We start from the raw sequence: 111,020 nt of genomic DNA, 5'->3' as shown, positions 1-111,020 counted from the left end.
GCGTTGTTGTCGTTGCGCGAGTCCCGGCGGTCGCCACCACGGCCACCACGGCCGCCCCGGTCGCCACCGCGACCGCCACGGTCACCGCGGTCGCCACCGTCGCGGCGGGCCGGACGGCCACGCTGCTGGGTAGCGGCCCGGGCCGCGGCCTGCGCCTCGCGCTCCGCGCGGGTGCCGGCGACGTCGCCCTTGTAGATCCAGACCTTCACGCCGATCCGGCCGAAGGTCGTCCGGGCCTCGTAGAAGCCGTAGTCGATGTCGGCCCGCAGCGTGTGCAGCGGGACGCGGCCCTCGCGGTAGAACTCCGACCGCGACATTTCCGCGCCACCGAGCCGGCCGGAGCACTGGATCCGGATGCCCAGGGCGCCGCCACGCATGGTGGTCTGCATCGCCTTGCGCATCGCGCGGCGGAACGCCACGCGGCCGGACAGCTGCTCGGCCACACCCTGTGCGACCAGCTGGGCGTCGACCTCGGCGTTCTTCACCTCGAGGATGTTCAGCTGCACCTGCTTGCCGGTGAGCTCCTCCAGCGAGCCGCGGATGCGGTCCGCCTCGGCGCCACGGCGGCCGATCACGATGCCCGGACGGGCGGTGTGGATGTCGACCCGGACCCGGTCACGGGTGCGCTCGATCTCCACGCGGGAGATGCCGGCGCGCTCCATGCCCTTGCTCAGCAGGCGACGGATCTTGACGTCCTCGCCCACGTAGTCCTTGTACAGCTTGTCGGCGTACCAACGGCTCTTGTGGTCGGTGCTGATGCCGAGACGGAACCCGTGCGGGTTTACCTTCTGTCCCACGTCAGGACTCCTTCTTCTCAGCGGTGGCCTTCTTGGCAGCCGTCTTCTTGGCGGTCGCCTTCTTGGCCGGCTTCTCGGCGGCCTCGTCCTTGACGGGGGCGTCGGCAGCCTTCTTGGCGGCCTTCTTCGCCGGAGCCTTGGTGTCCGCGTCCGCCGACTTCTTGGCGGCCGCCTTCTTGGCCGGCGCCTTCTCGACGGGCTCGTCGGTCTCCCGCGGGCCGACGACCACGGTGATGTGGCTCGTCCGCTTGTCGATCCGGGTGGCCCGGCCCTGTGCACGCGGGCGGTGACGCTTCAGCGTCGGCCCCTCGTCCACGAAGGCCTTGACGACGATCAGGTCGCCCCGGCTCAGGTGTTCGGTGCCCTCGGCGTTCGCCGCGGCGCTGTCGACGACCTTGTACACGGTCGCGGCAGCGGCCTGCGGGGCGAACTTCAGAGTGGCGAGTGCGTCGTCGACGCCCAGACCGCGCACCAGGTCGACCACGCGGCGCGCCTTCATCGGCGTCACGCGGACGAAGCGCGCGACCGCGAAGGCCCCGGGCTGCTCGCCCAGCAGGCTCTCGCGACGGGCGCTGATCGCCCTACGCTCTTGAACGCTCATGATGTTCGAATCTCTCCGTAGATTGCTTTCGCTTCGTCACTGATCACAAAGATCAGCGACGCCGTGACTTCCGGTCGTCCTTCTCGTGACCCTTGAACGTCCGGGTCGGGGCGAACTCGCCGAGCTTGTGCCCGACCATCGAGTCCGTCACGAACACCGGCACGTGCTTGCGGCCGTCGTGCACCGCAATCGTGTGGCCGATCATGTCCGGCACGATCATCGATCGGCGGGACCAGGTCTTGATGACGTTGTGGGTGCCCTTCTCGTTCTGCACCTCCACCTTCTTTGCCAGGTGGTGGTCGACGAACGGGCCCTTCTTCAGGCTGCGTGGCATTCTGGCCGGCTCCTATCAGCGCTTCTTGCCGGCCTTGCGGCGCCGGACGATCATGCGGTCGCTTTCCTTGCGGGTACGGGTCCGGCCTTCCGGCTGACCCCACGGGGACACCGGGTGGCGACCACCCGAGGTCTTACCCTCACCACCACCGTGCGGGTGGTCGACCGGGTTCATCGCGACACCGCGGACGGTCGGGCGCTTGCCCTTCCAGCGCATCCGGCCCGCCTTGCCCCAGTTGATGTTCGACTGCTCGCCGTTGCCGACCTCACCGAGGGTGGCGCGGCAGCGCACGTCGACCATCCGGACCTCGCCGGACGGCATCCGCAGGGTGGCCATCCGGCCTTCCTTCGCGACCAGCTGGATGCTGGAACCGGCGGAGCGGGCCATCTTGGCACCGCCGCCCGGCCGCAGCTCCACCGCGTGCACCGTCGAACCGACCGGGATGTTGCGCAGCGGCAGGTTGTTGCCCACCTTGATGTCGGCGGCCGGGCCGTTCTCGACGATCGTGCCCTGCTGCAGGTTGGACGGGGCGAGGATGTAGCGCTTCTCGCCGTCCACGTAGTGCAGCAGCGCGATCCGCGCGGTGCGGTTCGGGTCGTACTCGATGTGCGCGACCTTGGCCGGCACGCCGTCCTTGTCGTAGCGCTTGAAGTCGATCAGCCGGTACGCCCGCTTGTGACCGCCACCGTGGTGCCGGGTGGTGATCTTGCCGGAGCTGTTCCGGCCGCCCTTCTTCGGCAGCGGACGCAGCAGCGACTTCTCGGGGGTCGAACGGGTGAGCTCGACGAAGTCGGCCACGCTCGAGCCACGGCGGCCCGGCGTTGTCGGCTTGTACTTGCGGATTCCCATTACGACTGGCCTCCGAAGATATCGATGCGGTCGTCGCCCTTGAGGGTCACGATCGCCCGCTTGGTGTCCGGGCGCTTGCCGAAGCCGGACCGGGTCCGGCGCCGCTTGCCCTTGCGGTTCAGGGTGTTGACGTCGCTGACCTTGACCTTGAACACCTTCTCGACCGCGAGCTTGATCTCGGTCTTGTTGGCGTCCGGCGCGACCTCGAACGTGTACTTCTGCTCGTCCAGCAGGCCGTAGCTCTTCTCGCTCACGACCGGCCGGAGCAGCACGTCCCGGGGGTCCTTGTTGACTCCGTGACTCATGCTTCTACCTCCTCGGCCTCAGTCGACGTGGCGACGGCCTTGACGGACTTTCCCTTGGGCGCGCCGGCGACGAAGGCGTCGAGCGCGGCCTTGGTGAACACGACCGAGTCGCTGACCAGAACGTCGTACGCGTTCAGCTGGTCGGCGGCGATCAGGTGGACCTGCTGCGCGTTGCGCAGGCTCATCCAGGTGAGCTCGTCGGCGCGGTCGACGACGACCAGCGCCTTGCCGGGCTCGGTCACCTCGCCCAGCACCTTCAGGGCCGACTTGGTGGAGGGCTTGTCGCCGTCCACGAAGCTCTCGACCACGAACACCTGGCCGTCGCGGGCCCGGTCGGACAGCGCACCGCGGAGCGCGGCGGCGATCATCTTCTTCGGGGTCCGCTGGCTGTAGTCACGCGGCACCGGGCCGTGGACGACGCCACCACCGGTGAACTGCGGCGCGCGGGTCGAGCCCTGACGGGCGCGACCGGTGCCCTTCTGGCGGTACGGCTTGGCGCCACCGCCGGACACCTCGCCCCGGCTCTTCGCCTTGGCGGTGCCCTGACGGGCCGCGGCCAGCTGGGCCACCACGACCTGGTGGATCAGCGGCACGTTGACCTGGACGTCGAACAGCTCGGCCGGAAGCTCGGCGGCACCCGACTTGGTGACCTTGTCGCCCTTCACGGCGACGACATCGACGGTGCTCACTTCGCAGCTCCCTTCGCGGCATTGCGGATCAGCACCAGGCCGCCCTTGGGGCCGGGGACTGCGCCCTTGATCAGGATCAGACCGCGCTCGACGTCCACCGCGTGGACGCTGACGTTCTGGGTGGTGACCTGCTCGTGGCCCATCCGGCCCGCCATCCGCAGGCCCTTGAAGACCCGGCCCGGCGTGGCGCAGCCGCCGATGGAACCCGGCGAGCGGTGCTTCTTGTGCACACCGTGGGTGGCCCGCAGACCGTGGAAGCCGTGCCGCTTCATCACACCGGCGAAGCCCTTGCCCTTGCTGGTCGCGGAAACGTCCACCCGCTCACCGGCACCGAAGGCCTCGGCCTTGATCTCCTGGCCCAGCGTGTACTCGCTGGCGTCGGCGGTGCGCAGCTCCAGCAGGTGGCGCCGCGGCGTCACGCCGGCCTTGTCGAAGTGACCACGCATGGGCTTGGTCACCTTGCGCGGGTCGATGTCGCCGAAGGCGATCTGGACGCCGTCGTAGCCGTCCCGGTCCGACGTACGGACACCGGTGACGACGCACGGGCCGGCCTGGACCACGGTGACGGGGACGACGCGGTTGTTCTCGTCCCAGGTCTGGGTCATGCCGAGCTTGGTGCCCAGCAGCCCCTTCGTGTTCTTGTGCTTGCTCATTGGTCTTTCCGCGTCCTCAGAGCTTGATCTCGATGTCGACACCGGCCGGCAGGTCGAGACGCATCAGCGAGTCGACGGTCTTCGGCGTGGGGTCGATGATGTCGATGAGCCGCTTGTGGGTGCGCATCTCGAAGTGCTCGCGGCTGTCCTTGTACTTGTGCGGCGAGCGGATGACGCAGAACACGTTCTTTTCCGTCGGCAACGGCACCGGGCCAGCAACCTTCGCACCAGTACGCGTCACCGTGTCGACAATCTTGCGTGCCGAGCTGTCGATGACCTCGTGGTCGTAGGCCTTCAGCCGGATGCGGATCTTCTGTCCCGCCATCGCTTCGCTTCGTCCTTCTCTATCGTCTTCCGTTGCGTTGCTCCGACCCCCGCGGTCGGGTGTGTCGCGGACGCGGCACGCGCGTGACTCACCGCTTCGTCGACCCTGGGTGGGAATCGGGGCCCGGTCTCGGACCGGAACCTCGGCATGGTCTCCGGTCCGGCGCACCAGCCCGGTCGAGAAGACCTGGGGCGCGCCCCGGCGGCCTCGCCTGAGCAACCTGAACATTGTGCCAGAGATCGGCGCCGGAACGCCAATCGGGCGGCTCCACGCCTGATCCGGTACCACCTGAGCGCCGGATCGGGCGCAAAGCAGAGGTCCGCGAGGGCTCAGTTCCGAGCCCTCGCGGACCTCATGAGATCACTTGATGATCTTGGTGACCCGGCCGGCGCCGACGGTGCGGCCACCTTCACGGATCGCGAACTTCAGACCGTCCTCCATGGCGATCGGCTGGATCAGCTCGACCGTCATGTCGGTGTTGTCGCCCGGCATGACCATCTCGGTGCCCTCGGGCAGCGTGACGACACCGGTGACGTCGGTGGTGCGGAAGTAGAACTGCGGGCGGTAGTTCTGGAAGAACGGCGTGTGACGGCCGCCCTCCTCCTTGGAAAGGATGTAGACCGACGCCTCGAAGTTCGTGTGCGGGGTCGTGGTGCCCGGCTTGATGACGACCATGCCGCGCTCCACCTCCTCGCGCTTGGTGCCACGAAGCAGCAGACCGACGTTCTCACCGGCCTGGCCCTCGTCGAGCAGCTTGCGGAACATCTCGATACCGGTGACCGTGGTGGTCAGCTTGGTCTCGTGGATGCCGACGATGTCGACGGTCTCGTTGACCTTGACGACACCGCGCTCGATCCGGCCGGTGACGACCGTACCGCGACCCGTGATGGTGAAGACGTCCTCCACCGGCATCAGGAACGGCTTGTCGATCTCGCGCTCCGGCTGCGGGATGTACTCGTCCACGGCGTTCATCAGCTCGAGGATCGACTCGCCCCACTTGGCGTCGCCCTGCAGCGCCGGGTGCGCGGCAACGCGCACGATCGGCGCGTTGTCGCCGTCGAACTCCTGCTCCGAGAGCAGCTCGCGGACCTCGAGCTCGACGAGCTCCAGGATCTCCTCGTCGTCGACCATGTCGCACTTGTTCAGGGCGACGACCATCGCCGGCACGCCGACCTGACGGGCGAGCAGCACGTGCTCACGCGTCTGCGGCATCGGGCCGTCGGTGGCGGCGACGACCAGGATCGCGCCGTCCATCTGAGCCGCACCGGTGATCATGTTCTTGATGTAGTCCGCGTGACCCGGGCAGTCGACGTGGGCGTAGTGCCGGGCCTCGGTCTGGTACTCGACGTGCGCGATCGAGATGGTGATACCGCGCTGGCGCTCTTCCGGCGCCTTGTCGATCTGATCGAAGGCCGACGCCTCATTGAGGGTCGGGTACTTGTCGTGCAGCACCTTGGTGATCGCCGCGGTAAGCGTGGTCTTACCGTGGTCGATGTGACCGATGGTACCGATGTTGACGTGCGGCTTGGTCCGCTCGAACTTCGCCTTCGCCACTGGGGCCCTCCTGGATAAATGTTGACTACGCCGTACGCCGACGCGCTGTGGGTGTGGTGGTCAGGAGCGAGAAGTCACTCGCCCCGGGCCTTCTTGATGATCTCTTCCGCCACGTTCTTCGGAACCTCGGCGTAGGAATCGAACTGCATCGAGTAGGACGCGCGACCCTGGGTCTTGGACCGCAGGTCACCGACATACCCGAACATCTCGGACAACGGCACCAGGGCCTTGATGGCCCGGCTGCCACCAGGGCCTTCGTCCATCGACTGGATCTGGCCGCGGCGCGAGTTGAGGTCGCCGATCACGTCACCCATGTAGTCCTCGGGGGTGATGACCTCGACCGCGAACATCGGCTCGAGGATGACCGGCGTCGCCCGCCGGGCGGCGTCCTTGAAGGCCATCGAACCGGCGATCTTGAACGCGAGCTCGGAGGAGTCGACGTCGTGGTAGGCGCCGTCGGTCAGCGTGACCTTGACGTCCACCATCGGGTAGCCGGCCAGTACGCCGAACTCCATCGCCTCCTGGGCGCCTTCGTCCACCGACGGGATGTACTCCCGGGGGATGCGGCCACCGGTGACGGCGTTGACGAACTCGTAACCGCCCTCGCCACCGGCCTCGACCGACGTCGGCTCGATGTTGATGATCACACGCGCGAACTGACCCGAACCACCGGTCTGCTTCTTGTGCGTGTAGTCGACCTTCTCGACCTTCTTCTTGATCGTCTCGCGGTAGGCGACCTGCGGCTTGCCGACGTTCGCCTCGACGCGGAACTCGCGCTTCATCCGGTCGACCAGCACCTCGAGGTGCAGCTCGCCCATCCCGGCGATGATGGTCTGGCCGGTGTCGTCGTCGGTCCGGACCTGGAAGGTCGGGTCCTCTTCGGCGAGCCGCTGGATCGCGACGCCCAGCTTCTCCTGGTCGGCCTTCGACTTGGGCTCGATGGCCACCGAGATGACCGGTGCCGGGAACTGCATCGACTCCAGCACGACCGGCTTGGCCGGGTCGCACAGGGTCTCACCGGTGGTGGTGTCCTTCAGGCCCATCACAGCGACGATGTGGCCGGCGCCGATCGACGCGATCTCCTCACGCTTGTTCGCGTGCATCCGGTAGATCTTGCCGATCCGCTCCTTGCGGCCCTTCGTCGGGTTCAGCACCTGGGTGCCGGTCTCCAGCTTGCCGGAGTACACCCGGATGAAGGTCAGCTTGCCCAGGTGCGGGTCGGCCGCGATCTTGAACGCCAGCGCCGAGAACGGCTCGTCGTCGGCCGGCCTGCGCAGCACGACCTGCTCCGGGTCCTTCACGTCGTGGCCCTCGATGGCCGGGACGTCGATCGGGCTCGGCAGGTACGCGTTGATCGCGTCGAGCAGCGGCTGGACGCCCTTGTTCTTGAACGCCGTGCCGGTCAGCACCGGGGTCAGCTTGCTGGCCAGGGTGGCCCGGCGGATGCCGGCCACGAGCTGCTCCTGGGTCGGCTGCTCGCCTTCCAGGTACTGCTCCATGATCTCGTCGTCGGCCTCGGCCAGCGTCTCGATCAGCTTGTCGCGCCACTCGGCGGCGATCTCGGTGTGCGACGCCGGGATCTCCTCGACGGTGTAGTCCTCACCCATCGTGGTCTCGCCGCGCCAGGTCAGCGCGCGCATCCCGATCAGGTCGACGACGCCGATGAAGTCGGCCTCGGCCCCGATCGGCAGCTGCAGCACCAGCGGCACCGCGGCCAGCCGGTCGACGATCATGTCGACACAGCGCATGAACTCGGCGCCGGTCCGGTCCAGCTTGTTCACGAAGCAGATCCGGGGTACGCCGTACCGGTCGGCCTGACGCCAGACCGTCTCCGACTGCGGCTCCACGCCGGCGACACCGTCGAACACCGCGACGGCACCGTCGAGGACACGCAGCGAACGCTCCACCTCGACGGTGAAGTCGACGTGGCCCGGGGTGTCGATGATGTTGATGGTGTGGTCTTTCCAGGTGCAGGTCGTCGCGGCGGACGTGATCGTGATGCCGCGCTCCTGCTCCTGCTCCATCCAGTCCATCGTGGCGGCGCCGTCGTGGACCTCACCGATCTTGTAAGTGATACCGGTGTAGAAGAGGATCCGCTCGGTCGTCGTCGTCTTGCCGGCGTCGATGTGGGCCATGATCCCGATGTTGCGGACCTTGGCCAGGTCGGTGGTGATTTGTACGGCCACCTCGGTGGTCTACCTCTCGCTTCTGTGGTGCGACAAATTGGGTGAGCTGGGGTCCGGGGAGGACCCCGGGATCACCAGCGGTAGTGGGCGAAAGCCTTGTTGGCTTCGGCCATCTTGTGCGTGTCCTCGCGGCGCTTCACCGACGCACCGAGACCGTTGGACGCGTCCAGGATCTCGTTCATCAGGCGCTCGGACATGGTCTTCTCGCGGCGGGCCCGGGAGTACGACGTCAGCCAGCGCAGGGCGAGCGTGGTCGAGCGACCCGGCTTGACCTCGATCGGCACCTGGTAGGTGGCTCCACCGACGCGGCGGCTCTTCACCTCGATGCTCGGCTTCACGTTGTCCAGCGCACGCTTCAGCGTGATCACCGGGTCGGTGCCGGTCTTGGTGCGAGTGCCCTCGAGCGCGTTGTACACGATGCTCTGCGCGATCTGCTTCTTGCCGTCGACCAGGATCTTCGAGATCAACTGGGTGACGAGCGGCGAACTGTAGACCGGGTCGATGATGACCGGGCGCTTCGGGGCGGGGCCCTTGCGCGGCATTAGCTCTTCTCCTTCTTCGCGCCGTAGAGGCTGCGAGCCTGCTTCCGGTTCTTCACACCCTGGGTGTCGAGCGAACCGCGGATGATCTTGTACCGGACACCCGGGAGGTCCTTCACCCGGCCACCGCGGACGAGCACGATCGAGTGCTCCTGCAGGTTGTGGCCGACGCCCGGAATGTAGGCGGTGACCTCGATACCGCTGGTCAGGCGGACACGGGCAACCTTGCGAAGCGCCGAGTTCGGCTTCTTCGGCGTGGTCGTGTAGACGCGCGTGCACACACCACGACGCTGAGGGGAACCCTTCAGGGCCGGCGTCTTGTTCTTGGACACCTTGTCCTGGCGGCCCTTGCGGACCAGCTGGTTAATGGTGGGCACCGCGTGGGTCTCTTTCTGTCGTCCGGCTGGGTTTGTAGCTGTTACCTGACCCCCGCGGTCGGGTGTGTCGCGTGCGTACGAGCAGACCGAAGCCGTAATCTTCCAGACTGTCGGCAGGAGTCCCGTACCACGCGGCCCGACCCGTTGGACGAGGGGCACGCATGACGGCCCAGGAAAGACCCCGGGCACGATCGTTAAGACTAGCGGGTGCCTCAAGCACGGTCAAAATGACTAACCGACCGCCGTTCAGGACCCTCCGCTCCCTAAGTGTACAGGGCCTTCGGAGTCGCCCTCCCGCGCGGAAACTCAGTGCCGTCCGCGGCCGCCGGCAAACGCTTCCACCGGTACCCGTCGCCGCGTTCCGCCGGCGGCCGATCCCCTTACAGGACAGGGATCAGCGGCACTCCGTCCCCGATGCCGGACGCCCGTACGGCGACCTCCCGGACGACTGCCCCGGAACCCGCCGGCCGGCGTCCAGCAGGAGCACCGCGAAGAGCCGGGATCGACTGCCCGGGCGCGGTCCACCTACTGGATGACCGTCTCATTCCGGCCGAGGGCGGCCGCGGGGTCCGCGACCGCCTGCTCGAACTCGGTCAAGAGCGGAACTCGACGTCGGTGATCAGGCCGTCGACGACCCGGTAGAGGGCCAGCCGGGCAGTGGATCCGTCGTCCTCGTAGCTGTTCACGTGTTCGACCACCCACTCCCCCAGCGTGATCTTCTGGACGACCTCGGACTTGCAGCGGCCGGCGTCGAAGCGCGGGCGGTAGTACTCGCGCAGGAACCGGCGGCCCTTCAGTTCGGAGCCGTCCGCGAGCTGGATCCGGGCGGTCGGCGAGTACATCGCCAGGAACGCCTCGAGGTCGTGGGCGGCGTACGCCGCGTGCTCGCGGCTGATCGCCCGCGCTGCGGGGGTCTCGGGCGCCGTACCGAGGTCGATCCCGGGCGCCGTACCGAAGTCGGCGAGCGGGGCCTGGGCGACCGGCGCCGGCGGGGCCACGGGTGCCTGCTGAATGGCGGGTTCAGCAGCCACCGGCGTCTCCCGGACGGCGACACCGGCCTTGGCGACGGCCGGCGTACGGCGACGTGGTGTGGTGGCCCGCTTGCGGGCCGGAGGTGGTGGGACGAGGAGCTTGCCGTCGTCCCCGGGCTGCTCGCCGAGGTGGGCGATCGCCCAGTCGAGAGCCTTGGTCACGGCGGCGCGTGATTCTTCGGTGTGGTCGAGCATGTCGAACCCGTGGTGCCCTTTCGGTACGTCGATGATGTCCAGCGCGGTGCCTCCCGCGGATACGAATTCCGCGACCGGACCGGCGAGCTCCTCACGCTCGAGTCCAGCTCTGGTCAGCAAAACCGGCAGGTCCTTGTGTTTGCCGATGACTTCGGCAGCAGTTACCAGATCGTCGACACCGGGCGGGGTGGCGAGCAACGGGTAGGTCAGGGCTACGAAGCGCAGCCAGTCGGGGCGGCTGTCCAGCCACTCCCCGGCCAGCAGGCCGGCGCCCGAGAAGAACCACAGGCCGACCCGATCGGGGTCGACCCGTGGATCCGAACGCAGTACGGCGACCGCGGCCTCCACCTCGTCCGCGGCCACGACCAGGCGGTCGAGTCCGTGGATCAGGCTGTGGTCGACGACTGCGGCCACCAGGCCTCGCCTGGCGGCAGCGGTCGCGTAGCCCTTGTAGACCGGCCAGTCCCGAGGCATCACCTCGAGGCCGTCCGGCCCTGGTCCCCCGTGCACGAAGAGAATTGCGCCGCCTCGGGCGGTACCGGGCGGGCGGTACAGGTCGATCTCCCCCAGGCGATCGACGCGTACGTCAGAACCTTCCAGAACCCCCAGGACGAAAGGCCGCAGGTAGGCCGGCAGATCCGTCATGCACCAATCTTGGCGCATCCCGGGCACACTGTGTGCCGCCACCCCGAGTGTCTTTTCCCGGCCGGTCCGTAAACGCCGCGAGGGCGGCACTTCCCGGGTGGGGAAGTACCGCCCTCGGCGGGTGACTCAGGCTCAGTTCTGGTACGAACCGAGGTCGAAGTCGTCGAGCGGGACCGACTGACCGCTGGACGGGCCGAAGTCGTAGTCGTACGACTCGTAGCCGACCATCGAGTACATCGCGGCCTTCGCCTCCTCGGTGGGCTCCACCCGGATGTTGCGGTAACGGTCCATGCCGGTACCCGCCGGGATCAGCTTTCCGATGATGACGTTCTCCTTCAGACCGACCAGGGAGTCGGACTTGCCGTGGATCGCGGCCTCGGTCAGGACCCGGGTCGTCTCCTGGAAGGAGGCGGCCGACAGCCACGACTCGGTGGCCAGCGAGGCCTTGGTGATACCCATCAGCACCGGACGGCCCGAGGCCGGCGTACCGCCCTCGGCCACGACGCGGCGGTTCTCCGCCTCGAACATGATCCGGTCCGCGAGCTCACCCGGCAGCAGGTTCGCCTCGCCGGACTCGATCACCGTGACCCGGCGCAGCATCTGCCGGACGATGATCTCGATGTGCTTGTCGTGGATGGCCACACCCTGCGACCGGTACACCTCCTGGACCTCGTCCACCAGGTGCTCCTGCGCCTTGCGGACACCCAGGATCCGCAGAACCTCCTGCGGGTCCGGCGTACCCTGCGTCAGCTGCTGACCGACCTCGACGTGCTGACCGTCCTCGATCAGCAGCCGGGCCCGCTTCGACACCGGGTAGGCGACCTCCTCGGAACCGTCGTCCGGGGTGAGCACCAGCTTCCGGGTCTTGTCGGTGTCCTCGATCGCGATCCGGCCGGCTGCTTCGCCGATCGGCGCCTTGCCCTTGGGCTGGCGGGCCTCGAAGAGCTCGACCACACGCGGCAGACCGTGGGTGATGTCATCACCCGCGACGCCACCGGTGTGGAAGGTCCGCATGGTCAGCTGGGTCCCCGGCTCACCGATGGACTGGGCGGCGATGATGCCGACCGCCTCACCGATGTCGACCGGCTTGCCGGTGGCCAGCGAACGGCCGTAGCACTTGGCGCAGGTACCGGTCTTGGCGTCACAGGTGAGCACCGACCGGACCTTGACCTCCTCGAGCCCGGCCTCGACCAGCTTCGCGATCGAGACGTCGCCCAGGTCGCTGCCGGCCGTCAGGACCAGGTTGCCGTCCGGGTCGAAGGCGTCGGTCGCCAGGGTCCGGGCGTACGCGCTGGTCTCGACGTGCTCGGCGTGCACGACCTTGCCGTCCGGGCCCTTCTCGCCGATCTTCTTCGGCAGGCCGCGCTCGGTACCGCAGTCCTCCTCGCGGATGATCACGTCCTGCGAGACGTCCACCAGACGACGGGTCAGGTACCCCGAGTCGGCGGTCCGCAGCGCGGTGTCGGCCAGGCCCTTCCGGGCACCGTGGGTGGCGATGAAGTACTCGACCACCGACAGGCCCTCGCGGAAGTTGGACTTGATCGGCCGGGCGATGATCTCGCCCTTCGGGTTGGCCACCAGACCACGCATACCGGAGATCTGCCGGATCTGCATCATGTTGCCTCGGGCACCGGAGTGGATCATCATCCAGATCGGGTTGTCCTTGGCGAAGTTCTCCTCCATCGCCTTGCCGACCTCGGCGTTGGCGCCGGTCCAGATCTCGATCAGCTCCTGCCGCCGCTCGGACGAGGTGATCAGACCCCGCTCGAACTGCTTCTGGACCTTCTCGGCCTGGGACTCGTACCGGGCCATGATCTCGGGCTTGCTCGGCGGCGTGCTGAAGTCGTCGATCGACACCGTGACACCGGACCGGGTGGACCAGTAGTAGCCCAGGTCCTTCAGCGCGTCCAGCGCGTGCGCGACCTCGACCTTGGTGTACCGCTCGGCCAGGTCGTTGACGATCCCGCCGAGCTGCTTCTTGCCCACCTCGGTGTCGACGAACGGGTAGTCCGCCGGCAGCGCCTCGTTGAACAGCGCGCGGCCCAGGGTGGTCTCCAGGCTGAACCCGCCGTTCGGCAGCTCGATCGCGTCCGCGGGCACGCCCGAACCGCTCAGCCGGAGCGTGACCTTCGCCTGCAGCGCCAGCTCGCCGTGGTCGAAGGCCATGATCGCCTCGGCCACCGAGCCGAACGCCCGGCCCGCACCCTTGGCGCCGTCCTTCAGCATGGTCAGGAAGTAGACGCCGATGATCATGTCCTGGGTCGGCATCGTGACCGGACGGCCGTCGGCCGGCTTCAGGATGTTGTTGGTCGACAGCATCAGGATCCGCGCCTCGGCCTGTGCCTCGGCCGACAGCGGCAGGTGCACCGCCATCTGGTCACCGTCGAAGTCCGCGTTGAACGCGGAGCAGACGAGCGGGTGGATCTGGATCGCCTTGCCCTCGATCAGCTGCGGCTCGAACGCCTGGATACCCAGCCGGTGCAGGGTTGGTGCACGGTTGAGCAGAACCGGGTGCTCGGTGATGACCTCTTCCAGCACGTCCCACACCTGGGCGCGCTGACGCTCGACCATCCGCTTGGCGGACTTGATGTTCTGCGCGTGGTTGAGGTCGACCAGCCGCTTCATCACGAACGGCTTGAACAGCTCCAGCGCCATCGCCTTCGGCAGACCGCACTGGTGCAGCTTCAGCTGCGGGCCGACCACGATGACCGAACGGCCCGAGTAGTCGACGCGCTTGCCCAGCAGGTTCTGACGGAAACGACCCTGCTTGCCCTTGAGCATGTCGGACAGCGACTTCAGCGGCCGGTTGCCCGGGCCGGTGACCGGACGGCCGCGGCGGCCGTTGTCGAACAGCGCGTCGACGGCCTCCTGCAGCATCCGCTTCTCGTTGTTGACGATGATCTCCGGCGCGCCCAGGTCGAGCAGCCGCTTGAGCCGGTTGTTCCGGTTGATCACCCGGCGGTACAGGTCGTTCAGGTCCGAGGTGGCGAACCGGCCACCGTCGAGCTGGACCATCGGGCGCAGGTCCGGCGGGATGACCGGGACGCAGTCCAGGACCATGCCCATCGGGCTGTTGTTGGTGGCCAGGAACGCGGTGACGACCTTGAGCCGCTTCAGGGCGCGGGTCTTGCGCTGGCCCTTGCCGGTCTTGATCGTCTCGCGCAGGTTGTCCGCCTCGGCCTTCAGGTCGAAGGTCTCCAGCCGGCGCTGGATCGCGGCGGCACCCATGGCGCCCTCGAAGTACTTGCCGAACCGCTCCTTCATGGCGCGGTAGAGGATCTCGTCGCCCTCCAGGTCCTGGACCTTCAGGTTCTTGAACCGGGTCCAGACCTCGTCGAGGCGGTCGATCTCGCGCTGCGCACGGTCGCGCAGCTGCTTGACCTCACGCTCGGCGCCTTCCTTGACCTTGCGGCGGACGTCGGCCTTGGCGCCCTCGGCCTCGAGCTGCGCCAGGTCCTCCTCGAGCTTCTTCATCCGCGTCTCGATGTCGTTGTCACGACGGTTCTCGAGCTGCTTGCGCTCGACGTCGACCCGGCCCTCGAGCGAGGACAGGTCGCGGTGCCGCGCCTCGTCGTCGACGTCGGTGATCATGTACGCCGCGAAGTAGATGACCTTCTCCAGGTCCTTCGGGGCGAGGTCGAGCAGGTAGCCGAGTCGAGACGGGACACCCTTGAAGTACCAGATGTGGGTGACCGGCGCGGCCAGCTCGATGTGGCCCATCCGCTCGCGGCGCACCTTGGAGCGGGTGACCTCGACGCCACACCGCTCGCAGATGATGCCCTTGAAGCGAACGCGCTTGTACTTGCCGCAGTAGCACTCCCAGTCCCGGGTGGGACCGAAGATCTTCTCGCAGAACAGACCGTCACGCTCGGGCTTGAGCGTCCGGTAGTTGATCGTCTCCGGCTTCTTGACCTCGCCGTGAGACCACTGGCGGATCTCGTCCGCGGTGGCCAGGCCGATCCGAAGCTCGTCGAAGAAGTTCACGTCGAGCACGATGTGTTATCTCCCGTTGCTAAAAGTGGTCTGAGTGAGTTGGTTGTTGATGTCAAGCGGCAACCCGCTCAGACCTCCTCGACACTGTTCGGCTCGCGCCGGGACAGGTCGATGCCCAGTTCCTCCGCCGCCCGGAAGACGTCCTCCTCGCTGTCGCGCATCTCGACCCGGCTTCCGTCGGACGAGAGCACCTCGACATTGAGGCAGAGGGACTGCATTTCCTTGACCAGAACCTTGAACGACTCCGGGATACCCGGCTCCGGAATGTTCTCGCCCTTGACGATCGCTTCGTACACCTTGACCCGGCCGACGACATCGTCGGACTTGATCGTCAGCAGTTCCTGCAGCGCGAAGGCGGCGCCGTAGGCCTCCAGGGCCCACACCTCCATCTCGCCGAACCGCTGGCCACCGAACTGGGCCTTACCACCCAGCGGCTGCTGGGTGATCATCGAGTACGGACCCGTGGACCGGGCGTGGATCTTGTCGTCGACCAGGTGGTGCAGCTTCAGGATGTACATGTAGCCGACGCCGATCGGGTCCGGGAACGGCTCACCCGAACGACCGTCGAACAGCCGCGCCTTGCCCTGGCCGTTGACCATCCGGACACCGTCCCGGTTCGGCAGCGTCGAGGAGAGCAGGCCGGTGACCTCGTCCTCCGTCGCGCCGTCGAAGACCGGGGTGGCGACGTTGGTCATCGGCTCGGCCGCACCGGCGCCGATCTTGATCAGCCGCTGCGCCCACTCCTCCTCGTTCTCCGGGTCGACCTCCCAGCCGCGGGAGGCGATCCAGCCGAGGTGGGTCTCCAGCACCTGGCCGACGTTCATCCGGCCGGGCACGCCCAGCGGGTTCAGGATCACGTCGACGTGGGTGCCGTCCTCGAGGAACGGCATGTCCTCGACCGGAAGGATCTTGGAGATGACGCCCTTGTTGCCGTGCCGGCCGGCCAGCTTGTCGCCGACCGAGATCTTCCGCTTCTGGGCCACGTACACGCGGACCAGCTGGTTGACGCCCGGCGGCAGCTCGTCGCCGTTGTCGCGGTCGAAGACCCGGACACCGATGACGGTGCCCTCCTCGCCGTGCGGCACCTTCAGCGACGTGTCGCGGACCTCGCGCGCCTTCTCACCGAAGATCGCGCGCAGCAGCCGCTCCTCCGGGGTCAGCTCGGTCTCGCCCTTCGGGGTGACCTTGCCGACCAGGATGTCACCGGTGGTGACCTCGGCGCCGATCCGGATGATGCCGCGCTCGTCCAGGTCGGACAGCATCTCGTCGGAGACGTTCGGGATGTCCCGGGTGATCTCCTCCGGCCCCAGCTTGGTGTCGCGGGCGTCGACCTCGTGCTCCTCGATGTGGATCGAGGTCAGCAGGTCCTGCTGCACGACGCGCTGGCTGAGGATGATCGCGTCCTCGTAGTTGTAACCCTCCCAGGTCATGAAGGCGACCAGCATGTTCCGGCCGAGCGCCATCTCACCCTCGTCGGTGCACGGACCGTCGGCCAGCGGCGTGCCGACCTCGACCCGCTGCCCGGCGTCGACCAGCGGGCGCTGGTTGATGCAGGTGCCCTGGTTCGAACGGCGGAACTTCGCCATCCGGTAGGTCTGGTACGTGCCGTCGTCGGCCGCGATCTCGATCAGGTCGGCCGAGACCTCCTTGACCACACCGGGCTTGTCCGACACGACCACGTCGCCGGCGTCGACCGCACCGCGGAACTCCATGCCGGTACCGACCAGCGGGGCGTCCGAGGTGATCAGCGGCACCGCCTGGCGCTGCATGTTCGAACCCATCAGCGCGCGGTTGGCGTCGTCGTGCTCGAGGAACGGGATCAGCGCGGTCGCCACCGACACCATCTGGCGCGGTGAGACGTCCATGTAGTCGACGTCGTCGACCGGGACGAGCTCGACCTCACCGTGACGGCGGCGGACCAGCACGCGCTCCTCGGCGAACCGGTTGTCGTCGTTCAGCGCGGCGTTCGCCTGCGCGATGACGAACCGGTCCTCCTCGTCGGCGGTCAGGTAGTCCACCTGGTCGGTGACCTGGCCCTGGACGACCTTGCGGTACGGCGTCTCGACGAAGCCGAACGCGTTCACCCGGCCGTACGACGCGAGCGAGCCGATCAGGCCGATGTTCGGGCCTTCCGGGGTCTCGATCGGGCACATCCGGCCGTAGTGGGACGGGTGCACGTCGCGGACCTCGAACCCGGCCCGCTCACGGCTCAGACCACCGGGGCCGAGCGCGTTCAGCCGGCGCTTGTGGGTCAGGCCCGCGACCGGGTTGGTCTGGTCCATGAACTGCGACAGCTGCGACGTACCGAAGAACTCCTTCAGCGCCGCCACCACCGGACGGATGTTGATCAGGGTCTGCGGCGTGATCGCCTCGACGTCCTGGGTCGTCATCCGCTCCCGGACCACGCGCTCCATCCGGGCCAGGCCGGTGCGCAGCTGGTTCTGGATCAGCTCACCGACGGTACGCAGCCGGCGGTTGCCGAAGTGGTCGATGTCGTCCTCTTCGACCACGATCTCGCCGCGCGGAGCCGGCAGCTCGGTCTTGCCCTCGTGCAGCGCGACCAGGTACTTGATCGTGGCGACGATGTCGTCGACGGTCAGCACCGCCTGGTCGTGCGCCTCGTCCCGGCCGAGCTTCTTGTTGATCTTGTAGCGGCCGACCTTGGCCAGGTCGTAGCGCTTGCCGTTGAAGTAGTAGTTCTCCAGCAGCGCCTGCGCGGCCTCGCGGGTCGGCGGCTCACCCGGACGCAGCTTGCGGTAGATGTCCAGCAGCGCGTCGTCCTGCCCGGAGGTGTGGTCCTTCTCCAGGGTGAGGCGGATCGACTCGTAGTCGCCGAACTCCTCGAGGATCTGCGCGTCGGTCCAGCCGAGCGCCTTCAGCAGCACGGTGACGTTCTGCTTGCGCTTACGGTCGAGGCGGACGCCGACCATGTCGCGCTTGTCCACCTCGAACTCCAGCCACGCGCCGCGGGACGGGATGATCTTGGCGGTGAAGATGTCCTTGTCGGACGTCTTGTCCGGGGTGCGCTCGAAGTACACACCGGGCGAACGGACGAGCTGCGAGACCACGACACGCTCGGTGCCGTTGATCACGAACGTGCCCTTGCGGGTCATCAGCGGGAAGTCGCCCATGAACACGGTCTGGCTCTTGATCTCGCCGGTCTCGTTGTTCATGAACTCGGCGGTGACGAACAGCGGAGCGGAGTACGTGACGTCCCGTTCCTTGCACTCGTCGACCGTGTTCTTCGGCGGCTCGAAGCGGTGGTCGCGGAACGACAGCGACATGGTGCCGCTGAAGTCCTCGATCGGGGAGATCTCCTCGAAAATCTCTTCCAGGCCGCTGGGGCCGGACAGGTCCGACCGCCCCTCGGCCTCGGCGGCGGCCACGCGGGCCTGCCACGTTTCGTTGCCGACCAGCCAGTCGAAACTGTCCACCTGCAGCGCAAGCAGATCCGGAACCTGAAGAGGCTCGGAGATCTTTGCGAAGGAGATGCGGCGGGGGCCGGTGACGTTGGAAATGCTGTCGGACTGGGGGTTGCGCGAGGCGACCAAGGGGCGTCCTTCCACGGGCTCGCAAAATCACATCGGTGCTGGGTGCGCACGCCAAGCCGCCCCAGTCAAGTCGGAGACCCGAGCGAGGGCGAGAGAAAAGGCAGCGCAAAGCAATAGGCTACATGATCTGGGCAAGCCTGTCCAATGGGGTCCAACAGTCTGCCGTCGGACCACCCTCTCCGTCAAGGACCGACCCGGGATCTCCAGTGAGCAGATCACCCACGAGACCTCCGGCGCCCCTCGGTGCGGAGTTAGGTAGAGATTACAGTCCGGCGATCTCCTGGACCAGCCATCGGTCGCCGTTTCGGACCATCGTGAACCGGGTCCGGTTCAGGTCCACCCGGGGACTACCCTTCGTGATCGTGCTGGTCGTGGTCTGGTTCACGAAGATGATCAGCGTGACCCGGTCGGCGTCGCCGTCGCGGACCGCCACCTCGCGGACGTCGGCCTTCACCGTGGCCTTGGTCTTGGTGGCGAGCTCGCCGGCCACCTTCGCGGTCTCGTCGAACTTCGCGGCGAAGTCCGGCGTCATCGTCGCCCGCGCGGCGGCGAAACTCGCGTCCAGGTGCTGGTAGTCGTAGCTGAGGGCGGTCTCAGCGGCCTTCCGCCCGGCCGCGGCCGCCTGGTCCCGGGCATCCTCGGCCTGCTGCCCGTGCCAGGCCTTGATGCCGAGCACGGCGGCGACCGCCAGGGTCAGTACGACGACCACGCCGAGAGCGGCGGTCAGCACGTTCCCCAAACCGCGCGGACGGTCACTCTCCGTAGAAGCTTCGGGCTCGACCGGCTCCGGAACTACTTCCTTCTCAGGCTCCGCTGTGACTGGTGTCACAACGTCCTCGACGCCGTCGGGCTTCGCGGGGCGGCGCTGGCCGGCGATCCGCGGGCGGTTGCGTGGCGACGGCATCAGCCGACCACCTGCAAGTCGGCGGTCAGCCAGTGGCCCTTCTCGCGGACCATGTCCAGCTTGATCCGGTACCGGCGTTCGGTCCCGGTGGTCGAGGCGGTGTTCGTCACCACCGCGTTCACGATCACCAGCACCTGCGCGGAGTCCTTGTCGCTGGACACCACACCCGCCTCCTTCACGTCCCCCTTCGAGGTCGCCTTGTTCGACACCACGTCGGTCTTCACCGCGTCGATCCCGGCCTGGAACTCCTGCTTGAACTGCCCGGTGGAGTCGTCGATGACCCGCTTCGAGTCCGCGTCCCAGGTCTCGTAGTTGTACGTCGTGAAGTCCAGCGCGAGCTGCCGCGCCGCCTTCATCGCGCCGCTGCGCTGCTCGGCCGCGGCGCGCTGCTTGCTCAGCGCCACCACCGACAGGGTCAGCCCGACGAGTGCCACGATCAGCAGCACGCTCAGTGCCCAGGCCAGCACCAGCCGGCCGTTCCGTGCGATCACTTGCCGGTCACCGGTCCGAGGATGAGTGCCTTCCAGGAGTCGCTGCCGAGCAGCTCCTGCTGTCCGCCGGTCGAGCCGAGCACGATGTCCGGCATCCCGCCGGTACCGCCCGCCTGACCGGTCGCCGGGTCGTACCCGACGCCGTACCCGGTCCGGTTCAGGTACCGCGACGACGGGGCCGGCTTGTTCTGCGAGCCGCGGACGTTCACGCCGGTCGACGGGTTCGCCGTACACCCGGCGCTGGTGTTCGCGGGCGTGTTCGTGACGAGCTGCGGGACCCGCTTGTCGGTGCCGCCGTACCCGGTCGTGCACGCGTGCGGGCTGAGCCCGACGACCAGGCCGAAGTGCGCGTCGTAGTGCCCGGTCCCCGGGTCCTTGGCCGGTACGACGTACCCGCCCATCGCCACCGCCGGGTACACCACCATCAGCTGCTCGACGGCATCCAGCCGGACCGCGGTCAGTTCGCTCACCGTCAGCAGGTTACCGAGCAGCACCGCGACGTCCGCACTGTTGTCCTGGATCAGGCCGGTGATCTGGGTGGAGGCGAGCGAGCCCTGGTCGATCACGGTCCGCAGGTTCGTGTCCGAGGCGACCAGCGTGTCGGACAGCAGTGCGAGGTTCTTCGCCCAGGTCTTGATCGCGTCGCCGCTGGCCACCTGGGTGGCCAGCACGGTGTCGCCGTCGTTGATCAGCTTGATGGTCTGCAGCACGTTCGCGTCCGCGTCGTTGATCAGCTTGCCGGAGCTGTCGATGATCTTCTGCAGATCGGTGCCCTTGGCCTTCAGCGCCGCGCCGAGCTCGCGGACCGTGGTCCGCAGGCTCTCCTTGTCGACCGAGTTCACCAGCTGGTCCAGGTTCAGCAGCAGCTCGGTGGTGTCGATCGGGATCGCGGTGTCCTGGCGGGCTATCTTCGAGTTGTCCTGCAGGTACGGCGCCCCGTCGCGGCGCGGCTGCAGGTCGACGTACTGCTCGCCGATCGCGGACCGGTCCGCGACCACCGCGACCAGGTCGTTGGGGATCTTGTACTTCTTGTCGATCTCCAGGTTCACGTCGACGCCGTCGGGCAGCAGCTTGAGCTCGCCGACCCGGCCGACCGGCTGGCCGCGGTACGTCACCTCGGCGCCGGAGAAGATCCCGCCGGACTCGGCGAAGCTGGCGCTGACCGTGTAGTTCTTGTTCACCACCAGCTGGTCGACCTGCGCGTACCGGGCGCCGACGAACGCGACGCCGACGACGGTGATCAGCAGGAACACCATCAGCTGGATCCGGACCGCTCTGGTGATCATGAGACCGCTCCCGGCATCAGGGCCCGGGCCAGGTCCGGATCGAACCCGGACCGGTTGAGCTTCGGTGTGCAGATCGGCTGCCCGAGCAGCGTGATGCAGGTCGTCGCCGTACCCGTCGGCACCGGCAGGTTCGGCAGCGAGGTGGGCGCGCTGGTCGGCAGGTGGATCGGCAGGCTGATCCGGCCGGTCGGGATGGCGGTCGGGCCGACCGTCGGCAGATCGATCCCGATCAGGCTCTTCAGCGCCTTCTGGGTGTCCACGTCCACGGTGATCCCGAGGTTCGTGTAGTCGCCCTTCGCGGCGTTGGCGGCCTGGTCCGGGAACGGGTACGTGAACAGCAGCTGCAGCGACTTCGGCAGGTTCTCCCCCGCCTCGGCCAGCTTGGTCAGGATCGGGAACAGCGACTTGAGGTTGGCCACCAGGTCCTGCTGCGCGGACGTGATCACCCGGGTCGCCGTGTTGCCGAGTGTGGCCAGCGCCTGCAGCGTCTTGACCAGTGCGGCCCGCTGCTGGTCCAGCACCTTGATCGAGTTCGGCAGCGAGTCGATCGCGGTCGCCAGCGTCGCCTTCTGCGCGTTCAGCTTCTTCGCCAGCGCGTCCACCGACTTGATCGCGGTGATGATCTTGTTCTTGTTCTGGTCCAGGGTCCCGACGAAGATGTTCAGCTGCGTCAGCACGCTGCGGATGGCCGGCTCGTTACCGGTCAGGGCCTTGTTCAGCTCCTGCGTGATGATCTGCAACTGCGCCACGCCGCCGCCGTTCAGTAGCAGCGACAGCGCCGACAGGACTTCCTCGACCTCGACGTTGCTGGTGGTCCGGGACAGCGGGATCAGCTCGCCGTTCTCGAGCTTGCCCTGCGGCTGCTCGGACCCGGTCGGCCGGGACAGCGACACGAACTTCTCACCGAGCAGGCTGGTCTGGCGGATCGTGGCGTGCGTGTTGTCCGGCAGGTCGAGGCTCTTCGGCAGCCGGATCCGCACCTTGGCGACGTAGCCGTCCAGCCAGACCTTCTCGACCGTGCCGACCGTGACGTCGTCGACCTTCACCGACGACTTCGGCACCAGGTCCAGGACGTCCGCGAACTCGACGGTGACGGAGTACGACGGCCCCTTGATCTTCGCGCCGCCCGGGAGCGGCAGCGAGTACACGGAGAAGTCGCAGCCGGTGAGCAGCATCGCGAGCGCGGCCACGCCCGCGACGAACGACGTACGGCGGTTCACTTGACCAGCCCCCCGAGCGTCGGGTCGACCGGGTCCGGTCGGTTCAGCGGGGCCTGCGGAGCGGGCGCCCACGGCGTACCGGCCGGGCCGCCGCTGGCCGGGGCGCCGCCGGCCAGCCCGGTGATCTTGGTGAGCTTGTTGAGGGCGTCCAGCACCGGCTTCAGCGCCGAGCAGGACGACAGCCCCTGTCCCGCCTGGATCAGGATCGAGCAGATGAACGTCGCCGGGTCGTCGAGCTGGCCGGGGTTGATGCGCTGGTCCAGCGTGCCGTACTGCGGGTTGTAGATCCGGGCCAGGTTGCCGAGGCCGAGCGGCGCGGTGTCCAGCACCTCCGCGATCGCGGCCTTCTCCTTCACCAGGATCTGCGACAGCTGGGTGGCGCTGGAGACGGTCGTCTTCACCAGACCCCGGTTCTCCTTCACGAACGTCGCGACCTCGCCGAGCGCGGTCGCCAGCAGCGCCAGCGCCGTACCCAGGTCCTTCCGCTCACCGGCCAGCGTGGTGGTGGTCTGGGCGAAGTTCGTGTTGAACTGCTTCACCAGCGCGTCGTTCGCCGCCAGCGCCGACACGAACGTCTGCAGCTGCCGGATCGTGTTGAACAGCGCCGACGAGTTCCCCGACAGCGTGCTGGTCAGCTTCGACACGTCGGTGATGGTCTGGTTGATCTTCGCGCCCTGACCGTTCAGGTTCTTCGCCGAGACGTCCAGCAGCCGGGCCAGCGCGCCCTGGTCGTTCGCGCCCTTCGGGCCGAGCGCCACCGACAGGTCGTTGAGGCTCTGGTAGATCTGGTCGAGCTCCAGCGGTACGGCGGTCCGGTCGAGCGGGATCTCGGCGCCGTCGGCCATCACGTCGCCCTTGGAGTACGCCGGGGTGAGCTGCAGGTACCGGTCGGCGACGATCGACGGCGACGCGATCACCGCCTTCGCGGACGCGGGCACCTTGTTCTTCGCGTCCCACCAGAACTTCACCCGGACCGAGCGACCGGCCGGTGTGATGCTCTCCACCTCGCCGACCTTGATGCCGAGGATCCGGACGTCCGAGCCCGGGTAGATCGACACCGCCCGCGGGAAGTACGCCGTCGCGGTCACCCGCTTCGGCTTCGGCCACAGCGTGACGGCGCTGACCGCGACGATCACCAGGATCACCGCCATCGCGATCAGCCGGGACAGCCCGTTCACCCGCATCAGCCGCCACCTCCCAGGATCGGGGGCAGCCCGGTGGGCAGCACCTTGGGCAACGGGATCTCCGGCACCGGCGCGAGGTTCTGCAGGTACGTGTCGAACCACGGCCCGGTGCCGAGCGTGTTCGTGAAGACCCGGACGAACGGCGCGAGGCCCTTCAGGCTGGCGTCCAGCGAGTTCTGGTTCTGCAGCAGCACGGCGAGCACCGCGTTCACCTTCTGCAGGGTCGGCGCCAGGTCCTTGCGGTTCTCCCGGACCAGCGCGGTGATCTGCGCGGACAGCGCCTGCGTCGACACCAGCAGCTGGTGGATCAGCGCGCGCCGGGCCTGCACCGCCTGGAAGACCTTGTTGCCGTCCTTCATCAGCTTGATCAGCTGCTGGTTGCGGTCGGCAAGCACCTTGGTGACCACGTTCGAGTGCTGCAGCAGGAGCTTCAGCTGGGCGTCGCGCTTGGCGACGTTCTCGGACAGCCTGGACAGGCCGGTCAGCGAGGCCTGTACCTCTTCCGGCGTGTTCTGGAACGTCGCCGACAGCGTGTCCAGGGCCTTCGCGAGCTGCGCGGTGTTGATCCGCTCGGTGGTGTTGGCGAGGTCCGTGAACGCGTCGACCACGTCGTACGCCGAGATCGTCCGGTCCAACGGGATCTCCGAGCCGGGCTTGAGCCGGCCCGAGCCGGCCGGGTCGAGCTTCAGGTACTTCTGGCCGAGCAGCGTCTTGATCTTCATCTCGGCGCCGGTCTGATCACCGAGCTGCACGCCCTTGTCGACCACGAAGTCGACCCGCACGTGGGTGCCCTCGAGGACCACGTCGCGGACCTTGCCGACCCGGACCCCGGCCACCCGGATCTCGTCGTTCGCCTTCAGCCCGCCGGCCTCGGAGAACTGCGCCGAGTACTTCGTGCCGCCGCCGATCAGCGGCAGGTCCTGGGCCTTGAACGCGGCCAGCATGATCAGGCCGATCACGGTCAGCCCGATCACGCCGATCGTCACCTGGTTCTGCTCCCGGAAGGGCTTCACTTCGCGCACCTCGCCGAGTTGTTGTCGTAGGCCACCGGGATCCGGGTGCCGATCGGCAGCGTGACGTTGCCGTCGAAGTTGCACAGGTAGAAGTTGAACCAGGAGCCGTACGACGCGGTCCGGGTCATCGAGTTCAGCTTCTGCGGCATGAACTGCAGCGTCTTCACCCAGATCGACTGGGTGTCGTCCAGGGTGCTGGCGACCGTCCGGAGCTTGTCCAGGTCGGCCTTGATCGGCACCCGGGTCTGCTGCAGCAGGCCGGCGGTCTTGGTGTTCAGCGAGTTGATCGACGTCAGCGAGCTGAGGATCGGGTTGATGTCCTGGCTCAGGCCGGTGATGAACTGCTGCAGGTTGACCAGCAGCTGGGAGAAGTTCTGCTGCCGCTGCGAGACGATCTGCAGGGTCGAGGTGAGGTTCGTGATCAGGTCGCCGATCACCTGGTCGGCGTTCGCCAGCGTGGTCGTCAGCGACGCGGTCTTGGCCAGCAGCGACTCGATCGTGCCGCCCTCGCCCTGCAGCACCTTGATCACCTCGAACGCGAACTGGTTCACGTCCGCCGGAGTAAGCGCGGTGAACAGCGGCTTGAACCCGTTGAACAGCACGGACAGGTCCAGCGCGGGCGTCGTCCGTTCCTTCGGGATGATGTCGTTCTTCTTCAGCCGCGGGCCGCCCCCGACGCCGTCGGTGAGCGCGACGTAGCGGTTGCCGACCAGGTTGCGGTACCGCAGCGTGGCGTGCGTCGAGGTGTCGAGGACCTGGTCGGAGTCGACGCTGAACGTCACCATCGCGAGCTTGTCCTGGTAGAGCGCGATCTTGTCGACCTGCCCGACCTTGACGCCGGCGATCCGGATGTCGTCGCCCTGGTTCAGCCCGACCGCGTCGGTGAACACCGCGCGGTACTTCGTGGTCGGGTTGAAGCTGATGTTCCCGATCGTCACCGCGAGCAGCGCGGTCGCGACCGTCGTCACCACCACGAAGATCCCGAGCCGGACGGTGTCGAGCGTGGTCTTCTTGTCGAAGAAGCTCATCGGAGGTTCACCTGCCCGCCGCGGAGGAGGGGGCCGACGATCAGCGTGGTCAGGTCCGGTACGTCGTTCGCGGGGACGCCCATCGCGGGGCCGACGACCGAGTCGATGACCTGCTGCTCTGCCGGCGTACCGACGCCCTGGGTATCCATCGCGGCGCCGGGCATCACGCTGTTCAGCTTCAGGTTCACCGGGAAGCGCTGGTTCTTGTTGTGGTCGCCGATCACGCCGTCGGCTCCGGTCACGTACGGTGCCGGGTTCTGCTGTGTGTACGGGCCGGGCTTTTCGCCGGGGACGCTGTAGTTCTTGCCGACGCAGGTCGGGCCGCGGTGGTCGAGGTACGCCGGCTTCTCGTTGGGCGCGTACGGCGTCGGCTGGTTGGTGATCAGCTCGAGGTTGATGTTCAGCTGGCCGTTGCGGAACGTGTCGTTCAGGATCGGCGTGGTGTCGGTCATCACCTGCAGGAAGCACGGCACCTCGGGGGCGTACTTCTCCAGCAGATCCAGCACCGGGCGGCTGACCTGGCCGAGCCGGATCACCCGGTCCTCGTTGGCCTTCAGGAACGTGTTGCCGGTGGTGGACAGCTGCTGGACGTCGACGAAGAACGACTGCAGCTGCTTCTGTTTCTCGACCACCGTGTTGCCGGTGATGGTCAGATTGCGCAACGCGCGGACGAGGTCCGGGGTCGCGTCGCCGTAGATGTCCGAGACCTGGCTGAGCTTGGCGAGCGCGTCCATCAGCTTCGGGACGCTCGGGTTGAGCTTCTTGAGGTAGTCGTCCAGCTGGGTCAGCGTGCCGGCGATCTCGGTACCGCGGCCCTCGAGCGCGGTCGCCAACGTGTTCAGCGTGGCGTTCAGGTCGGCCGGGTCAACCGCCTGGAGCAGCGGCAGCGCGTCGTTCAGCACCTTCTCGATCTCGATGCCGACCGCGGTCTTGTCCCGCTGGATCACGTCGCCGGCCTTGATGTGCGCGCCCTCCGGGCCGTTCGGCGGCACGAGTGCGACGTACTTCTCGCCGAACAGCGTCTTCGGCAGGATCCGGGCGCTGACCGCGGCGGAGATCTCGTCCACCTGGTCCGGCTTCAGCGCCAGGTCGACGGTCGCCTCGTCGCCGTTCGTGGAGACCTTGCGGACCTCGCCGACGATGATCCCGCGCAGCTTCACGTCCGCGTGCTCGTTCAGCTGCAGGCCGATGTGGCTGGTCTTCAGCTCGACGTTCACGGTCTTGACGAAGACCTTGGCGTAGAACGCGTACGTCAGCCAGAGCAGGAACACCAGGACGCCGATGAACGCGACGCCCAGCACCTTGTGCGAAATGAGACGGGTCATCCGGCCAGCCTCACCGTGGTCGTCGTACCCCAGATGGCCATCGACAGCAGCAGGTCGACGACGTTGATCACGACGATCGACGTACGCACGGCCCGCCCGACCGCGACGCCTACGCCCGCGGGCCCACCGGTCGCGTGGTACCCGTGGTAGCAGTGCACCAGGATCACCAGCACCGAGAACACCAGCACCTTGCCGAACGACCAGAGCACGTCCCCGGGCGGCAGGAACAGGTGGAAGTAGTGGTCGTACGTGCCGGTGCTCTGCCCGTAGAACGTGGTCACGGTCAGCCGGGTCGCGAAGTACGACGAGAGCAGACCCACGACGTACAGCGGGATCACGGCGACGAGGCCGGCGATGATCCGGGTGGTGACCAGGAACGGCAGCGACGGGATCGCCATCACCTCGAGGGCGTCGATCTCCTCGCTGATCCGCATCGCGCCGAGCTGCGCGGTGAACCCGCAGCCGACGGTCGCGGCGAGCGCGATGCCGGCGATCAGCGGGCCGATCTCGCGGGTGTTGATGTACGCCGACACGAAACCGGCGAACGCCGACGTACCGATCTGGTTCAGCGCCGAGTAGCCCTGCAGGCCGACCTCGGTGCCGGTGAAGAACGCGAGGAACGTGATCACGCCGACGGTTCCGCCGATCACCGCGAGCGCACCGGTGCCGAGCGTCACCTCGGCCAGCAGCCGCAGGATCTCCTTGCGGTACCGGGTGACCGACTTACCGGACCACGCCAGCGCCTTGATGTAGAACGCCAGCTGCTCGCCGAGCTTGTCGAGCGAGTTCAGCGGCTTCTTCACCAGGGTGTCCACCAGGGCCGACACGTCAGGCCCCCTTCGGCGGAACGAGCTGGAAGTAGATCGCGGTCATCGAGAAGTTCGCGACGAACAGCAGCATGAACGTGATCACCACGGACTGGTTCACCGCGTCGCCGACGCCCTTCGGGCCGCCGCCCGCGTTCACACCCTTGTACGCCGCCACGACCGCGGCGATCGCCCCGAAGACGAGCGCCTTCGCCTGGCCCTGCCACAGGTCGGGGAGATGCGCCAGCGCGGTGAAGGACGCGATGTAGCTGCCCGGCGTACCGTCCTGCAGGACGACGTTGAAGATGTAGCCGCCCATCACGCCGACCACGCTGACGAAACCGTTCAGGAAGAACGCGACCAGCATCGTGGCCAGCACCCGCGGTACGACGAGACGCTGGATCGGGTCGATCCCGAGCACCATCATCGCGTCCAGCTCCTCGCGGATCTTCCGGGAGCCGAGGTCCGCGCAGATCGCCGAACCGCCGGCGCCCGCGATCAGCAGCGCGGTCGCGATCGGCGACGCCTCCCGGACCACCGCCAGCACGGCGGCCGAACCGGTGAAGGCCTGCGCGCCGAACTGCTTGATCAGCCCGCCGACCTGCAGCGCGATCACCGCACCGAACGGGATCGCGACCAGCGCGGTCGGGATGATCGTCACGCTGGCCACGAACCAGGCCTGCTGGAGGAACTCCTTCAGCTGGAACGGCCGCCGGAACATCGCCCGGAACGTGTCCAGCGCGAAGGCGAACAACGACCCCGCATGCTTCAGCGGGGCGGTCGCGGATACGGTCACCGCGCCCCCACCGTCGACGTGGCAAATGATCCCGGGGGCGGGGTGACGCCGTTCTCCCGGCACCACTCGCCCGGTGGGCGCTGGGTCGGGCGGAGCATGCCGCTGCTGGGCAGCTGCTGGATCGGGATCGGCGGCAGCGGCGGCAGCTCCTGGCCGGCCTCGGCGGCGAGCTCCTCGGCGTCCTTCTCCTCGGACATGCCGATCGGGCCGACCATCTGCGCGTTCAGGAACTGCCGGACGACCGGCTCCTCGCTGGACAGCAGCATCTCCCGCGGGCCGAACATCGCCAGGTGCCGGTGGTACAGCATGCCGATGTTGTCCGGGACCGTCCGGGCGGTGTTCACGTCGTGCGTGACGATCAGGAACGTCGGGCTGAACGCCTCGTTCAGGTCGATCATCACCTGGTTCAGGAACGACGTACGGACCGGGTCCAGACCGGAGTCGGGCTCGTCGACGAGCAGGATCTGCGGGTCCAGCACCAGCGCGCGGGCCAGGCCGGCTCTTTTCCGCATACCGCCGGAGATCTCGCCGGGCAGCTTCTTCTCCGCGCCGACCAGGCCGACCATCTCCATCTTCTCCATCACGATGGAGCGGATGTCGGACTCGGACTTCTTGGTGTGCTCGCGGAGCGGGAACGCGACGTTGTCGTACAGGTTCATCGAACCGAACATCGCGCCGTCCTGGAACAGCACGCCGAACAGCCGGCGGATCTCGTACAGCTCGCGCTCGCTGCAGGTCGCGATGTCGGTGCCCTCGATGTACACGTGGCCCTTGTCGGGCTTCAGCAGGCCGATCAGCGTCTTCAGGAACACGGACTTGCCGGTGCCGGAAGGGCCGAGCATCACGCAGATCTCACCGGCCGGCAGCGTCAGGGACACGTCGCCCCAGATCAGCTGGCTGCCGAAGGACTTGGTGAGACCTTCGACGCGGACTTCTACGCCCACCGGCCCTCCTCACACGGGATGTCTGCTGCTGCCCAACGACGGGGCAGTGGCCTAGGTTACGCACGAGTACGGTTTTGCGTAACCCCTGGAAGTCAAGCGATTGCGATCGTAGCCATCCGGAAATCCAAGAAGGACGGCCCCCGTGCGGGGACCGCCCTTCTCAACACATTCGTTACGTCCCTTGACGGAACGTAAGCGACATCACTTCAGCGTGACGGTGGCGCCGGCGCCCTCGAGGGCCTCCTTGGCCTTCTCCGCGGCAGCCTTGTCGACCTTCTCCAGGACGGCCTTCGGGGCCGACTCGACGAGGTCCTTGGCCTCCTTCAGGCCGAGGCTCGTGAGACCGCGCACCTCCTTGATGACCTGGATCTTCTTGTCGCCGGCCGACTCCAGGACGACGTCGAACTCGTCCTGCTCGGCAGCTTCCTCGGCGGCCGGGGCACCCGGCGCGCCCGCGGCGGCGGCAACGGCGACCGGGGCGGCGGCGGTGACGCCGAACTCCTCCTCGAACGCCTTAACGAACTCCGACAGCTCCAGCAGGGTCAGTTCCTTGAACTGGCCGAGGAGCTCTTCGGTGCTGAGCTTCGCCATGGTGGCGGTCCTTCCTGACAAAATGTTGCTTGGTGATCACTGATGGGGTGTTGCGGTGAGATGCCTCAGCTGTCCGCTGCGGCAGTCTCCTCGGTGCTCGCCTCGGCAGGTGCCGCCACCGTGTCCTGGACGTCCCCGGCGGGGGCGGCCTCGGCCGGCAGCTTCTCCTGCAGCGCCGCGAACAGGCGCGCGGCCTGCGACAGCGGAGCAGCGAACAGCGACACCGCGTTCTGCGGGGCCGCCTTCATCGCACCTGCGAGCTTCGCGAGGAGGACCTCACGCGACTCCAGGTCAGCGAGCTTGCTGATCTCGTCAGAGCTGAGCGGCTTGCCGTCGAGCACGCCGCCCTTGATGACGAGAAGGGGATTCGCCTTGGCGAAGTCACGCAGGCCCTTGGCCGCAACCACCGCATCGCCCTTGATGAAGGCGATGGCCGACGGACCCTCGAGCAGCGAGTCGAACGACTCGACACCCGCGTCCTTGGCCGCGATCTTGGTCAGCGTGTTCTTCACCACGGCGTAGTTCACGTCGTCACCGAGCGAAACTCGAAGCTGCTTGAGCTGCGCGACGGTGAGACCGCGGTACTCGGTCAGCACGGCGCCGTTGGAGCTACGGAACTCGTCCGTCAGCTCCGCGACAGCGGCTGCCTTGTCCGGCCTCGCCATGGGGGTCTCCTTCTATCGGCTTCCACGCCTCGGACCCCTGAAAAGAAGAAACACCCCTACGCAGGCGCAAGGGTGTGAGACATACAGTGTCACTATCCAAGTCACCTACGCGGGCCGCCCACCTCTCGATGGGACCTTCAGCTACCTAGGGCAGCGACCAGCGGTCTTCGGCAGGGTCCAGTGTGCCTGATGCCGACCGTGAACATCAAATCGGCTTCGGATGCGGGGGGATCCAGCGGTGCATCGCCGTCGCGGCGGCCCAGCCCGTCCCCGCCATGATCACGATCGCCGGCCCCAGCCCCAGCACCGCCGTCGCCCCCGCCAGCAGCAACGGACCGGCGCCGTTCCCGGTGTCGGCGAAGAGCCTGAACGCCCCCAGGAACTGCGCCCTCCCGACCGGCGGCGACGCATCCGCTCCGAGCGTCATGATCACCCCGGCGCCCAGCCCGTTCCCGATCCCCATCAGCAACGCGACCGCCGTCAACGTCGCGGTCGTGTGCGTCAACGGCAGCAACAGATGCGCCAGCCCCAGCACGAGCATCGACGGTACGGCGACCCACTTCCGCCCGAGCCGGTCCATCACCGATCCGGCCGGGTAGAACAGCAGCATGTCCACCGCTCCGGACAGCCCGAAGATCACACTGGTCGTCTGCGGATCCAGCCCGATGTGCAACGCCCACAGGGGAATCACGACCTGGCGTGACGCCCGTACGGCGCCCACAAGGAGTGCCCCGACGCCCAGGGTCCGCAGTACCGGGAAGTGGTCGCGGATGACGACCCAGGTGGACTGGGCAGCGACAGGGCCTCGCCCACGCCGGTGTTCCACGTCCGGCAGGCTCAACAGCACGCCACAGGCGAGTAGGGCGGCCACCAGGTGCACCCAGTACGCACCGTCCGTACCGAGGAACTTCATCGCGCCCGCGCCGAGGAACGGGCCGATGAAGGAGCCGATCCGTTGTACGCCGCCCAGGGTGGACAGTGCCCGCGCCCGGAGCTCGATGGGGACCGCTTCACTCAGATACGCCTGCCTGGCAAGGCCCCAGACCGCACCGGCGAGGCCGGTGCAGCCAATGGCGATGGCCAGACCCCACACGTTCGGAACGACGAGACAGGCCGCAAGAGCGAACGCTACGAACACGGTCGCGCCCAGCATCGCCTTACGCTCACCAATGCGGTTCGTCAGCGCACCAGCCGGGATGTCACCGATCACCTGGCCCAGCCCGGCCGCAGCTACGACGAGACCGGCAACAGCGACGGATGCACCGAGGTGAGTGGCCGACAGCGCCACAACCGGCGCGATGGCACCTTGCCCGATCCCGTACAGCAGGGCGGGCAGATAGACAGCGGGCGCGATCTTCCAGAGACTCCGGGCCTGTGACATCACCGGCCGCCGGCCAGCGCCGTACTGCGGTCCCGGGCGGCCGGGGTGGCTCCCAGCAACTCCGACACCGACCAGGCACCCGCGGCGACCCTCATCCCGAACTCCTCCATCCGCTCGACCGGCATCCGCATCTCGGGGCCGGACACACTCAGACACCCCGCGACCTCACCGGAGTAGCCGTACACCGGTGCCGCCACGCTGCAGATCCCCGCGGTCCGCTCGGTCCGCGACATCGCGTACCCGCGCCGGCGGATGTCCGCGAACTGCTGGGCCAGCACCTCCGGGTCCGTGATCGTTGCCGGCTGCACCTGTTCCAGCGGACCCTTCAGCACCTCCTGCTGCCGCTCGAACGGCAGGAACGCCAGCAACGCCTTCCCGGGCGCACCCTGCGGCAACGCCACCGGCTGACCGAACTCCGTGTAGGTACGGCGCAACTGGTGGAAGCTCTCGACCTGGTCGAGGACCACGCGCTGCCCCGACGGCAACAGCTCGTGCACGGCCGCGGTCTCCCCTGTGTCATCGCGGAGTGCCCGGAGCACCGGCAGGGCAGCGTCCCGCAGACCGGCCGGAATCCCGCCGCTGTGCGCCAGCTGCACGACCAGCGGACCGATCGCGTACCGCCGGTGCGCCGTCTGGCGGACGAGCCCGTTCTCCTGCATCGCCAGCAGCAGCCGGTGCACGGTGCTCGTCGACAACCCGGTCGCCCGGGCCAGATCGCTGATCCCGAGGTCCGGCGTACGGGCGTCGAAGCAGCGCAGGATCGCCACGGCCCGGTCGATCGACTGAACTGACCCCCGGGTTTCCTGCATAGTGAAACCATATCCCGCGATACGGGAAGCGCTCCAGGCAGTCCAAAGCCCGGACCACCGGGGCCCGGGCTTCGGAGGGGTTCAGCTCAGGACGGCGAGCGCGTCGATCTCGACCAGCATGTCCGGCAGCGGCAGCCCGGTGAACACGGTGGTCCGCGACGGCAGCGCCCCGCTCGGGGTCCGGGTGGACACGAACTCGGCGTACGCCTCGTTCATGGCGCCGAAGTTCTCGCGCTCGGTGAGGTAGACGCGCAGCATCACCACGTCGTCGATGCTCGCGCCGCCGGCCTTCAGGATCGCCTCGATGTTCTGCAGCACCCGGGTGGTCTGGCCCTTCACGTCACCGGCGAACACGAAGTCGCCGCTGGCCGGGTCGACCGAGCCCTGGCCGGACACCTGCAGGATGTTGCCCTTGCGGACGCCCTGCGAGAACACCGGCATCGGGGGTGGCGCGTCGGTAGTGGAGACTGCGCTCTTGTCGGTCATGACACCTCTCAGTTGTAGTCGGCTGTGATCGCCTCGGCGGTGGCGAGCAGCTCGGGGAGCAGCTCGAGCACCTGTTCATAGTTCAGCAGTACGTCGGGCACGGACAACGACACGGCCCCGACGACGCGCCCGGTGGCGTCCTTGAGCGGTGCACCGATGCAGTTGATGAACGACTCGTGTTCCGCCCGGTCCTGCGCCCAGCCACGCTCCTTGGTGGCCACCAGCTCCTCCCGCAGCCGGTCCGGGTCGGTGATCGTGTTCGGCGTGTAGGCCTTGTACTCCAGCGCCTGGACGATGGCCTCCCGCTGCCGCTTGGGCTGCGCGGCCAGCAGCACCTTCCCGACCGCGGTGCAGTGCAGAGCCGCCGGTACGCCGACCTGCGAGTACATGCGTACCGAGCGCACACTGTCCAGCTTGTCGACGTAGATGACCTCACCGTTCTCCCACGCCGCCAGGTGGACCGTCTGCCCGGTCTTCTGGTTCAACTCACGCAGATGCGGTGCAGCAACCTGCCGTACGACGTATTGCTCGCGCGCGACGTCGGCGAGAGCGAACAGCCGCGAGCCCAGGCGGTACCTGTGCGCGGAGTCCCGTCGTACGAACCGGTCGGCCTCCATGGTGCGCAGCAGGCGCAGCACTGTCGTCTTGTGCACGCCGAGCTCGCCGGCGAGCTGGTCCAGCGACCGCTCGCCCTCTCCGAGACTGGTGAGGATCTGCAGCGCTCTGGCCAGGCTCTGACTCATACCGCACCGATCTTCGTCGCCGCCCACTCCGCGTCCGTCGCGTTGAGCAGCCTGTCTCGCTCAGCCGGGCTCGGGGGCGGCGCGTGGTCCTCAGGCCTCGTCAACACAGCAGCCGCGGTCAGATGCCCCAACCGCAACCGCTGCACAGCAGTCAGCCCCTGCAAGGTCCCCGCCAAGAACCCAGCCGCAAACGCATCCCCGGCCCCCACTGTCTCAACAACCTCCACGGACAGTGCTGGGACCTCAGTGCGACCGCTCGGCTCAAGAAGGATCGCCATGTTCGAGTCGTCCTTCACAACCAACGTCCTGGCACCAAGACGCTCGTACAGCTCCTCAGCATCACCAGTGCCGGCAAAGACCTCAGCCTCGTCCGCTCCGATCAGCACGATGTCTGCAGCTCGCAACAACCGCCACAACGGCTCAGGGTCTCGCTCTCGCCACAACACCGGACGCCAGTTCAGGTCAACGCTCAGCAGGAACTCCCGCGGCTCCGTCGCCAGCCGCTCCAGCATGTCCGAGCTGCCGGCAGAGATCGCGGCAGTAATACCCGTCGTGTGCACGAGCTTCGCCTGCTGTAGCCGCTCACGCACGTCTGGCCGATCCAAGAACGCGGGCTGCATGGCAGCAGCCGCCGAGCCGGTCCGGTAGTAGTGCATCAGGGACCGCCCGCCGTCCGACTCCTTCACGTAGAGCGCCGTCGGCCGGACCGGGTCCAGCTCCACTCCCCCGACCTCGACACCGCGCGCCGCGAGGTCCCGCAGTACGTGCTGACCGAACCCGTCGTCGCCGAGCCGCGAGATCCAGCCCGTCGGCACGCCGAGCGCGGCGAGCCCGCCGGCCACGTTGCACTCCGCGCCGCCGACCGAGCGCCGGAACACCTCGACGTCCGCCAGCGGTCCGGCACCACCCGCCAGCATGATCATCGCCTCACCCAGGCAGATCGCGGCCGTCTCGGGCATCGGCACTCCTTGCGGGAGAAGTGATGGGATAGGGGCGTGCGTTGACGCGACTTCGGGCGCGATGCTACAACCGACGAGTCAGAATACGCAATGAGCGTTGCGTATTCTGCAATCCCAACCCCAGGGGGTCTGATGCCTGCTTACGATGCCGACGCCGTCGCCGCTCTTGCCGATCAGCAGGTGAGCTGGCGCGACAAGGCGCTGCCGCCGGGTTTCTGGGGCCGGACCGTCAAGGAGGTCCTGGCCGACCGCCCGCGGCTGTCCCAGCTGCCGACACCGCTGATGACGCTCTCGGCCCCCGGCCTGCGGCACAACGTCGACACGCTCGCCACCTGGTGCACCCGGCACGGCGTGGAGCTGGCGCCGCACGGCAAGACCACGATGGCGCCCGCGCTCTGGGCGATGCAGCTCGACGCCGGCGCCTGGGCGATCACGCTCGCGAACGCGTTCCAGCTCGGCGTCGCCCGGGCGTACGGCGTCCAGCGGGTGCTGATCGCGAACGCGGTGATCTCCCCGCTGCAGCTGCGCTGGATCGCCGACGAGCTCGCCGCCGACCCGTCGTTCGAGGTGTCGGTCTGGGCGGACTCGGTGCGCACCGTCGAGATCATGGAGGCGGCGCGCTCGGCGTACGTCGGCCCGGACGCGCGCCCGCTCGACGTGCTGGTCGAGGTCGGCGGGATCGGCGGCCGGACCGGTGCGCGCGACCCGGAGACCGCGCTGGCCGTCGGCCAGGCGATCGCGGACGCGTCGACGCTGCGGCTGGCCGGGGTCGCCGGGTACGAGGGCGCGATCGGGCACGGTGTCGACGAGGCGAACCTCGAGGAGGTCCGCGGGTACCTGCGCGACCTGGCGTCGGTCCACCACCGGCTGCGCCCGCTGTACGACGCCGGCGTCGTACCGGTGGTCAGCGCCGGCGGCAGCCAGTACTTCGAGCAGGTCGCGAAGGTCCTCGCGGCCGAGGCCGGCGAGGGCGCCCGGGTGGTACTGCGGTCCGGCGCGTACATCTCCCACGACGACGGGCTGTACCGGCGGGTGTCGCCGCTCGGCGAGCACCCGCGGACGGACGGCGAGCAGCTCGTGGCCGCGATGCACGGGTGGATCCGGATCACGTCGCAGCCCGAGCCGGGGCTGGCGATCTTCGACGCGGGCCGCCGCGACTTCCCGTTCGACCAGGACTGGCCGGAGCCGCAGCTGATCCGGCCGCGCTCCTCCGACGGCGAGGTGCTGCCGGCCACCGGTATGACGGTCACCAACCTGAACGACCAGCACGGGTTCCTGCACTTCGGGGACGTCCCGGTGGTGATCGGCGACGAACTGCGGGTCGGCCTGTCGCACCCGTGCACGGCGTTCGACAAGTGGGGCCTGATCCCGGTGATCGACGACCCGGACGCGGCCGACCCGGTCGTGGTGGACCTGGTGCGGACGTTCTTCTGAGATGCTGACCATCACGGGCGCGCTGGTCGTCGACGGTTCGGGTACGCCGGGATACCACGCCGACGTCGCCGTAGACGACGGGCGGATCGTGGCGATCGGCAACGATCTGCCCGGCGCGGACCGGACGATCGCCGCGGACGGGCTGGTGCTGTCGCCCGGGTTCATCGACATGCACTCGCACTCGGACCTGCAGATCCTGGTGAACCCGGACCACACCGCGAAGGTCAGCCAGGGCGTCACGCTGGAGGTGCTCGGCCAGGACGGGCTGTCGTTCGCGCCGATCGACGACCCGACGCGGGCCGTCGTACGGCGCCAGATCGCCGGCTGGAACGGCGAGCCGGACGACTTCGACTTCTCCTGGTCCACCGTCGCCGGGTACCTCGACCGGCTCGACCAGGGCATCGCGTGCAACGCGGCGTACCTGGTCCCGCAGGGCACGGTGCGGATGATGGTCGTTGGTACGTCCAACCGTCCGGCCACCGAGGCCGAACTGGCCCGGATGAAGGAGCTGCTGGCCGCCGGGCTGCGGGACGGCGCGGTCGGGATGAGCAGCGGGCTGACGTACACGCCGGGGATGTTCGCCACGACCGACGAGTTGGTCGAACTGTGCGAGGTCGTCGCGTCGTACGGCGGGTACTACGCGCCGCACCAGCGCTCGTACGGCCGCGGCGCGCTCGAGGCGTACGCCGAGATGGTCGAGGTCGCGCGCCGCTCGGGCTGCGCGCTGCACCTCACCCACGCGGTGATGAACTTCGCGCCGAACGCCGGCCGCGGCGCCGACCTGGTCGCGATGATCGACGCCGCCCTCAACTCCGGCGTCGACGTCACCACCGACACCTACCCGTACTTGCCCGGGGCAACCACCCTGTCCGCGGTGCTGCCGAGCTGGACCGCGGAGGGCGGGCCGGACGCGCTGCTCGCCCGGCTCCGCGACCCGGCCGCGCGGGAGAAGATCACGTACGAACTCGAGCAGGTCGGCACCGACGGCTGCCACGGCTGCGTCGTCGAGTGGGACACGATCGAGATCGGCGGCGTCCGCAACCCGGCGCTGTCGTCCGCGGTCGGCAGCACGGTCGCGGCGCTGGCCGCCCGGACCGGGAAGCCGGCCGCCGACGTGTTCTACGAGCTCCTGCTCGCCGACGACCTCGCGACCTCGATCCTGCAGCACGTCGGCCACGAGGAGAACGTACGGACGATCATGCGGCACCGGTCGCACACCGGCGGCTCGGACGGGATCCTGGCCGGCGGCAAACCGCATCCGCGCTCGTGGGGCACGTTCCCGCGGTACCTCGCCCGGTACGTCCGCGAGCTCGGCGTCCTCGACCTCGCCGATTGCGTCCACCACCTCACAGGCCGCCCGGCCCGCCGGCTGCGGCTCACCGGCCGCGGGCTGGTCCGGCCCGGGTACGCCGCGGACCTGGTGCTGTTCGACCCGGACACGGTCCGCGACGCCGCCACCTTCCCCGAACCCCGGCAACCGGCCGAGGGCATCCCGTACGTGCTCGTCAACGGCGTACCCGTCATCGACGACGGCCGCCGTACCGACGCCCTCCCCGGCCGCGCCGTCCGCCGGACCTCCTGAAAGGAACCCCGCTTGTGAACACCCTGGACCTGCTCCGCGCCGACCGGGTGCTGACCGTCGTCCGTGCCCCGGAGATCTCCGACGCCCGCGACCTCTGCGCCGCACTGGTTGCCGGGGGCATCCACGTCGTCGAGCTCACCTACACCACGCCGGACCTCCCCCGGCACCTGGAGCGCGCCGCCGCCACCGCGGCCGAGACCGGCGCGGTCGTCGGCGCGGGCACCGTGCAGACCGGCGACCAGGCCACGCAGGCGATCAACGCGGGCGCGCAGTTCCTGGTCACCCCGGGTCAGGGTCCCGAGGCCGCCGCGGTCGCCGAGGCGGCACGGTCGGCCGGCGTACCGGTCGTGCTCGGCGCGTTCACCCCGTCGGAGGTGATGACCGCGCTGGCGCTGGGCTCCGCCGCGGTCAAGATCTTCCCGGCGCACCAGCTCGGCCCGAAGTATTTCAAGGACCTGAACGGCCCGTTCCCCGGCGTACCGCTGATCCCGTCCGGCGGCGTCAACGCCGGCAACGCCAAGGACTTCCTCGCCGCCGGTGCTCTCGCCGTCAGTGCCGGTACGGACGTCGTCGCGCCCGCGGAGGTCGCCGCCGGCAACTGGCAGTCGATCACCGACAAGGCGAAAGCGTTCTGCGCGGCTATTGCACAGTGATGCTCCCGTAGCTGCTGCGCAGGAACAGCTTGTGCGTGGCGGACGCATCGTTCGGCACGCTGAGATTGGTCGACCCCTGCGCGGCGACCGCGTCGATCGCGTACGTCGTCGAGTGTGGCAGCTGCACGGTGATCGAGCCGTCGCTGGAGGTGGCCGACACCTCGTCCGGCGCCTTGTCGAAGAGGATCGAGATCGAGCCGCTGCGGGAATCCACCGACACGCGTGGGCTGCGGATCTGGGCCATGTCCACCGAGCCGTCGCTGACATCCACCGTCAACGGCGCGGCCACCGAGTCGACGTTGAGCGAGGCTTGCTGGACCTTCGCCCGGACGGCCGCGTTCGCCGGGACGTCCACGGTCAGCGTGACCTCACAGTGCAGCTCCGGGCACATCGTGTCGACCTTGACCAGCCCGCCCTCGGTCACCACCCGGACGTCCGGCCGGCGCGCCGCATACGTCCCGTCGACCGTGACGTGCACCTGCCCGTCGAAGCTCGCCTCGATCTGCGTCGGCAGGTCGGACGTGACCTGTACGCCGGACGTCGCCGGCGCGAACGAGGCCGAGTAGTTGTACGGCAGCTTCCCCCGGATCAAACTCACCGTCAGCGCGCCACTGCCCACCAGCACCAGCAGCAACGGCACCACCCCGACGAGCAGCATCGTCCGCTGCGCCCTGGTCATGGGGCCTCCCGCCCTGGACTGAGGAGCGCAGCGACGAGGGAAGGGCGGGAGCAACAGCCCCATGACCCGCCGCGACGGAGTCGCGGCATCAGCACAGTCAGTTTCATGACGTCCCCAGATATCTCAGCACCGCCAGCACCCGGCGGTGTTCGCCGTCGGTCGGTGACAGTTGGAGCTTCAGGAAGATGTTGCTGATGTGCTTCTCGACCGCGCCCTCGCCGACGACCAGCGCCTGCGCGATCCCGGCGTTCGACTTGCCCTCCGCCATCGCCCGGAGAACGTCCTGTTCCCGAGGGCTCAGCACGGCCAGCGGGTCCGCCTTCCGGGACCGCACCAGCAGCTGCGCGATCACCTCCGGGTCCAGCGCCGCGCCGCCGCCCGCGACCCGGCGCAGCCCGTCGATGAACTGGTCGACGTCCGCCACCCGGTCCTTCAGCAGGTACCCGACACCACCCGGGTTCCCGCCGATCAGCTCGCTCGCATACCGCTCCTCGACGTACTGCGAGAGCACGAGTACGCCGACCTCCGCGTACTGATCGCGGATCACCAGCGCGGCCCGGAGCCCCTCGTCGGTGAACGTCGGCGGCATCCGTACGTCCACCACGCAGACGTCCGGCCGGTGCTCCTCGACCGCCGTCAGCAACTGGTTGCCGTCCCCGACCGCCGCGACCACCAGGCAGTCCTGCTCCTCGAGCAGCCGCACGATGCCCTCCCGCAGCAGCACCGAGTCCTCGGCGATCACGACCCGCATCCGTCCGTCCTCCTCAGCCACAGGGCACCTCCGCGATCAGCGTCGTGCCGCCACCCGGCGGACTGTCCACCGTCAGCCGTCCGTCCACCCCGGCCACCCGATCGGCCAGCCCGCGCAACCCGCTGCCGCCCGCCGGATCCGCACCGCCGCGGCCGTTGTCCCGCACCACGACCCGCAGTACGTCGTCTTTCCGGACCACGAGCACGTCCACCTCCGCGGCGTCGGCGTGCTTGGCGACGTTCGCCAGCGCCTCGGTCACCACGAAGTACGCGATCGACTCGACCGTCAGCTTCGGCCTGGGCCGGACCTCGACGCTGAGCCGGACCGGCACCGGCGATCGGGCCGCGACCGCCGACAGCGCCGCGTCCAGGCCGCGGTCGGTCAGCACCGGCGGATGCAGTCCGCGGGTCAGGTCACGGATCTCCGCGATCGCCTGCATCGCCTCCGAGTGCGCTTCCTCGATCAGCGTCCGGACCGCGGGTTCCCGGTCCCCGAGCCGGTTCTTCGCCCGGCCGAGCGTCATCGCCAGCGACACCAGCCGCTGCTGGGCGCCGTCGTGCAGGTCGCGCTCCATCCGGCGCCGCTCCGCCTCGACCGAGTCGACCACCTGCTGCCGGCTCTGCACCAACTGGTGGACGCGCTCGGCCAGTACGCCGGTCTCCGACGGCCCGAGCAGCTCCTTCACCAGCCACCCGTCGAACCACGAGGCGGTCCGGATCAGCAACGGCGACACGAACACCAGGAACAGCACCGCGAGCACCGCCACGACCGAGGCGCTCGTCGTCGAGTCGACGATGAACGGCCCGAGCTGGGCCTGCGAGGCGGCGAACTGCGAGTAGTACGCCGGCAGCGGAATCAGCACGAACGGCACCGACCACGCGATCGGGACCAGGAACAGCCAGGCAATCGACAACCAGAACAGCAGGACGTAATAGATGAACTGCCGCCACAGCCCCGGGTCCTTCACCGCCAGGACCGCGTCCTCGACGGCCGACCCGGTGCGTGCCGGCGGCACCAGCGCGGGCACTTCCTGGCCGCGGGTGATCCGGGCCCGGGCCCGCTCCCAGCCGGCGATGCCGTAGACCCAGGTGTTCGCCCACCGGCTGAGCGGGATCCCGAACGGCGCCAGCAGGAAGCCCACCACGACCACGATGGTCGCCGCGAGGACGAGCAGACCAGAGGTCAGCACCACCACCGCGTCGCCCAGCAGATGGATAGTTGCCAACCACAAGTAGGGTGACCGCCACAGGCCCCAGGGCGTCCGGGGAACCGGACTCGCCGCAGCCGTCATCCGGATCACCTCCCCGTGTCAGCGCCTGCTCGCGGTCACAACCTACGTGGTCGGCACCGCCGGACGGCATCAGGACAGCCCACGGAATCCGCCGGGGGTTATCCCCACCCCCGTTCGTGGGCTGGCCGGACTGTGCCGGGAAGCGTTCCCCGGAAGGCTTGATGGCATGACGACGACAGCGATCCGCCCGACCGAGATCGGGCGAGCCATGGACGGGAAACTCGGTGACGCGATCGACGACCGCGTGGCCGACGCGCTGGAGGACTACCTCGCCGACGGCCGGCTGGACGGCCGGATCCGGCCGCGCCGCTCGCCGGGCGGCCTGGCCGCGATGGTTGCCGCCGGGGTCGCGGCGGTGCTGCTGCCGTGGTGCCTGATCCTGGCCGCCACGCTGCCGAGCACCTACGAGGCGGGCCACTGGAAGCTGACGTGGATCGGCCTCGACTGCGCCACCGCGATCGCCGCCGGTCTCACGGCGTACCTGCTGCACAAACGCAACAGGCACGCCGTTCTGACCGCGGTGGCCGCCGGCACGCTGCTGATCGCCGACGCCTGGTTCGACGTGAGTACGTCGGCCGCCGGCTTCGACCGCACGCTCTCGGTGACCGAGGCGCTGCTCCTCGAGCTGCCGCTCGCGGTGTGCGCGTTCGTGGTGGCGGCCCGCGAGCTCAGGCGCTGATCAGCTCCAGCACCGGCCCCTCGTGCAACGCCCGGTAGACCTTGTCCCGCAGGACGTTCGCCTCCGCGTCGGTGAGCGTCCGGTCCACCGGCCGCAGGACCAGCCTGACCAGCAGATTCCGTTGGCCGGGCGTCATCTGGAGACGTGTCCGGGCACTCGTCGGCAAGTCGTCGTACGACGTTTCGCCCAGCACCTCCAGCGACTCCGCCGCATCCGCGTCCGGGCCCAGCGCGGCCCGGACCTTGTCGCCGAGCACCTCGTCCGACACGTCCGCCGACCCGCCCACCACGACCGACAGGTCCCGGCGGACCGGCGGCATCGACGAGACCGGCTTGTACGGCGCCAGGTCGAGCATCTGCTCCGCCACGCGCGGGTCGGTGGACCGGAGCAGCCGGATGTCGCGGATCCCCTTGCGGAGCATCATCAGCCGGTCGAGCCCCGGGCCCATCGCGAGCCCCGTCCAGGTCTCGTCCAGCCCGGCGAGCCGCAGTACGTGCGGCGCCGCCACCCCGCACTCGCCGATCTCGATCCACTGGTCGTCCAGCAGTACGTCGATCTGCCGGCCGTGGATCGTGTACGGGTGGACCGCCGGCACGGTGCGGTAGGTCTGACCGGGCAGGACGGTACCGACCAGGCGGGCGATCATCTCCTCCAGCTCCGGCTCGCCGAGCGCGACGTTCCGGCTGACCCGCCACAGGTCCAGCTGATGCGGCGTACCGGTGTGCTGCCAGTCGACCGAGTCCCGGCGGTAACAGATGCCGGCGCAGATCATCAGTACGTCGGACGCGTCCGAGCCGGCCAGCTCCCGGAGCGCCGGCGGGATCATCGCCGACGTGTGGCTGCGCAGCACCTCGTTGTCCGAGACGTACCGCGTGTAGCGGGCCTCCCGGGTGACGGCATCGGTCGCGTAGCCGAGGTTGTCGTAGTTGTCCGCCAGCGGTACGACGGGATGGTCGCGGCGGGTCCAGATCTCGGTGTACGGCCAGGCCGCAGCGAGCGCCGTACGGATCGAGTCGACGACGAGCTGGACGGCGTGCGGCCCTTGGGCGGGGTCGCTGAGGTCGCGGAGCGCGAGGGCAGCGTGCAGTTCTTCAAGAGTGAGGACAGACATGGGTTCTCTCCAAGGATGACGGTCTCGACGGGGGTCCACCCCGGTCGGCCGCGGTCACCTCAGGAGAGAGCGCAGCAGCAGCTCACCCCGTCGGCACCGTCGTGCCGGCCGGGGCGCAGAAATCGCCGCCCGTACTGCGTCATGCCGTCGATTCTAGCTGGTTGCCCGGAAATGCACTCCCGCGGCGGAGGCCGGGGTGCGACCATGGGCCGCATGCGCTGGATCGACACACTGGAGACCGCGGCCGCCGAGAAGCTGCCCGAGGCCGTGCACCGCTACTACCGGCAGGGTTCCGCGGGCGGCGTCAGCGTCGGCGAGGCCACCGCGGCCTGGTCGGCGTACCGCTTCCGGCCGCGCGTGCTGAACGACGTCTCCAGCATCGACCTCGGTACGACGGTGCTCGGTACGCCGGTCGACGCACCGGTGCTGGTGGCGCCGTCGACGATGCAGCGGATGGCCGACCCGGACGGCGAGCTCGCGATGGCGCGCGGCGTCAGCGCTGCCCGGTCCGTTCTCGGTGTGTCGAGCAACGCCGGCTCCACGTTCGCCGAGATCGGCGCCACCGGAGTGCCGTGGTGGCTGCAGATCTACGTCGTCCGGAACCGCGACATCACCCGCCGGATGCTCGACGCGGCGGTCGCGGGCGGCGCGCGGGCCGTCGTACTGACCGTCGACACCCCGGTCGTGGGCCGCAAGGAGGACGAGGGCGAGACCGTCTGGGACCTGGTGAAACCGGGCCAACTGCTCGCCAACCTGCCCGCCGGCGACTGGTCCGACGACGACCTCGCCAAGGCCGACGACCTGAACCCCGACGTCATCGGCTGGCTCGCCGAACGCACCGGACTCCCGGTCGTCGTCAAGGGCGTCCTGCGCGGCGACGACGCCAAGCGCTGCGCGGACGCGGGCGCCGCCGGCATCATCGTCTCGAACCACGGCGGCCGTCAGCTCGACGGCTCGATCCCGACCGCGCGGGCCCTGCCCGAGGTCGCCGAAGCCGTTGCCGGCAGCAACGTCGAGGTGTACGTCGACGGCGGCATCCGGCGCGGCGAACACCTCCTCACCGCCCTCGCCCTCGGCGCCCACGCCGTCTTCGTCGGCCGCCCCGCCCTCTGGGCCCTCACCGTAGGTTCGTCCACCGGCGTCACCCGCCTCCTCACCGACCTGGCCGAAGAACTCGACCACACGATGCGCCTGATCGGCGCCCCCACCCCCACCTCCCTAACCCCAGACCTCATCACCCACTGACAGCCAAGAAGCCCCACCCCGCCCCCACAACCCCTCACCCCGTCCCCTCGCCGGCCCCACCGACAAGCAGCCCCCACCACCACAGCCCCCGCACCGCCCCCTCCCGCACCGCGCCCCTCCCGCGCGCCCCTCCCGCGCGCCGCCCGCACCGCACCCCTCCCCTCACCCGCACCGTCCCCCGCACCGCCCCCCTCCCGCGCGCCCCTCCCGCGCGCCCCTCCCGCGCGCCCCTCCCGCGCGCCCCTCCCGCGCGCCCCTCCCGCGCGCACCCGCCCACTCGCCCCGCCCGCACCGCACCGCACCTTTCACCCGTCCCTCGCCGGACTCCGCCGGTAACAACGAGAAAGCCCCCGCCGTGGCGGGGGCTTTCCGGTGCTGAGAAGGCTGAGGCTCAGGCCTCGACCTGGTCCTCGGCGAGGTTGCGGGTCAGGTTGGGGTCAACCTGGACACCCGGACCCATCGTGGTCGAGAAGACCGTCTTCTTGATGTAGCGGCCCTTGGAGCTGGCCGGCTTCAGCCGGAGGATCTCCTCGAGCGCGGCGCCGTAGTTCTCCACCAGCTGAGCCTCGTCGAACGACGCCTTGCCGATGATGAAGTGCAGGTTCGCGTGCCGGTCGACCCGGAACTCGATCTTGCCGCCCTTGATGTCGGACACGGCCTTGGTCACGTCCGGCGTGACCGTACCGGTCTTCGGGTTCGGCATCAGACCACGCGGGCCGAGGACGCGACCGAGGCGGCCGACCTTGCCCATCAGGTCAGGGGTGGCGACGACGGCGTCGAAGTCCAGCCAGCCGTCGGTCACCTTCTTGATCATGTCGTCGTCGCCGACGAAGTCGGCGCCCGCCGCCTTTGCCTGCTCGGCCTTGTCGCCGGTCGCGAAGACGAGGACCCGTGCCGTCTTGCCGGTACCGTGCGGAAGGTTGACGGTGCCACGCACCATCTGGTCGGCCTTGCGGGGGTCGACCCCGAGACGCATCGCGACGTCCACGGTGGAGTTGAACTTCTTGCTGCCGGCGGCCTCCTTGGCCAGCCGGATCGCCTCCAGCGGCGTGTACAGGTGATCGAAGTCGATCTTCTCCGCGGCGGCGCGGTAAGCCTTGCTGCGCTGTGCCATTACTGCTGTTCCTCTCTGGGGTGTGGTCTCCGGGCGGCGCTACGCCCTGCCACTACTTCTGGTGAATTGGGTACGGTCAGCCGTCGACGACGACGCCCATGGAGCGCGCCGTACCCTCGATGATCTTCATCGCCGCGTCGATGTCGCGGGCGTTCAGGTCCGGCATCTTCGTGGTGGCGATCTCGCGGACCTGGTCCTTGGAGATCTTGCCGACCTTGTCCCGCTGCGGGACGGCCGAGCCCTTCTGCAGACCGGCGGCCTTCTTGATCATCTCCGGCGCCGGCGGCGTCTTGGTGACGAAGGTGAAGGAACGGTCTTCGTAGATCGTGATCTCGACCGGTACGACGTTGCCGCGCATGGACTCCGTCTGGGCGTTGTACGCCTTGCAGAACTCCATGATGTTGACGCCGTGCGGACCGAGCGCGGTACCGACCGGCGGGGCCGGCGTCGCGGCACCGGCCTGGAGCTGCACCTTGACCAGGGCAGCGATCTTCTTCTTGGGAGGCATTCTGTCGGGTCCTTAGACTTTCTGGATCTGGTTGAAGCTGAGTTCCACCGGGGTCTCCCGGCCGAAGATCTCAACCAGGGCCTTGATCCGCTGGGCCTCGGCGTTGATCTCCGTGACTGTGGCGTGCAGGGTCGCGAACGGCCCGTCGACCACCATGACCGAGTCACCGACACCGAAGTCGGCAACCTCGACCTTCTTCTTGGCCGCGGTCTTGGTGGGTGCGGCACCGGCTTCGGCTGCCGCCGCCTCGGCCGCCGCCACGACGGCCGGAGCGAGCATCTTCTCCACCTCTTCGAGGCTGAGCGGGACCGGCTTCTGGCTGTTCCCGACGAAGCCGGTCACCGACGGCGTGTGCCGCACGGTCGACCAGGACTCGTCGGTCAGGTCCATCCGGACCAGCACGTAGCCCGGCAGCACCGTGCGCTTCACCATCCGGCGCTGCCCGTTCTTGATCTCGGCGACCTCCTCGGTCGGCACGATGATCTCGAAGATGTAGTCCTCCATGTTCAGGGAGTTGATCCGGTTCTCCAGGTTGCCCTTGACCCGGTTCTCCATCCCTGAGTACGTGTGCACGACGTACCAGTCGCCGAACTGCGACCGCAGCCGGGTGCGCAGCTCCTCGAGCGGGTCGACCGGCTCGGCGGGCTCCGCCGCCACGACCTCGGTCTCGTCGTCGTCGGTCTCGTCGTCGTCATCGGTGTCGTCGTCCGTGACACCGGCGCTCGAGAAGACCACCTCGTCCGGCGCGGCGGCCGGCTCGGCGGTGGTCAGCGGCGCGGTCTCCGCCGTCTCGTCGGCGAGCTCCTCCTCGGCGTCCTCGACGTCCGCCGCGGTCACCACCTCGGCGACCTCGGCCTCGTCGGCCGCCGGGACCACCACGACCGGCTCGTCGTCGGACGTGTCCGGGTCCGGCTTCGGCGTCTCCGCCTCGTCGTCGGCGGAGTACTCGTCGTCGGTCTCGTCGTCGTTGTCGCTCTCGTCCTCGTCGTCGAGGCCGGCGAACGGGTCGTCGTCATCGTCGTCATCGTCACCGAACAGGTCGTCGTCGGTGGCGGTCTCGTCGAAGTCGAGATCGAGGTCGTCGGAGTCGGATACGTCGAACTCGCCCTCGTAGTCGAGGACCTCGTCGTCGCGCTCGGACACGTCGTACTCCGTCATCTGTGCATCGGGGGTCTTGTCTGTTTCAGGTCGGGCCGGTCGCCCGGGACCTACAGTTGGTCGTTGGCCGGCGTTCCTCAGCCGAAGACCTTGAACATCGCCCAGCCGAAGGCGAGGTCGAGGACCGAGACGATCGCGATGACGAACACCACGAAGGTCAGGACGACCACGAAGTAGGTGGACAGCTGCTTGCGAGTGGGCCAGACCACCTTGCGGAGCTCGGCGACCACCTGCCGGTAGAAGCGCAGCAGGCCCCTGCCCTGCTTGCCCTCCGCGGGCTTGCCGGCGCCGGACGGTGCCGGGGTGCGCGTCTCCGTCACGACCTACCTCTTTCGCTAGCGGCGGCCTGACCGGCCCTGCGCCGGTCAGGATTTGCAGGGCACGAGGGACTTGAACCCCCAACCTTCGGTTTTGGAGACCGATGCTCTGCCAGTTGAGCTAGTGCCCTCTGCAATCCATCCGGACGCCGCGTGGGACCTGATCTCGGGCATGCCGGATCAGGGCCATCAACGCCCGGACTAGAGAAGTGTACGGGGTCTGAGCCACGTGGTCGAACTGAGGCCCTCACCCGCACGACCCCGGACCCGGGCGCCGCACCGCGATGAGAACCATACAGCCTCCACGTCCCCCCAACGGACCACACCCCCCGCGCGTTCCCGGACGTCCGCCTCACCTGGTGGATACCGGTGGGACCTGGCGAGCGGTGCTGCCAGGATGGGTGTATGGGTTCCAGGATCTCGGCGCGGATCGGCGCCATCAGTGAATCGGCGACGCTGGCGGTGGACAGCAAGGCGAAGGCGCTCAAGGCGGCCGGGCGCCCGGTGATCGGGTTCGGCGCCGGCGAGCCGGACTTCCCGACGCCGGACTACATCGTCGAGGCGGCGGTCGCGGCCGCCAGGGACCCGAAGAACCACCGGTACAGCCCGGCCGGCGGCCTGCCGGAGCTCAAGCAGGCGATCGCGGACAAGACCAAGCGCGACTCCGGATACGAGATCGAGGCCTCCCAGGTCCTGGTCACGAACGGCGGCAAGCACGCGGTGTACAACGCGTTCGCGACGCTGCTCGACCCGGGCGACGAGGTGCTGCTGCCGGCGCCGTACTGGACGACGTACCCGGAGGCGATCCGGCTGGCCGGCGGCGTACCGGTCGAGGTGCTCGCCGATGAGTCGCAGAACTACTGCGTCACGGTCGAGCAGCTCGAGGCGGCCCGGACCCCGCGGACGAAGGCGCTGCTGTTCTGCTCGCCGTCGAACCCGACCGGCGCCGTCGACAGCCCGGAGGCCGTCGAGGCGATCGGCCGCTGGGCGCTCGAGCACGACCTGTGGGTGATCACCGACGAGATCTACGAGCACCTGACGTACGGCGACACCCGCGCGACGTCGATCCCGGTCGCCGTACCGGAGCTGGCGGACAAGACCGTCGTACTGAACGGCGTCGCGAAGACGTACGCGATGACCGGCTGGCGGGTCGGATGGCTGATCGGGCCGAAGGACGTCGTCAAGGCCGCGACCAACCTGCAGTCGCACCAGACCTCGAACGTCTGCAACATCGCCCAGCAGGCCGCGCTCGCGGCCGTGTCCGGCGACCTGACCGCGGTCGACGAGATGAAGGTCGCATTCGACCGGCGGCGCCGGACCATGGTCCGGATGCTCAACGAGATCCCCGGCATCGAGTGCCCCGAGCCGACCGGCGCGTTCTACGCGTACCCGTCGGTCAAGGGCGTCCTCGGCAAGGAGATCGCCGGCCGGACGCCCACGTCGTCGGCGGAGCTCGCGGACCTGATCCTGGACGAGGTGGAGGTCGCGGTCGTGCCGGGCGAGGCGTTCGGCGCACCGGGGTACCTGCGCCTGTCGTACGCCCTCGGCGACGACGACCTCGCCGAAGGACTCACCCGGATCGCCAAGCTGCTGGGCTGAGATGTGCTCACCGATTTCTCTCTCGGCGCTGTGCATCGGTAACCTTCTGTGATGACGCAGCGGGATCTGCGGGTGCTGCCCAAGACGCACCTGCATCTGCACTTCTCCGGCTCGATGCGGCATCTGACGCTGGTCGAGCTGGCGGACAAGCACGGTGTCCGGCTGCCGGACGCGCTGCGCACCGACTGGCCGCCGCAGCTGTCGGCGGCCGACGAGCGCGGCTGGTTCCGGTTCCAGCGGCTGTACGACATCGCGCGCTCGGTGCTGCGCACGGAGGACGACGTACGCCGCCTGGTCCGCGAGGCGGCCGAGGACGACCGGGCCGACGGCTCGCGGTGGCTGGAGATCCAGGTCGACCCGTCCGGGTACGCGAGCCGCTTCCACGGCATCACCGAGTTCACCGACCTGGTCCTGGACGCCGCCCGGGACGCGTCGGCGTCGACCGGTATCGACGTCCAGGTGATCATCGCCGCGAACCGCACCCGGCACCCGCTGGACGCCCGTACGCTGGCCCGTCTGGCGACGCAGTACATCGGCCGCGGCGTGGTCGGCTTCGGCCTGTCGAACGACGAGCGCCGCGGCACGACGTCCGAGTTCGAGCCGGCCTTCCGGATCGCCCGCAACGCCGGCCTGCTGGCGGCCCCGCACGGCGGCGAACTCTGCGGCCCGGCCACCGTCCGCACCTGCCTCGACGAACTCGGCGCCGGCCGGATCGGCCACGGCGTGCGCTCGGTCGAGGACCCCGACCTGCTCAAACGGCTCGTCGACGCCCAGATCGCCCTCGAGGTCTGCCCCGCCTCGAACGTCTCCCTAGGCGTCTACCGCCGCCCCGAAGACGTCCCCCTCCGCCACCTCTACGAAGCCGGCGCCCGCATCGCCCTCGGCGCCGACGACCCCCTCCTCTTCGGCTCCCGCCTCGCCGAACAGTACGAAACCGCCCGCACCGTCCACGCCTTCACCGACCCCGAGCTCGCCGACCTGGCCCGCTCCTCCGTCCTCGCCTCCACCGCCCCACCCGAAACCCAAGACTCCCTCCTGACCGAAATAGACGAATGGCTGGGCGCCCCGGCAGCGGTGCCGGTCTGACGACCTACCTGGCGCGACACGGCCAGACCGAGTGGAACGTCGCCGGCCGCCGCCAGGGCCGCCTCGACTCGCCGCTCACCGCCCTCGGCCTCGAGCAGGCCCGCCGAAATGGCCGACTCCTGACCCGCGAGAACATCGACGCCGCCTTCACCAGCCCGCTCGGTCGCGCGCATCGACGACGGCGAGGTCCGCGTCGGGCGAGCGGTTGCTGAGATCGAGGAGAGCGGCGTACGGCGGCCGTTGCTCGTCTCGCACGAGATGATCGGCCGGATGCTGCTGCGACGGCTCGGCGTACCCGACGCCCTCGGGACCCGGCAACCGTCAGACGTGGTGTATCGCGTCCAGCCGGGCGGTGTGGCGGAGCGGCTGACGTGGTCCGGTTGAGTGCTGGGTGAGTTCCGGTTCAGGTCATTGTGAGGGCGCAGGTGCGGGCATAACTTTGCGTACATGACGCCGACGAAGATTCTGCTGCCAGAGGACGAGCTGCCGACGCGTTGGTACAACGTTCTTCACGACCTGCCGACGCCTCCGCCGCCGGTGCTGCACCCGGGGACGGGCCAGCCGATCGGGCCCGACGACCTTGCCCCGCTGTTCCCGATGGACCTGATCCTGCAAGAGGTCTCCCAGGAGCAGTACGTCGACATTCCCGGCGAGGTGCTCGACGTCTACCGCCTGTGGCGGCCCAGCCCGCTCTACCGCGCGCACCGACTGGAGAAGGCCCTCGACACCCCGGCGCACATCTACTACAAGTACGAAGGCGTCTCACCGGCCGGATCGCACAAGCCGAACACAGCAGTCCCCCAGGCGTACTACAACGCCAAGTCCGGCGTCCGGAAGCTCACCACCGAGACCGGCGCGGGCCAGTGGGGTACGGCGCTCGCGTTCGCCTGCGCGCAGTTCGGGCTGGACTGCGAGGTCTGGCAGGTGCGCGCGTCGTACGACCAGAAGCCGTACCGGCGGACGATGATGCAGGTCTTCGGCGCGACCGTGCACCCGAGCCCGTCCGAGCTGACCGAGGCCGGGCGGAAGATCCTCGCCGCCGACCCGGAGTCCCCCGGCTCGCTCGGCATCGCGATCAGCGAGGCGGTCGAGGCCGCGGTCCAGGATCCCGAGGTGCACTACGCGCTCGGCTCGGTGCTGAACCACGTCCTCCTGCACCAGACAATCATCGGCGAGGAGGCATTGATCCAGCTCGCGATGGTCGGCGAGACCCCGGACCTGATTGTCGGCTGCACCGGCGGCGGGTCGAACTTCGGCGGCCTGGCGTTCCCGTTCCTGCGGGAGAAGTGGGCCGGCCGGATGTCCCCGGTGCTGCGCGCCGTCGAGCCGGCCGCCTGCCCGTCGCTGACCCAGGGCACCTACGCGTACGACTTCGGCGACACGATCGGGATGACGCCGCTGATGAAGATGCACACGCTCGGCCACGACTTCGTCCCGGACCCGATCCACGCCGGCGGCCTGCGGTACCACGGCATGAGCCCGCTGATCAGCCACCTCTACGAGACCGGCGAAATCGAAGCCGTCGCCAAGCCACAGTCCGAGTGCTTCGCCGCCGGCGTCCAGTTCGCCCGTACCGAAGGCATCGTCCCGGCCCCCGAGCCCACCCACGCCCTCGCCGCCGCCGTCGAGGAAGCCCTGCTTTGCAAGGAGTCCGGCGAGGAAAAGGTCATCCTCACCGCCCTCTGCGGCCACGGCCACCTCGACCTTGCCGCGTACGACGCCTACCTGTCCAACTCGATCGTCGACCGCACCTGGGAAGACGCCGACATCCAATCCGCCGTCGCCGCCGCCCTCACAAAGCTGCCCGCCCTCAGCTGACCGCCCGCGATCTCCTGCTGGTAGGTGGTCAGCGGCCCCCGCGCTTCCACCAAGGCTTGGGCCGCTTGGCCACCGCGGCCAGCCAGTCCTCCGGGATCGCCCACCCACGCCCGCTCAACGCGTCGAAGTACTCCGCCTTCAGACTGTCCGGCAGCCAGTACGTCGCCCGCTCCTGCCCGGTCACCTCGAAGTACGTCGTCCGCTGCCGACGACTCCACACCGTCGCCTGGTGGGAGCTGTACGCGAGCCGGACGTAGTCCCACCGCGCCTGCTCGTCCTCCAGGTCGTACCCGCGCTCGACCACGCGCCCCTTCCCCACCGGTTCCCGCTCGATGTCGTCGATCAGCTGCTGCACGACCGCCCGGTCATCGGTCAACTCCGCCGGCATCCGCAGCCCCACCGGATCCAGCACCACGGCCCCCAACCGCTCCCGCGCCATCTCGAGGAAGACCTCGAGCAGCGCGAAGCCTTCCTCCACCCGCCCGAACCGCGCCAGCTCGGCGTGCAACGTGGTTACCGCTTCCTCAGGCACCCGCCAACTCTAGCCACAGGCCCGCGACCCGAGGGGCTTCCCCTATCTGCCCCGCGATGCCCCGTCCCGAACACGCTCCGCAAGCGTCAACACGACCGCGACCCACCACCAAACCAACAACCCCGCCCACGATCTCCACATCAGATCGCCCAGAAACCCCTTTTTTCCCTGGGATTCGGGGCATCTCGGGGCATACCGGGGCAGATCATCCACAACGCCCGTTTTCCTGGTCGCAGAGGGTGTTCGGCGCCTTACAGTTACCGCCATGCCAGAGCCCAACGACTTGTTACGGGCAGCGCGCGAGCGCACTCCGTCACTCCGCGCACCGGGCGAACACCTGTCCCGCGGCGAACTCGCCGACGCCATCTGCAGCTGGCTGTGGGAGACGACCGACGTCAGGTACGAACTCGACGGCCACTACATCGCCAAGCTCGAACGCGGCGCCGTTCGCTGGCCGGGCGCGGCGTACCGTTCCGGCCTCCGGCACGTCCTTCGTGTTGCCGCCGACAACGAACTGGGCTTCTTCCCACCGGCCGGTGTCTCGACGTTCGAACCCGAGCAGACGCCGCCGTCGATGCTCGGTCACGACGACGAGGTGGTCAACGCGGGCGACGAGTCGATCACCCTGTTGTCGTACGCCGAGGAGTCCAACGTCGGCGAGCTCACCGTCGAGCAGCTTCAGGCCGACATCGAGCGGATCGCCCAGTCGTACCTCCGCACGCCGACCCGGCACCTGTTCGCCAAGAGCCGGGCGATCCGCGACCGGACGTTCACGCTGCTGGCCGGCAACCAGTCGCCCCGCCAGTCCCGCGACCTGTACTCGGCCGCCGGCTGGGCGATCACGCTGCTCGCCTGGATGTCGGTCGATCTCGGGCGGCCCGACATCGCCGAGAGCCACACCCGGACGGCGTGGGCGTGTGCCGAGGCAGCGGACCACGACGTACTCCGGGGCTGGATCCGCGCGACCCAGCACACCGCGGCCTTCTGGCAGGACGATTTCGCCCGGGCCGCCGAGTACGCCCAGGACGGTCTGCGCTACGCGGCCGGTACGGCGCGGCTGTTCCTCGCCAGTGCGGCGTCCGTCGACCTCGCGCGTGCGGACCGCCCGGACAAGGCCCGCGAGCTCCTCAACATCGCCCAGACGCTGAACGTCCGTACGGCGGAGTCCGAGCCCGGCGGTGTCCTGCTGTGTACGCCGGAGCGCGCCGAAGGTTTCTGGGCGGACACCTATCTCGCCCTCGGGGAGGCCCAGCGCACCGCGAACCACGCCGACCACAGCGTCGCCCAGTTCGAGCTGGCGCCGTACGCGCTGCGCAACCTCGGCTCCGAACGCATGGCCCGTCTCCAGCAGGCGAAGGCCCGCCTCCTCCTGGGCGAGCTCGACGGCGCAGTGGAGGCAGCCGAGCCGGTTCTGCAACTGCCGCCGGAGTACCGGGTCCGTCCCTTGCTCCAGCGACTCGCGGAGGTGGCAGTCCTCACCGGGCCGTACGCACGCAGCCCGAAGGGGCGCCTGCTGCGGGACCGGATCGTGGAGTTCACCCAGCAGCCGGGACTTCCCGGCCGCCCGGCGACCGCTCGGCAAGACGACCTGGAACTACGTACGAGAGGGAACCAGAGATGAGCGACGACGTACGGGATCACTGGAGCTCGCACCCGAACTGGCGTCCCGGGCGGTCCTTCTACACCTGGCACGTCATCTTCCCCGACGACCCGGCGCTGCTCGGCCTGCAGGCGGCGTACCAGCAGTCGCTCCGATCGCTCACTGGAATCTCTCTGGTCCCGGCAGAGCTCTTGCACCTGACGATGCAAGGGATCGGTTTCGCCGATCGTGTTCCGGAGTCCGACCTCGAACTGATCGTCACGGCCACCCGCCGCCGGCTCGACCACGTCCAGCCTTTCGAGATCGGCATCGAGCCGGCCATCGTCGACGCCGAAAGCCTGCAACTGCCGGTCACACCGGCGAATCGGCTACGCCGGCTCCAGGCTCACCTTCGCTCGTCGATCAACGACATCTGGGGAACCGACTCGGTTCCGCAACTACCTGAGCTCCAGCCCCACATCTCGTTGGGCTACTGGAACAAACCGGCTCCTGCCGGGCCTATCCGACGGCATATGGACGCGGCCGGCGGCGAGATTGCCGCGACCCAACTGACCGACGTCAGCTTGCTCGAGCTCCGTCAAGAAGACCAGCGGTACGTCTGGACCGTTCGAGCCACTGTGCCACTCGGCCTCAGAGCCCGAGCAGGCGACACAGGAGCCCAGTCATGAGCACGTCCTCTCCACCTCCGTTGTCCGGAGACAGCGCGGCCTTGGTCATCCGCGCCCTGCTCGACTTCCGCAGCCTGTGGACAACCCACGACCTCGTCTCCACCACCGGCGTAGAGGCCTCCGAGGTCCGAGCAGTAATCGCCCAACTCGACCAGGAATCCCTCGCCGACCGCCAAGCCCCCGGCGTCGTCTCCGTCCCCAGCTGGCTCCCGCTGCTGCGGCGCTGGAACCAGGACTTCCGCTTCAACCGCCAGACCAGCCTGACCTATTGGCGCAGCAGGAACCGCTCGCAGGATCTGCTGGACCGCATCCCCGCCACGGAGGTGCGCCATGCGGTCACCGGCGCACTGGCCGCACAGCGCTGGGCGCCGGAGACCCCAGCCGGACCGCCTGTCATCTACACACCGGACGTGCACCTCGCGGCCACCGAGTGGGACCTCATCCCATCCAGGAAGAGGACCATCGTCATCGCCGAGACTCCGACCGGCCTCGTCTACACCCGCACCCGCAAGACCGAGACGGGGCTCCGGCTCGCAGCACCGTCGCAGGTCCTCGCGGACCTGCTCACCGGGGCCGCCAAGACCCGGAGCGCCGCGGAACCCTTGATCCGCTGGATGCTCGAGCACGAGCTCGACTGGCGCTATTAGTACGCGCGGATCGAGACCACGTGGGCTCTGGGGGTGCCGTTGGTTTTGTGGGTGGTTAGGCGGAGGTGGGTGGCTTGGGTGGGGGTTGGGAGGGGGTGGTGTTGGGTGCGGTGGTGGTTGTCGGTGATGTGGGCTATCGGTTGGTAGGGGCCGGGGCCGTTGCGAACCTCCAGGGTGTACGCGGCTAGGAGGGTCGGGAGGGACTCGAAGGGGGTACGGTGGTGGTGGAGGTTGATCAGGTCCTCTTGGACGTCGGCGTCGAGGATCACCACGATTCCGGAGAGTTCGACCGGTTCGGGCCAGGTGAGTTCGAGCCAGGGGGTGGGGTCCCAGGCCAGGTCTTCGGAGGACCACAGGTTCGGGCCGCCGTACGGGCGGGCGTAGCCGCCCAGGACCTTTTCGGGCGCGTACGCCGTGGTGTCGCCGAGGCGGAGGCACAGGCCGGTGCGCGGGAGGATGTGCTTCCAGGCGCGGAACTGTTCGGTCCACTGCTCGTCCGGGGCGGGGTCGCGGTGCGCGAAGTGCACGGTGCCGGGAAGGGCGGTCGCCGCAGTGTGGACGGAGACGTCCGGCGTTTTCCGGAATACTACGAAAGCGTTCGACGGCTGGGCCGGGCGCCAGGTCAGCGGGATCCGGATCCAGCGTTTCTCGCCGGCCGGGAGGTCGACGGTGCAGGAGTCGACGAGCCGGGCGGGCAGGTAGTTCTGCGGTTTCACCGGGTCGTGCAGTTCGACGGTGAGTGAGCCGCCGTTCGAGTCGACGAGCAGTTCGAAACCGTCCAGCGCCGGGTCGACCGGGAGCACCATGCCGACGTCGGTGGTCAGCGGCAGCGTGCCGGACGAGACCTCGAGCGCCGGTCTGGTGAGCGTGGACGACGCGGTGACGGTGGCGGACAGCGCGAGGTTCGCCGGGTCGTCGTCGATGACGCCGAGGACCGACGCGTCGGCGCGGGTCAGCGCGGTCCGCAGCAGACCGAACCGGTCGTGCGCCAGCTCGCGCGGCGTCAGACCGTTGCGTAGGGCAACGGCTGCGCCGATCCCGGCGGCCTCGCCGAGTACGGCGCAGGTCGCCATCACCCGCGTGGTCCCGAACGCGACGTGGCTCGCGCTGATGTTCCGCCCAGCCATCCACAGGTTCCGCACGTTCCGCGAGTACAGCGACCGCAACGGGATGTGGTACGCGCCGTCCGAGAACCAGTGCTTCGAGCCGCGCTCCGACGCGTACACGCCGCCGGCCGGGTGCAGGTCGATCGACCAGCCGCCGAACGCGACCCGGTCGTCGAACTCACGCTGTTCGAGAACGTCATGCTGGGTCAGCACATGATCGCCGAGAAAACGCCGGTACTCGCGTTTTCCGGGCACCGATCCGATCCACTCGAGGGTCAGGTTGCCGGCGTCGAAATTGCCGCTGTTCTTGATGTAGTCCCAGATCCCGTACACCACGGCCTGCAGCTCGTCCCGGATCGCCTCGTTGTCGTCGACGACGTCCAGTTCGCCGCCCCACTCGATCCACCAGAACGCGCAGCCGTTCAGGTCGGTCCGGATCACCCGGCGTTCCGGAATCGCCGTTTCCGTCACGTCCTTCGCGAACGACGGCGGTACGAACCGCACCGGCTCGCCCGCGTCCTTCGAGTAGAACAGGATCGTGCTGCCGAGCGTGTTCGAGTCCGGTACGTCGGGAGCCCACGACTCGTCGTACTCCGATCGCGGCTCGCGCCCGGTGCGGAACTCGGCGCCGGCGAGCAGACCGACCAGCCCGTCGCCGGAGCAGTCCACGAACACCGGGCTGACGAACCGGATCTCCTTCTCGGACCCCAGCTGCCAGCCGGTCACCGACCGGATCTCGTCGTCCTCGGCCTCGACCGAACGTACGTCGGTGTTCAGGAACAGCGTGATGCGCGGTTCCGCCCGAACCGCTTCCAGCAGCACGAGATCCCAGTAGTACGGGTTTCCGAGCGGGTTGCGGAACTGGTTCTCGACGAACAGCTCGCCCATGATGCCGGTCTCCCGCGCGAAGCTCTGGGTGCCGTGCGCGGTCGCCCCGCACACCCACACCCGCACCTCGCTGGACGAGTTGCCGCCGAGCACCGGCCGGTTCTGGACCAGCGCCACGGTGCTGCCCTGCCGCGCGGCGCCGATCGCCGCGCAGATCCCGGCGAGCCCGCCGCCGACGACGGTCAGATCGGACTGGACCTCGAGCTGCTGCATGCACAAACCTTTCAGGAGTCTGGTTGGACGAAGACGTCCGGGTGCACGACCGGTTGTCCCAGGCCGTTCGGGTGGTTGGCGGTGAGGTGGTCCGGCACGCGCTGCGCCACCAGCACGAACAGCAGCCCGGCGGTCAGTACGTCGCTCGCCCGCCCGGCGAAGAACTCGGTCCACGCGGTGCCGTTCAGCGTCCCGGTGTCCAGGACAACGTCGGTGACCCGCCCGATCGGCGAGTCGACGACGCCGGTGATCGCGACCGTCAGCGCGCCCTCGGCCTTCGCCCGCTGGACGAACGCCAGCGTGGTCGGGTCCAGCCCGGAGCGGCTCACGGTCAGCGCGACATCGCCCTCGCCGAGCAGCCCGGCGCCGATCTGCGACGAGCTCGGGCCGTCGAAGAACCACACCGGGATGCCGATCCGGAGCAGCCGGATGTACAGCTCGCGGGCCGGGATCGCGTCGCCCCACTCGCCGTAGATGTGGGTACGGCGGGCGCCCGCGATCGCGTCCGCGACCCGGGTCGCGGCGGCCAGGTCGATCGCGGCCAGCGCGTTCCGGAGCGCGTTCGCCTGGGTGGACGCCAGTACGTTGAGCACCTGCTCGGGCGGGTCGGCCGGGCCGATCGCGAGCCCGATGTCGCTGGCCCACCCCGCCTCCAGGCCGCGCCCGACCTCCATCGCGAGCGCGGCCCGGAGCGCGGGATAACCGGCGTACCCGAGGTGGGTGGACAGCCGGGTCACGGTCGCGGCCGAGGTCTGCGCGGCCTCGGCCAGCTTGGTGATCGAGCCGCGCGCGACGTCGTCCGGGTTCGCCAGGATGTGTTCGGCGACCCGCTGCATCGCCCCGTGCAGCTCGGGCAGGGCCCGCTTGACCAGCTGCAACGGACTAGGACTACCGGCTCTCTCCATGTCTGCCATCCCGTAATCGTCACGTATAGACGAACTGCGCACTCGCCACACCATCGGTGTCGCTGACCACCCGCACCCAGTGCGCGCTGAATCCCGGCGGGAACACATGCGTCCGGAGCTGCCCCGGTTCGACTGTCAGCGTCTCCACCGCACCGAACCGCCCGTGCCCGTGGAAGTCGATCTCCACCGTGATCCGCAAAGGCTCCGAGCCGAAGTTCTCCAGGTGCAGACACTTCCCGTCGAAGCCGGTCATCAGGTACGGATCGGACGGAACGCCGGCCGCAACCGCCGTCTCCCACCACGGCCCGCCCCACCCGGCCGGCTTCCCGAAGCTCCACAGGTCGTCGGTCTTCCCGAACCACAACCCCGACTGAGGCTCGGCCGTCGTCGGGTTCAGACCATGGCTCGGCGACGCGTTGTCCGCTCCCGCCACCAACATCCCGCGCCACGAGCAGAAGTCGCCGTTCAGGTCGAAGAGCTGCGTGCATTCGTACGTCGTGACGTCGAGCTCGAACAGCTCCCCCTCCATCGCGAGTACGTAGACGTGGGTGTCCGGCTTCGTCAGGTGCCGCGACGTACCGCAGACCCGGAGCGGCAGCAGCTCCGGGATCGTGACGATCTTGTGGTCCGCGGTGATCACGTGCGGCCCGAGCACCAGCCGCGAGGTCGGGAAGTGCACGAACCGGTTCGTGTACGTCCCGTCCACGCCGAGCGTCTCCGCGACGACTTCCATCGACAGGTCCGCGTCGATCCGGCGCAGGCTGACGCCGGCGCCCGACGAGGCCTTGTGGGAGTTGTAGTTCTGGACGTAGAGCTTCCCGTTCCACGGCATCAGCGAACCGATGCCGAGCTCGCTGCGCGGCGGGCCGAAGTCGCCTACCTGGGCAAGATGCGGAAAGACGCCGGAGACATTCATTTGATTCCTGTATGGGTCATGGCGGCGATGAACCGCCGTTGCAGGACGACGAACACGAGCAGTACCGGCACGATCGAGATCACCGAGGCGGCCATCGTCAGTCCCGGCGCGATCTGACCCTGCTCGTCGACGAAGTTGGTCAGGCTGAGCGGCAGCGTGTACCGGTCCGGGTTGCTGATCAGCACCAGCGGCGTCTCGTAGTCGTTCCAGGACCAGACGAACGCGAGGATGCCGAGCGCACTCATCACCGGTGTTGCCAACGGCAAGTAGATCCGGGTGAACACCCGCCACTCGTTCGCGCCGTCCATCCGGGCCGCCTCGGCGAACTCGGCCGGCTGGCTGACGAAGAACTGCCGCATCAGGAAGGTACCGAGCACGGTGAACATTCCGGGCAGGATCAGCGCCCACAACGTGTCGTACAACCCGAGCTTCTGGAAGTAGATAAACCGCGGCACCAGCAGCAGCTGCGCCGGGATGATCGCGGTCGCCAGATACAGCAGGAACAGCTTGTCCCGCCCCTTGAACGACATCCGCGCGAACGCGTAGCCCGCCATCGTCGCGGTGATCAGCTCGCCCGCGACCCGCAGTACGGCGACGAAGACCGAGCGGCCGAACGCCGGGAGTACCGAGGTCGCCCCGGTCAGCACCGTGGTGAAGTTGTCCCACTGGAACGGATGCGGGATCCACTGCATCGGGATCTTGTACGCGTCCACGTCCGGCTTGAGCGCGGTCGAGATCATCCACGCGAACGGCGCCAGGAACGCCAGCGCCAGGATCCACAGCGGGATCCCCCACCACCACTTCTTACTCATTGAGGGCCCTTCCTCGCTGCGCCCGCCAGGTCAACAAGGTCAGTACGAGTACGCCGACGAAGGTCACCAGGCCGATCGCCGACGCGTAGCCGAACCGGTAGAACTGGAAGCCGGTCTGGTACATGTAGTACGAGATCGTGGTGGTCGCGTCGCCCGGACCGCCCGCGGTGATCAGTGCGATCAGGCCGAATCCCTGGGACGCCCCGATGATCAGCGTGACCAGCAGGAAGATCGTTGTCGGTAGCAACGACGGCCAGGTAATCACGCGGAACTTCGCCCACGCCGACGCGCCGTCGATGTCGGCCGCCTCGTACAGCTGCCGTGGTGCGTCCTGCAGCGCGGACAGGTAGATCAGCGAGCAGTACCCGACGCCGCCCCAGATCGCCATCACGATCAGCGCCGGCAGCGCCCAGTGCGAGGACGCGAACCAGCCCGGCCGGATCCCGAACACGTCCAGCACCTGGTTGACCAGGCCTGCCTTCGGGTTCATCAGCATCAGCCAGGTCATGCCGACCGCGACCAGGTTCACGATGTACGGCAGGAAGAAGATCGCCCGCAGTACGGCGCGACCCGGAAGCGGCCGGTTCAGCGCGATCCCGAGACCGAGGCCGAGGATCACCGTCAGCGGGACGGACACCACGACGTACACCAAGGTCAGCCCGATCGCGTGCCAGAACCCGGGGTCCCGGGCGATCGCGACGAAGTTGTCGAGGCCGTTGAACGTGATCCCGCCGAGGCCGGAGACCAGGTTCCAGTCGGTGAACGCGAGTACGACGACGCTGATCAGCGGGATCAAGGTGAACGCGACGACGCCGAGCAGGTTCGGGGCGATGAACAGGAACCCTGTCCAACCGGACGGGCGGATCCCGCGACCCCTTTCGGACAGTGTTTTCGTACCGGCCGTGACCAGCGTGGCGGTGGCCATCAGGGCCTCCTCTCGTTCCGGGCGATCGCGGCGTCGGCGAGCCGCCGTACCTCACGGATCGCGGCGCCCGGGTCCTTCTCGCCGAGCCACCACAGGTCGCGCTGCTGCTTGACCGCGAGCGTGATCTCCGGGAACCCGGTCAGCCGGGTGTCGGTCGCGAGCTTCGGGTCCGACGTCAGCACGACCCGGCGGAAGGAGTCCAGGTCGAAGTACTTCTCAGGTTCCTTGCCGAGCATCCCGGACACGATCTGGTCGTCGGTGACGTTGCCGAGCGCAGGCATCTTGCCGCCCTTGAGCATCGGCGTCGCGCCCTCGGTCAGCCAGAACTTCACGAACGCCCAGGCCGCCTCGAACTTCGGCGACCTCGGGTTGATCATGATGAAGTTGCTGAACGAGCCGCCGTTCCAGTCCTTGCCGTCCACCGTCGGCGACGGCGCGAACGCGACCTTGAAGTCGTGCGGGTACTTCTTCGCGTCGTACAGGTACCGCAGGTTGAACGGCGCGGTCGACCAGAGGTGGAACTCCTCGCCGAGGAACGCGTTCTGCTGGTACGCGTCGAGGTGCCGGGACAGCACCTCGGTCCACGGGAACGCCGTACCGTCGGCGATCATCTCGCGGCCGAGCCGGAAGCCCTGCTCGAAGTGCGGGTCGCCGAAGTTCGAGCGGTCGCCGGCGTACCAGTAGTTCGGGCCGAGGGCGATCCGGGCGACGTCCGGCACCGTGTAGACGCCGACCGTCTTGTCCGTGGTCAGCTTGCGAGCGGTCGCGCGGAACTCGTCGATCGTCCACGCGTGCGGCAGTTCGACGCCCGCCTGCTCGCGGAGCTTCTCGTTGAACAGTACGAAGAACGGCTCACGTGCGGTGGCGAGCGCCTTCACCCGGCCGTTGTCGATGTACGACCGCGGCTTCTCGGTGTCCAGGAACACCTGGAGCTCCGGGTCCGCCTGCACCCGGTCGGTCAGGTCCGCCGCCAGCCCGGACCCGGCCCGCAGCGCCATCGCGCCCTGCGAGTAGGTGAAGTAGACGTCGATGTCGACACCACCCTGGAGCGCGGTGTCGAGCTTCAGGTTGCCGCGGTCGTCGTTCACGAACCGCGTGTACTCCACCTTGTACTGCGGAAACTTCTGCTGGAACGCCTTCACCACGTCGGCCGGACCGGACGCCGCCGGTACGCCGCCCCACACCTGCAACGCCCCCGACCGCCCGCCGTCAGCACCGGAACACCCCGGCACCACCGCGGCCGCCAGCCCCGCACCCACCCCGGCCAGAACCTCCCGCCGAGAAAATCTTTTGCGCCTCACAACTCACCTCCACCCAGATTGCGCAAAAGATTAGCCGCCCTGCGAGCCGCTGACCACCCCTGATGCAAATCTTTTTCAGGGACCGCGAACGACAGGAGGTGGTGCGGTCCAAGGGCTACTCGGCGGCCGATAGTGGCCCGTCAGCCGACTACCTCCTGTCGTTAAGCGCCTTGCGGACGGTCTCAACAACCCACGCCGGATCCCCGATCACCTGCTGATAGGTGAACCGCAGCACCAGCCACCCCGCGGCGACCAGGTCGTCGTACCGCCGGCAGTCGGCGGCGAACTTGGCTGCCGATCCATGAAACTCGTAGCCCTCGGCTTCGAGCGCGATCCGGGCCGTCCGGTGACCGAGATCCACACGGACGGAGATGCCACCGGCTGACACTACGACCTGCGGTTCGAAGCCCTCGACACCGGCGCTGATCAGCAGGCTCCGCAGCATCGACTCGAGAAAGCTGTCCGCCCCGGTGCAGGCTTCAGCCGCGACCCGCACCGCGTTCGGGCGGCCCGGGCCACGCATCGCCTGTGCGCCCGCTCGGAGTTCGTCCGCCGCCAGCCCGCCCTTGGCCAACGCGGCATCGGCGACCGCGAGAGCCTCGCCGAACGGGAGGATCCGGGAGCAGTCGAGCACGGTCCGGAGTGGGCAGGTCAGGCGAACAGCGCGTTCCGCCGGAGTCACTGCGGCCCAGTGCAGCTCGGCGGGTCTGCCCGGTCGAGGTCTCCGGTGCGCCGGGACGGTGACATGTGGCTTCTCCGGCCTCACGAGGAGTGGCAGTCCCCAGGCAGCTGCCGCACTGGTGTACGAGATGACGCCGTCGTAGGCGATCGCGGCGAGTCGGTCCGGCCCGAGAATCGACAGCCCGTATACGCCTCGGGAGAGTCGCTCGACCTCGCCCTGCTGCACGGCCGCCTTGAGAACTCCAGGCGAGACGACCCTCAGCAGCTCGGCGGCAGTCGCAACGCCGCCGAGCCGGGCCAGGATTTCGGCGACGTCGGGCATCCATCGATCTTGGGGGATCCGCCGGATTCGCGCTGAAAACTATCCACAGGGCCGCTAACGACAGGAGGTAGTCCCGTCGACCATGGCCTCGCACGCTCAGGCGACCGTCGTTGACCGACCCGGCCGGCACTACCTCCTGTCGCTAGAGCGAGCAGTTCACCAGGACCGGTTCGTTGACCAGGGTGATGTTGAAGGACTGCTGGACCTGGGTGCGGACGTGGGTGGCCAGGGTGAGGAGTTCCTTGGCGGTGGCTTGGCCTCGGTTGGTGAGGGCCAGGGTGTGCTTGCTGGAGACAGCCGCGTTGCCGATCGTGAAGCCCTTCGAGACGCCGGCGTGTTCGATCAGCCAGGCGGCGCTGGTCTTCACGCGGCCGTCGGGCTGCGGCCACTGCGGCGCGCCCGCGGGGACCTCGGCGGGGGTGTCGAGGATCGGGTTGGTGAAGAACGAGCCCGCGCTCCACGTGTCGTGGTCGGCCGGGTCCAGCACCATGCCCTTGCTGCGGCGCAGGCCGAGGACGGCCTCGCGGACCTCGGTCATCGGCGCCCGCGACCCCGGCTCCACGTCGAGCACCCGGGCCAGCTCGGCGTACCCGACGGGCGCCGACAGGTCGCCCAGCCGCAGCTGGAACGCGACCTCGAGTACGACGTACCGCGAAGGGTCCGCCTTGAACCGGGAGTTCCGGTATGCGAACCCGCAGTCCGCCGCGAAGATCGTCCGTACCTTGCCGTCGACGCGGTCCCAGACCCGCACCGACGCGACCGTCTCGGCGACCTCGTGCCCGTACGCGCCGACGTTCTGCACCGGCGTCGACCCGGCCAGCCCGGGGATCCCGGACATCGACTCGAGCCCGCTCCACTCCTCCGCGATCGCCCGCTGGACCACGCCGTCCCAGTCCTCGCCGGCCGCGACGTGCACCATCGCGCCGGAGCAGGCGTCCGCGTCGACCCGGATCCCGGCCGTCGCGACCTTCACCACGGTCCCGCGGAACCCGTCGTCCCCGATCAGCACGTTGCTTCCGCCGGACAGCAGCAGCACCGGTTCCCCGGCCGCGTCGGCGTCCCGGACCGCGGCGATCAGGTCCGCCTCGGTCGTGACCTCGACGAACTTGTCGGCCGGCCCGCCGATCCGCAGCGTGGTGTACTCGGCCAGCGGCACGTGTGTGTTCACCGGACCCGCACGACCGCCCTGGCGCGCCCGAGCACCTTCTCCTCGCCGGCGAGCGCGGTGATGTCGATCTCGGCGAGACCGTCCGCAACCTTGTCCACCTTCGCGGCGAACGTCACGGTCGCGCCCTTGTCGTCGTCCGGTACAACGACCGGCTTCGTGAACCGCACGCCGTACTCGACCAGGTCCGCCGGGTCCGCGATCCAGTCCGTGACGACGCGGACCGCGGACGCCATCGTGAGCATCCCGTGCGCGATCACGCCGGGCAGCCCGAGCGCGGCGGCCATCCGGTCGTTCCAGTGGATCGGGTTGAAGTCCCCGCTGGCCCCGGCGTACCGGACGAGGTCCTCGCGGCGCAGCGTGACCGTCAGCGGGGGCAGTTCCGTACCGACCTCGATCGTCATGCGTCCGCCCGGTTGTGCGAGAGGGTCGACGCCGACGTGGCGATCGGCTCGCCGTCGACGGTGGTCAGCGCGGTCTCGTACATGATCACCTCGACGGGACCGGCCTTGCGGACGGTGGTGATGGTGGCGGTCGCGGCGATCTCGTCGCCGGCCTTGATCGGGCGGGTGTAGCTGAACTTCTGCGCGCCGTGCACGATCCGGTCGAGCCGCAGGCCGAGCTCCTCGTCGTTCAGCAGTGCCTCGAGCGCGCGGCTGCCGATCACGAACGCGAACGTCGGCGGCGCGATCGCGTCATCGCCCCGGTACGCCGGGTTACCGTCACCGATCGCGTCGGCGAACTCCCGGATCTTCTCCCGGCCGACCTGGTAGGACTCGGCGGCCGCGTAGCTCCGGCCGACCATCGTGGCGTCGATCGTCATATCCGCAAACCTTACTGGCAGACTGTGGCGCGGGTTTCCGCCGCCTATGATTCCGGACGGAAGGTTGATCGTGACGGCTGTGGCGGCGCTGGCGGAGTATGCGCCTCGGTACCGGGTGGAGATCGGCGGGCCGGCGGGCTCCGACTGGCTGCGGGTGGACCGGATCCTGGAGCCCGGCGGCCCCGAGCTGACCGAGCTGCTCAAGCGCGACGACGAGGCCAGTTGCCACCGTACGGCGCATGCGAACGCGCTCAGCATGATGTCGTTCTACGCCGGGCGCGCGCCGGCGGTCGCGCTGCTGCTGTGGGCGCTGGAGGGGCACGTCCTGGACATCCGCCCGCGGAACCTGTGGGTCCGGCCGCACGACGGCCACGGGATCGCCGCCGTCGCGATCCGGTCGGCGGACTTCCTGCCGGGCGGGCTGGAGACGCTGTACGACGTCGTACTGCGACAGCATCTGCTCCCGCTGGCCGACGAGCTGCACCGGCGGACGCGGGCGGGGTTGCGGCAGGTGTACGGCGGGGTCGCGGCCGGGTGCGCGATGGGATTCTGCGCCGCGACGCGGGAGGAGGTGGCGCTGGAACCGGCGTACCTGCTCGAGCGCTGGCAGACGTTCGCGGCGAAGGCGCCCGGCGGGCTGGCTCACCTGGGTGACGTGGAGGTGGCGGCCGGGAAGCTCGTCTACCTCCGCAACACGTGCTGCCTCTACTACACGAGCGAGTCCGGCAACGGCACCCTCTGCGGCTCCTGCTGCCTCACCCCCAGACCCGAACGCCGGACCGCCTACGAAGCCGGCCGCCCAATCCTGAGCGTCTGAAACACACCAAAGCCGCTCCGAACATCCGGAGCGGCTTGTGGGAAAGACCTGGATCAGCGGGTCTCGCGGTGGCAGCCCACCACCCTGCTCTTCCCCGACCACAACACAAAGCCGCCCCGACCAGCGGAGCGGCTTGCAGGGAGACCTGAGATCAGCGGGTCTCGCGGTGGTCCGTGTGGTCGTTGCAGCGCGGGCAGTACTTCTTCAGCTCAAGACGATCCGGGTCGTTGCGCCGGTTCTTCTTGGTGATGTAGTTCCGCTCCTTGCACACCGTGCACGCCAGGGTGATCTTCGGGCGAATGTCGGTCGACTTGGCCACTGCTGCCTCTTCGGGTCATGAGTACGCAACTTGGGTGATCGCACTCTCGAGATACTGCGTCGGTAGCGGGGGCGGGAGTCGAACCCGCGACACCACGATTATGAGCCGTGTGCTCTAACCACCTGAGCTACCCCGCCGCATGAGTTCAGCATCCCGTCCGGAGATGGGATGCCGTTCTCAGAGCCCCTTTACGGAATCGAACCGTAGACCTTCTCCTTACCATGGAGACGCTCTGCCGACTGAGCTAAAGGGGCGGGCCGAGGAGAGAGATTACACGGTCTCCCGGCCCGATGTGAAATCGGGTCAGGAGCGCCTTGCAGGCCCCTCAGTCCGTCCCGGAAAGCATACCGGGTCCGCAGTAGTGCTTCTGACCATTTTCCGGATCCGATGTCGAGAACCCGGGACCCGCTTCGTCATCAGGGCAGGACCTACGAAAGGAACAACGATGTCCGAGACAGCGATGCCCCGGTCGTACCGGCCGCGGAGTGGGAGCGGGCCCGCGCCGAGCTGCTGGTTGCCGAGAAGGAGGCCACCCGCGCCGAGGACCGCCTGGCGGCCCAGCGCCGGCGGCTGCCGATGGTGGAGTTCGGCGAGTACACCTTCGCGGGACCGGACGGCCCGGTCACGCTCCGCGAGCTCTTCGGCGACCGCCGGCAGCTCGCGCTCTACCAGTTCATGAACGCCGGTCCGGACGCGTTCTGCGGCGGCTGCACGTACTTCACCAAGAACGTCACCAACCTCGCCGGCCTGGCCCGCAACGACATCGCGTGGGCGACGGTGTCCGACATGCCGCTCGACCAGATGGCCGGGTACTGGAAGGAGATGGGCTGGGAGCACGTCCCGTTCGCGTCCTCGGCCGGTACGACGTTCTCCGCGGACTGCGGCGCGGGCGGCGGGTTCCTGCTGAACCTGTTCTTCCGCGACGGCGACACCGTCTACCGGACGTACTCGACCGGCCAGCGCGGCGTCGACCGGCTGCTGTTCAGCACCCTCGTCAGCGACCTGGCTCCGTACGGCCGCCAGGAGGACTGGGAGGACTCCCCCGAAGGCTGGCCGCAGGAGCCGACGTACGGCTAAACCCAGACGCGACTGGGGTACGTCGAGCGCAGTGTCGGCAGGACCTCCGTGACGAAGGTCTCAACGGACTCCCGGTTCTCGTCCGCCGGGAGTCCGGGGACCTCCAGGGAAATCCCGGAGAGCTCGTGCCCGAAACTCTCCTGGTACCTGCCGAACTTGTCGATCACCTGTTCCGGCGACCCGACCAGCACCGACCCGCCCTCGAGGAACTCCTCCAGCGTCCGGAACGGCAGCTGGTTGTGCCGGGCGCCAGGCGAGTCCATGAACGCGTCGAAGATCGGCCGGTACCCGTCGACCGCCTGCTGCGAGGTCTTCTGCACGTACAGCCCGTTGAACCCGGCGCCGACCACGGCGTCCGCCGGGTCCCGCCCGTACGCCTCCCAGCGTTCCCGGTAGTGCCGGATCAGCCCGGCGTACTTCGCCAGCGGATGGAACCCGTTCGCGGAGAACAGCGGATCGCCCCACTTCGCGGCCAGCTCGGTCGACTCGGTGGACGACGCGGACCCGTGCCACAACGGGATCCCGTCCGCCCGGTACGGCCGCGGCTGCGTGGTCGCGTCCGTCAGTGCCGGGCGGTATTGCCCGGACCACGTGACGCCGGTCTCCCGCAGCAGCCGACGGAGCAGCTCGTACTTCTCCCGGTTGCGGTCCCACTGCCCGTCGAGCTCGTACCCGAACAGCGCGTTCTGGTCCGGGTCGTTGCCCTTCCCGATGATGAGGTCGAGCCGTCCGCCGGACAGCTGGTCGAGCGTCGCGTAGTCCTCGGCCACCCGCACCGGGTCCAGCAGGGACAGCACAGTCACCGTGGTCAGTAGCCGGATCCGCGACGTGACAGCGGCGATGTAGGACAGGACGACCGGCGGCGACGAGGAGATGAACCGCTGCGCGTGCCGCTCCCCGACGCCGTACCCGTCGAAGCCCAGCTCCTCGGCCCACTGCGCCTGCCGGACCACGTGCTGGAACCGCTCGGCCGGTGAGAGCTGGACACCGCTGATCGGGTCGGGCGAGTTGTCGATCAGCGTGTACGTACAGAACTTCATCTGACCTTCTTCTCACCGGCGGTCACCGGAAGCGCGAGCCGGTTCCCCGGCACCGGCGCCGGACAGGTCCCGTACGCCGTGAACGCGAACGGCAGGTTGATCGTCCGGTTGAAGTCGATCCGCACCGACCCGTCCGGGCGCACCGGCCCGGTCGTGACGAACCGCCACGGCGCGGTCTCCTCGCCGTTCGTCTTGTCGTGGAACGACACGTTCAGCCGGTCGTCGCCCGCGGACGTCGCGACCAGCTCGTACGCCGTACCGCCGAGCGCGACGTGCACCGTGCCGACGGCGGTGATGTGCTGCCGCAGGTCGTCGCGCGCGGTCGACACCTCCACCCGCTGCGCCTTCGAGTACGGGCTGAAGTACCCGGTGACGACCCACGCGTCGTCCAGCTCGTACGCCGGTACGCCGCTGAAGCCCTGTCGCGTGGCAGCGTGCGGGTCCCGTTGGCGGACGGCGTACCGGCCACCTCGGAGGACGAGTTCCGCGAGCCGATCGCCGTACTGCAGCCAGCTGAGCGAACCGGCTTCCGGGACGGTTGCGGACACCGTTCCGTGGACCGGCTCGCCGGCGAGGGTGAGCTCGCCGGCGGCCGCAGCGTACGCCTGCCCGGCGGCCCACCACCGTCCGGGCAGGCCGTCGATCGCCGTCGGTGCCGGCGGGAGCCAATCGAAGGCGACGATCGACAGCCAGCCGTAGTCGGTGTCCAGGTCGCGCTCGCGGGCGGCATGCCAGGTGTGCCAGTCCTGCTCCAGGTCGGAAACAACAGTCATGACGCTTTCCTCTGCTCGCGGTGGGCGACCTCGGACCGGACCAGCGGGATGACATGCCGGCCGAAGTCGATCGCGTCGTCGTAGATGTCGTAGCCGCGGGCCGAGAAGATCCGGATCCCGAGGTCGTAGTAGTCGAGCAGTGCCGCGGCGACTGTTTCCGGTGTTCCGACGAGTGCGGTGGAGTTTCCGCCGCCACCGGTCAGCCCGGTCGGTGCGGTCCAGAGCGCCCGGTCGTGCCGTTCGCCGGCCGCGACGGCCTTCAGCAGCCGCTGCGATCCGGCGTTCTCCGGCGTCTTCGAGCGTAGCCGGGTACTCGCCGGAACGCCGCCGGCCTGCGCCTGCTTGATCCGGCCGAGAATGTTCTCCGCCTTCTCCCAGGCGAGTTCCTCGGTCGGCGCGATGATCGGCCGGAACGCGATCTGGAGCGTCGGCCGGTCCGCCCGGCCCGCCGCGGCGGCTGCCGCGTCGATGGTCGCGAGCTGTTCGCGGGTCCCGGCCAGCGGTTCGCCCCAGAGCGCGAAGATGTCCGCCTCGGTGGCGCCGACGGCGTACGCGGCCGGGGACGATCCGCCGAAGGAGATCCGCGGTCGCGGCTGCTGCAGCGGCTTGATGTCGGCCAGGAAGTTCTCGAACCGGTAGTGCTTTCCGTCGAAGTCGAAGCGTTCGTCCGAGGTCCACGCCTGCTTGAGGATCTGGATGAACTCGCGGGTCCGTCCGTACCGGTCGTCCTTCGCCAGGTAGTCGCCCTCGGCCGCCTGGTCCGCGGTCGAGCCGCCGGTGATCACGTGCACCTCGAACCGGCCGTTGCTGAGGTGGTCCAGGGTCGCGAACGTTTTCGCGGTCAGCGTCGGGTAGGCGACGTTCGGCCGGTGCGCGACCACCAGGTTGATCCGCTCGGTCCGGCCGGCGACGTACGCCGCGACCTGGGCCGGGTCGGGCGAGCCGGAGTGGTAGGCGAACAGGATCCGGTCCCATCCGTTGTCCTCGTGGGCGCGGGCGAGCTTGGAGGTGTACTCCAGGTCGAGCGGGCCGCCGGTCCGCGGCGTGACCTCGCTGGCCGGGTTGGTGCCGGCGATGCCCAGGAACTCAACTGGCATGGCGTTCTTCCTTCCGTACGGTGGGGGCGAGCAGTCTGAGGAGGTCCCGCGCCACGGCGTCGTTCTGCCGGAAGCCGGGGCCGTTGAAGTGCGGGCGGGAGAATCCGGACGATCCGGCCGAGCCGGACACCGAGGGGCCGAGCAGGAACAGCGCCGGGTCCACCGATCCGTCGGCCCGGATCGCGCGCGACCGCGAGTCCGCCTTGAGCTGCCCACCGCCGAGGCTCGTGCCGTCGGACGCGAAGAGCTCGTCGGCAGCCAGTGCGCCGGAGTCCAGCAGGCCGCGCAGCAACGGATCAGCGGCCGCGAGTACGTCGGGACGCGGCAGCCGGGCCTCCACGAACGCGCGGGCACGGAGCTCACCCGCGACACCGGGGCTCCGGGCAACGAACTCGTCGTTGTCGATGGCAACATCCAGGTCGGGCCCGGCGAACCGGACGATCCCGGCGCGATGCAGCGCGAGCAGTTCCTCCAGCCGCCGCGGCGGCGGCCCGCTGGCCACGAACGAGAAGAACCCGTGCCACTCGCTCTCCACCTTCCGCACCCGCTCCTCGTCCGACAGCTGCCCGTCGGTGATCGCCCGCGACAACACGCTGTAGATGCTGAGCAGCGCGTTGAAGACAGCCAGATCCGCGGAGTAGGACGGATCCGCCCGCCGCAACAGATCACCCTCGATCAGCTCGACCAGGTACCGCTCAAACCCCTCCCGCCCCTCGAAGAACAACCCGCCCAACGGCCGATCCACCGCCCCCCGGACAAACCGATCCCCCGGATCCGGCACAGCCGAGCCAACCTGCCCAGCCCACCCACCTGCGCTGTCCCTCGGATCGAAACCGTTCTGGACTGTCACGGGCGTCCAGCTGTCCAGAGCCTCCGCAAACTCTTCCCAGGGCATGCGGACGCGTTCAGGGTGAGCGGTGAACAGCTGCTTGTAGTGGGCGTACGCCAACTCCTTCTCGATCAACGGCAGTACGTCGCGATCGAAGTCGAGCGGCCCGTCCCCCAGCGCCTCCTTCGTCAGGTACCGCGTCGGGACAGGCTTGGTGCCCGCGACCGTGTAGCCGAGCTTCGCGTGGTACGGGACGCCCCGCCGCGAGCCGACGTACAGGATCGGCTCGTCGCCGGACGGGCGGTATGTGAGCAGCCCGTCGCACTCGTCGTACCAGCCGCCGCGGCCCTCGGTGAGCAGCACCATCAGGTCGACGAACGCCTGACCGAACCCGCGCACGATCACCGGCGCCTGCGGCCACAGCCCGTCCAGGTCGACGTCCGCGGTGTACCCGGGCGGAACGTAGGTCAGCCCCGCGTCCGCGGCCTGTGCCGCCCAGGCCGCTTCGGATGCCGTCGGCAACCGATCCAGGTAGCCGAGGGCAAGGACCACCGCGTCGGCCGCGAGCTCGGTACCGGACTCGAGGATCACCCGCCGGTCCGCGGTGATCTCGACGGCCCGCTCCCGGTGCGTGCTGACGGTCGCGGGGAGGTCGCGGACGACGCGCTCCCACACCCACGCCAGGTACTCCGCCTGCACCAGCCGTGGCGGGAAGTCCATCGGCCCAGGCGGTTCCAGTCCGGCCTTCTCGAGGATCACCGCGCCCTCGCCGGCGACCCAGGTCGCGAGGTCCGGCCCCGGCACGATCGGCCCCTCGCACTCGACCGACTCGTCGGTGAAGATCGTGACGTCGGACGTCATCGAGTTCATCCACAGCAGCCGGGACTGCTCCCGCCGCCAGATCCGCCCGCCACCGACGGGGTACGGGTCGACGACGTGGAGGTGTACGTCGCGACCGCCGAGCAACTCGTCCGCGCTCGCCGCGAACCGTTCCAGCAACCCCACGGTCCGCGGCCCACCGCCCACGAACACGATGGTTGCCGGCGGCTCCTTCCAGGGACGCATCGCGGAAACCGTCATCGCGGCAGCCCGAGGTGGTCGCGCAACGTCGTACCGCTGTACTCGCTCCGGAAGACGCCGTACTCGCGGAGCAGTGGGACGACCCGGTCGACGAAGTCGTCGAGGCCGCCCGGCGTGAGATGCGGAACGAGGACGAAACCGTCTGCCGCGTTCTCCTGCACGTGCCGGTTGACCGCGTCCGCAACGGTGCTCGGCGAGCCGACGAACGTCTGCCGGTTCTGCTGGTTGATGACGGTCTGCCGCAACGACCACCCGTGGGCCTCGGCCTGCGCGCGCCATTCCGCGACGATCGGGAACGGGTCGTTGTACCCGACCCGGCCCTGTGTCACCGCCGACCCGACGACCGGGTCCTCGGCCGGCAGCGGACCGTCCGGGTCGTACGCCGACAGGTCGCGCCCCCACAGCAACTCCGCGAGCACGAGCGCCGTCGGCCCGGAAACCTGCTGTTCCCGGATGTACGCCGCCTTCTCGATCGCCTCGGCGTCCGTGTCCGCGACCACCACCGTCACGGCCGGCATGATCTTCAGCGAATCCTCGCTCCGGCCGTACTTCGCCAGCCGCGACTTCACGTCCTTGTAGAAGGTCTGCCCGGCCGCGAACGTCCCGTGCCGGCTGAAGATCACGTCCGCGCTCGAGGCGGCGAACTCGCGTCCTTCGTCGCTGTCACCGGCCTGGATGATCACCGGCCGGCCCTGCGGCGACAGCGGCAGCCCGAAGCGTCCGCGGATAGCGAAGTGCGGGCCGCTGTCCGCGAAGGCCCCAGCGCCCTCGCGGGCGAAGCTGCCCGCCTCCTGGTCCAGGACGAGGTCGTCGGCGGTCCAGGAGTCCCAGAGTTTCCTGACGATTCGCAGGGACTCCTGGGCGCGGACGTACCGGTCGGACTTGTCCAGGTACCCGCCGCGGCGGAAGTTCTCGCCGGTGAAGGCGTCCCAGGAGGTGACAACGTTCCAGGCGGCGCGGCCGCCGGAGACGTGGTCGAGGGTGGCCAGGCGCTTGGCGAGTTCGTACGGCTCGTTGAAGGTCGAGTTCACGGTCGCGGCCAGGCCGAGATGGGTGGTGACGGCAGCGAGGGCGCTGAGCACGGTGAGGGATTCGGGACGACCGACGACGTCGAGGTCGTGGATCTGCCCCTTCACCTCGCGGAGTCGCAGGCCTTCGGCGAGGAAGAAGAAGTCGAAGGTTCCGCGCTCCGCCGTTTCCGCGAGTTTCCGGAACGAGGCGAAGTCGATCTGCGAGCCCGACGCCGGGTCCGACCACACGGTGGTGTTGTTGACGCCCGGGAAGTGCGCCGCCAGATGGATCTGCTTGGTCATCGTCCACTCCCCGAAAACGTGTTCCGCGGCCGTTTCAGCCCGAGCCGCCCGCGCAAACTCCCACCGCGCTCCACACCCCCGACCAAGCCGAGCTCCCGCAACCGCGGCAACAGCTCGTCCGCAATCACCGGCACATCCAACTCGAGCGAAGCCGGCCGCAGATGCACCCCGTCAACCCCCGCCGCGGCCCACCCCTCAACCGCCGCAACCAACCCCTCAACCCCATCCACATGAGGCCGCACCCTCACCGAAACCAACACCACCGGCACAGTCGCGCCGTCCGGTGTGACGGCAACCGTTCGGCCCGCAGCGTCCGCCGTGACCCCGACGCGGCGGCTCCCGCCGGCGCGGAGGGTTCGGAGCTGGTCTGCCAGGTCGTCCGAGTCCGGGAGCAGGACCAACTCGGCGTCGCGCGCCGCCTCCAGCGCCTCGGGTGTGTGCACGCGGACCGCCGTCACCGGATGACCCTGCGGCGGCCGCGGAACGATCGACGGACCCTTCACGGAGAACGTCGGCGAGACGAAGTCGACGTAGTGCAGCTTCTCCCGGTCGACGTACCGTCCGCTCGCGGCGTCCCGGATGATCGCGTCGTCCTCCCACGAGTCCCACAACCGGCGGCTGACGTCGACGACGTACCGTGTCTCCCGCCAGGTCTCCGCAGCAGCGACCGGCTCCCGCCGCCCGACCACCGCGGCCGCCTCAGCGGACGTGGACACCTCAGCGACCCACCCCGCGCGCCCGCCCGAGATGTGGTCGAGCGTCGCCACCGACGCCTGCACATGGAACGGCTCCGTATGCGTCACCGTGATCGTCGGCAACAACCCGATCCGCTCCGTCGCCGGCGCCACCCGCGCCGCCAGCCCGAGCGCGTCGAGCCGTACGCTCACCCGCCCCGGCACATCCTCCGGCGCCTCCAGCGCATCAGCGAACGTCACGAGATCCACCCCGGCCGCCTCCGCCCGCTGCGCCGCACGGACCGCCAACGCGCCGGTCAGGATCGCCCGCGGATCAACCTCCGCCCCACGCCACGCCGCCGGATCCGCACCCGCCCCGTCGATCTCCAGCCCGACGATCATGAGGCCACCTTCAACGCCACCGGAATCTCCTTCACGAACGCCAACGGCCCGATCTCCTCCGGATCCGCCGCGGTGTCGAACTGCGGGTCGAACCCGGCCGCGACGTACAACCCCGCCGCTTCCGGCTGCCGCGGTCCCGTCGTCAGGTACAACCGCCGATATCCCAGATCCGCCGCCGCCGTCTCCAGTTCGGACAGCACCCGCCGCCCGAGGCCCTGCCGCCGGTGCAGCTGCGACGTCCACATCCGCTTCACCTCGGCGGTCTCGTCGTCGTACCGCCGGATCGCCCCGCCGGCCACCGTTCTCCCGCCGTACCGCAACAGCACGAACGCCCCGCCGTGCTCGGCGTGGAAGTCCGACGGCGGTACTTCGGTCAACTGCGTGTTCTCGTTGGTCCGCCCGTACCGCGTGCTGTACTCGACGACGAGATCCGCCAGCAACGGCGCGGCCTCCGGATCGTCCGGCCGTACCCGGACCGCCTCCACCGCGCCCAACTGCAGCGGCGCGCCCTCCACCACGGTCTCGCCCGACACGGTCGCGAGGAACGCCTCGGTCACCTGGTACAGCGGTACGGACGCCGCCGGATCGAGCAGCAGCCCACCGCCGTCGTACAGCCGGATGTGCGACGACAGCACGAACCATCCCTGCCCGATCGCCCCCGCGCCGAGGCTGGTGAGCACCGGCCGGAGCGCGTAGTCGATCACCAGCACATGCGCCGGCGTACCACCCGTTGCCAACGGCAACACTGTCTTGCCCTTCAACGCGTACTGCGGCAGCAGATCGAGGAACACCTTCAGCAAGCCCGAGTACGCCGCCTTGTACACCGGTGTCGTGACCACGACGGCGTCCGCGGCTTCGAGTACCGCGGCCGCGGCGGCGATCGCCGGATCGTCGGCCTGCCCGCGCAGCAGCGGCTCGGCCGGGAGGTCGCGCAGCACGATCGGGGTGACCGTGTGGCCGTGGCTGATCAGGCGCTTGGTGACGTGGTCGAGCACCGCGTCGGTCCGGGAGGACAACGACGGACTGCTGGAGATCGTTGCAATGGTCGCCATGGTGCTCTCCTATTTCTTCGGCAGGCCGGGCGGGTTGATCAGCGACTTCGGCACGGCCTCGCCCTGCAGGCCCCACTTGGCCAGGACCTTCGCGTAGCTGCCGTCGGCGATGGCCGCGTTCAGCGCGTCGGCCAGTGGTTTCACGAGGCCGTCGTCCTTCTTCGTCGCGACCGCGACCAGGCCCTGCACCGGGTAGCTGGACGAGACGGTGCCGACGATCTCGGTCTGATGCTGGGTGGCTACGTGGTACGACGCGTTCGGGTTCGGGCCCAGGTACAGGTCGATCCGGCCGGACTGCAGCGCGAGGTAGGTGTCGGCGGACTGCTGGTAGTACTTGATGACGGCCGGCTTCAGGCCAGCCGCGACGTTCTGCTTGTTCCAGTCGACGAGGATCGCCTCCTGGAGCGTCCCGGAGCCGACGGCGACGGTCTTGCCCGCGATGTCGGCCGGACCGGAGATCTTCAGCCCGGAGCCCTTCTTGGCCTCGAAGGCGTGCAGCCCGAGCCGGTACGACGCGAAGTCGTACTTCTCTTTGCGCAGCTCGGAAACCCCGATGTTCGAGATCCCGACCTGGTACTTCCCGGAGTCCAGCCCGAGGAACAGGTTCTCCCAGCTGGTTGTCTCGATGTCGGGCTGCAGCCCGAGCACACTCGCGACCAGGTACGCGATGTCGATCTCGACACCGATCGGTGTCTTGTTGTCGTCCGCGGTGAACCCGAGCGGTGGCTGCCCGCCGCCGGCCGATCCGTTGCCGACCACCAGCTTCCCGGAGTCACGCACCGCCGCCGGCAACTCGGCCGCGATCGAGTCCACCTTCGCGGACGTGATGTGGGTCTGCTTCGCCGACGTGTCGAACGCGACCTCGGACGCCTTCGACGACGTACTGGTCTGCGGGTCGGCGCAGGCACCCAGCAGCAGGACCACCGCGGAAGCCAGCATCAAACGTTTTCTCATCAGTCGTCCTCAGCTCGTGAGTGGGAGGCCGGGCGGGTTGATCTCGGACTTCGCGACGGCCTCACTGGCGACGTTCCAGCGGGCCAGCACCTTGGCGTAGCTGCCGTCCGCGATGACCGCGTTCAGCGCCGCCTGGTACGCCTTGACCAGCCCGTCGTCCTTCTTGGTGGTGGCCGCGATCAGGCCCTGCAGCGTCGGCCCGGCGCCGGAGAACTTCCCGATCGTCTCGGTCTCGCCGGACGTCTTGACGTGGTACGCGATCGACGGGTTCGGGCCGAAGTACGCGTCGATCCGCCCGGAGCTCAGCGCCAGGTACGTGTCGGTGTTCTTCTGGAAGTACTTGATGGTTGCCGCGGGCAACCCAGCCTTGATGTTCGCCTCGTTCCAGTCGACCAGGATCTTCTCCTGGTTCGTTCCGGAACCGACCGCGATCGTCTTCCCGGCGATGTCCTTGCCGCTGGACACCCGCCAGGTCCCACCCTTCTTCGCCTCGAACGCGATGTCGTCCTTGCGGTACGTCGCGAAGTCGTACTTCTGCTTGCGCTTCTCGGTCACCGTGATGTTCGAGAACCCGACGTCGTACTTCGCCGAGTCGAGCCCGACGAACAGGTTCTCCCAGCTCGTCACCTCGATCTCCGGCTTCAGCCCGAGCGACTGCGCGACCAGGTACGCGATGTCCACCTCGAGCCCGATCGGGGTCTTGTTGTCGTCGGCGTAGAAGCCGAGCGGCACGCTGCCGCTGCCGAACCCGGCGCCGACGACCAACGTCCCGCGGTCGCGAACCTTGGCCGGCAGCAGTGCGGCCGCGGCGTCGTTCTTCGTGGTGGTCACCCGGTCCTGCGAAGCCGAGGTGTTCACACCGGTGTCGGATTCGGAGGAGGCGGTCGCCTGCGCGCCGCAACCGGCGAGCGTCAGCACCGCGAGGGAAAGGACAAGAAGCCGTTTCATCAGAGCACCTTCGAGATGAACGCACGGGTGCGTTCGTGGACAGGGTTGTCGAGCACCTCGCGCGGCGGACCCGACTCGACGATCCGGCCGCCGTCGATGAAGACCACCGTGTCGGCGATCTCCCGGGCGAAACCGATCTCGTGCGTGACGACGACCATCGTGGCGCCGTCGCGGGCGAGTTCCTTGATCACGTCGAGGACCTCGCCGACGAGTTCCGGGTCGAGCGCGCTGGTCGGCTCGTCGAACAACAGCACCTTCGGTTTCAGCGCGAGCGCCCGCGCGATCGCGACCCGCTGCTGCTGCCCGCCGGACAGCTGCCGCGGGTACACGTCGGCCTTCTCGCCGACGCCGACGCGTTCGAGCAGTTCGCGCGCGTACGGTACGACCTCGCCGCGCTTGCGCCGCTGCGCCGACACCGGCGCCTCGACGACGTTCTCCAGCACGGTCAGATGCGCGAACAGGTTGAACGTCTGGAACACGAACCCGACCTGCGACCGCTGCCGGAGGATCTCCCGCTCGCGCAGCTCGTGCAGCTTGTCGCCGCGCCGCCGGTACCCGATCAGCTCGCCGTCGATCCGGATCAGCCCGCGATCCACCTTCTCCAGATGGTTGATCGACCGCAGCAGCGTGGACTTCCCCGAACCCGACGGCCCGAGGATCACGGTCACGTCGCCGGCCGGTACCTCCAGGTCGATGCCCTTCAGTACTTCGAGATCGCCGAAGCTCTTGTGTACTCCGCGGATGTCGATCATCGCGACGTACCTCGCGCGAACCGGCGTTCCACGTAGTACTGCACGATCGACAGCAGCGTGGTCAGCACGATGTACCAGACCGTCGCGACCATCAGCAGCGGTACGACCCGGCTGTTCCGGCCGTAGATCACCTGCACCTGGTAGAAGAGCTCCGGGATCGCCATCACCGAGACGATCGACGTGCCCTTGAACAGGCTGATCACCTCGTTCGCGCCGTTCGGCAGGATCGAGCGCATCGCCTGCGGCAGCACGATCCGGAAGAACTGCCGCAGTTTCGGGATCCCGAGCGCGGCGGCCGCCTCGGTCTGCCCGGCGTCGACGGAGATGATCCCGCCCCGGATGATCTCCGCGGCGTACGCCGCCTGGTGCAAGGCCAGCCCGAGTACGGCGGCGCCGAGCGGGCCGAACAGGTCGTTCGTACTGAAGTGCACGAACTCCGGCCCGAACGGGATGCCCAGGCTGAGCTCCTTGTACAGATAGGCGATGTTGAACCAGAACAGCAGCTGCACGATCAACGGGATCGAGCGGAACGCCCAGATGTAGCCCCAGGCAACCAATTGCAGGAACGGGCTGCTGGACAGGCGCATCGAGGCGAGTACGGCGCCGAGCACGAACCCGAGCACGGTTCCGTAGACGGTCAGCTGCACGGTCACCCAGAGCGCGGAGAAGATCGTCCGGGTGGCGAAGAACTGGAAGAACGTCGGCCAGTCCCAGCCCGGATTGGTGGCGAGTCCGTGCACGAACATCGCGAGCAGGACGAGTACGGCGGCGACACCGACCCAGCGCCACGGGTGCCGGCGGGCGACCACGGGCAGGTCGGTTTCAAGGGACAGGACCGGCGGTCCGGTGGTACCGGACGCAGGCGTGACTGAAGTGGTGGACACGATCGCTCCCTGGCGGTGGGCAGGCTTCGCGGACCCTTCGGCGGCGAAGGGCAGGAATGGGAAGGGCGGCGCGGGTCAGCGCAGACAGAGGGCGCTGGAGACCCGGAGCAGGTCGATGTGGAGGCGGTAGTACGGCGGTTTGCGCGTCATGCCCGTCCCCTCTCGTCGCTCGTGTCATTTCAGTATGGGACGAGCTTGAAAGAATAGTAAGTGGGTCGACAAAGCTCTCAATATATGGACGGCTTATACCGGTCCGCGGGGGCTGCTCCGCGCCAAAGTTCGGGTGATCCGCGTCACGCTTCCGGCGCCTTTGTTGCCTGCCGCGCGCACGCCTGAGCATCCACCAGGCGACAGGAAGCCCTCACGGAACGTGGCCGATTTCGTTCAACTTTTCGCAACCTGTGTTTGGGCGGCCCGTGATCTCGTCGTTATGGTCGTTGAGCCGTCGCACCCCCTCATCGACGGATTCCCCTCCCCTGGAAGGCTTCTCGTGCCCACTCACCAAGACGCGCCGAACGCAGATCGGCAGGCGTCCAGTCGTCCGGCTGCCCCGCGCCGGGTGGCCAAGCACCGGTTCTCTCGTCGCGGTTTCACTCGCCGTAACAATCTAATCGGTCTGACCGCCGCCCTCGCGGCCGCCGCCGGAACGACGACCGTCGCTCTCGCGTCGTCCGCCACCGGCCCGGCCGCCGCGAACGACGTACCCCAGCTGAGCGCCGCGCAGGCCGACGCGCTGACCGCGGCCCGGATCGACCGTCGCGACCTCGGCTCCCGGGACCTGTCCCGGATCGACCTGTCACTGGCCGCGGCGCAGAAGGCCGCCGTGTCGAACGCGGCCAAGCAGCGCACCGACAAGCTGGCCGCCGCCGCGACGCTGACGCAGCGCCGGGCGCTCGCGCTGGCCGCCGCCAAGGCCGCCGCGGCGAAGAAGGCCGCGGACAGCGCCAAGGCCCTCGCCGCCGCGAAGGCGGAGGCAACCGCCAAGGCCGCGGCGATCGCCAAGCAGGCCGCCATCGCGAAGCAGGCGGAGGCCGCCAAGCAGGCCGCGATCGTCGCCGCCGCACCGAAGATCGTGCTCCCGACCACCGGCTACCACCTGACCGCGCGCTTCAACCAGGCCGGCGGCCGTTGGGCGCACAAGCACACCGGCCTCGACTTCGCGGCCCCGATGGGTACGCCGGTCCTTTCGGTGATGGCCGGCCAGGTCATCCAGGCCGACTGGGAAGGCGCGTACGGTCGCCAGGTGAAGGTCCGGCACGCCGACGGCACGGTCACGTCGTACGGCCACATGTCCGAGTTCGACGTCTCGGTCGGCGACTCGGTCCAGGCCGGCTCGATGGTCGGCCGGATCGGCATGACCGGCAACACCACCGGCCCGCACGTCCACTTCGAGGTCCTCCCCGGCGGCGGCGCCCCCATCGACCCCGAACCCTGGCTCCGCGCCCACGGCCTGAACCCGTAACCGCTACCGTTCCCCCAACACTTCGAAGAGGGGGAACTCTTGAAGCTCCGAACCATCACACCGGCCGCCGCACTCGTGGCGGCCGGTCTGATCGCCACCCAACCCGCCCAGGCCGCCCCGCAACAGGCGACCGCGACCTGCTCGCTCGTCGTTCCGTCGCGGCTGTCCATCGGCGCGGCGAGCAACAACTTCGTCGCCAAGCTCGGATCGAACTGCCCGGCGACGATCAACACCGCCGTGTGGAAGAGCACGCCTGCGGCGACCTTGTACCCCGAGGGACGGCTGCAGTTCCTCAACCACGCCCGCGAGGTCAGCTTCACCGTTTCCGGTGCCGGGGCGCCGATCGGCACCGTCACGTGGAAGCCTGCCGGCGGCGCGACCGACTTCAACGGCATCAAGGTCGCCGATCTGTCCGGCGCGACCTCGGTGTCGAAGGCGGCCTCCGTGGCGGCGCTGACCGGGGGCCGCAAGGGCAGCCGTGCGGCCCTGCTCACCACGGTCTCCTACTGGCGCACCACTACCGGGCGCTCGGTCCGCTGGGCCAACAAGCAGGTGCTGATCCAGTACCAGGACATCGGCACGACGACCTGGAAGGGGCTCGCCTACGTGACCACGAACAGCGTCGGCCAGGTGACGTACAACTACTACCCGAACCGCACCCGGCGGTACCGCGTGTACGTTCCCGGGACGAGCAGCATCTGGAACATCTTCTCGCCGGTGATCAGTCGTTAGAGGAACTTTGCCATGTCGAGGGCGTCTACCGGGGTGTCCTCGATGATGAACTCGGCGGTGTGGGTGCCTTCTACGACGTAGCCGTGGCGTTCGTAGAGGTGTCTCGCTGGGGCGTTGACGCCGTGGACGTGCAGGGTGATCTTGCGCGCTCCGCGGCGGCGGGCCTCGGCGGTGGTGGCGGTCATCAGGGCGTTGCCGACGCCGAGCCGCCGTGCCTCGGGGGCGACCGCGATCCCGTTGATCGCGAGTACGCCGGAACCCTCCGGAAACGGGTACTTGTCCTGCAGCCGGACGTACCCGACCACCGCCCCCTCGTATTCCGCGACGAGATGCGCCTCCGGCCCGCTCCGGCTGAAGAACGTGTCCTGCAGGGTTTCGCCGTACGACGGGAACCCGGACGACGCGTCCCACGCGACCCGCTCGATCGCGAGCAGCGCCGCGTCGTCCTCCTCGGCGGCCTGTCGTACCGTCACCCGCTGGTCGTCTGCACGGCGTTCGTCACTCACCGGACCATCCTCACCCCTGGAGCAGGCCAACATCCTGCCGGGTCAGCCGTCGAGGTCGGCCGTGGGCAGGACAACGGTTGCGGTCAGGCCGCCGTCCGGCTTCGGCGTGAGCTGGAGCCGGCCGTGGTGGACCTCGACGATCCGGTCCACGAGCGCCAGCCCGAGCCCATGCCCGGCGCCGTATCGGCGTTTCGCGAACGGCTCGACGAAGGTCCGCACCTGCTCGGCGGCCAGTACGTCGCCGTCGTTGCGGATCTCCAGCCGGCCCCGGACAACGTGGGCGGAAACCGTTCCGCCGCCGTGCCGGATCGCGTTCTGCACCAGGTTCGTGACCAGTTGGTGCAGCAGGATCTCATTGCCTTCGACAACTGATTCGGAGACCTCGGCGGTCAGCGTGACACCGGCCTGGGCAGCCTCGGCGGACAGCGCCGGCCAGGCGGACCGCAGGACGGCGGCCAGGTCGACCGGGTCCGTCTCGATCTCGCGGTTGTCCAGCGCGGTGAGGCTGAGCAGTGTCTCCACGATGTCGATCCCGCGCTGGTTGGTCTCGGCCAGCCGTTTCACGAGCTCCGGAACGTCCTGGTGCTTCGGATCGGCCTGCGCCACCTCGAGCATCGTCTTCATCACCGCGTGCGGTGTCCGCAGCTCGTGCGAGGCGTTCGACGCGAACCTCCGGTACTGCTCGAACGACACCTGCAACCGGTCGAGCATCTCGTCGAACGTGTCCGACAGGTCGGTGAACTCGTCCCGGATCCCGGTCAGCCCGACCCGGTGGTCGAGCGACCCGCTCGCCGCCCGGCGGGCCGCGGCGGTGATCTCCTGCAACGGCCGCAGCATCCGCCCGGCGAGCAGCCAGCCGCCCGCGAGCCCGACGATCGCGAGGAACCCGAGCGACCAGGCGGAAAGCTTCACCACCAGGTCGAGGATCTCGCCGCGCGTCGGCGGCGGGCCGGCCCGCAGGTCGCGCGGGTTGGCGGCGGTCAGCGGGTAGTTCGGGACGATCCGGAAGACCAGCCAGATGATGCACGAGACGACGGCGCCGGAGACCACCAGCAGGCCCGCGTAGCTGAGCGTGAGCCGCAGCCGGACGGTCAGCCGTGGCCGCCAGGTCAGCAGCCGTTCGCCGCTCATTTCTCCCCGACACGGTAGCCGACGCCGGGCACGGTGTGGATCACCCACGGATCGCCGAGCCGCTTCCGGAGCACGGAGATCGTGATCCGTACGGCGTTGCTGAACGGGTCCGCGTTTTCGTCCCAGGCCTTCTCCAGCAGGGTTTCCGCACTGATCACACCGCCGCGCGCGGTCATCAGCACCTCCAGGACGGCGAACTGTTTCCGGGTGAGTTTCACGTACCGCCCGAACCGGTGCACCTCCCGGCGGAACGGGTCCAGGCGGACCCCGGCGTACTCGATGACCGTCGGCGTCGCGACCACGGACCGGCGGACCAGGGCGCGCAGCCGGACCACGAGTTCGCGCAGCTCGAACGGTTTCGTCAGGTAGTCGTCGGCGCCGAGCTCGAACCCGGTGATCTTGTCGTCCAGGTCGCCGGCCGCGGTCAGCATCAGCACCCGGCAGCCGATGCCCTGCGCAACGATCTCGCGGCAGACCTGGTCACCGCTGATCCCCGGTAGGTCCCGGTCGAGGACCACCACGTCGTAGTCGTTCACGGTCAGCGCCGCCAGCGCGGCGTTCCCGTCGAAGGTGAGGTCGGCCGCGATCGCCTCCAGCCGCAGCCCGGCCTGGATCGCCTCGGCGAGATAGACCTCGTCCTCCACGACCAGCACCCGCATACCGTCCATTGAACCAGGTCGGGGGTATCGAAAACGTATCGGAAACACCAGACGTTCTGGCAACATCCGCACGGATGAACTGGTGGCATGCTCACCGATCGAACTACTCGTGACCGCCGGCTGAGCGTGCTGGCCGGGTTCGCGATCGTTGCCGCGGTCATCAGTCTCACCGTTGCCGCCTGTACTGCGGTTTCCGCCCAGGACGAACCGCAGACCTCCGGCGGGAAATCCACCGGATCGACCCCGGCGCACAAGGGTCCACCGAACGCGGCGGACGGCGTGCTGCCCGACCACACGTCGGCGTACGACACCGATCTGCCCGGGATCGCCAAGCTCGATCCCGCGCTCCGTACGGCGGTCCAGGAGGCCGAGACCGCGATGAAGGCGGACGGGATCCGGATGCAGGTGACCACCGGCTGGCGGAGCAGGAAGTACCAGGAAGAGCTGCTGGAGAAGGCGATCCGCAAGTACGGCAGCAAGAAGAAGGCCCTCGAGTACGTCGCCGATCCGGACGAGTCGCACCACGTCACCGGCCATGCCGTCGACATCGGCCCGACCGACGCCGACGACTGGCTGAACCGCAAGGGCAACCGCTACGGCCTCTGCCAGACCCTCTCCAACGAGATCTGGCACTTCGAACTCGTCACCAAGCCCGGCGATTCCTGCCCACCGATGACCGACCCCACGAAGTAGCGCTAGCGGGGTTCTTCGGGCGGGTCCGGGAGTTCGGCCAGCGGCCGTTGGGACCAGGCGACGTCGTGCCAGGCGTCGTGTTTCCAGCCGATGTTCCGGTAGACGCCGATGGGCTCGAAGCCGAGCGACTTGTGCAGCGCCTCGCTCGCGGGGTTCGGCAGGGTCACGCCGGCGACGGCCGTCCGGTAACCCCGGGCGATCAGGCGATCGAAGAGCGCCTCGTAGAGCTTGCGGCCGGCGCCCCTGCCGTGGTGCGTGGGATTCAGGTAGACGCTGACCTCACAGGACCACCGGTACGCCGGGCGCGGTTTCATCGGGCCGCCGTACGCGTAGCCGACGACCTGGCCGTCGTCCTCGAGGACCAGCCAGGCGTGGGTGGCGACGGCCTTCGTGATCCGCTCGGCCATCTCGGCAGCCGTCGGCGGAGCCAGCTCGAACGTGATCGAGGTACCGGTGACATAGGGCGCGTAGATCGCCGCGCAGGCCTCGGCGTCCGCGGCCGAAGCGTCTCTAACCTGAACCATGATACGATAGTAGCCACAACTGCCGCTATAGTGGCAACGTGATTGACGATCTGTCGCGTTCTCTGGCCGCGACCGTCCACCAGGCGCGGGTTGCGCAGGACCTGTCCGTGAACGCCTTGGCGGAGCGGTCCGGGGTGTCCCGCGCGATGATCGGGAAGATCGAGCGCAGCGAGGCGCAGCCCACCGCCGTACTGCTCGGAAAGCTGTCCGGCGCGCTCGGGATGACGTTGTCCGAGCTGGTCGCTCGCGCGGAGAACACCGACGAGCTGCTCCGCCGCGCCGCCGACCAGCCCGTCTGGACGGACCCGGCCACCGGGTACCGCCGGCGCGCGGTGTCGCCGCTGACCGACGGTCCACTGGAGTTGGTGGAGGTGGAGCTCCCGCCCGGTGCGTCGGTGTCGTATCCGGCCGACGCGTACATCTTCAAGTACCAGCAACTCTGGATCCTGGACGGATACCTGCGTTTCCACGAGGGATCACAGGTGCATGAGCTGCACGCCGGCGACTGTCTGCAACTCGGTCCACCGTCGGCGACAACCTTCCACAACCCTGGTACGACGGTGTGCCGCTACCTGGTCGCGCTGGTCAAGGGGCGCGCCTGAAACCACTGCTCGAGCGCGGTCCGCAACCCCTCCCGCTCGGCCTCCCCGTCCTGATCGGCGGCCCACGCGACGTACCCGTCCGGACGAATCAGCAGCGCGATCGACCGTCCGCCGTGCCCCGTCACGACCTCGACCTGCTCCGGAACACGGGTTCCCGCGAACGCGCCGCCCGGGGTGAGGTCGACGAGCAACGGGCGGCCCGACCGCATCAGCTCGGCCAGCCGCACTGTGCCGACCAGCAGATCCGGCGCCCACCGACCGACCAGCGGATGGGCACCGGCGGCGTACCGGATGTCGGCGCCGGAAATCAGCTCCGCGATCCGCTGGACGTTTCCGGAATCTTCCAGAAACTCGCCGAACAGCTTCCGCAGCGCGGTCACATCGTTGCCCGGCGCAATCAACGCGGACTGCGCCTGGGTGTGCATCAGTACCCGTTCGGCGACCGGCCGGCGCTCGGCCTCGTAGGTGTCGAGCAGCCCGCGCGGCGCCCGGCCCTGCACCTCGGCCGCCACCTTCCAGGCCAGGTTCACCGCGTCCTGCAGCCCGAGATTCAGTCCCTGTCCGCCGATCGCGGAGTGCACATGGGCGGCGTCGCCGACCAGCAGCACGCGCCCGGAACGGAAACTCGAAGCCAACCGGCTGTTTCCGCCGACGAGCCGCCGGAGCAGCCGGGCACCGTCACCCGTTGGCTCGACCAACGGAAGGTGGACGTCGAGGACCCGGTCCACGCTGTCCTGCAACTCCTGGAACGTCATCTCGTTGTCCGGCGGCACGTCCCACTCGACCGTACTGACGGCCGGCAGCCGGCCCGGGAACGGCGCCCAGACGAACATGCCGCGGTCCGTTCGCTGGTGCAGGAACGGCGGCACCGCGCCGTATCCCGGAATGTGCAGCAGGCCGCCCCGGACGTACTCCGCCGGCACCTCCGCGCTTCCGGTCCGCGACACCGTCGCGTCGTTGGTGACCCCCGGAAAGTCGATTCCGGCCAGTTTCCGGGTCACACTGTGCCCGCCGTCCGCCCCGATCAGGTACCGGGTCCGGAGCTGGTACTCGCCGTCCGGCCCGGACAGCGTGACCGTCACGCCGTCGGCATCCTGCGTGAAGCCGAGCAGCTCGTGTCCGCGCCGGAGCTCCGCACCGAGTTCGAGCGCCCGCTCCTGCAGTACCTCCTCGATCCGTGCCTGCGGGACCTGCAGCAGGTACACCGGGTTCTCCTCGAGTAGATCGAGGCGCAGCGGCATCGCGCCGAACACGAAACCCGGGGCGGGCCGCGGCGCACCCGGCGTACTGCTCAGCCGCTCGTAGAGTCCGCGGCGGTCGAGCATCCGGACGACCTGGCCGACCAGCCCGTTCGCCCGCGGCACCGTGCTGCGCTCCGGCAGTTTCTCCAGCACGATCGGCCGCACTCCGGCCAGCCGCAGTTCGCTCGCCAGCATCAATCCGTTCGGCCCGGCACCTGCAATGACGACATCCGTATCCATGACACCCCTCCAATTGGGCATGACTGACCACCCCGGCGACCGGCCAGGGGCAAGTTGTCGAGTTGGTTATTCGGGAACCGGCAGGCCGGCCTCGATCTGGTCGAGCGCCGACGAGAGCAGCTCGGCGACCGACCGTGGCGGATCGGCCCGCATCCATTCGGTCATCACGACCGCCCGGGCCGCGCCGATCACCTCGGCGACCAGCCGCGGATACATCCCGGACGTCCCGGTGCGATCGGCGACGGCGGCGGCGAGCTCCTCGCCGGCCCGGGCGTACGCCCGAACGATCGCGCCCTGCAGGGCGGGCTCGGTCATCATCAACCGGATTCCGGCCAGCCACTTGTCGTCCGCGGGCCGCCGCTCGCTGTGACCCTCCTCGCCGAGGGCGAAGTGCTTCTCGATCGCTGTGCGGATCGCCACCCACAGCGGCTCGCCGGCCGGCCGCGCGCGCAGCTCGTCGGCGATCCGCAGGCTGCGGTCCACCTCGCGGGCGGCGATCGCGTCGGCCTTGCTGTCGAAGTAGTTCCGGAAGGTCCGCAGCGAGACGCCGGCCTCGGCGGCGATGTCCTCGATCCGGACGTTGCCGTACCCGCGCTCGACCGCGAGCCGGACCGCCGCCCAGCTCAACGCGATCCGCGTCTCCTGCTTCTTCCGCTCCCGCAACCCGTCGGCCATGTCTCGACCGTAGCAGAAGTTGCCTAAAGAGCAAAGATGCCTTTTAGGCAATTTTCTCCGAGGTGGGCAGACCCGACGGCTGCCCGTGGTTGGGTTAGGACATGCTGGTCTGGGTGCTGACGGTGCTGGCGATCGCCGGCCTGCTGCTGTTCGACTACTTCTTCCACGTCCGGTCCGCGCACGTGCCGACGCTCCGCGAGGCGGCCGTCTGGTCCGCGCTGTACGTCGGGATCGCGGTCCTGTTCGGACTCGGGACGCTGATGATCGGCGGCAGCGGGATGGGCTCGGAGTACTTTGCCGGGTATATCACCGAGAAGGCCCTGTCGGTCGACAACCTCTTCGTCTTCCTGATCATCATGACCGGCTTCCGGGTGCCCCGGGAGAACCAGCAGAAGGTGCTGCTGGTCGGGATCGTGGTCAGCCTGATCGCCCGGTCCGCGTTCATCTTCGTCGGATCCGCGTTGCTGCACACGTTTTCCTGGGTGTTCTACCTGTTCGGGATCGCGCTGCTGCTGACCGCCGGGAACATGCTCAAACCGGAGACCGAGGAGTCCCACCAGGCGCAGAACCTGGTCGTCCGGCTGGCCCGCCGGCTGTTCCGGACCACCGAGGAGTACGACGGCGACCGGCTGACCACCCGGGTCGACGGCCGCCGGATGCTGACCCCGATGCTGCTGGTGATGGTGGCGATCGGCGCCACCGACCTGATGTTCGCGCTGGACTCGATCCCGGCCATCTTCGGCCTCACCCAGAACGTGTACGTCGTGTTCACCGCGACCGCGTTCAGCCTGCTCGGCCTCCGGCAACTGTTCTTCCTGCTGGACGGACTGCTGGACCGGCTGATCTACCTGTCGTTCGGGCTGGCCGCGATCCTGGTGTTCATCGGCGCGAAGCTGATCCTGCACGCCCTGCACGAGAACAACCTGCCGTTCGTGAACGACGGCGAGCACGTCGAGGTCGGCGAGATCAGCACCGGCCTGTCGCTGGCGGTGATCCTGGTCGTGCTGCTGATCACGATCTTCGCGTCGCTGTTCAGCACCCGCGGTCGGACCCAGACCGCGATGGCGCACATCCGCCGGGACGCGACGGCGTACCTCGATCCCGAGTACACCGACGACCCGGCGGAGCGCGAGCGGGTCTTCCAGCGGTTGCTGCGGGCCCGCGACCACATCACCGAGCTCGGCCCGAAGGCCAAGCAGCACGTGCTGAACGAGGACGACCTGATGGCACTGTGCCGCCAGGTCGGCGAGGCACACGCCGCCGCCCACACCGACCACGTGATCCGCCCCAGCCTTTAGCCCTACCCCCGCGGCAACCAGACGCGCATGGCACCGATCCCCCGGTTCGCCCACGCGTAGTACGGAACCGCGACCACGTCGACCTCCTCACCCACGGAGTCCGCCACCCCAGCTACGAACGACCACCCCGGCTTGTGCCCTGCCCCTGCACGTCCCTGGGCCTTCAACACAGTCACCCCATCCAGGAGATCCGTCGCCTCCGCGACAGGAGTCCCAGGTACCAGGTGCAGGTCGTCGACGTTCGCCGCGTTGTCCTCCTGCTCGACCGCGTAGACGAGCGGACCGCGTTCGAGCGCGACGCATCCACGCACGGCGTCGATCCGCGGATCCGCGCCCACCACGCGAGGTTCGAGCGGGAGTACGAGTTCGATCTCGGTGCCTTCTGCTCGCGCGTAGCCACCTGCGTCGACCGAATGTCCGTTGAGAGTCGCACCCTCCGCCCACCCGGGAATGCGGAGATCAACGGTGGCCGGCGTTGCACTCGTGATGCGGACGGTGCCGTCCCAGGGGTACGTCGTGTCCACCGTGAGCTCGATGTCGCCGGACTTGATCACGCCGGGTGCGTACTGGTGCAACTGGATCGCGTCGTCCGTCGTGGTCGCCAGATAGCTGTCGAGGCTCGCGAGCGTGCGCATGATGTTCGGCGGGCAGCAGGCGCAGTCGAACCAGCCGCGCCGCCCGTGCGCCGGGCTGCGCCCGGTGTCCGGGTACGCCGCCCCGCGCAACTGCAGCGGGTTCACGTAGAAGTACTCGGTACCGGACAGCGAAACCCCGGCAAGGAAGCCGTTGTACAGCATGCGCTCGATCGCATCGCCGTACGTCGCCTCGCCGGTCGCGAGCAGCATCCGCCACGCCCACTGGATGCCGCCGATCGCGGCACACGTCTCGGCGTACGCGCGGTCGGCCGGCAGCTCGTACTCGTCGCCGAACGCCTCGCCGTCCCAGCGCGCGCCGAGCCCGCCGGTCACGTACGTCTTGGTCGACCACATGTGCTCGAACTGCACCTTCAGCGCGTCGAGCAGCTCGGTGTCGCCGGTCTCCAGCGCGACGTCGGCGGCGCCCGCGGCCAGGTACACCGCACGGACCGAGTGCCCCTCGACCGTGGTCGCCTCGCGGACCGGGACCCGGTCGGAGAAGTACGCCGACGAGTGCCCGTGCCGTTCGATGATCCCGTGGCCGCGGGCGTCCACGAACCACTGCGCGAGCTCCAGGTACGTCGCCGTACCCGTCTCCCGGTACAGCTCGACGAGCGCCATCTCGATCACCGGATGGCCGTCCACATCGACGGTCTTGCCGTCGCCGAACGTCGCGTACAGGTGGTCGGCGAGCTTGATCGCGACGTCGAGCAGCTCGCGTTCGCCGGTACAGCGGACCGTCGCGACGGCGGCCTGGATGAGGTGGCCGGCGCAGTAGTGCTCGTGGCTCCAGACGAGTTGCTGGTAGCGGCCCTCGTCGCCGTACCGGAGCTGGACGACCGAGTCGAGGTACCCGTCCTCGCGTTGCGCGGCGGCGACCACGGCGGTGAGGTCGCGGATCCGTGTGAGCAGTTCGTCGTCGGGGTTGCGCCCGTACTCCCAGGCGGCGGCCTCGAGCCACTTGTAGACGTCGGAGTCGGCGAACACCGGGCCGATCGCCTCGCCCTCGCCGATACCGGCGGCGAGCCGGAGGTTCTGCAGGTTGCCGGCCTTCTCCAGCTGGTCCTGGCCGCTGGGGATCGCGTCGGCGCCGTTCCGTGCCTGGCGCGGCGCCCAGAAGCCGCCGGTGATGCTGACCTGGCCGAGTCCGAGGGGCTGCCGGCGGCCCTTGCTGGTGGCGGCCGGGCTGCGAGAGGTCATAGCGTGTAGCTCCTGAGTTGAGGAAATCCGGAACACGTTTTCCGTCACGAATGTAGGTACCTTCAGGCGCCAGGTCAACCCATGCCGGAAACGCAGGAAAGGAGTTGCGGTCGTAGGCGCTGGTCCGGTCCCCGGATGGTCATCCGTTGGTCCGCCGCTGGCTGCCGAAGGTCGTCTAGATTGATCCGGGTGCTGCGCAAGCTCGTGATCGGCGTGGCGGTGATTGCCACGCTGGTGGCAGGGGTGGGCACCGCGCGCCTGGTTCTTCCGTGGACCGATCCCACCCGTGGCGTGCCGAAACAACTGACGTACCTGCGTGCGGAAATCGAGCAGGGCGCGGACCGGAACGCCCAGAAACAGTTTCCGGAAGGGTACTTCTTCCTGAACGTGCTGTACGGCTTGAGCTGGGTGCAGGTCGGCGTCAGCGATCCGGCGCGGGCCGCCGACGCGTCGATCCAGGTGCGCTGGGCGCTCGACCGGCTCGATTCCGCGGACGCGACGGCGCCGTTCGACACGTCGCTGCGGCCGCAGTACGGGATCTTCTACGCCGGCTGGACGAACTGGCTGCGCGGCGGGCTGATCGCGCTCGGGCAGTCGGACGCGGCGGAACGCTCCCGGTTCACGAGTGACTCGGTTGCGATCGCCACCGCCTTCCGAACGGCGGACAGTCCGTTTCTTCCGGCGTACCCGGGACAGGCCTGGCCGGTCGACTCGGTCGTCGCGATCGCTTCCCTGCGGCTGTACGACGCCGTGGTCGCGCCGCGCTTCGGGCAGTTCGCGCGGAACTGGGTGACGACCGTGAAGACCAGGCTGGACCCGGCGACCGGGCTGCTGCCGCATCAGGTGGTGCCGCAGGTGACCGGGGCGCGCGGTTCGTCGCAGGCGATGATCCAGCGTTTTCTGGTCGACATCGATCCGGCGTTCGCGCGGGCGCAGTACCAGCTGTTCAAGGACAAGTTCGTGACCGGGCTGGGGATTCGCGAGTACCCGAAGGGCATCGCTGGGCAGGGCGACGTGGACTCCGGGCCGCTCGTACTCGGCCTGAGTCTTTCGGCAACCGTTGTCGGGATGGGTGCGGCGCGGGTCCATCACAACTCGCTGGCCGAGCGGCTGTCGCGGACGGGCGAGCTGGTCGGGCTGCCGTTCAGCGGGCTGAAGACGAAGCGATACCTCTTCGGTGCGCTGCCGATCGGGGACGCGTTCCTGGCCTGGTCGACGTCCGCGCGGCCGATGGTCGCCACCGACCAACCGACCGTCAAGGGCTCGTCCGGCTGGTGGCGGCTTCCGTGGTTGCTACTGCTCTGGCTACCCCCGTTGCTCTTGTGGGGTGCGCTCCGCCTCAGGCATCGCGGCCAACGACGGAAGCGAGCGCACTGAGCTTCCGCGGCAGATCGTACTCCGCTCCGCCCTCGTGCCCGTTGTACGTGAACACCTCAAGCTCCGCCGGCCCGCCGTACCGGTGGTACGCCGCGAACACCGTCGACGGCGGGCACACGTTGTCCATCAGCGCGACGGAGAACCAGGCGGGGCAGGTGGCGCGGGCCGCGAAGTTCACCGCGTCGAAGTAGGACAGCGTTCCGAACACGGTCTCCGCCTCGAACCGGTGGCCCTTGAGCCAGCGTGCGATCTCGGCGTACGGGCCGTTGTCGGTGATCTGCGACGCCCGCCGGAAGTGGCACAGGAACGGTACGTCGGCGATCGCCGCGGACAGGTCGGCGCGCAGCCCGGCGACGGCGAGCGCCAGACCACCACCCTGGCTGCCCCCGAGTACTGCGACCCGGTCAGCGTCGACGTCCGGGCTGCTGCGGACCGCGTCGACGGCCCGCACCGCATCGGTGATCAGCCGCCGGTAGTAGTGCTTCGCCGGGTCCTCGATGCCGCGGGTGAGGAACCCGGGCGCCGACGACCCGTGGCCGTCCGGCGCAAGGTCCGCGGTGTCGGAGATCGTCTTTCCGCCGCCGCCCTGACCGCGGTTGTCCATCACCAGGTGCGCGTATCCGGCCGCGCTCCAGGTCAGCCACTCGTACGGAATCCCCCGCCCGCCGTTGTAGCCGATGTACTGCACAACCGCGGGCAGCGGACCGGTGCGGTGGCGCGGCAGGAGCAGCCACGCCTTCACCGGTTGGCCGCCCCAGCCGCTGAACGTCACGTCCTGGACCTCGACGGTCGCCAGCCGGGCGTCGTACGGCGTGAACCGGGCGTCGATCGGGTGACCGGCCGCATCGTCGAGCGTCTGCTTCCAGAACGCGTCGAAGTCCGCGGGCTCCTCGGGGTCCGGGCGGTACTCCCGCAACCGGTCCAGCGGCATGTCGACGAGCATTCGATGTCCTTTCCGTTGGCAGATTCCGTGGGCGGATCAGTGGAAGGTGACGGCCGCGGTGCTGCCATGGCGGCCAGTGGTGTCGACGACGATCCGCCAGCCGCGGCCGAGTCGGGTGGCGGTCACGCCGTCGTCGGTGACGGGCTGGTTCAGGCCGGGCTTGTCGAGGTCGACGGTGACCGAGGTGCGGGTCTGCGTCGGGTCCGAGACCGCGACGGTGTTGCCGGCGACCACGACCGAGGCCGGGCCGTCGGCGGTGAGTTCGGCGGCGGTCCCGGCCGTCCAGAAGTTCGCGGCCAGGACGTTGCGCAGCCGGATCGCGTGCGCGGTGCCGTCCGCCCGAATCCGTTGTACCGGAAGCCTTCCGGCGAACGTCTTCGTCTCCGCGAGCGTCGCGGTCGGCAGCTGGACGTAGTAATAGCCCTGCCCGGCCGGCGCCGTACCGTGGGCGAACCATACGGTTTGGTATGGCCGGGTGACGACGTCGTCCGTGCCGTACTTGAGGTTGATCTCTCGCCACGTGGCAGTCCGGTTCTCGCGGAGGGACTGCACCGGTGCACGGTCCGGGAACACGTACCCGCCGGCGCCTTCGAGGTGGCACCAGCCCGGTGCGGCGGTGAAGGTCTCGTTCCCGGTGCGCAGCTTGCGGTTCTCGACGATCGTCTCGACCTCGCCGTCGCCGGTGATACCCGAGCCGGCACACACCATCACGTCGTCGACCAGGAACCAGCTCTTCAACGCCCGCAAGTTCGTGCCGTACCCGCGCAGCTCCATGCCGTAGGCACCTGTCGTCTTCCCCGGCACGGACGCACCGCCGACCCAGTCGGCCTCGCTGGTACTGCGGAAACCATACGAGTCGACCAGCCGCCGGGTGTCGACCGTTGTCCCCGGCAACCGGTACGGGTCGACCGTCGGCCAGTAGTCGCCGGAGTAGTGCCCGAGGTCGTCGTCGTACAGCAGCACCATCCCGTCGGACAGGTGCCAGCCGTGCAGGTTCTCGTTCTGGATCGACTCGTAGTTGTAGATCCGGGACGAGTACGCGCTGAGCCCGATCGTGAACGCCGGGCGGTGGTGCGCGACCTTGTCCATCCGCGGGTACTGCTTGTGCAGGACCAGCGCGCCGCGGGCGGGAGCGGCCGACGCGAGGATGCCGCGGGCCGCGACCAGTGACGCCGGGTCGGTGACCTTCAGGAAGTCTCGGAAGACGTCTTCGGTGATCCACTGCTTGACGAGTGCGGTGAGCTCGGCGGCCCGTCCGGCCGGCGCGGCCGGGATCAGCCGGAGCGTGCCCTCGATGATCGTCTGGGTCGCCGCGTGATTCTGCTTGCTCGGGCGGGCGATCTCCCGGCCGCAGACCGAGCCCATCAGGTCGCCGCGCACCATCAACGGATCGAACGCGTCGGTGATCCAGCCGTAGATGTTCTCCAGGTCCGGATCGGTGACCGCCCAATCCGTGCCGCCGAGCAGGTACAGCAACGAGGACAGCGTGCCGAGCAGCTCCTTTCCGTACCCGCCGTTGTACGGGTGCTTGTAGTGCTGGAGGAACGAACCGTCACTGTAGAAGCCTTCGCCGGTACCGTCGACCCGGCCGGGTGCGTCGTTGAACGCCAGCACGCTGTTCGCGCCGCTGCCCTCGACGTCGCTGATCGCGTCCCGGACCCGGACGAGCGCCGCGGTGTCGCCGTCGAGGACCGCCCTGGTCGCCACCACCGTCGCGATCCAGACGCGGTTCGCCCCGGTCGCGATCTGCCGGTCGGCGCGCCACAGGTTCGGATCCGGCGTGTAGTGGTCGATCGCCCGCGTGTACGTCGTACGGACGTCGGCCGGGAGTACGTCGTACAGCAGGACGAGGGTGTCGGCGAAGGCGGAGGCGCCGCCGATCTCCCAGTCGTAGTCGTTGTCGTACCGCGGGAGGGCCGGGCTGTAGCGGCTGGTGTGCATCCACTCGAGCGCGCCGCGGAGGTCGTCGGCGACGGACTCGTTGCCTTGGTACGCCGATCCGTTGGTGGCCCACGCGACCGCGAGCTGCTTGATGCGCCGGAAGTTCGAGGCGACGTGGTTGGACAGCGTCGTACTGGCGAGGTCGGGCCAGAGCGTTGTGCGGTTCGCCGAACGATCGAGCGTGGCGAGTGCGGACTGTGCGAGCCGATCGACCCGGGCGATCGCAACCGCGAGGTCCGGGTCGGTCGGGTCGACGGTCGGTCCACCGGTGAGCAAGGCTTGCCAACGCAGCCGAAGTTCGTCCGTGCCGGTGTTCGCCCAGCTGGGCGTCGGCAGTGCGAAGAAGGCCGCACCGCCGAGCGCACCGCCGAGCACAGTGCGTCGGCGAAGAGTCAGATCTGACATGAGAGTCCTCTCGAAGAACCGAATCGGCGGCGGCTCACAGGGCGAGGGCGATGGCCTTCGCGCCGCTGGCGTTGGGATGAAGGCCGTCACCGCTGTTGAAGGTCGGGCGGAGCTGGGCCGGGTCGGCCGGGTCGCGGAGGGCGGCGTCGACATCGAGCAAGCGGTCGAACAGACGGGCTTCCCGGAGTACTGCGTTGACGGTGCCGCGGATCTGGTCGAGCTCCGGCGTGTAGCGGGTCCAGCCCTTGAACGGGCCGATCGTTGCGCCGACCACCTCGAGCTCGTGATCGTGCGCGCGACGTACGAGCTGCTCGTAGCCCTGCAGGATCCGCCCGGGATCGGTCTGGTTCGGCGGCTGCTGGATGTCGTTGATGCCGAGGAAAACGATCAGTGTCTGCAGGGTGGGCAGGCCCAGTACGTCGCGATCGAATCGCGACTGCCCGCTCGGTCCGAACCGCGCATCGTCCAGCAGAACACGGTTTCCGCTGATGCCGAGGTTGGCAATCGCGGGCCGGCGGCGGAAGCGGGCGGCGTACTGGTCGGGCCAGCGGAGGTTCGCGTTGTCGGGTGTACCGACGCCTTCGGTGATCGAGTCGCCGAGCACCGCGAGCGCCGAGCGCCCGTTCGCCGCCACGTCGACGCCGGTGAGCAGGAACACCGAGTTGGTCGGACGATCACCGACGTACCCGGTCGCGTGCACGTTCCGGTGGAAGCTCAACGGACCGGTCGGCCCCGGCAGGTAGGTACTCACGACGAGATCCCCGCCATCCGGTACGACGAGACTCACCGGATCACTCACCACGGTCGCGCCGGCCGCGAGCACTACCTCCTGCTCGCCGTCGAACAGCACCGGCCGTTCTTCTGTCAGCCCCACCGACACCGGACCGATCACGATCGGCGTCGTCCCGAACGGATTGGCAAATCGCAACCGCAACCCGCCGGTATGCGGGGCTGCTCCGGCGCTGAGGCGGAGGGTGTTCCGCAGCGTGGTCTTGGTGAAGCCGGTGCTCGCGTCCGGGTCGGTGGGAGTCGGAGCCGTCTGAGCGGTCGCCCAACTGGTGACCCAGTGCGGCCGCGCCTCGCCGGTTTCCGCGGGCGAGGAGTCGCGGACGGTGCGGCCGAGCAGGGTGGCTACGGCGGTGGCGGCGGTTCCGGTGAGGAGGGTACGACGGGACGGCGTTGCCATCAGCAGGCTGCTGTCGGGTTGTAGTCGGCGCCGTACGTCCCGACCGAGTTTCCAGCGGTGTTTCCGGACATGGTGTTGCCGCAGACCTGGCCCTGCGGCGTACGCATGAACTTGATGCCGCCACCGGCGCTGTTCGTGATGGTGTTCCCGTAGATGTTGTTGGCAGTACCATCGGTTTCCGTGTCGCCGCCGAGGCGGACACCGGCGCCGGTGTTGTCGTGGATCGTGTTGTGGCGGAACGTGTTCCCGCTTCCACGCGCGTCGAGGCCGCCCGAGCTCGGGTCCTGCTGCTGGCTGCAGTCATTGTGATCGACAACGTTCTCCGTGGCGTTCTCCTTCACGTCGACGCACTCGTTGCCGTACGTCGCGATCGTGTTGTCGTGGATGTGGTTGTTCCGGCTGCGATCCGGCTGGTCGTCCGGGGCGCCGTTCTGGCCCTGCTGTTCCGGCGCGGTGCCGAGGTAGATCCCCTCGCCGTTCTTGCCGCCGTCGTCGAACTTGAAGTCCCACACCCCGCACGGCCCGATGGTGTTGTCGTGGACATCGGCGTTCGTGACCAGGTACCGCAGTCGGAGGCATTCGCTGCCGGCGTTCTTCAGCCGCATGTTCCGGATCGTGAGCGTGCCGACACCGTCGCCGGGCGAGGTGCTCATCACGTACACGAGCTTGTCCCGGTACCCGTCGATGCTCGACGACGAGCCGTGCAACCCGTCGATCGTGAACCCGTCCAGCGGCACGCCGTCGTGCTGGACCTGGACGATCCGGGAGTTCCCGGCGCCCTTGACGACCGCGGTCGACGGGCCGGTGATCGTGACGCCGGAGCGGACGGTCACCACGTCCTGCAGGTAGGTGCCGGAGGCAAGGTGTACGGTCGCGCCGCGCGGGGCGGTGTCGAGCGCTTTCTGAATGGTGGCGAACGGCGTGCCCGCCGACGTACCGGCGTTGGTGTCGCTGCCGGCCGGGGCGACGAAGTAGTCGGTCGCGGCGTGCGCCGGTACCGCGGGCAGCGCCAGCGCGAGGCCGAGGCCGAGGCCGAGGATCGGGACGGCTCTGGACATGGTTGTCCTCCTGATAAGGCGGGTGGAAGTGCCTATGCGCGGTCGGCGACGAGCAGGCCGACCAGAACCGGAACGGTGGTGCCGAGGAGCAGCGGACCCGCTGGAATCACCAGCGAGAAGACAGGTGCGGCGATCGCGGCGCCGAGCAGCGCGGTGCCACGCGGGACGGAGGTGAAGGCCAGACGGAACGCCGTACGACGCCACTCCGCCACGGAACCGGACGGTTTCCGGGCGGCGGCCACGGCGAGCGCGAGGTGATAGGTGACAGCGGCGGCCAGTAGGCCGACGTGGATCATGAACAGCGCGACGACGAGTACACCGGAACGCCCTGCCAGGAACGCCAGGTTACTCAGGGCAATCACCGTGGCGAGAGTCATCAGCACCGAGTGCGGCAACAGCCGACGCCAGTACTTACGCCAACCGACGAACACCCCGGTGAAACACCGAGCATCCCCGTCGACCCGCCACCGCTCCAACGCAAACCCGACCCCCGCCAACGCCGGCAACCACGTGACCACCCCCAAACACAAGACCCCGAACGCAACCCCCGCAGCCGCCGGATACGCCCCCCACCCCAACAGCCGCCACACGCGCCCCACACCAAATCCTGTAGGGGCGGGGTTGGCGCTCATCGGGTGGCGGCCACGGGGACGGTGATGCGGTGGGTGGGGGTTTGGATGATGGCGCGGATCGCCAGGCCATCACAATCGCCCGGCGTCGGGCCCTCGCCCGCTGGGGAGCGCGAGCCGGCGCCGATTGTGATGGCGTGGCGATCCGCCAGGTCCGCGGCCGTCACCACTAGGCGGCCGTCGGTGTCGGGGAGGAAGACGGTTTCGTCCGCGAAGGTGATGGCGTGGCCGTGGGGTATGGGGTGGGGGCGGGCCGTTGGTGGGGTGGGGTGGAGGGCGGAGGTTGGTTCGATGGTGGTGAGGAGGCTGGCGGTTGGTGTATGGCGGGCGGTGGCGCGGAGGGTGTGCATGGTGCGGGTGAGGCGGAGGCTGGGGGTGCTGGAGGTCGGGTTGGCTTCTACCTCGGTGACGTCTGGCTCCACGTCGAGCGGCGTGTGTAGCCGGACCCACGCCTGCGCGGACCCGGAGCGCAACGCGATCTCCTCGCCGTACTCGATCGGCCAGTCCGCGTGCAGCAGCAACGTCCAGTCCCGCGGGGAGTCGGCGGCGCAGTGGTCGAGCAGGACGACCCGGCCGGCGGGCGTGAACACCAGGGTCCGGTCGAGACGCTTGATCCCCAACTCCGGCGCGTACATCGCGGCGATCCGGGCCGTCGCGTGCGCCATACCGTCGACCGCGAGTACGTCGACCAGCTCCGCCTGACGCTCGTACGGAATCCCCTTGTAGACGTGGTACCGGTCCTCGTCGGCGAACCCCTGCCCGTCGACCAGGATCAGGTTGTGGTCCCCCGCCCGCTTGCGGTTGCTGTACCCCTCGTCCACCGCCAGGAACGCACCGCGCGACGTCAGCACGAACGACCCGGCGTCCGGGTGATGGTGCCCGGCGCTCAACGTGTCCCAGCCCCGCTCCCGATCCAGCTTGTGCGACGTCTCCCATGCCTGGTGCCCGCCGCCCGGGGCCGCCTTGAACGACACCATCGTTGCCTCGTCGTCCCATCCGGTCCGGGCGGTGACGAGCCCGAGGTCCGGGAAGTACGCCGACAACGGTGCGCTCCGCGCGGGATCGACCGGCGCCAGCGAGTCGTCGTACCAGAGCAGTTCCAGGTACGCCTCCGGCATCACGCCCGGCTTCACGCCGCTCGCGTACGCCTCACGCCAGAAGAAGCGTTCGGAGACCGTGTTCGCAAGCCACTGCGCCTCGCCGATCCGGTACGCCGACGCCAGCTTCCGGTAGAGCGCGACGCTGTGCCCGCTCCGCCGGTCGTGGCAGTCGCCGTGGTCGATGTTCTCCTCGAACCCGGGCGCGCACTGCTGCAACCGGTAGGAGAACGTGTTCTCCAGAAACGGACAGCGCTTCCACCAGTCGAGCCCTTCCTGGTCCTGGAGGAGATCGAGGTACGTCGCCAGCCACGGCACGCCGTACCGCCAGTAGACGACGCCCTCCATGTCGGACCCGTCCGCCGGCAGCAGCTCGATCACGGTCGCGAAGTTCGACCGGGCGCGGTCGGTCCACTCGGTACGCCCGAGCGCGTACCCGGCCGCGGCGAGCCCGGTGTAGCAGATCCAGTTGTGGTTCTGCCAGTACGACGAACTCCACCACGAGCCCTCGGACTCGACGGCGTACTCGTACAGCCGGCTCCCCTGCAGCTCGAGCTTGGCGCGTAATTCGCCGGCGAGCTCGAAGTCGTCGCCGAGCCAGGTCGACGCCAGCGACAGGCCGTGCAGCAGCCAGCCGGCATCCAGGTCGTGATCGGGCAGGTGCGCCTTGCCCCAGTGCGGGAACCCGATGGCGGCCGAGATCCAGCGGGCGGCCTCGGCCCGGTATCCCTCGTTTCCGGTCAGCCGGAAGGCGAGTGCGAGATTCGCCGCGGCCGGGCCGAAGTACGTGATGCTCGCGGACGGGTGCTCGGTCGGCGGGGTCTGGGTGCGGTACCAGTCGCACTGCTCGCGGAGCCGGCGCCACTGGGCGGCGTACCGTCGGTCCAAACCGGTCCGCAGTTCGTCGATGCGCGCGTCATACATCGGTGATCACCTCGGCGAGGTCGTCGTCGATCGGGGCGGTCGAGTAGACGGAGCAGAAGGTCGCCGACCTACCGGTGACGGTCCAGTCGATCCAGGTACGGGTCCGTTGCGGGTCGTCCGCCGGGCCAGGCCCGGGACGGGTGACCGGGGTGCCGTCGCCGCGGTGGTAGCCGTAGAGCGTCTCGTCACCGGTCCACGTACTGCGGGTCGCGCGCGGACCGACCTCGACGGTCAGGTCGACGTCCGGGCGGAACTGGAGAACGATCTCGCACTCACGGTCGGCCGTCACCCGGACGATGTCGAGCAGGTAGTTGTCGGCGGCAATCAGTTCGCGGGTTGCGTCGACGCCGGCGTACCAGCCGGAAACCGTTGCGGAAATGGAGTTTCCGTTGCGGGAGACGGTGCCGGTTGCTTCGGCTGGTTCGAGTCCGTCGATGCGGAGGGTGGGGTGGGAGACGACGGACATGTAGTGCGCGCGCCATTGGGCGTGGCCGTACGGGACCTGGCCGGGGTCGGGTTGCCAGGGGGTGGTGGAACCGTACAGGTACAGCGCGAGTTTGTCGTGATGGCCGTGCGATCCGCCGTGCGGTCCGTGGTCGAGGATCGCGTGGATGCCGGCGGTACGGATCACGGCGTACGTCGAGCCCGGTCCGCGGTCCGGGAGTGCGGTAGTGCGTGGTGGGCCGGCGAACCAGCCGTCGAGGCGGTCCTCGAGGCCGTCGTAGTCCGGGCCGATCTCCGCGCGGGCGTGGGCCGCGACGGCGGTGAGGTCCACGGCGGACGTGAACTGGCGGGCCAGGGCGGCGATCTCTAGCCATTCGAGGGCGAGTGGGACGCGGCGGTACGGCCCGTCGTGGAGGGCGGGCAGGATGCCGCCGGGAGTGGCGATGCCGGCGAGGACCGCGATCATCTTCTCGAGCTGCTCAGGGACGGTGGCCGGGTCCTGGCCGCGGAGGCTCAGGAGGTACGCACGGAGGACGAAGCCGTGGTAGTACGTGCTGCCCTCCCATTCCCAACCGTCTTCGCCGGTCGAGGCAGCGAGGTGGGCGAACTGGCCGTGTTCGCCGGTCAGCCATTCGCCCGCGCCGTCCCACGCCGTTCCGCGGACGGCGGCGGACGCTTGGCTGGCCGTGGTACCGAGGGCGTTGAACCAGGCGGTGTAGTTCGAGGAGAACTTGTCCTGGGCAACCATCGCGTCCCGCGCCCGGCGCGCCCCCGCCACCATGTCGTCGAGCATCCCCAGCGTCTCCCCCAACTCCTGCCCACCGGCGAGAGTGCGGATCGCATGGGCGATGGGAACGCCCCAGACGGCGTCCGTGAGCGCCTGATGGAACAGGCGGCCGCGCTGCATCCAGCCCTGGGCCTGTTCGTGCTCGCCTTCCTTGGTCAGGTCCAGGTACAGCCGTGCGTACGACGTGAGCAGGTCGGCGCCGGCACCGTCGTACGCGAGGAGGCGGATGCGGCGGGCCCAGAAGTGGTGCGCCAGCACGGTCCACGCGCCGCGGACCGCGGGCGTGTCGATCCGGCAGCCGTACGAACACGGGGCGCCGCCTGCCGGAAACACCCCGGACGAGAAGCCGACATGCTCCAACTCGACACCGTGCGCCGGACACACGTACTCGTGCCACCAACCCCCACGCTCCGTCGGCGGATTCATCGGGGCCACGTGCCACCGTCGATGTCGATGGTGATGCCCGTCAGGTAGCCGGAGGTGGGGAGTGCGAGGAAGCGGACGGCGTTGGCGACGTCCTCGACCTGGCCGGCGCGGCCGATCGGGGTGCCGGCGACCATGTTCGCCTGCGCCTGCGCGGTGGAGAACGTTTGATGAAACGCGGTTTCCGCGATGTACCCGGGGGCGACCGAGTTCACCGTGATGCCGCGCGGCCCGAGCTCCTTCGCCAGCCCCTTGGTGAACCCACGGATCCCGGCCTTCGCGGCCGCGTACACCACCGACCCAGGACCGCCGCCGTTGTGTGCGGCGAGCGAGGCCATCGTGATGATCCGCGGGTTCGCCGACTGCGCCAGGTGCGGGATCGCGGCCCGCGTGGTCCGGAACGTCGCGCCGAGGTTGACGTCCACCACCTGCTGGAAGTGCTCGTCGGTCATCTCCTCGACCTGGACCCGGCCGATCAGGTGGCCGGCGTTGCACACGAGTACGTCGAGTCCGCCGAGGAACGCGACCGTCTCGTCGAGCAGCCGGTCGACGTCCGCCGTCGACGTCACGTCGGCACCGACCGACATCGCCTTCCGGCCGAGTTCCTCGATCTCGGAAACGGTCTGCGCGGCGGCGTCCGCGGACTTGCCGTAGTGCACCACGACGTCCGCCCCTGCCGCGGCCAGGCCGAGCGCGATGCCGCGGCCGATGCCGTGCCCGGCACCGGTGACCAGCGCGCGTGTCCCCTGCAGTTCCATAGCACGTTCTCCTAAGGTGATTGTCATTTGATGCCCGCGTTCGCGAACCCTTGGACGAAGTAGCGCTGCCCGATCAGGAACAGCACCACCATCGGTACGGTGGCCAGCGTCGTCCCGGCCATCAGGAACGCCCACTGGGTGTCGTTCTCGGTGCGGAATACGGACAGCCCGACCTGGATCACCCGCAGGCTGTCGCTCCTGGTCACCAGCAGCGGCCAGAGGAAGTTGTTCCACGACCCCTCGAACGTGAGCAGCGCGACCGTGATGAACGCCGGCTTCACCAGCGGCGTCATGATCCGCGCGTAGATCCCGAACTCGCCCAGGCCGTCCAGCCGCGCGGCCTCCTCCAGCTCCACCGGCAGGTCCAGGTAGAACTGCCGGAACAGGAACACCGAGAACGGGCTGACCGCGCCCGGGATGATCAGCGCCCACCAGCTGTCCAGCCACCCGGTGCCGCCCTGCCCCAGGATGTCGTTCCCGCCGAACAGCGGCATGAACCGCACGATCAGGAACTCCGGCAGGATCTTCGTGTACGTCGGGATCATCAGCGCGCCGACGAACCCGAGGAAGATCAGCGAGCTGCCCCGGAACCGCAACCGGGCCAGCGCGTACCCGGCCATCGACGCGATCACCACGTTCAGCAGCGTATGGCTCGCCGCGATCACGAAGCTGTTCCGCGCGTACGTCGCGAACGGCGCGGCGCGGAGCGCGTCCGCATAGTTGCCGAAGGCCCAGTGCGACGGCAGCAGCCGCGGCGGTACGGCGGCGATGTCGCCGGGCGTCTTCACCGAGGTCAGCAGCATCCAGACGAACGGCACGATCATCACCAGGGAGATCGCGGTCAGCGTCAGGTACAGGGCGACCCGGCCGGCGCGGGCGCGCCCGACAGTGTCAACGGGTGGCACGGTCACCTCCGGTGATCCGCCGGTTCAGCAGGGTCAGGAACAGCAGCAGCGCGAACAGCACCAGGCTCTGCGCGCACGCGTACCCCATCCGGAACTCCCGGAACGCGGACTTGTAGATCTCGTACGTCATCATCGTCGTGCTGTTCGCCGGGCCGCCGTCGGTCAGGATGTACACCTGGTCGAACGACTGGAACGCCCCGATCACCGAGGTGACGAACACGAAGAACGTTGCCGGGCGCAACAACGGGATCGTCAGGCTGAAGAACTGCCGGACCTTGGAGGCGCCGTCGACCGAGGCCGCCTCGTAGAGGTCGACCGGCAGGCTCTGCAACGCGGCCAGGTAGATCAGCATCTTCAGCCCGATGCCCTGCCAGATGCCGACCACGATCACCGCCGGCATCGCCCAGCCCGTCGACGACAGCCAGGCCGGCCCGTCCAGGCCGAGGAACGACAGTACGGCGTTCGCGAGGCCGCTGCGGGGGTCGTAGATCCACAGCCAGACGAGGGCGACCGCGATCGTCGCGGTGACCTGCGGGATGAAGATCGCGGTCCGGAAAATCGCCCGGCCGGCGAGCTTCGCGTTCAGCATCAGCGCGATCAGGAGCGCGATGCCCATCGCGACCGGGACCGTGAAGAACGTGTAGATGCTGGTGTTCAGGACGGCGCGGCGGAAGACGTCGTCGGACACCAGGTCGCGGAAGTTCTGCAGGCCGGTGAAGCGCGGTGGCGTGAGTACGTCGTACGACGTGAAGCTCAGCACCACCGCGGCGACCAGCGGGATGCCGATCCAGACCAGCGCGTGCAGGACCGCGGGGGCGACCATCAGCAGCCCCGCGCGCTGCCGAGACCGGGCCAGCCGGACCCCGGATCGGGACCGCGGCTTTCCTTCGGCGGTCAACACGGTGCTCACAGGCGGGAGATCGCTTCCTTGCTCAGGTTCGCGAGGTCGTCGATCGCTTCCTTCGCAGTCTTCTTGCCGACGACCGCGGTCTCCAGCGTGGTCTTGACCTTCTCCCGGATCTCCATCCAGGCAGCGGTTCCACCCTCGGACCGGGCCTTGCTCATGTTGTCCAGGGCAAGCTTGACGAAACCGTTCTTCTGCGCGTACTCCGACGTTCGCAGGTCCTGCACGCCCGGCACCGAGCCGCGCTGCTGGGCGGTTGGCAGGATGGATTCCGGCGTACCCATGAACTCGACCAGCGCCTGCGCGGCGGCCGCGTGCTTGGTCGAGGCCGAGCGGGACACCATCGTGCCGCCCTGCAGCATCGCCGGGACCTTGTTGGCCAGGATGAACGCACCGACCTTGTCGTCCTTCAGGAGCTCAGGCGTCTGCTGCTGGAGCTGCACCCAGAGCGAGTTGTTCGCCATCATCATCGCGGCCCGCCCCTGCTGCAGGGTGCTCGGCTGACCGGCGGACGACTTGAACGAGTAGTCGGCGGACTTGTCCTTGATCACGTCCAGGAACAACTGCAGCGCCTCGACCCCGCGGTCGTCGTCGAACTTGACCTGCTGTCCGCTCTCGTCGAACAGGTTGCCGTCGTTCGCGAACAGGAAGGTCTCCCAGCACTGCCGGAGGTCGATCGAGAACGGGTCGAACCCGACCCGGGTCAGCTTCCCGGAAGCGTCGGAACGGGCCAGTTCCTTCGACATCGCCCGCAGCTCGTCCCAGTTCTTCGGCGGCGCCTTGATGCCGGCCTCGGCGAACATGTCCTTGCGGTAGGTGACGATCCGGGTGTCCAGCACCATCGGCAGCGCGTACAGCTTGCCGTCGAACCGGGAGGGTTCGAGGACGCGGTCCTCGTAGTCGTACCGCTTGGCCAGGTCGTCCGGCAGCGGCGCGAGCACCTTCTTGTGGGCGAACGGCGGGATCCAGCCGACGCCGAGCATCACCACGTCCGGCATCAGGCCGCCGGCCAGGCTGGTGGTGAGCTTCTCGTTCAGGGCGCTGTAGTTCGTGTAGTCGACCTTGACGGTGACCTTCGGGTTCTTCTGCATGAACGCCGGCAGCAGCTTGCCCTCCAGCAATTGTTTGCCGGAACTGCCCTCGAACAGCGGGGTGAGCAGCGTGATCTCGCCTTCGACCGGTCCGTCGGCGGCCGCCTGGCTGTTGCCGCCGGACGACACGGAGCACCCGGTGGCGGCGGCGACCGCGCCGAGCCCCAGGGCCGTCAGGACTGATCTGCGGGTGTACTCCATGGCGCGCCTTTCGTGGTGCTGCGGAAGTCGGCTGGTGCATCGATGCACCAGCTCGAAACAACCCAGCCCGAGGAGGTTGGTGCAACGATGCACCGCATGCTAGAAACGGATTTCGTCCGCCGTCAAGAGGTCGCCGTCGACCAGCTGAAACTGGACAGACGAACCGATCTTGATGCATCGTTACACCGCGAGACGCGGTGAACCACGGGGTGACAGAATGCGCGGGTGGGCGGTGAATTGAGGACAGGCGAGGTGACGATCCAGCAGGTCGCGACCGAGGCAGGCGTCTCGCCGAGCACGGTGTCCAACCTGCTCAACGGGCGCGCCCACCGGATGCTGCCGGAGACCCGGCAGCGGATCGAGCGCGCGATCGACAAGCTGGGCTACCGCCCGAACCGGGCCGCCCGGCAGCTGCGCACCGGCCGGACCACGACGATCGGGCTGGTGGTGCCGTCGGTCGGCAACCCGTTCTGGGGTGCACTCGCCCGGCACCTGGAGTCCGCCGCGCTGGCCGAGGGGTACCACGTCCTGCTCTGCAACTCCGAGCGCGATCCCCGCCGGGAGCGCGACTACATCGACGAGTTGTGGGCCGACGGCGTGCACGGCGTCGTACTGTGTTCGTCGCTGCCGTCGCTCGAGCATGTGATGCCGCTGGTGGAACGCGGACTGCAACTGGTGGCGTTCGACCGTACGTCGCAGGCGGGCGATCCGGCGTCGCTGGTGAGCATCAGCGTCGACAACGCGATCGGCAGCCAGCTTGCCACCCAGCATCTGACCGGCCTCGGGCACCGCCGGCTGGCGTTCGTGTCCGGCGCGCTGGCGAGCGTGAACCGCAAGGAGCGGTACCGCGGGTTCACCGCCGCTCTCGAGCAGGTCGGGATCGATCCGGCGACGTCCGTCCGCGCACCGGTCAAGGGCGACGCCGACGACTTCGGCGACGTCGAGGCCTCCGAACTGGGCCGCGCCGCCGCGGCCGAACTGCTCGCGCTCGCGGAACCGCCGACCGGGATCGTCGCGATCAACGACATGTGCGCGCTCGGCGTCTGCCGCGGCCTGCGCGACGGCGGGCTCGAGGTCGGCAAGGACGTGTCGGTGGTCGGGTTCGACGACATCGTGCTCGCGGACCTGTACGCGCCGACGCTGACCACGGTCCGGCAGCCGATGAAGGAGATGGCCGCGGCCGCGTTCGCGCAGCTCCGGTCCCGGCTGGACGACTCCGGGCCGACGCAGGGACAGTCCCTGCTGTTCCGGCCGGAGCTGATCGTCCGCGAGTCCACGGCGGCGCCCGCGTAGGGTGAGCCTGTGCAGCGGATCTCGACGCGGAACGCCAGGTTCCAGGTGTGGCAGGCGTTACTGACCAACCGGACCAAGCGGCAGCGGTCCGGTGAGTTCCTGGTCCAGGGCGTCCGGCCGATTTCGGTTGCCGTCGACAACGGGTGGCCGGTCAACACGATCATCCACGACGCGTCCCGGCCGTTGTCGCGCTGGGCGTCGGACCTGCTGCAGCGGCTGCCGCACGTCGAGCGGGTCGCGATGGCGCCCGAGCTGCTGGCCGAGCTCGGCGAGAAGGACGACCCCGAGCTGATCGCCGTACTCCAGCTGCCGGCCGACGATCTGGACCGGATCCCGGTCGGGCCGGACTTCCTCGGGGTGGTGTTCGACCGGCCGACCGGGCCGGGCAACATCGGGTCGGTGATCCGGTCCGCGGACGCGTTCGGCGCCGACGGGGTGATCGTGACCGGGCACGCCGCCGACGTGTACGACCCGAAGGCGGTGCGCGCGACGACGGGTTCGCTGTTCGCGGTCCCCGCGGTGCGTGCGCCCTCCCATCGTGAGGTGCTCGAGTGGGTCCGCCGGTCGCCGGCCGTGGTGGTCGGTACCGACGAACACGGCACGACCGACGTCTACGACTTCGACTTCACCCAGCCCGTCCTGCTGCTGATCGGCAACGAGACGGCCGGCCTCAGTACGGCGTGGCGGGAGGCGGCCGACCACCTGGTCCGGATCCCGATCACCGGCTCGGCCAGCTCCCTCAACGCCGCGAACGCCGCGACCGCGGTGCTGTACGAGATCTCCCGGCAGCGCTCACGCCGTACACAGTAGTTCGCCGTGCAGGATGGAGATCCAGCCGTCGGCGTCTGCCGTCCACTTCTGCCAGGCGTGTGAGATCGCGGTCAGCGTCTCTTCCGGTACGCCGGCCGCGCGCGCCTGGTCCGCGAGCGCGGACTCGAGGATCCGGTCCGCCCACATCCCGCCCCAGAACGCCCGGTCCTCCGGGTTGGTGAACGCCCAGGTGGACGTGGTTGCCTCCACCTGTTCGAACCCGGCGGCGTGCGCCCACGCGAGCAGGCGCCGGCCGGCGTCGGGCTCGCCCTTGTTGGCGCGGGCCATCCGCTGATACAGGTCCATCCACTCGTCGAGCTCCGGCAGCGCCGGGTACCAGACGAAGCCGTGGTAGTCGGAGTCGCGGACCGCGACGATCCCGCCCGGCTTGCACACCCGGCGCAGCTCGCGCAGCGCCTGCACCGGATCGGCCACGTGCTGCAGCACCTGGTGCGCGTGGACCACGTCGTACGTGTCGTCGGGCAGGTCGAGCGCGTGCACGTCGCCGACCACGAACTCCACGTCGACGTCGACGTTCTCGAACGCCTTCCGGGTGATGTCCAGTGCCGCGGCGTTCGCCTCGAGCGCGGTGGTCCGGCCGGGCTCGACCAGGCGGGCGAGGTCGGCGGTGATCGTGCCCGGGCCGGCGCCGACGTCGAGCAACGTCATCCCGGGGCGCAGGTGCGGCAGCAGGTGTCCGGCGGAATTCTCCGCGGTCCGCCAGCGGTGCGAGCGCAGTACCGACTCGTGATGGCCGTGTGTGTACACGTTGTTCATCCCAGGCTCCTTTGCCTTCGCCAACAGTGTTCACGCTAGCGCAGAGTCTTGGTAAATGAGACATATTGTCTCGCTATATGAACGCTTGGTCATGGCCGAATATGGCCGGACGAACCGCCGCCGGCAGGCGAACCTTGAGGAAACCCACCGAGGAGGACAGTGATGCTGGCGAAGGTGTTTCCGATCAGGCTGAAGGACGGCAACCAGGCCGCGGCCGAGGCGATCGTCGAGGAGTTCGGGCCGCGCGGGCCGGGTGCGGAGGAGGGGACGTTGTCGTTCCGGGTGTACCGGGATCCGGCGACGCCCGACTACCTGTTGTTCGTCGAGCACTTCGCGGACCAGGCGGCGTACGACGCGCACACCGGGTCGGCGGCGTACCGGGAGTTGATCGCGGGGCGGTTCGCGGACCTGATCGTGGAGTTCGTCGAGGTCGACCACGAACTGCTGGTCAGCCTGTGAGCGCGCGGCGGTTGCGCGAGCTGCACGCCCAGCCGCCGCTCGTCCTGCCGAACGCGTGGGACGCGGGTTCGGCGCGGGCGATCGCGGCGGCCGGAGCGCGGGCGATCGCGACGACGAGCGCCGGGGTTGCCTGGGCGCACGGGGTGGACGACGCCGGCGGGCTCGACCTGGCGACCGCGGTCGCGACGGTGCGGGCCGTGTGTGCGGCGGTCGACGTACCGGTGACGGCGGATGTCGAGGCCGGGTACGGCGATGTCGCGCGGACCGTGCGGGAGGTCGTCGAGGCGGGCGCTGCCGGGGTGAACCTTGAGGACAGTACGGCGCGGGTGCTCGACGACCCGCTGGTGCACGCGGAGCGGATCCGCGCGGCGCGGGCGGTGGACGCCGACCTGGTGATCAACGCCCGGACGGACACGTACCTGTACGGCGACCGGACCGGGACGATCGAGCGGGCGAAGATCTACGCCGACGCGGGTGCGGACGTGCTGTTCGTCCCCGGGGTGGTCGAGCTGCCGGCGATCGCCGAACTGGTGAAGGAATCGCCGCTCCCGCTCAACGTGATGGTCGGGCCGGGGGCGCCGTCCGTTCGGGAACTCGCCGAGGTCGGGGTGGTGCGGATCAGCGTCGGGCCGGCGATCACGAGCGCGGCCTACGCGCTGGCGACGGCTGCGGCGACGGAGCTACTCACTCACGGTACGTACGAATCCCTCCAGGCGTAAGGCGATCTCGCGCGCGGCAGCCGGGCTCGTCACGGTCTCGAGGGACCGGACGAGCCCGGGCGCCGGCTCGAGGATTATGTTGCCGTCGGCAACCGCGGTCGCGAGCGGGCCGACGAGGTGCGCGGAGGTCAGCGCCTCGGGGGCGGGGAAGGCGTGCGTCAGGCCGTAGGTGAGACCCGGGACCGGCACGCCGTGGACCTCGACGAGCTTGTGGAGCGCGTCGGTCGCGTCCACCGGCGACAGCTGATCCCGGAGCACCGCCTGAACAGCAATCTCGAACGGCGCCCACGCTCCCGGCACCCGCACTCCGACGCCTCCCCCAACACCGACGCCTCCTGCAACTCCGGCGGCTGCCGCAGCACCTGCGCCTCCCGCGGCGATGGCGGTGGCGGTGGCGGCGGCCGCGGTCGCGGAGGCCGCGGTCGCGGAGGCCGCGGTCGCGGAGGCCGCGGTCGCGGAGGCCGCGGTCGCGGAGGCCGCGGTCGCGGAGGCCGCG

General features: G+C 68.9%; 109 protein-coding genes, 3 tRNA genes and 1 pseudogene (1 of these 113 only partly in view). 25 read left to right on the top strand and 88 right to left on the bottom strand.

What is annotated here, in order from left to right; all coding sequences use genetic code 11:
* From rpsC to ACFV9C_RS26560, 33 genes and pseudogenes are all read right to left on the bottom strand, one after another.
* On the bottom strand, nucleotides 1-797 hold the 5' portion of the coding sequence (gene rpsC, locus ACFV9C_RS26720) for a 30S ribosomal protein S3 (RefSeq protein WP_380197847.1). The gene continues 73 nt to the left of window position 1, outside the view; 797 of the gene's 870 nt are visible here — the first part of the coding sequence; the start codon lies at nucleotides 795-797; its stop codon lies beyond the left edge, outside the window.
* 133 nt (nucleotides 798-930) lie between these two features.
* Nucleotides 931-1,398 (bottom strand): annotated as a pseudogene (gene rplV, locus ACFV9C_RS26715) (50S ribosomal protein L22); the annotation flags it as partial.
* Between the two features lie 52 nt (nucleotides 1,399-1,450).
* On the bottom strand, nucleotides 1,451-1,732 hold the full coding sequence (gene rpsS, locus ACFV9C_RS26710; RefSeq protein WP_209692841.1) for a 30S ribosomal protein S19: 282 nt from the start codon (nucleotides 1,730-1,732) through the stop codon (nucleotides 1,451-1,453).
* A 15-nt stretch (nucleotides 1,733-1,747) separates the two neighbouring features.
* Complete coding sequence (gene rplB / locus ACFV9C_RS26705; protein WP_209692840.1) at nucleotides 1,748-2,581, bottom strand: 50S ribosomal protein L2; 834 nt, start codon at nucleotides 2,579-2,581, stop codon at nucleotides 1,748-1,750.
* The gene (gene rplW, locus ACFV9C_RS26700) at nucleotides 2,581-2,886 is read right to left on the bottom strand and encodes a 50S ribosomal protein L23 (protein WP_130384643.1); all 306 of its coding nucleotides are present in this window, start codon (nucleotides 2,884-2,886) and stop codon (nucleotides 2,581-2,583) included. The genes rplB and rplW overlap by 1 nt, the downstream gene beginning before the upstream one ends.
* Entirely contained in the window at nucleotides 2,883-3,575 is a 693-nt protein-coding gene (gene rplD, locus ACFV9C_RS26695) for a 50S ribosomal protein L4 (RefSeq protein ID WP_380197844.1), read from the bottom strand. Before rplD ends, rplW begins: the two co-directional genes overlap by 4 nt.
* Nucleotides 3,572-4,228 (bottom strand): 50S ribosomal protein L3, encoded by a 657-nt coding sequence (gene rplC / locus ACFV9C_RS26690; RefSeq protein ID WP_380197842.1) that lies wholly within the window; start codon nucleotides 4,226-4,228, stop codon nucleotides 3,572-3,574. Before rplC ends, rplD begins: the two co-directional genes overlap by 4 nt.
* A 16-nt stretch (nucleotides 4,229-4,244) precedes the next feature.
* Entirely contained in the window at nucleotides 4,245-4,553 is a 309-nt protein-coding gene (rpsJ, locus tag ACFV9C_RS26685) for a 30S ribosomal protein S10 (protein ID WP_012923688.1), read from the bottom strand.
* 360 nt (nucleotides 4,554-4,913) lie between these two features.
* A complete protein-coding gene (gene tuf, locus ACFV9C_RS26680; protein ID WP_380197840.1) occupies nucleotides 4,914-6,107 on the bottom strand; it encodes an elongation factor Tu in 1,194 nt (397 codons plus the stop codon).
* Nucleotides 6,108-6,181: 74 nt separating this feature from the next.
* Nucleotides 6,182-8,293 carry an elongation factor G gene (fusA, locus tag ACFV9C_RS26675; RefSeq protein ID WP_380197838.1) on the bottom strand — a complete coding sequence of 704 codons (2,112 nt, stop codon included), beginning with the start codon at nucleotides 8,291-8,293 and terminating at the stop codon, nucleotides 6,182-6,184.
* Between the two features lie 71 nt (nucleotides 8,294-8,364).
* Nucleotides 8,365-8,835 (bottom strand): 30S ribosomal protein S7, encoded by a 471-nt coding sequence (gene rpsG, locus ACFV9C_RS26670; protein WP_130384648.1) that lies wholly within the window; start codon nucleotides 8,833-8,835, stop codon nucleotides 8,365-8,367.
* The gene (gene rpsL, locus ACFV9C_RS26665; RefSeq protein ID WP_130384649.1) at nucleotides 8,835-9,209 is read right to left on the bottom strand and encodes a 30S ribosomal protein S12; all 375 of its coding nucleotides are present in this window, start codon (nucleotides 9,207-9,209) and stop codon (nucleotides 8,835-8,837) included. The genes rpsG and rpsL overlap by 1 nt, the downstream gene beginning before the upstream one ends.
* A 593-nt stretch (nucleotides 9,210-9,802) precedes the next feature.
* Nucleotides 9,803-11,080, bottom strand: coding sequence for a nuclear transport factor 2 family protein (locus ACFV9C_RS26660; RefSeq protein ID WP_380197835.1), 1,278 nt, complete (start codon nucleotides 11,078-11,080; stop codon nucleotides 9,803-9,805).
* Nucleotides 11,081-11,212: 132 nt separating this feature from the next.
* On the bottom strand, nucleotides 11,213-15,073 hold the full coding sequence (locus ACFV9C_RS26655) for a DNA-directed RNA polymerase subunit beta' (protein WP_380197833.1): 3,861 nt from the start codon (nucleotides 15,071-15,073) through the stop codon (nucleotides 11,213-11,215).
* A 68-nt stretch (nucleotides 15,074-15,141) separates the two neighbouring features.
* Nucleotides 15,142-18,624 carry a DNA-directed RNA polymerase subunit beta gene (gene rpoB, locus ACFV9C_RS26650; protein ID WP_380197831.1) on the bottom strand — a complete coding sequence of 1,161 codons (3,483 nt, stop codon included), beginning with the start codon at nucleotides 18,622-18,624 and terminating at the stop codon, nucleotides 15,142-15,144.
* A 262-nt stretch (nucleotides 18,625-18,886) separates the two neighbouring features.
* Entirely contained in the window at nucleotides 18,887-19,528 is a 642-nt protein-coding gene (locus ACFV9C_RS26645; RefSeq protein ID WP_380197829.1) for a hypothetical protein, read from the bottom strand.
* The gene (locus ACFV9C_RS26640) at nucleotides 19,528-20,019 is read right to left on the bottom strand and encodes a hypothetical protein (protein WP_380197827.1); all 492 of its coding nucleotides are present in this window, start codon (nucleotides 20,017-20,019) and stop codon (nucleotides 19,528-19,530) included. The genes ACFV9C_RS26645 and ACFV9C_RS26640 overlap by 1 nt, the downstream gene beginning before the upstream one ends.
* Nucleotides 20,016-21,305, bottom strand: a complete 1,290-nt coding sequence (locus tag ACFV9C_RS26635; RefSeq protein WP_380197825.1) for an MCE family protein — start codon at nucleotides 21,303-21,305, stop codon at nucleotides 20,016-20,018. Before ACFV9C_RS26635 ends, ACFV9C_RS26640 begins: the two co-directional genes overlap by 4 nt.
* Complete coding sequence (locus tag ACFV9C_RS26630; RefSeq protein ID WP_380197823.1) at nucleotides 21,302-22,525, bottom strand: MCE family protein; 1,224 nt, start codon at nucleotides 22,523-22,525, stop codon at nucleotides 21,302-21,304. Before ACFV9C_RS26630 ends, ACFV9C_RS26635 begins: the two co-directional genes overlap by 4 nt.
* Complete coding sequence (locus tag ACFV9C_RS26625; RefSeq protein ID WP_380197821.1) at nucleotides 22,522-23,709, bottom strand: MCE family protein; 1,188 nt, start codon at nucleotides 23,707-23,709, stop codon at nucleotides 22,522-22,524. Before ACFV9C_RS26625 ends, ACFV9C_RS26630 begins: the two co-directional genes overlap by 4 nt.
* Nucleotides 23,709-24,722: an MCE family protein gene (locus tag ACFV9C_RS26620; protein ID WP_380197818.1), complete on the bottom strand. Its 1,014-nt coding sequence runs from the start codon at nucleotides 24,720-24,722 to the stop codon at nucleotides 23,709-23,711. The genes ACFV9C_RS26625 and ACFV9C_RS26620 overlap by 1 nt, the downstream gene beginning before the upstream one ends.
* Complete coding sequence (locus ACFV9C_RS26615; RefSeq protein WP_380197816.1) at nucleotides 24,719-25,750, bottom strand: MCE family protein; 1,032 nt, start codon at nucleotides 25,748-25,750, stop codon at nucleotides 24,719-24,721. Before ACFV9C_RS26615 ends, ACFV9C_RS26620 begins: the two co-directional genes overlap by 4 nt.
* The gene (locus ACFV9C_RS26610; RefSeq protein WP_380197814.1) at nucleotides 25,747-27,075 is read right to left on the bottom strand and encodes an MCE family protein; all 1,329 of its coding nucleotides are present in this window, start codon (nucleotides 27,073-27,075) and stop codon (nucleotides 25,747-25,749) included. The genes ACFV9C_RS26615 and ACFV9C_RS26610 overlap by 4 nt, the downstream gene beginning before the upstream one ends.
* Complete coding sequence (locus tag ACFV9C_RS26605; RefSeq protein WP_380197812.1) at nucleotides 27,072-27,902, bottom strand: MlaE family ABC transporter permease; 831 nt, start codon at nucleotides 27,900-27,902, stop codon at nucleotides 27,072-27,074. The genes ACFV9C_RS26610 and ACFV9C_RS26605 overlap by 4 nt, the downstream gene beginning before the upstream one ends.
* Before the next feature lies 1 nt (nucleotide 27,903).
* Nucleotides 27,904-28,677 (bottom strand): MlaE family ABC transporter permease, encoded by a 774-nt coding sequence (locus tag ACFV9C_RS26600; protein ID WP_380197810.1) that lies wholly within the window; start codon nucleotides 28,675-28,677, stop codon nucleotides 27,904-27,906.
* Nucleotides 28,674-29,621, bottom strand: a complete 948-nt coding sequence (locus ACFV9C_RS26595) for an ABC transporter ATP-binding protein (protein ID WP_380197808.1) — start codon at nucleotides 29,619-29,621, stop codon at nucleotides 28,674-28,676. The genes ACFV9C_RS26600 and ACFV9C_RS26595 overlap by 4 nt, the downstream gene beginning before the upstream one ends.
* A 201-nt stretch (nucleotides 29,622-29,822) precedes the next feature.
* Complete coding sequence (gene rplL, locus ACFV9C_RS26590; RefSeq protein ID WP_380197806.1) at nucleotides 29,823-30,212, bottom strand: 50S ribosomal protein L7/L12; 390 nt, start codon at nucleotides 30,210-30,212, stop codon at nucleotides 29,823-29,825.
* Nucleotides 30,213-30,277: 65 nt separating this feature from the next.
* Nucleotides 30,278-30,877, bottom strand: coding sequence for a 50S ribosomal protein L10 (rplJ, locus tag ACFV9C_RS26585; protein ID WP_380197804.1), 600 nt, complete (start codon nucleotides 30,875-30,877; stop codon nucleotides 30,278-30,280).
* Nucleotides 30,878-31,082: 205 nt separating this feature from the next.
* On the bottom strand, nucleotides 31,083-32,258 hold the full coding sequence (locus tag ACFV9C_RS26580; RefSeq protein WP_380197801.1) for an MFS transporter: 1,176 nt from the start codon (nucleotides 32,256-32,258) through the stop codon (nucleotides 31,083-31,085).
* Entirely contained in the window at nucleotides 32,258-33,067 is an 810-nt protein-coding gene (locus ACFV9C_RS26575; protein WP_380197798.1) for an IclR family transcriptional regulator, read from the bottom strand. Before ACFV9C_RS26575 ends, ACFV9C_RS26580 begins: the two co-directional genes overlap by 1 nt.
* Before the next feature lie 81 nt (nucleotides 33,068-33,148).
* Nucleotides 33,149-33,553 (bottom strand): RidA family protein, encoded by a 405-nt coding sequence (locus ACFV9C_RS26570; RefSeq protein ID WP_380197796.1) that lies wholly within the window; start codon nucleotides 33,551-33,553, stop codon nucleotides 33,149-33,151.
* 8 nt (nucleotides 33,554-33,561) lie between these two features.
* Nucleotides 33,562-34,296: an IclR family transcriptional regulator gene (locus tag ACFV9C_RS26565; protein WP_380197794.1), complete on the bottom strand. Its 735-nt coding sequence runs from the start codon at nucleotides 34,294-34,296 to the stop codon at nucleotides 33,562-33,564.
* Complete coding sequence (locus ACFV9C_RS26560; RefSeq protein ID WP_380197792.1) at nucleotides 34,293-35,255, bottom strand: sugar kinase; 963 nt, start codon at nucleotides 35,253-35,255, stop codon at nucleotides 34,293-34,295. Before ACFV9C_RS26560 ends, ACFV9C_RS26565 begins: the two co-directional genes overlap by 4 nt.
* Nucleotides 35,256-35,387: 132 nt before the next feature.
* On the opposite strand from ACFV9C_RS26560, the gene ACFV9C_RS26555 reads away from it, so the two are divergent.
* The 3 genes from ACFV9C_RS26555 to ACFV9C_RS26545 are packed head-to-tail and all read left to right on the top strand — an operon-like array spanning nucleotide 35,388 to nucleotide 38,924.
* Nucleotides 35,388-36,689 (top strand): amino acid deaminase, encoded by a 1,302-nt coding sequence (locus ACFV9C_RS26555; RefSeq protein WP_380197789.1) that lies wholly within the window; start codon nucleotides 35,388-35,390, stop codon nucleotides 36,687-36,689.
* A gap of 1 nt (nucleotide 36,690) precedes the next feature.
* Nucleotides 36,691-38,271, top strand: a complete 1,581-nt coding sequence (locus tag ACFV9C_RS26550; protein WP_380197787.1) for an amidohydrolase family protein — start codon at nucleotides 36,691-36,693, stop codon at nucleotides 38,269-38,271.
* Between the two features lie 14 nt (nucleotides 38,272-38,285).
* Complete coding sequence (locus tag ACFV9C_RS26545) at nucleotides 38,286-38,924, top strand: bifunctional 4-hydroxy-2-oxoglutarate aldolase/2-dehydro-3-deoxy-phosphogluconate aldolase (RefSeq protein ID WP_380197785.1); 639 nt, start codon at nucleotides 38,286-38,288, stop codon at nucleotides 38,922-38,924.
* Here ACFV9C_RS26545 and ACFV9C_RS26540 read toward each other — a convergent pair.
* From ACFV9C_RS26540 to ACFV9C_RS26530, 3 genes are all read right to left on the bottom strand, one after another.
* On the bottom strand, nucleotides 38,911-39,603 hold the full coding sequence (locus tag ACFV9C_RS26540; RefSeq protein WP_380197783.1) for a DUF4097 family beta strand repeat-containing protein: 693 nt from the start codon (nucleotides 39,601-39,603) through the stop codon (nucleotides 38,911-38,913). The two genes, ACFV9C_RS26545 and ACFV9C_RS26540, sit on opposite strands and share 14 nt — an antisense overlap.
* A gap of 103 nt (nucleotides 39,604-39,706) precedes the next feature.
* Complete coding sequence (locus tag ACFV9C_RS26535; protein WP_380198270.1) at nucleotides 39,707-40,354, bottom strand: response regulator; 648 nt, start codon at nucleotides 40,352-40,354, stop codon at nucleotides 39,707-39,709.
* A 13-nt stretch (nucleotides 40,355-40,367) separates the two neighbouring features.
* Entirely contained in the window at nucleotides 40,368-41,579 is a 1,212-nt protein-coding gene (locus ACFV9C_RS26530) for a sensor histidine kinase (RefSeq protein WP_380197782.1), read from the bottom strand.
* A 232-nt stretch (nucleotides 41,580-41,811) separates the two neighbouring features.
* On the opposite strand from ACFV9C_RS26530, the gene ACFV9C_RS26525 reads away from it, so the two are divergent.
* Nucleotides 41,812-42,324, top strand: coding sequence for a hypothetical protein (locus tag ACFV9C_RS26525; protein ID WP_380197780.1), 513 nt, complete (start codon nucleotides 41,812-41,814; stop codon nucleotides 42,322-42,324).
* Here the strand turns inward: ACFV9C_RS26525 and ACFV9C_RS26520 are convergent.
* Nucleotides 42,314-43,435 (bottom strand): hypothetical protein, encoded by a 1,122-nt coding sequence (locus ACFV9C_RS26520; protein WP_380197778.1) that lies wholly within the window; start codon nucleotides 43,433-43,435, stop codon nucleotides 42,314-42,316. The two genes, ACFV9C_RS26525 and ACFV9C_RS26520, sit on opposite strands and share 11 nt — an antisense overlap.
* A 213-nt stretch (nucleotides 43,436-43,648) precedes the next feature.
* Here ACFV9C_RS26520 and ACFV9C_RS26515 point away from each other — a divergent pair, with 213 nt between their 5' ends.
* A complete protein-coding gene (locus ACFV9C_RS26515) occupies nucleotides 43,649-44,680 on the top strand; it encodes an alpha-hydroxy acid oxidase (protein WP_380197775.1) in 1,032 nt (343 codons plus the stop codon).
* 391 nt (nucleotides 44,681-45,071) lie between these two features.
* On the opposite strand, the gene rplA is transcribed toward ACFV9C_RS26515, so the two are convergent.
* From rplA to ACFV9C_RS26490, 5 genes are all read right to left on the bottom strand, one after another.
* The gene (gene rplA / locus ACFV9C_RS26510) at nucleotides 45,072-45,794 is read right to left on the bottom strand and encodes a 50S ribosomal protein L1 (protein WP_380197773.1); all 723 of its coding nucleotides are present in this window, start codon (nucleotides 45,792-45,794) and stop codon (nucleotides 45,072-45,074) included.
* Between the two features lie 76 nt (nucleotides 45,795-45,870).
* The gene (gene rplK / locus ACFV9C_RS26505) at nucleotides 45,871-46,302 is read right to left on the bottom strand and encodes a 50S ribosomal protein L11 (RefSeq protein ID WP_344191578.1); all 432 of its coding nucleotides are present in this window, start codon (nucleotides 46,300-46,302) and stop codon (nucleotides 45,871-45,873) included.
* A 12-nt stretch (nucleotides 46,303-46,314) separates the two neighbouring features.
* Nucleotides 46,315-47,181 carry a transcription termination/antitermination protein NusG gene (gene nusG / locus ACFV9C_RS26500; RefSeq protein ID WP_380198269.1) on the bottom strand — a complete coding sequence of 289 codons (867 nt, stop codon included), beginning with the start codon at nucleotides 47,179-47,181 and terminating at the stop codon, nucleotides 46,315-46,317.
* Nucleotides 47,182-47,537: 356 nt separating this feature from the next.
* Complete coding sequence (gene secE / locus ACFV9C_RS26495) at nucleotides 47,538-47,780, bottom strand: preprotein translocase subunit SecE (RefSeq protein WP_344191576.1); 243 nt, start codon at nucleotides 47,778-47,780, stop codon at nucleotides 47,538-47,540.
* A gap of 55 nt (nucleotides 47,781-47,835) precedes the next feature.
* Nucleotides 47,836-47,908: transfer RNA gene (locus ACFV9C_RS26490), tRNA-Trp, on the bottom strand.
* Between the two features lie 274 nt (nucleotides 47,909-48,182).
* Here ACFV9C_RS26490 and ACFV9C_RS26485 point away from each other — a divergent pair.
* The 4 genes from ACFV9C_RS26485 to ACFV9C_RS26470 all read left to right on the top strand — a co-directional run bounded on the left by ACFV9C_RS26485 (nucleotide 48,183) and on the right by ACFV9C_RS26470 (nucleotide 52,280).
* Nucleotides 48,183-49,376 carry a pyridoxal phosphate-dependent aminotransferase gene (locus ACFV9C_RS26485; RefSeq protein WP_380197770.1) on the top strand — a complete coding sequence of 398 codons (1,194 nt, stop codon included), beginning with the start codon at nucleotides 48,183-48,185 and terminating at the stop codon, nucleotides 49,374-49,376.
* A gap of 51 nt (nucleotides 49,377-49,427) precedes the next feature.
* On the top strand, nucleotides 49,428-50,462 hold the full coding sequence (locus tag ACFV9C_RS26480; protein WP_380197768.1) for an adenosine deaminase: 1,035 nt from the start codon (nucleotides 49,428-49,430) through the stop codon (nucleotides 50,460-50,462).
* The gene (locus ACFV9C_RS26475; RefSeq protein ID WP_380197767.1) at nucleotides 50,429-50,674 is read left to right on the top strand and encodes a histidine phosphatase family protein; all 246 of its coding nucleotides are present in this window, start codon (nucleotides 50,429-50,431) and stop codon (nucleotides 50,672-50,674) included. The genes ACFV9C_RS26480 and ACFV9C_RS26475 overlap by 34 nt, the downstream gene beginning before the upstream one ends.
* A 235-nt stretch (nucleotides 50,675-50,909) precedes the next feature.
* On the top strand, nucleotides 50,910-52,280 hold the full coding sequence (locus tag ACFV9C_RS26470; protein ID WP_380197766.1) for a TrpB-like pyridoxal phosphate-dependent enzyme: 1,371 nt from the start codon (nucleotides 50,910-50,912) through the stop codon (nucleotides 52,278-52,280).
* 28 nt (nucleotides 52,281-52,308) lie between these two features.
* On the opposite strand, the gene ACFV9C_RS26465 is transcribed toward ACFV9C_RS26470, so the two are convergent.
* Nucleotides 52,309-52,812, bottom strand: a complete 504-nt coding sequence (locus ACFV9C_RS26465) for a hypothetical protein (RefSeq protein WP_380197764.1) — start codon at nucleotides 52,810-52,812, stop codon at nucleotides 52,309-52,311.
* A 265-nt stretch (nucleotides 52,813-53,077) separates the two neighbouring features.
* Between ACFV9C_RS26465 and ACFV9C_RS26460 the strand changes: the two genes are divergently transcribed.
* From ACFV9C_RS26460 to ACFV9C_RS26450, 3 genes are read left to right on the top strand one after another with little or no spacing between them, the layout of a single operon-like run.
* Nucleotides 53,078-54,433, top strand: coding sequence for a hypothetical protein (locus ACFV9C_RS26460; protein ID WP_380197762.1), 1,356 nt, complete (start codon nucleotides 53,078-53,080; stop codon nucleotides 54,431-54,433).
* Nucleotides 54,430-55,080: a 2'-5' RNA ligase family protein gene (locus ACFV9C_RS26455; protein WP_380197760.1), complete on the top strand. Its 651-nt coding sequence runs from the start codon at nucleotides 54,430-54,432 to the stop codon at nucleotides 55,078-55,080. The genes ACFV9C_RS26460 and ACFV9C_RS26455 overlap by 4 nt, the downstream gene beginning before the upstream one ends.
* On the top strand, nucleotides 55,077-55,727 hold the full coding sequence (locus ACFV9C_RS26450; protein WP_380197758.1) for a hypothetical protein: 651 nt from the start codon (nucleotides 55,077-55,079) through the stop codon (nucleotides 55,725-55,727). The genes ACFV9C_RS26455 and ACFV9C_RS26450 overlap by 4 nt, the downstream gene beginning before the upstream one ends.
* Here the strand turns inward: ACFV9C_RS26450 and ACFV9C_RS26445 are convergent.
* The 10 genes from ACFV9C_RS26445 to ACFV9C_RS26400 all read right to left on the bottom strand — a co-directional run bounded on the left by ACFV9C_RS26445 (nucleotide 55,724) and on the right by ACFV9C_RS26400 (nucleotide 65,784).
* Nucleotides 55,724-57,934: an FAD-dependent oxidoreductase gene (locus ACFV9C_RS26445; RefSeq protein WP_380197756.1), complete on the bottom strand. Its 2,211-nt coding sequence runs from the start codon at nucleotides 57,932-57,934 to the stop codon at nucleotides 55,724-55,726. The two genes, ACFV9C_RS26450 and ACFV9C_RS26445, sit on opposite strands and share 4 nt — an antisense overlap.
* 11 nt (nucleotides 57,935-57,945) lie before the next feature.
* Nucleotides 57,946-58,848 (bottom strand): MurR/RpiR family transcriptional regulator, encoded by a 903-nt coding sequence (locus ACFV9C_RS26440; protein WP_380197754.1) that lies wholly within the window; start codon nucleotides 58,846-58,848, stop codon nucleotides 57,946-57,948.
* 10 nt (nucleotides 58,849-58,858) lie between these two features.
* Nucleotides 58,859-59,755 (bottom strand): hypothetical protein, encoded by an 897-nt coding sequence (locus tag ACFV9C_RS26435; RefSeq protein WP_380197751.1) that lies wholly within the window; start codon nucleotides 59,753-59,755, stop codon nucleotides 58,859-58,861.
* Nucleotides 59,752-60,567, bottom strand: coding sequence for a carbohydrate ABC transporter permease (locus ACFV9C_RS26430; protein ID WP_380197749.1), 816 nt, complete (start codon nucleotides 60,565-60,567; stop codon nucleotides 59,752-59,754). Before ACFV9C_RS26430 ends, ACFV9C_RS26435 begins: the two co-directional genes overlap by 4 nt.
* The gene (locus tag ACFV9C_RS26425) at nucleotides 60,560-61,492 is read right to left on the bottom strand and encodes a carbohydrate ABC transporter permease (protein ID WP_380197747.1); all 933 of its coding nucleotides are present in this window, start codon (nucleotides 61,490-61,492) and stop codon (nucleotides 60,560-60,562) included. The genes ACFV9C_RS26430 and ACFV9C_RS26425 overlap by 8 nt, the downstream gene beginning before the upstream one ends.
* Nucleotides 61,492-62,751: an ABC transporter substrate-binding protein gene (locus ACFV9C_RS26420; protein ID WP_380197745.1), complete on the bottom strand. Its 1,260-nt coding sequence runs from the start codon at nucleotides 62,749-62,751 to the stop codon at nucleotides 61,492-61,494. The genes ACFV9C_RS26425 and ACFV9C_RS26420 overlap by 1 nt, the downstream gene beginning before the upstream one ends.
* Before the next feature lie 190 nt (nucleotides 62,752-62,941).
* Nucleotides 62,942-63,796 carry a DUF559 domain-containing protein gene (locus ACFV9C_RS26415; protein WP_380197744.1) on the bottom strand — a complete coding sequence of 285 codons (855 nt, stop codon included), beginning with the start codon at nucleotides 63,794-63,796 and terminating at the stop codon, nucleotides 62,942-62,944.
* A 142-nt stretch (nucleotides 63,797-63,938) separates the two neighbouring features.
* On the bottom strand, nucleotides 63,939-64,964 hold the full coding sequence (locus tag ACFV9C_RS26410) for a UDP-N-acetylmuramate dehydrogenase (RefSeq protein ID WP_380197742.1): 1,026 nt from the start codon (nucleotides 64,962-64,964) through the stop codon (nucleotides 63,939-63,941).
* Complete coding sequence (locus tag ACFV9C_RS26405) at nucleotides 64,961-65,365, bottom strand: MaoC family dehydratase (RefSeq protein WP_380197740.1); 405 nt, start codon at nucleotides 65,363-65,365, stop codon at nucleotides 64,961-64,963. Before ACFV9C_RS26405 ends, ACFV9C_RS26410 begins: the two co-directional genes overlap by 4 nt.
* Nucleotides 65,362-65,784, bottom strand: a complete 423-nt coding sequence (locus ACFV9C_RS26400; protein ID WP_380197739.1) for a MaoC family dehydratase N-terminal domain-containing protein — start codon at nucleotides 65,782-65,784, stop codon at nucleotides 65,362-65,364. Before ACFV9C_RS26400 ends, ACFV9C_RS26405 begins: the two co-directional genes overlap by 4 nt.
* A gap of 70 nt (nucleotides 65,785-65,854) precedes the next feature.
* Here ACFV9C_RS26400 and ACFV9C_RS26395 point away from each other — a divergent pair, with 70 nt between their 5' ends.
* On the top strand, nucleotides 65,855-66,601 hold the full coding sequence (locus ACFV9C_RS26395; RefSeq protein ID WP_380197737.1) for a hypothetical protein: 747 nt from the start codon (nucleotides 65,855-65,857) through the stop codon (nucleotides 66,599-66,601).
* Nucleotides 66,602-66,752: 151 nt separating this feature from the next.
* Here ACFV9C_RS26395 and rpmG read toward each other — a convergent pair whose 3' ends face one another.
* From rpmG to ACFV9C_RS26380, 3 genes are all read right to left on the bottom strand, one after another.
* Nucleotides 66,753-66,920, bottom strand: a complete 168-nt coding sequence (rpmG, locus tag ACFV9C_RS26390; RefSeq protein ID WP_344191538.1) for a 50S ribosomal protein L33 — start codon at nucleotides 66,918-66,920, stop codon at nucleotides 66,753-66,755.
* A 63-nt stretch (nucleotides 66,921-66,983) separates the two neighbouring features.
* Nucleotides 66,984-67,057: transfer RNA gene (locus ACFV9C_RS26385), tRNA-Met, on the bottom strand.
* 44 nt (nucleotides 67,058-67,101) lie between these two features.
* Nucleotides 67,102-67,174, bottom strand: a tRNA-Thr gene (locus tag ACFV9C_RS26380).
* A 133-nt stretch (nucleotides 67,175-67,307) separates the two neighbouring features.
* Here ACFV9C_RS26380 and ACFV9C_RS26375 point away from each other — a divergent pair.
* Nucleotides 67,308-67,997 carry a DUF899 family protein gene (locus ACFV9C_RS26375; protein WP_380197734.1) on the top strand — a complete coding sequence of 230 codons (690 nt, stop codon included), beginning with the start codon at nucleotides 67,308-67,310 and terminating at the stop codon, nucleotides 67,995-67,997.
* Here ACFV9C_RS26375 and ACFV9C_RS26370 read toward each other — a convergent pair.
* The 12 genes from ACFV9C_RS26370 to ACFV9C_RS26315 form a co-directional block, all read right to left on the bottom strand.
* A complete protein-coding gene (locus tag ACFV9C_RS26370) occupies nucleotides 67,994-69,037 on the bottom strand; it encodes an LLM class flavin-dependent oxidoreductase (protein WP_380197732.1) in 1,044 nt (347 codons plus the stop codon). The two genes, ACFV9C_RS26375 and ACFV9C_RS26370, sit on opposite strands and share 4 nt — an antisense overlap.
* Nucleotides 69,034-69,810 (bottom strand): DUF1684 domain-containing protein, encoded by a 777-nt coding sequence (locus tag ACFV9C_RS26365; protein ID WP_380197730.1) that lies wholly within the window; start codon nucleotides 69,808-69,810, stop codon nucleotides 69,034-69,036. The genes ACFV9C_RS26370 and ACFV9C_RS26365 overlap by 4 nt, the downstream gene beginning before the upstream one ends.
* The gene (locus ACFV9C_RS26360; RefSeq protein ID WP_380197728.1) at nucleotides 69,807-70,907 is read right to left on the bottom strand and encodes an LLM class flavin-dependent oxidoreductase; all 1,101 of its coding nucleotides are present in this window, start codon (nucleotides 70,905-70,907) and stop codon (nucleotides 69,807-69,809) included. Before ACFV9C_RS26360 ends, ACFV9C_RS26365 begins: the two co-directional genes overlap by 4 nt.
* A complete protein-coding gene (locus ACFV9C_RS26355) occupies nucleotides 70,897-72,801 on the bottom strand; it encodes an FAD/NAD(P)-binding protein (RefSeq protein ID WP_380197727.1) in 1,905 nt (634 codons plus the stop codon). The genes ACFV9C_RS26360 and ACFV9C_RS26355 overlap by 11 nt, the downstream gene beginning before the upstream one ends.
* Nucleotides 72,802-72,812: 11 nt before the next feature.
* On the bottom strand, nucleotides 72,813-74,129 hold the full coding sequence (locus ACFV9C_RS26350) for an NtaA/DmoA family FMN-dependent monooxygenase (RefSeq protein ID WP_380197725.1): 1,317 nt from the start codon (nucleotides 74,127-74,129) through the stop codon (nucleotides 72,813-72,815).
* Nucleotides 74,126-75,205, bottom strand: coding sequence for an LLM class flavin-dependent oxidoreductase (locus ACFV9C_RS26345; RefSeq protein WP_380197723.1), 1,080 nt, complete (start codon nucleotides 75,203-75,205; stop codon nucleotides 74,126-74,128). Before ACFV9C_RS26345 ends, ACFV9C_RS26350 begins: the two co-directional genes overlap by 4 nt.
* On the bottom strand, nucleotides 75,202-76,257 hold the full coding sequence (gene ssuE, locus ACFV9C_RS26340; RefSeq protein WP_380197721.1) for an NADPH-dependent FMN reductase: 1,056 nt from the start codon (nucleotides 76,255-76,257) through the stop codon (nucleotides 75,202-75,204). The genes ACFV9C_RS26345 and ssuE overlap by 4 nt, the downstream gene beginning before the upstream one ends.
* Before the next feature lie 9 nt (nucleotides 76,258-76,266).
* Nucleotides 76,267-77,211: an ABC transporter substrate-binding protein gene (locus ACFV9C_RS26335; RefSeq protein WP_380197719.1), complete on the bottom strand. Its 945-nt coding sequence runs from the start codon at nucleotides 77,209-77,211 to the stop codon at nucleotides 76,267-76,269.
* A gap of 9 nt (nucleotides 77,212-77,220) precedes the next feature.
* Nucleotides 77,221-78,159 carry an ABC transporter substrate-binding protein gene (locus ACFV9C_RS26330; RefSeq protein WP_380197717.1) on the bottom strand — a complete coding sequence of 313 codons (939 nt, stop codon included), beginning with the start codon at nucleotides 78,157-78,159 and terminating at the stop codon, nucleotides 77,221-77,223.
* Nucleotides 78,159-78,911, bottom strand: coding sequence for an amino acid ABC transporter ATP-binding protein (locus ACFV9C_RS26325; RefSeq protein WP_380197715.1), 753 nt, complete (start codon nucleotides 78,909-78,911; stop codon nucleotides 78,159-78,161). Before ACFV9C_RS26325 ends, ACFV9C_RS26330 begins: the two co-directional genes overlap by 1 nt.
* Nucleotides 78,908-79,795, bottom strand: coding sequence for an amino acid ABC transporter permease (locus ACFV9C_RS26320; RefSeq protein ID WP_380197713.1), 888 nt, complete (start codon nucleotides 79,793-79,795; stop codon nucleotides 78,908-78,910). The genes ACFV9C_RS26325 and ACFV9C_RS26320 overlap by 4 nt, the downstream gene beginning before the upstream one ends.
* Nucleotides 79,796-79,870: 75 nt before the next feature.
* Nucleotides 79,871-79,945, bottom strand: coding sequence for a putative leader peptide (locus tag ACFV9C_RS26315; RefSeq protein WP_355483003.1), 75 nt, complete (start codon nucleotides 79,943-79,945; stop codon nucleotides 79,871-79,873).
* A 340-nt stretch (nucleotides 79,946-80,285) separates the two neighbouring features.
* On the opposite strand from ACFV9C_RS26315, the gene ACFV9C_RS26310 reads away from it, so the two are divergent.
* Together ACFV9C_RS26310 and ACFV9C_RS26305 are read left to right on the top strand one after the other, a co-directional pair.
* On the top strand, nucleotides 80,286-81,257 hold the full coding sequence (locus ACFV9C_RS26310; protein WP_380197711.1) for a M23 family metallopeptidase: 972 nt from the start codon (nucleotides 80,286-80,288) through the stop codon (nucleotides 81,255-81,257).
* A 39-nt stretch (nucleotides 81,258-81,296) separates the two neighbouring features.
* Entirely contained in the window at nucleotides 81,297-81,989 is a 693-nt protein-coding gene (locus ACFV9C_RS26305) for a hypothetical protein (protein ID WP_380197710.1), read from the top strand.
* Here ACFV9C_RS26305 and ACFV9C_RS26300 read toward each other — a convergent pair.
* Genes ACFV9C_RS26300 through ACFV9C_RS26290 form a run of 3 tightly spaced genes read right to left on the bottom strand, consistent with a single transcriptional unit; the run spans nucleotide 81,986 to nucleotide 84,285 of the window.
* Nucleotides 81,986-82,495 (bottom strand): GNAT family N-acetyltransferase, encoded by a 510-nt coding sequence (locus ACFV9C_RS26300; RefSeq protein WP_380197709.1) that lies wholly within the window; start codon nucleotides 82,493-82,495, stop codon nucleotides 81,986-81,988. The genes ACFV9C_RS26305 and ACFV9C_RS26300 overlap by 4 nt on opposite strands.
* Before the next feature lie 42 nt (nucleotides 82,496-82,537).
* Entirely contained in the window at nucleotides 82,538-83,626 is a 1,089-nt protein-coding gene (locus ACFV9C_RS26295) for a sensor histidine kinase (RefSeq protein ID WP_380197707.1), read from the bottom strand.
* Nucleotides 83,623-84,285, bottom strand: coding sequence for a response regulator transcription factor (locus ACFV9C_RS26290; RefSeq protein WP_380197706.1), 663 nt, complete (start codon nucleotides 84,283-84,285; stop codon nucleotides 83,623-83,625). Before ACFV9C_RS26290 ends, ACFV9C_RS26295 begins: the two co-directional genes overlap by 4 nt.
* Nucleotides 84,286-84,372: 87 nt before the next feature.
* On the opposite strand from ACFV9C_RS26290, the gene ACFV9C_RS26285 reads away from it, so the two are divergent.
* Complete coding sequence (locus tag ACFV9C_RS26285) at nucleotides 84,373-84,978, top strand: M15 family metallopeptidase (RefSeq protein WP_380197703.1); 606 nt, start codon at nucleotides 84,373-84,375, stop codon at nucleotides 84,976-84,978.
* 2 nt (nucleotides 84,979-84,980) lie between these two features.
* Here ACFV9C_RS26285 and ACFV9C_RS26280 read toward each other — a convergent pair whose 3' ends face one another.
* Entirely contained in the window at nucleotides 84,981-85,502 is a 522-nt protein-coding gene (locus tag ACFV9C_RS26280) for a GNAT family N-acetyltransferase (RefSeq protein ID WP_380197702.1), read from the bottom strand.
* Nucleotides 85,503-85,540: 38 nt separating this feature from the next.
* On the opposite strand from ACFV9C_RS26280, the gene ACFV9C_RS26275 reads away from it, so the two are divergent.
* A complete protein-coding gene (locus ACFV9C_RS26275) occupies nucleotides 85,541-86,104 on the top strand; it encodes a helix-turn-helix domain-containing protein (protein ID WP_380197700.1) in 564 nt (187 codons plus the stop codon).
* Here ACFV9C_RS26275 and ACFV9C_RS26270 read toward each other — a convergent pair.
* Nucleotides 86,071-87,585, bottom strand: coding sequence for an FAD-dependent monooxygenase (locus tag ACFV9C_RS26270; protein WP_380197698.1), 1,515 nt, complete (start codon nucleotides 87,583-87,585; stop codon nucleotides 86,071-86,073). The two genes, ACFV9C_RS26275 and ACFV9C_RS26270, sit on opposite strands and share 34 nt — an antisense overlap.
* A 66-nt stretch (nucleotides 87,586-87,651) precedes the next feature.
* Nucleotides 87,652-88,260, bottom strand: coding sequence for a TetR family transcriptional regulator (locus ACFV9C_RS26265; protein WP_380197696.1), 609 nt, complete (start codon nucleotides 88,258-88,260; stop codon nucleotides 87,652-87,654).
* 101 nt (nucleotides 88,261-88,361) lie between these two features.
* Here ACFV9C_RS26265 and ACFV9C_RS26260 point away from each other — a divergent pair, with 101 nt between their 5' ends.
* On the top strand, nucleotides 88,362-89,558 hold the full coding sequence (locus tag ACFV9C_RS26260) for a TerC family protein (RefSeq protein WP_380197695.1): 1,197 nt from the start codon (nucleotides 88,362-88,364) through the stop codon (nucleotides 89,556-89,558).
* A gap of 2 nt (nucleotides 89,559-89,560) precedes the next feature.
* On the opposite strand, the gene ACFV9C_RS26255 is transcribed toward ACFV9C_RS26260, so the two are convergent.
* Nucleotides 89,561-91,393, bottom strand: coding sequence for a glycoside hydrolase family 127 protein (locus ACFV9C_RS26255; protein ID WP_380197694.1), 1,833 nt, complete (start codon nucleotides 91,391-91,393; stop codon nucleotides 89,561-89,563).
* A gap of 189 nt (nucleotides 91,394-91,582) precedes the next feature.
* Here ACFV9C_RS26255 and ACFV9C_RS26250 point away from each other — a divergent pair, with 189 nt between their 5' ends.
* Nucleotides 91,583-92,770 carry a hypothetical protein gene (locus tag ACFV9C_RS26250; RefSeq protein ID WP_380197693.1) on the top strand — a complete coding sequence of 396 codons (1,188 nt, stop codon included), beginning with the start codon at nucleotides 91,583-91,585 and terminating at the stop codon, nucleotides 92,768-92,770.
* Here ACFV9C_RS26250 and ACFV9C_RS26245 read toward each other — a convergent pair.
* The 11 genes from ACFV9C_RS26245 to ACFV9C_RS26195 form a co-directional block, all read right to left on the bottom strand.
* Entirely contained in the window at nucleotides 92,733-93,713 is a 981-nt protein-coding gene (locus ACFV9C_RS26245; RefSeq protein WP_380197692.1) for an acetylxylan esterase, read from the bottom strand. The genes ACFV9C_RS26250 and ACFV9C_RS26245 overlap by 38 nt on opposite strands.
* 36 nt (nucleotides 93,714-93,749) lie before the next feature.
* A complete protein-coding gene (locus ACFV9C_RS26240) occupies nucleotides 93,750-96,059 on the bottom strand; it encodes a polysaccharide lyase 8 family protein (protein ID WP_380197690.1) in 2,310 nt (769 codons plus the stop codon).
* 34 nt (nucleotides 96,060-96,093) lie between these two features.
* Complete coding sequence (locus ACFV9C_RS26235) at nucleotides 96,094-97,245, bottom strand: GDSL-type esterase/lipase family protein (RefSeq protein WP_380197688.1); 1,152 nt, start codon at nucleotides 97,243-97,245, stop codon at nucleotides 96,094-96,096.
* On the bottom strand, nucleotides 97,245-98,303 hold the full coding sequence (locus ACFV9C_RS26230) for a DUF1565 domain-containing protein (RefSeq protein WP_380197686.1): 1,059 nt from the start codon (nucleotides 98,301-98,303) through the stop codon (nucleotides 97,245-97,247). Before ACFV9C_RS26230 ends, ACFV9C_RS26235 begins: the two co-directional genes overlap by 1 nt.
* A 32-nt stretch (nucleotides 98,304-98,335) precedes the next feature.
* Complete coding sequence (locus ACFV9C_RS26225; RefSeq protein ID WP_380197685.1) at nucleotides 98,336-98,821, bottom strand: hypothetical protein; 486 nt, start codon at nucleotides 98,819-98,821, stop codon at nucleotides 98,336-98,338.
* A 110-nt stretch (nucleotides 98,822-98,931) separates the two neighbouring features.
* A complete protein-coding gene (locus ACFV9C_RS26220; protein ID WP_380197682.1) occupies nucleotides 98,932-100,953 on the bottom strand; it encodes a hypothetical protein in 2,022 nt (673 codons plus the stop codon).
* The gene (locus tag ACFV9C_RS26215) at nucleotides 100,946-102,610 is read right to left on the bottom strand and encodes a heparinase II/III family protein (RefSeq protein WP_380197680.1); all 1,665 of its coding nucleotides are present in this window, start codon (nucleotides 102,608-102,610) and stop codon (nucleotides 100,946-100,948) included. Before ACFV9C_RS26215 ends, ACFV9C_RS26220 begins: the two co-directional genes overlap by 8 nt.
* Entirely contained in the window at nucleotides 102,607-103,365 is a 759-nt protein-coding gene (locus ACFV9C_RS26210; RefSeq protein WP_380197678.1) for an SDR family NAD(P)-dependent oxidoreductase, read from the bottom strand. Before ACFV9C_RS26210 ends, ACFV9C_RS26215 begins: the two co-directional genes overlap by 4 nt.
* Before the next feature lie 23 nt (nucleotides 103,366-103,388).
* Nucleotides 103,389-104,270 carry a carbohydrate ABC transporter permease gene (locus ACFV9C_RS26205; protein ID WP_380197675.1) on the bottom strand — a complete coding sequence of 294 codons (882 nt, stop codon included), beginning with the start codon at nucleotides 104,268-104,270 and terminating at the stop codon, nucleotides 103,389-103,391.
* Entirely contained in the window at nucleotides 104,257-105,180 is a 924-nt protein-coding gene (locus ACFV9C_RS26200) for a carbohydrate ABC transporter permease (RefSeq protein WP_380197672.1), read from the bottom strand. Before ACFV9C_RS26200 ends, ACFV9C_RS26205 begins: the two co-directional genes overlap by 14 nt.
* Complete coding sequence (locus tag ACFV9C_RS26195; RefSeq protein WP_380197669.1) at nucleotides 105,177-106,466, bottom strand: ABC transporter substrate-binding protein; 1,290 nt, start codon at nucleotides 106,464-106,466, stop codon at nucleotides 105,177-105,179. The genes ACFV9C_RS26200 and ACFV9C_RS26195 overlap by 4 nt, the downstream gene beginning before the upstream one ends.
* 42 nt (nucleotides 106,467-106,508) lie before the next feature.
* Here ACFV9C_RS26195 and ACFV9C_RS26190 point away from each other — a divergent pair, with 42 nt between their 5' ends.
* From ACFV9C_RS26190 to ACFV9C_RS26180, 3 genes are read left to right on the top strand one after another with little or no spacing between them, the layout of a single operon-like run.
* Entirely contained in the window at nucleotides 106,509-106,667 is a 159-nt protein-coding gene (locus ACFV9C_RS26190) for a hypothetical protein (RefSeq protein WP_380197668.1), read from the top strand.
* A 51-nt stretch (nucleotides 106,668-106,718) separates the two neighbouring features.
* On the top strand, nucleotides 106,719-107,759 hold the full coding sequence (locus tag ACFV9C_RS26185) for a LacI family DNA-binding transcriptional regulator (RefSeq protein ID WP_380197665.1): 1,041 nt from the start codon (nucleotides 106,719-106,721) through the stop codon (nucleotides 107,757-107,759).
* 9 nt (nucleotides 107,760-107,768) lie between these two features.
* Nucleotides 107,769-108,569, top strand: a complete 801-nt coding sequence (locus ACFV9C_RS26180) for a TrmH family RNA methyltransferase (RefSeq protein ID WP_380197662.1) — start codon at nucleotides 107,769-107,771, stop codon at nucleotides 108,567-108,569.
* Here ACFV9C_RS26180 and ACFV9C_RS26175 read toward each other — a convergent pair.
* Nucleotides 108,552-109,346, bottom strand: coding sequence for a class I SAM-dependent methyltransferase (locus ACFV9C_RS26175; RefSeq protein WP_380197659.1), 795 nt, complete (start codon nucleotides 109,344-109,346; stop codon nucleotides 108,552-108,554). The genes ACFV9C_RS26180 and ACFV9C_RS26175 overlap by 18 nt on opposite strands.
* Before the next feature lie 162 nt (nucleotides 109,347-109,508).
* Here ACFV9C_RS26175 and ACFV9C_RS26170 point away from each other — a divergent pair, with 162 nt between their 5' ends.
* On the top strand, nucleotides 109,509-109,805 hold the full coding sequence (locus tag ACFV9C_RS26170; RefSeq protein WP_380197657.1) for a putative quinol monooxygenase: 297 nt from the start codon (nucleotides 109,509-109,511) through the stop codon (nucleotides 109,803-109,805).
* Nucleotides 109,802-110,524, top strand: coding sequence for an isocitrate lyase/phosphoenolpyruvate mutase family protein (locus ACFV9C_RS26165; RefSeq protein WP_380197654.1), 723 nt, complete (start codon nucleotides 109,802-109,804; stop codon nucleotides 110,522-110,524). Before ACFV9C_RS26170 ends, ACFV9C_RS26165 begins: the two co-directional genes overlap by 4 nt.
* On the opposite strand, the gene ACFV9C_RS26160 is transcribed toward ACFV9C_RS26165, so the two are convergent.
* Complete coding sequence (locus ACFV9C_RS26160) at nucleotides 110,486-110,824, bottom strand: hypothetical protein (protein ID WP_380197651.1); 339 nt, start codon at nucleotides 110,822-110,824, stop codon at nucleotides 110,486-110,488. The genes ACFV9C_RS26165 and ACFV9C_RS26160 overlap by 39 nt on opposite strands.
* Nucleotides 110,825-111,020 lie beyond the last annotated feature (196 nt).

It is taken from the genome of Kribbella sp. NPDC059898 (genome assembly GCF_042730855.1).
Lineage (GTDB): Bacteria > Actinomycetota > Actinomycetes > Propionibacteriales > Kribbellaceae > Kribbella.
The sequence above is the reverse complement of the archived record's forward strand: the minus strand, read 5'-3'. Positions and strand labels throughout refer to the sequence as shown.

Bases quoted from the DNA above. Each gene is read 5' to 3' on its own strand.
- rpsS (WP_209692841.1), bottom strand. From the start codon at position 1,732: ATGCCACGCAGCCTGAAGAAGGGCCCGTTCGTCGACCACCACCTGGCA.
- rplB (WP_209692840.1), bottom strand. From the start codon at position 2,581: ATGGGAATCCGCAAGTACAAGCCGACAACGCCGGGCCGCCGTGGCTCG.
- rplW (WP_130384643.1), bottom strand. From the start codon at position 2,886: ATGAGTCACGGAGTCAACAAGGACCCCCGGGACGTGCTGCTCCGGCCG.
- rplC (WP_380197842.1), bottom strand. From the start codon at position 4,228: ATGAGCAAGCACAAGAACACGAAGGGGCTGCTGGGCACCAAGCTCGGC.
- rpsJ (WP_012923688.1), bottom strand. From the start codon at position 4,553: ATGGCGGGACAGAAGATCCGCATCCGGCTGAAGGCCTACGACCACGAG.
- rpsG (WP_130384648.1), bottom strand. From the start codon at position 8,835: ATGCCGCGCAAGGGCCCCGCCCCGAAGCGCCCGGTCATCATCGACCCG.
- ACFV9C_RS26660 (WP_380197835.1), bottom strand. From the start codon at position 11,080: ATGACGGATCTGCCGGCCTACCTGCGGCCTTTCGTCCTGGGGGTTCTG.
- ACFV9C_RS26645 (WP_380197829.1), bottom strand. From the start codon at position 19,528: ATGCCGTCGCCACGCAACCGCCCGCGGATCGCCGGCCAGCGCCGCCCC.
- ACFV9C_RS26635 (WP_380197825.1), bottom strand. From the start codon at position 21,305: ATGATCACCAGAGCGGTCCGGATCCAGCTGATGGTGTTCCTGCTGATC.
- ACFV9C_RS26625 (WP_380197821.1), bottom strand. From the start codon at position 23,709: ATGCGGGTGAACGGGCTGTCCCGGCTGATCGCGATGGCGGTGATCCTG.
- ACFV9C_RS26615 (WP_380197816.1), bottom strand. From the start codon at position 25,750: ATGAGCTTCTTCGACAAGAAGACCACGCTCGACACCGTCCGGCTCGGG.
- ACFV9C_RS26610 (WP_380197814.1), bottom strand. From the start codon at position 27,075: ATGACCCGTCTCATTTCGCACAAGGTGCTGGGCGTCGCGTTCATCGGC.
- rplL (WP_380197806.1), bottom strand. From the start codon at position 30,212: ATGGCGAAGCTCAGCACCGAAGAGCTCCTCGGCCAGTTCAAGGAACTG.
- rplJ (WP_380197804.1), bottom strand. From the start codon at position 30,877: ATGGCGAGGCCGGACAAGGCAGCCGCTGTCGCGGAGCTGACGGACGAG.
- ACFV9C_RS26580 (WP_380197801.1), bottom strand. From the start codon at position 32,258: ATGTCACAGGCCCGGAGTCTCTGGAAGATCGCGCCCGCTGTCTATCTG.
- ACFV9C_RS26575 (WP_380197798.1), bottom strand. From the start codon at position 33,067: ATGCAGGAAACCCGGGGGTCAGTTCAGTCGATCGACCGGGCCGTGGCG.
- ACFV9C_RS26570 (WP_380197796.1), bottom strand. From the start codon at position 33,553: ATGACCGACAAGAGCGCAGTCTCCACTACCGACGCGCCACCCCCGATG.
- ACFV9C_RS26565 (WP_380197794.1), bottom strand. From the start codon at position 34,296: ATGAGTCAGAGCCTGGCCAGAGCGCTGCAGATCCTCACCAGTCTCGGA.
- ACFV9C_RS26560 (WP_380197792.1), bottom strand. From the start codon at position 35,255: ATGCCCGAGACGGCCGCGATCTGCCTGGGTGAGGCGATGATCATGCTG.
- ACFV9C_RS26555 (WP_380197789.1), top strand. From the start codon at position 35,388: ATGCCTGCTTACGATGCCGACGCCGTCGCCGCTCTTGCCGATCAGCAG.
- ACFV9C_RS26550 (WP_380197787.1), top strand. From the start codon at position 36,691: ATGCTGACCATCACGGGCGCGCTGGTCGTCGACGGTTCGGGTACGCCG.
- ACFV9C_RS26540 (WP_380197783.1), bottom strand. From the start codon at position 39,603: ATGACCAGGGCGCAGCGGACGATGCTGCTCGTCGGGGTGGTGCCGTTG.
- ACFV9C_RS26535 (WP_380198270.1), bottom strand. From the start codon at position 40,354: ATGCGGGTCGTGATCGCCGAGGACTCGGTGCTGCTGCGGGAGGGCATC.
- ACFV9C_RS26525 (WP_380197780.1), top strand. From the start codon at position 41,812: ATGACGACGACAGCGATCCGCCCGACCGAGATCGGGCGAGCCATGGAC.
- ACFV9C_RS26520 (WP_380197778.1), bottom strand. From the start codon at position 43,435: ATGTCTGTCCTCACTCTTGAAGAACTGCACGCTGCCCTCGCGCTCCGC.
- ACFV9C_RS26515 (WP_380197775.1), top strand. From the start codon at position 43,649: ATGCGCTGGATCGACACACTGGAGACCGCGGCCGCCGAGAAGCTGCCC.
- rplA (WP_380197773.1), bottom strand. From the start codon at position 45,794: ATGGCACAGCGCAGCAAGGCTTACCGCGCCGCCGCGGAGAAGATCGAC.
- rplK (WP_344191578.1), bottom strand. From the start codon at position 46,302: ATGCCTCCCAAGAAGAAGATCGCTGCCCTGGTCAAGGTGCAGCTCCAG.
- ACFV9C_RS26485 (WP_380197770.1), top strand. From the start codon at position 48,183: ATGGGTTCCAGGATCTCGGCGCGGATCGGCGCCATCAGTGAATCGGCG.
- ACFV9C_RS26480 (WP_380197768.1), top strand. From the start codon at position 49,428: ATGACGCAGCGGGATCTGCGGGTGCTGCCCAAGACGCACCTGCATCTG.
- ACFV9C_RS26475 (WP_380197767.1), top strand. From the start codon at position 50,429: ATGGCTGGGCGCCCCGGCAGCGGTGCCGGTCTGACGACCTACCTGGCG.
- ACFV9C_RS26470 (WP_380197766.1), top strand. From the start codon at position 50,910: ATGACGCCGACGAAGATTCTGCTGCCAGAGGACGAGCTGCCGACGCGT.
- ACFV9C_RS26460 (WP_380197762.1), top strand. From the start codon at position 53,078: ATGCCAGAGCCCAACGACTTGTTACGGGCAGCGCGCGAGCGCACTCCG.
- ACFV9C_RS26455 (WP_380197760.1), top strand. From the start codon at position 54,430: ATGAGCGACGACGTACGGGATCACTGGAGCTCGCACCCGAACTGGCGT.
- ACFV9C_RS26450 (WP_380197758.1), top strand. From the start codon at position 55,077: ATGAGCACGTCCTCTCCACCTCCGTTGTCCGGAGACAGCGCGGCCTTG.
- ACFV9C_RS26445 (WP_380197756.1), bottom strand. From the start codon at position 57,934: ATGCAGCAGCTCGAGGTCCAGTCCGATCTGACCGTCGTCGGCGGCGGG.
- ACFV9C_RS26440 (WP_380197754.1), bottom strand. From the start codon at position 58,848: ATGGCAGACATGGAGAGAGCCGGTAGTCCTAGTCCGTTGCAGCTGGTC.
- ACFV9C_RS26435 (WP_380197751.1), bottom strand. From the start codon at position 59,755: ATGAATGTCTCCGGCGTCTTTCCGCATCTTGCCCAGGTAGGCGACTTC.
- ACFV9C_RS26430 (WP_380197749.1), bottom strand. From the start codon at position 60,567: ATGAGTAAGAAGTGGTGGTGGGGGATCCCGCTGTGGATCCTGGCGCTG.
- ACFV9C_RS26425 (WP_380197747.1), bottom strand. From the start codon at position 61,492: ATGGCCACCGCCACGCTGGTCACGGCCGGTACGAAAACACTGTCCGAA.
- ACFV9C_RS26415 (WP_380197744.1), bottom strand. From the start codon at position 63,796: ATGCCCGACGTCGCCGAAATCCTGGCCCGGCTCGGCGGCGTTGCGACT.
- ACFV9C_RS26405 (WP_380197740.1), bottom strand. From the start codon at position 65,365: ATGACGATCGAGGTCGGTACGGAACTGCCCCCGCTGACGGTCACGCTG.
- ACFV9C_RS26400 (WP_380197739.1), bottom strand. From the start codon at position 65,784: ATGACGATCGACGCCACGATGGTCGGCCGGAGCTACGCGGCCGCCGAG.
- ACFV9C_RS26375 (WP_380197734.1), top strand. From the start codon at position 67,308: ATGTCGAGAACCCGGGACCCGCTTCGTCATCAGGGCAGGACCTACGAA.
- ACFV9C_RS26370 (WP_380197732.1), bottom strand. From the start codon at position 69,037: ATGAAGTTCTGTACGTACACGCTGATCGACAACTCGCCCGACCCGATC.
- ACFV9C_RS26365 (WP_380197730.1), bottom strand. From the start codon at position 69,810: ATGACTGTTGTTTCCGACCTGGAGCAGGACTGGCACACCTGGCATGCC.
- ACFV9C_RS26360 (WP_380197728.1), bottom strand. From the start codon at position 70,907: ATGCCAGTTGAGTTCCTGGGCATCGCCGGCACCAACCCGGCCAGCGAG.
- ACFV9C_RS26355 (WP_380197727.1), bottom strand. From the start codon at position 72,801: ATGCGTCCCTGGAAGGAGCCGCCGGCAACCATCGTGTTCGTGGGCGGT.
- ACFV9C_RS26350 (WP_380197725.1), bottom strand. From the start codon at position 74,129: ATGACCAAGCAGATCCATCTGGCGGCGCACTTCCCGGGCGTCAACAAC.
- ACFV9C_RS26345 (WP_380197723.1), bottom strand. From the start codon at position 75,205: ATGATCGTCGGGCTGGAGATCGACGGGGCGGGTGCGGATCCGGCGGCG.
- ssuE (WP_380197721.1), bottom strand. From the start codon at position 76,257: ATGGCGACCATTGCAACGATCTCCAGCAGTCCGTCGTTGTCCTCCCGG.
- ACFV9C_RS26335 (WP_380197719.1), bottom strand. From the start codon at position 77,211: ATGAGAAAACGTTTGATGCTGGCTTCCGCGGTGGTCCTGCTGCTGGGT.
- ACFV9C_RS26330 (WP_380197717.1), bottom strand. From the start codon at position 78,159: ATGAAACGGCTTCTTGTCCTTTCCCTCGCGGTGCTGACGCTCGCCGGT.
- ACFV9C_RS26325 (WP_380197715.1), bottom strand. From the start codon at position 78,911: ATGATCGACATCCGCGGAGTACACAAGAGCTTCGGCGATCTCGAAGTA.
- ACFV9C_RS26295 (WP_380197707.1), bottom strand. From the start codon at position 83,626: ATGAGCGGCGAACGGCTGCTGACCTGGCGGCCACGGCTGACCGTCCGG.
- ACFV9C_RS26290 (WP_380197706.1), bottom strand. From the start codon at position 84,285: ATGCGGGTGCTGGTCGTGGAGGACGAGGTCTATCTCGCCGAGGCGATC.
- ACFV9C_RS26285 (WP_380197703.1), top strand. From the start codon at position 84,373: ATGCTCACCGATCGAACTACTCGTGACCGCCGGCTGAGCGTGCTGGCC.
- ACFV9C_RS26280 (WP_380197702.1), bottom strand. From the start codon at position 85,502: ATGGTTCAGGTTAGAGACGCTTCGGCCGCGGACGCCGAGGCCTGCGCG.
- ACFV9C_RS26270 (WP_380197698.1), bottom strand. From the start codon at position 87,585: ATGGATACGGATGTCGTCATTGCAGGTGCCGGGCCGAACGGATTGATG.
- ACFV9C_RS26265 (WP_380197696.1), bottom strand. From the start codon at position 88,260: ATGGCCGACGGGTTGCGGGAGCGGAAGAAGCAGGAGACGCGGATCGCG.
- ACFV9C_RS26260 (WP_380197695.1), top strand. From the start codon at position 88,362: ATGCTGGTCTGGGTGCTGACGGTGCTGGCGATCGCCGGCCTGCTGCTG.
- ACFV9C_RS26255 (WP_380197694.1), bottom strand. From the start codon at position 91,393: ATGACCTCTCGCAGCCCGGCCGCCACCAGCAAGGGCCGCCGGCAGCCC.
- ACFV9C_RS26245 (WP_380197692.1), bottom strand. From the start codon at position 93,713: ATGCTCGTCGACATGCCGCTGGACCGGTTGCGGGAGTACCGCCCGGAC.
- ACFV9C_RS26240 (WP_380197690.1), bottom strand. From the start codon at position 96,059: ATGTCAGATCTGACTCTTCGCCGACGCACTGTGCTCGGCGGTGCGCTC.
- ACFV9C_RS26235 (WP_380197688.1), bottom strand. From the start codon at position 97,245: ATGGCAACGCCGTCCCGTCGTACCCTCCTCACCGGAACCGCCGCCACC.
- ACFV9C_RS26230 (WP_380197686.1), bottom strand. From the start codon at position 98,303: ATGTCCAGAGCCGTCCCGATCCTCGGCCTCGGCCTCGGCCTCGCGCTG.
- ACFV9C_RS26220 (WP_380197682.1), bottom strand. From the start codon at position 100,953: ATGTATGACGCGCGCATCGACGAACTGCGGACCGGTTTGGACCGACGG.
- ACFV9C_RS26215 (WP_380197680.1), bottom strand. From the start codon at position 102,610: ATGAATCCGCCGACGGAGCGTGGGGGTTGGTGGCACGAGTACGTGTGT.
- ACFV9C_RS26210 (WP_380197678.1), bottom strand. From the start codon at position 103,365: ATGGAACTGCAGGGGACACGCGCGCTGGTCACCGGTGCCGGGCACGGC.
- ACFV9C_RS26195 (WP_380197669.1), bottom strand. From the start codon at position 106,466: ATGGAGTACACCCGCAGATCAGTCCTGACGGCCCTGGGGCTCGGCGCG.
- ACFV9C_RS26190 (WP_380197668.1), top strand. From the start codon at position 106,509: ATGCACCAGCTCGAAACAACCCAGCCCGAGGAGGTTGGTGCAACGATG.
- ACFV9C_RS26175 (WP_380197659.1), bottom strand. From the start codon at position 109,346: ATGAACAACGTGTACACACACGGCCATCACGAGTCGGTACTGCGCTCG.
- ACFV9C_RS26170 (WP_380197657.1), top strand. From the start codon at position 109,509: ATGCTGGCGAAGGTGTTTCCGATCAGGCTGAAGGACGGCAACCAGGCC.